Here is a 114452-nt window from a genome sequence, read left to right as displayed (position 1 = left end):
GCGACAGGCGGTACTGCACCCAAACGCAACCCAGAGCCGCCATATTGAGCACCAGCAGGCTCAGTGGCAACTGCGCAGACAGGCTAAATACCAGCAGGCTGCCGAGCGTCGAGCCGGCGCACAGCAACAGCGTGAACCTGCGTGCGTTTTCTCGGGAGGGTGGCCATTTGGCGATTGACTTGAGGCTGGCGTACATAGCGGATGGAGCCAATGGATGTTCGTTGCGGGCCGATCGGTCATGCGCGCTGACAGATCGATGATTTTATTGTCAGCCTTCGACTTCAACGGAATTTTGTATAAGAAAAACAGGGTTTTGTATAAGAAATTAGCCCTGGAACTTGTTGGCTGCCATCGTTGCCGTTAATTGACGTCAACTAATGGGCGGCATAATACCACTTCGGATACCGTTGGTCGCGCCCGTGATAAATGACCGAGAGGCAGGGAAATAAACACGCGGGAATGTGGATAGCGTCGCGCTGGTTTCGATTATTGCGGGTCGATACATACCCGAAAATCGAATCAGGCAGGCGAACTCTTGTACAAGCAATAGTTACTTGTTGCGAGATGTCGCTGGCAGATATGCGGTATTCAATTGCGACATGAATCTTGTGATGCAGTCATCTCGCAACTGGACGTAATTGGGGGGAAGTTAAGCCTGGTGTTCTGAATAAGAAAGGAGTGTGAACGGCCTGGAATTAACCGGGGGGCGAAACTGGCCCTGGCCGACCTGGAGCGCAAAGGCTTCGATCAGGGTGGTCTGTTCCGTTTCATCGAGGCTGAGCTGACCGGTGTTCTGGTCGATCAGTTCAAGTTGCCAGGCGATCAGCGTCAGGCAGTCCTGAAGTGCATCAAGGGCCTCGTCGTGCAGCTCCATGTGGCTCTGGGCGTGATTGAGCAAGACATGGATATGTAATGAAAATTCCGACACGGCGGCGAGAGCCAGGGCATCGGCCTTGGTGGCCAGTTTGAGCAGTGTGCTGAGCATGCAGTCAATGGCGTCCGGGTCATTGCTGATCAATTGCAGATGACTCAGGCATTCCTCGGTTCTGGCCAGGAGCGTTTCAGCCTCGACGATAAACTCCGGAATACGCTTTGCCCACTCTTTACGATTGTTCGGCATGCTTATCTCCACAACGTCATATCAAATGAGGAGGGCGTCGTGTGTGTCGACGAGGGCAATGTAAACCTGATATCTCGAGTTCCTGCTCTGGACGGCTCAAGGGCGCGATGAACGCTTGAGAGGGTGGCTGGCCATCGGTTTTCAATCGCGCACAAATGCCCTACTCCATTTCATGCAATGAGAATGGCGTCACATTAATGGCTATTGGATATTGCGAACATCAGGTTGCACCTGACTGTTGCTAGGGGAATCCCTTACATAGGGGAACCAATTGCACGAATCGGGGTCGTGGCGAAAAATGCGATAGATGAAATAACAGCGCCAGTAAAGCATGATGTTAATGTGACATCAATGTCCGAGCACGGCATTTGCCAAGGGGTCAAGGTCCGGCAACAACAGCCGATAACCCTCTATCCAGTGAATTCAACCGAACAAGCCCAGGAGTCATCGATGGCCGGCATTCTCGATACGGTAGATCAGCGTACGCAACTTGTGGGTGAGAATCGCCTGGAAATTCTCATGTTCCGGCTTGCCGGGCGGCAACTGTTCGCGATCAACGTGTTTAAAGTCCAGGAAGTCCTGCAACTGCCGAAGCTGACACTGATGCCCCAGCGTCACCCGTTCGTTTGCGGCGTGGTCAACCTGCGCGGCCAGACCCTGCCGGTCATCGACCTGTCCCAGGCCATTGGCATGCGCCCCTTGGTGCCAGGACCTGGCAGCACGATCATCGTCACCGAGTACAACCGCTCGGTGCAGGCCTTCCTGGTGGGTGGGGTCGACCGTATCGTCAACATGAACTGGGAAGCGATTTTGCCGCCGCCCAGCAGTGCCGGCCGGCAACATTACCTGACCGCCATCAGCAAGGTCGATGACCAGTTGGTGGAGATCATCGACGTCGAGAAAGTCCTCGCAGAAATCGTGCCTTACAGCGCCAAGGTTTCCCGGGAAAAGCTCGAAGATCCGCTGTTGGCACGCGCCCGTGGCCGCGAGGTGCTGCTGGTGGACGACTCGAATGTGGCCCTGGCGCAATTGCGCGATACCCTGGGGCAGTTGGGTGTGAAGATGCACATCGCCAGCGACGGCCTGAAGGCATTGAATATGCTCAAGGCCTGGGCGGACACCGGCGTCAACATGACCGACAAGCTGCTAATGGTGTTCACCGACGCGGAAATGCCGGAAATGGATGGCTATCGCCTGACCACCGAAATCCGCAACGATCCACGGTTGCGCGGCCTTTATGTGGTGCTGCACACGTCGCTGTCCGGCAGTTTCAACGAGTCGATGGTCAAGAAGGTCGGCTGCGACAACTTTCTCTCCAAATTTCAGCCGGACAAGCTTGTCGACGTGGTGCGTGAGCGTTTGATGCTGGATGTGGTGCCGGCCTGATTGGGATGTGGGTCGGAGTACATATCCATTGCTGCGGTAACGGCCACTTAGGGTTTCGCCCTTACGGCGACTCACTTTTTCAAACGCCAAAAAGTAAGCAAAAGGCTTTGCCCCACCACTCGGTGCCTCGCCTAGGCTCGGCATGCCCTCTCTCCGGCATTGCTCCGTGGGTCGCCGCGATGGGCCATCCTTGGCCCAGCGCGGCTAAACCGGCGTCCTGCCGGTTTCCCCACTGCGCAATGCCTACTTTCGGCCATCGTGGTTAACGGGGCACCCAAATCCAAAGCAAAGCGAGGCGGCCTTAAAGCCGACCTGATCTTTGCAGATACCCCCCAATCCTCTGTAGGAGCCAGGCTTGCCGGCGAACCAGACGCTGCGGTGTATCTTTTGTACCGCGTCATCGTTCTTCGCCGGCAAGCCTGGCTCCTACGGGGGGTCGGGTACACCCGCAAAATCAGGTCGGCTTTAAGGCCGCCTCGCCTTGGCTTTGGCTTTGGCTTTTGATCTTGCTCTGGCTTTTGATTTTCTTGCCCCATCGAGAGGCCGAGTGGAGGTTCTGCGCAGTGGGTAAACCGGCAAGGATGCCGGTTTAGCCGCGCTGGGCCAGGGATGGCCCATCGCGGCGGGCCCACGGAGCAGGACCGGAGCGAGGGTATGCCGAGCATTAGCGAGGCACCGAACGCCAGGGGCAAGGGCCCTTGGTTACTTGGGGCTTTTCCAAGTGACTCGCCGTAAGGGCGAAACCATAGGTGGCCGTTACCGCAGGAATGGATATGTACACAGTAAACAAAATCCAGGTCGGCTGTCAGGCCGCCTTCGCTCCTACAAAGTTGGGGACCTTTGATTCGATGATCAAGCTCGTATAGGGTGGCGTTTTGTCCATCAGGGAGCTGGCCATGTTGCGTCTGAGCGCGCTGTATCGTTATCCGTTGAAATCCGGCAAAGGGGAGATCCTGCAACAGGTCCGCCTCGACAAGCTGGGGCTGGACGGCGATCGACGCTGGATGTTGGTGGATGAAGCCAGCGGACGCTTTTTGACCCAGCGCGCGGTGGCGCAGATGAGCCAGTTGTCGGCGTTGTGGAATGCCGAGGGTGGATTGACCCTCAGCGCCCCCGGCCATGCGCCGATCGATGTCGCCTTGCCCGCCAGTGATGCCCAATTGCGTGGCGTGACCATCTGGCGTGACAGCTTGCGCGTGCCCGATGCCGGCGATGCGGCCGCCGCCTGGGTCAGCCGGTTCATCGGCAAGCCGACGCGCCTGGTGCAGGTGCCGCTGGACCGTGCACGCAGCACCGAATCGGGCTATGGCAAGGACGACGATCAGGTTGCCTTCGCCGATGGCTTCCCGTTGTTGCTGATCGGCCAGGCATCGCTTGAGGATTTATCGCAACGGGTCGGGCGCCCAATGGAGATGCTGCGTTTCCGGCCAAATCTGGTGATCGAGGGCAGCGAAGCGTTTGCCGAGGATGGCTGGAAGCGCCTGCGCATTGGCGACGTCGAGTTCCGCGTGGTCAAGTCCTGTTCACGCTGCATCCTGACCACCATCGACCCGCAAACCGGCGAGCGTAGCGCTGACCGCGAACCCTTCGCCACCTTGCAGCAGTACCGTGCCCAGGCCGAGGGTGCGATGTTTGGGCAGAATCTGGTCAACGACGGCAATGGCCGGCTCGAAGTCGGCATGCCTGTCACCGTGCTCGAATAAACGCCCTTCAACGAAAAATGCCCGTGTCGCTGGACACGGGCATTTTTTATCACGGTGAACCCGGCGGTTTTAGCCGCGGTATTCGCACAGGTAGGCCGTGTCGACGGCCACTTTGAGCTGGAACTTGCTGTTGGCTGGCACGTTGAACTGGCTGCCGGCGGCGAAGGTTTCCCAGTCGCTGCTGTCCGGGAGCTTGACGGTCAGGGCGCCGGACACCACGTGCATGATTTCACGCTGGCTGGTGCCAAACTCGTATTCGCCCGGAGCCATGACGCCGATGGTCGCTGGACCTTCAGCGGTGCCAAAGGCGATCGACTTGACGGTGCCGTCGAAGTACTCGTTGACTTTAAACATGGGCGATTCCTCGAAAAGGGCTAAAAAGGGCTGGCCAGTATGCACAAGGCCCAAGACCTAGTCACCTCTCTAAAGCGCAAGGACAAGGGGCAACAGGCGTGCGGTATTGCGTGCGTCTTCCAGCGCCCGGTGTTGCTGGCCGCTGAACTGCAGTCCCGCCAGTTGCAGGGCGCCGTTGAGCCCCAACGGTCGTTCCAGGCGCCGGGCCTTGGCAAAGCGCTGCTTGAGATTCATGTGCGGCACCTGGCTCAAGGCGCTATCGAGTGCCAGGCGTTGCCAATCCTGGAGCAACTGTTTGCGATCGTAGTCGCCCCAGCTGACCCAGCCTTCAAGCCGCGGGTGATGTTGGCCCAACCAGCGCTCGAACGCCGCCCAGACTTCGCCCAGGGGCTGTGCGGCATCGATGTTGGCCTGGGTGATGTGCGTCAATTCCCGGCAAAACGGCGTCAACAAGGGGCGCCGCAACGGGCGCACGAATCGCTGGAAGAAATCCAGCTCGCGGCCTTTGTGATCCACCAGGGTGGCACCGATTTCGATGATTTCCATTTCCGTAATGGGCCAACCACCCTCATCGGTGGTGGCTTCCAGATCAATGACCAACCAGTGAGGCATCGCAGGGTTCCCGGTATCCGCATGCTGATAGGGCTTGAGCGTAGCCAAAGCCGACGGATACGCCTAGCGGCTTATTCGACCTCCAGCAGAATCTGCCGGTTTTTCACCTGGTCGCCGACCTGCACCTGCAAGCGCTTGAGCACGCCGTCGATGCCTGACTTGAGCGGGTGCTCCATTTTCATGGCTTCCAGCACCACCAGCAGTTGGCCTTTGCTGACCTTGCTGCCTTCACTGACCAGCACGTCGATGACCGCACCGTCCATAGGCGCCTTGAGGGTGCCGCAGCTGACACTGGCCTGGCTGCGGACTGGCGCTTGAGTGCGATCCACCAGGCGCAGGCTGCCTGAATCTGCGTACAACCAGAGGTGCCCGGCCTCCAAGCGGTAGGCATGCCGTTGCCGGATGCCGTCGATTTGCAGGGTGGCCCAGCGGCCGTCGCTCTGGATGATCTTCAGTTCCAGGTGGCGACTGGCGACTTCTATCCGCAGCGGCTCGCCGGGAACCGCATGCAACGCCACCGGCCAGTCCTGATCGTCCAGTGCGAGGCGATAGTGCAGGGGCACGCTGGCGTTGTTACGCCAACCCGCCAACGCCACCGGATGTGCCTGTGCGGATGCCTGATAGAACAGCGCCGCGGCAATCGCCAGTTGTTCGGCACTCGGCACCTGGCGCTGCAAACAGGGATGCTCGGCGAAATGCTGCTCGATGAGGCCGGTGCTGAATTCGCCGCCGATGAATTGTGGATGTTGCAGCAGGCTGGCGAGCAAGCGCTGGTTGCTCTGTACCCCCAGCAGCACGCAGTCCTGTACGGCCCGCAGCAACTTGCGCCGGGCCTCTTCGCGGGTCTGGCCGTGGGCGATGATTTTGCCCAGCATCGGGTCGTAGAACGGGCTGATGTCCTGGCCTTCGACCAGCCCATGGTCGACCCGCACACCGTCCTGCAAGCGCGGTTCCCATGCCGCGATGCGTCCGGTTTGTGGCAGGAAACCTTGTGCCGGGTCCTCGGCGTACAAGCGCACCTCCATGGCATGTCCCTTGAGTTGCACGTCCTCCTGACGCAGCGGCAGCGCTTGCCCCTGGGCGATGTTCAACTGCCAGGCCACCAGGTCCAGTCCGGTGATGAGTTCGGTCACCGGATGTTCCACTTGCAGCCGGGTGTTCATTTCCAGGAAGTAAAACTGTCCGCGCGCATCCAGCAGGAATTCCACCGTGCCCGCGCCCACATAGTTGATCGCGCGCCCGGCCTTGAGCGCCGCTTCGCCCATGGCCTGGCGCAACTGACTCGTCATCACCGGGCAGGGGGCTTCTTCGATGACTTTCTGGTGGCGACGCTGGATAGAGCAATCGCGCTCGCCAAGGTAGATCAGGTTGCCGTGCGAGTCGCCGAACAGTTGCACCTCGACATGGCGCGGCTCGATCAAGGCCTGCTCGAGGATCAGTTCGTCACTACCAAAGCCGTGCATGGCTTCGGAGCGAGCGCTGCGCAACTGTTGCGCCAGATCGCTGGCCCCCTGCACCAGGCGCATGCCACGCCCACCGCCGCCGGCGCTGGCCTTGATCATCAGCGGGTAGCCGATGCGGTTGGCTTCGCGGATGAGGGTGGCATCGTCCTGTTCGGCACCCTGATAACCCTCGATGCAGGGCACGCCGGCAGCGAGCATGGCGATTTTCGAGCGGCGTTTGCTGCCCATCAGTTCGATTGCTTCGGGGCTGGGCCCGATGAAGGTGATGCCGGCGTCCTGGCAGGCGCGGGCGAAAGCGGTATTTTCCGAAAGGAAACCGTAGCCCGGATGAATGGCGTCAGCCCCGGTACGCCGGGCGGCGTCGATGATTGCCTGGCTGTTCAGATAGGACTGTTGCACCGGGGCCGGGCCGATGTTTACCGCTTCGTCGGCCATTTGCACGTGCAGGGCATCGGCGTCGGCATCGCTGAATATGGCGACGGTGCGGTAGCCCAGGGCCTGGGCGGTGCGCTGAATGCGGCAGGCGATTTCACCGCGGTTGGCGATCAGGATTTTGCTGAATCCGGGCATGGTTCATTCCCTTTGATAGGTGGTGAATGTGATGGCCTCTTCGCGGGCAAGCCTCGCTCCTACAGATCTCGTGATATCCCGTAGGAGCGAGGCTTGCCCGCGAAGCTCTTAAAGGGCCCACCCCGGTTTCCGCTTTTGCACGAAGGCCATGGTGCCTTCGATCCCTTCTGCCCCGGTCACCGCTTCGCTGAACCATTCGGCTGCCTGATCCAGCAGGGCGTCGGACGGTTGTCCGGCACTGGCCAGCAACAGTTTCTTGGTCGCCGCATTCGCCCCGGGCGCACAACACAGCACATGGGCCAGCACTTCATCGAGGCGCTCGGCCAACGCCTGGGCATCGTGCTCGACAAAATGCACCAGCCCCATCCGCCGTGCCTGGGTGCCGTCGAAACGTGCCGCGGTCAGGGCCAGGCGGCGGGCCTGGGTCAGGCCGATGCGCTGCACCACGAACGGCGCGATCTGCGCTGGCAACAGGCCGAGGCTGGTTTCCGGCAGGCCGAACTGCGCCTGGTGATCGGCCAGGGCGATATCGCTGACACAGGCCAGGCCGAAGCCACCACCGAGCACCGCGCCCTGCAGGACGGTGATCACCACCTGCGGCGCGTGCTGCACCTCTTGCAGCAACGCACCGAACAATCGATTCAAATCACGGTGCGCGCCCGGACCTTGAGCACGAGCGTTGGCCATGTCCTTGATGTCGCCGCCGGCACAGAAATGCCCACCGGCACCGCCGATCACCAAGGCCCTGATCCCGCGGTCATCGTGCACCGCCGCCAGCACCGCACGCAGTTCGCTGACCATCTGCAAACTCATGGCGTTACGGCTGTCCGGTCGGTTGAGGGTGATGTGCAGCACACCGTTGTGCAGTTCGAGCAGCAGCGTCTGGCAAACCGGCAGGGTACTCATTTGTGTTTCCCCGGCAGGATGCCCATGAGCTTGCAGATGATCCCCAGCATGATTTCGTCGGCACCGCCGCCGATCGACACCAGGCGCACATCGCGGTAGGCGCGGGCCACCGGGTTGTCCCACATGAAGCCCATGCCACCCCAGTATTGCAGGCAACTGTCGCTGACCTCGCGGCCCAGGCGACCGGCCTTGAGCTTGGCCATGGACGCCAGGCGCGTGACGTCCTGGCCCTTGATGTATTGCTCGGTGGCTTGATAGACCAGCGCCCGCAGGCATTCGATCTCGGTTTGCAGCTCGGCCAGGCGAAAGTGAATGACCTGGTTGTCGATCAGCGCGCTACCGAAGGTCTTGCGCTCCTTGCAATACTCGATGGTGCTGTCGACGCAATACTCCAGGCCCTTGATCATGTTGGCCGCACCGAACAGGCGTTCCTCCTGGAACTGCAGCATCTGCATCATGAACCCCGCGCCTTCATGGCCGATGCGATTGCGCTGTGGCACCCGCACGTTGTCGAAAAACACCTGGGCAGTTTCCGAGCTGCGCATGCCCAGTTTGTCCAGGTGCGAACTGAGGCTGATGCCCGGGGTGTTCATCGGCACCATGATCAGCGACTTGTTGATGTGCGGTTTGTCGTCCGAGGTGTTGGCCAGCAGGCAGATGAAGTCGGCGCTCGGCGAGTTGGTGATCCACATCTTGCTGCCGTTGATCACGTAATCGTCGCCGTCCTTGCGCGCGGTGGTTTTCAGGCCGGCCACGTCGGAGCCCGCGCCGACTTCGGAGACGCCGATGCAGCCGACCTGCTCGCCGCTGATGGCCGGACGCAGAAACTCTTCGCGCAATTCATCGGAACCGAAACGCGCCAGGGCGGGGGTGCACATGTCGGTCTGCACGCCGATCGACATGGGAATCCCGCCGCAATGGATGGTGCCGAACTCTTCGGCGGCGACGATCGAATAGCTGTAGTCCAGGCCCATGCCACCGAATTTTTCCGGTTTGCTGATGCCCAGCAGGCCGAGGTCGCCGGCCTTGCGAAAGATCTCGTGGATGGGAAAGCGCCCGGCCTTTTCCCATTCCTCAACGTAGGGGTTGATCTCGTGATCGACGAATTGGCGAACGGTGCGACGCAGTGCTTCGTGTTCCTGGGTGAAGATCATTCTTGTTGTTCTCCTGACTAGAACCGGGCGACCCCAAAACTGTTGGCTTGCAGCGGCCGCACTTCGGCCTCATGACAAATATCCAGCAAGTAACCGAGCAAGATCCGGGTATCACGTGGATCGATCAGGCCGTCGTCCCACAGATTGGCGCTGCCATACAGCGCCGTGGACTGGCTGTCGAGCTTCTGTGCGGTGACCTGTTCGAGCATGTCGAGCATTTTCGGGTCGGGCACCAGGCCGTCCTTGGCCTGCTTGGCCTCGGTGACGATGCGCAGCACCTTGCCGGCCTGGGCGCCGCCCATGACGGCGGTGCGGCTGTTGGGCCAGGCGAAGATGAAACGCGGGTCCAGGCCACGGCCGCACATTGCGTAGTTGCCGGCGCCATAGGAGCCGCCCACCACGATGGTCAGCTTCGGCACCCGGGCATTGGCCACCGCCTGGATCATCTTGGCGCCATGCTTGATCACCCCTTGCTGCTCCGATTCGGTGCCGACCATGAATCCGGTGGTGTTGTGGAAAAACAGCAGCGGTGTCTGGCTCTGGTCGCACAGTTGAATGAATTGCGCCGCCTTGCTCGCGCCCTTGGGTGTGATCGGCCCGTTGTTGCCGATGAATCCGCAGGCGCGGCCCTGGATTTTCAGTTGGCCGCAAACGGTCTGCTGATCGAACTCGGCCTTGAATTCGAGGAAGTTCGAGCCATCGGCGATACGGGCGATGATCTCGCGCACGTCGTAGGGTTTTTTCGGGTCATCCGGGATCAGGCCCAGCAATTGGTCGATGGGGTAGAGCGGCTCCTGCCATTGCCTGGCAGGCAATACCGGCAGGCGCGCATTCCAGGGCAGCAGGCTGACGATCTCGCGCACCTGGCGCACGCCGTCGGCGTCGTTCTCGGCCAGGTATTCGGCGGTGCCGGCGGTTTGCGCGTGCATTTCGGCGCCGCCCAGTTCCTCGTCGGTGGCGACTTCTCCGGTTGCCGCTTTCAAAAGCGGCGGGCCCGCCAGGAACAGCTTGGCCTTGCCACGTACCACCACCACATAGTCCGACAGCCCCGGCTGATAGGCGCCGCCTGCCGTCGCCGACCCATGGACCACGGTAATCTGCGGCAGGCCCATGGCCGACATCCGTGCCTGGTTGGCAAAGCTGCGCGCGCCTTCGACGAAAATCTCCGCCGCGTAATTGAGGTTGGCGCCGCCACTTTCGGCGAGGGTAATCACCGGAAGTTTGTTTTCCATGGCGATCTGTTGCAGGCGCAGGGACTTTTTCAGGCCCGAGGGGGAAATGGTGCCGCCCTTGATCGCACTGTTGTTGGCCACCACCAGCACCCGCACGCCCGACACGTAGCCGATCCCGGCGATCAAGCCGCCGCCGGCCGAGCTGCCGTCCTTGTCGTCGTGCAACTTGTAGCCGGCCAGGCTGGCCAGTTCGAGAAACGGCGCACCCGGGTCGAGCAACAGGTTGAGGCGTTCGCGGGGCAGCAACTGACCGCGTTTTTCGAACCTGGGCCTGGCCTCGGCAGCCTTGTCCAGCAGGTTCTGTTCAAGTCTGCTGACCTGTTCGACGGCGTCGAGCATGGCCGCGCGATGACGGGCGAACTGTTCACTGTGGGGGTCCAGTTGCGACTCAATCACCGGCATGGGTTATTCCTTGTCCTTGAGGACGTCAGGCAAGTACGCGCGGTGGAAACCGTTGTACGACTCGCTGTGGGTCGCCTTGTGAATCGGCCATGCCCGTCCGCCGAGGCTGGCCGCGCCGTCGATGCGCAAGGTGCTGCCGCTGATGAACGCCGCGGCCGGGCTGAGCAGGAAGACGATCGCCGCGCTGACTTCCGATTCGGTGCCGATGCGCTTGAGCGGCACGTGTTCACGCAGGGTCGGAATCACCGCCTTGAACGCCCCTTCGTAGGTGTCCATGCCGCTGGACGCGATCCAGCCCGGCGCCACGGCGTTGACCCGGACCCCGGCGTGCCCCCATTCGAAGGCGGCGGTCTTGGTCAGGTTGTCCATGCCTGAGCGCGCCGCGCCCGAGTGGCCCATGCCGGGCATGCCGCCCCACATGTCGGCGAGCATGTTGACGATGGCGCCGCCGTGCTTGCTCATGGACTGGTTGAACACTTCCCGGGCCATCAGGAATCCGCCCAGCAGGTTGGTGCGCATCACCGTTTCGAAACCCTTCAGATTGATCGAGGCCAGTGGCGATGGGTACTGGCCGCCGGCGTTGTTGACCAGGCCGTGAATCGGGCCGTGCTTGCGGATAAATTCGCTGACAAGGTGCGTGACCGCTTCTTCCTCACGGATATCGCAGGTGCTCCAGTCGGCCTTGCCGCCATCTTCGGCAATTTCGGCGGCGACGCTTTTCAACTTGTCGGCCTTGCGCCCCACCAGCAGCACATGCGCACCGAGGGCCGCCAGCTCGTGGGCGGTGCAGCGGCCAATGCCACTGCCGCCACCGGTGACGATGATGGTCTGGCCGGCAAACAGATCGGCTTTGAAAATCGAATCGTAGGCCATGGCGGCAATCCTCTAGTTGACCTGGTCGGCGATGCGCTGCGGCACCGGAATCTGGATCTCCAGCAGTTGCTGGGCGAAGGCCTTGCCCTGCGGATCGATCCGCAGGCTGGCCACGCCGCCGCCACCCAAAGCGTTTTCCAGGAGGAAATTCAGGCTGTGGGTGGCGGGCAGGTACCAACGCTCGACACGCCCGTGGATCGGGTCGAGGACATGGCTCATCCAGTCGACGATCACTGCCGGGGTCAAGGCTTCGGCGATCCACGGCAGGTACTGCGGCTCGCGAGCCATGACGCCGATGTTGCTGTGGTTGCCCTTGTCACCGGAGCGGGCGACCGCAAGCTTGACCAGGGCGACGCTGGCGTCAGCCGGTCCCGTGGGTCGGGGTGGCTCAAATGGCACGGGCAGGTCGGCGCTGTCGAGCACATCGAGGGCGGGCAGGGCGCACGGGTGGCGCTGGCCCATGAGATCAATTTCCAGCGTGCAGGCGGTTTTGTCGATCAGGAACGAAAACAAGCGGATCAGCGGATACACCGTCGGCCGGCCGCCGACGATGCCTGTGAGCCCCGGCGCCATCCCGGTGGCGGCCTGGGCGATTTCCCGGGAGAACAGGATCAACGCCTGCTTGTGCGGATGGCGCACCGCGAGCTTGATCACCACTTCGCGACTGTCCTGGCGCTGGCCGTGGGGGCCGTACGTGGCTTCGCTGCCGAGCAGTTCAATGTTCACCTCGCTGTAGGGCGCCCAGCCGCGTTGGCTGAACATCTGCGAAGTCTTGTCGATGATCGCTGCGCTGACCCTGCGGGCCTTGTCGACCGCATCGATCCCGGCGATCAGGCAACTGGCGGTGCAGCGGAAACCGTCCGGGTACGTGGCGCTAACCTTGTACTGGGCGGTGGGCGGCAAGCCTTTTGCGCCATGCACCCGGACCGCATTCCTGCCTTGCTGCACGAGTTTGACCTGGGTGAAATCGCAGACCACGTCGGGCAGCAGATAGGCCCGCGGGTCACCGATTTCGTAGAGCATCTGTTCGCCCACGGTCAAGGGTGTGACCAGGCCGCCCGTGCCTTCGGGTTTGCTGACGATGAACTGGCTGTCGGCGCTGACTTCGACGATGGGGAAACCGATGTGCTCGTAATCGGGTACATCGCGCCAGTCGGTGAAGTTGCCGCCGGTGCATTGGGCGCCACATTCGATGATGTGCCCGGCCAGCGCCGCCTGGGCCAGTTTGTCGTAGTCGTGCCACGACCAGCCGAACTCATGCACCAGCGCGCCGCTGACCACGGCGCTGTCGACCACGCGCCCGGTGATCACGATGTCCGCGCCCAGGCGCAGGGCTTCGACGATGCCCGGCGCGCCAAGATAAGCGTTGGTCGAGACACACATCGGCGGCAGGGGGGCGGCGCTGAACATTTCATGAATGCCAAGGCTGGCCAGCTGTTTGAACTGCGGTTGCAGGTCATCGCCCAACAGCACGGCGATCTTCAGTGCAACGCCAGCCTTGTCGCAGGCTGCCTGAAGGGCCGCGGCACAGGCCTGTGGGTTGACCCCGCCAGCATTGCTGATGACGCGGATCTTTTGTTCGGCCAGTTGAGAGAGCAGGGGAGCGAGGACTTCGATGAAGTCGCTGGCGTAGCCGGCCTGGGGATCTTTCATCCGTGCGCCAGCCATGATCGACAGGGTGATTTCGGCCAGATAATCGAAGACCAGGTAGTCCAGGCGCCCGCCTTCCACCAGTTGCGCGGCGGCGGTCGAGGTGTCGCCCCAGAAGGCACTGGCGCAACCGATGCGAATTGTTCTTGGCGCAGTCAATTCCATAACCACCTCCAGCAGCAATGCTTCGAGACTACCAAGCAAGCGCTTGGTTTGTAAACGACTGAACTATCTTCTTCCCGAGCGCTTGCTTGGTCCTCGCCAGTTGCTTAAATTGCCAGCGCAGCCCCAATGTTTTCGCGGGGAGCGTGGCATTGGACTGATCGACTGTAGGAGAGAACGGGTGGATGAGCAAAAAGCCTTGAGCGTCATGCGCGAGTTGGTCGACAGCGGGCAATTGACCGACCCGGACAGCGCCCGGGGCAAGTTGCTGCAAGTGGCGGCCCACCTGTTTCGCAACAAGGGTTATGAGCGTACAACCGTGCGCGACCTGGCCGGTGCCGTGGGCATCCAGTCGGGGAGTATTTTTCATCACTTCAAAAGCAAGGACGAGATCCTGCGGGCGGTGATGGAGGAGACCATTCTCTACAACACTGCGTTGATGCGGGCGGCCATCGCCGAGGCCGGCGACGTGCGCGAGCGGGTGCTGGCGCTGATCCGCTGCGAATTGCAGTCCATCATGGGCGGCAGTGGCGAGGCCATGGCGGTGCTGGTCTACGAATGGCGGTCACTGTCCGATGAGGGGCAGGCCAGGGTCTTGGCGTTGCGCGATATCTATGAAGACATCTGGCTGCAGGTGCTGGGTGAGGCCAAGAACGCCGGTTTTATCCGCGGCGATGTGTTTATCACCCGGCGCTTCCTGACCGGGGCGTTGTCCTGGACCACCACCTGGTTCCGTGCCGATGGCAGCATGAGCCTGGATCAACTGGCCGAGGAGGCCTTGATACTGGTGCTGGCGGGCAAATAAGGCGTGTGTGCGGGTCGTAAGGAAACTGGCTAACTGGGCGAAACCGCCTAGCTTCAATGCATTGATGCAGTATTTCGGGGGAGTGGGTTGTTTTGATGTCTTCGCCAATACGGACGGCTTCGCGATTTTTACTGGCAGTACTCGCGGCGTTATCAGTCATGCCGACCCAGGCCGCGCAACTGGTGCGCATCGGTGCCGCACACTTTCCGCCCTATACGGTGCGCCCGGAGTCCGGTGCCGACACCGGCCTGTTGCCACAATTGGTCGAGGCCCTCAACACCCTGCAAAGCGACTATCGGTTCGTGTTGGTACCCACCTCCATTCCCCGTCGCTTCGGCGACTTCAAGCAAGGCCGGGTGGACATGGCGATTTTCGAAAACCCCGACTGGGGCTGGAGGGACATACCTCACAGCAGCGTCGACATGGGCCTGGAAGATGCCGAAATCTTCGTCGCGCAACGCCTGCCCCAGCGCCAGCAAGGCTACTTCAGTGAGCTATCCGGCAAGCGCCTGGCATTGTTCAGCGGGTACCACTACGAATTCGCCCACTTCAATGCCGATCCCAAGTTCCTCGCCACTCACCATAACGCCACCTTGACCTATTCCCATGACAGCAACCTGCTGATGGTGCTGCGTGGTCGCGCTGATGTCGCCCTGGTCACCCGGTCCTACCTGAGCGATTACTTTCTGCGCAACGAGAAAGTCGCCAATGAGTTGCTGGTGTCCGAGCGGGTTGACCAGATCTATCATCACTACGCCATTCTGCGCCCGACCGCGCCGATCAGCGGCGAGGCCTTCGGCAAGTTGCTGCAAGGGTTGCGCGATAATGGCCAGATGCTGAAGATTTTCGACCCCTATAAAATCGCGGTATTGCCGGTGCCGGGTAACTGAGCGAACACCGCAGGTCGCGTATCGCTTAAATTTCCAGGCTCGGCTCACGTCAACCGTTGACCTGTCGACGAATATCGTGAGCCCGACCCATGTCCAATCCGAATGTGCTGACTGCGCTGCCTTTACCCACCGGCAGCAATCTTGTAGCCGATGAAACTGCAACCGGGCTGAGCCTCAGTCTTGAAGGCCTGCCGCTGATCCAGTTGCAGCTGACGCGCGAGCCCGAGTTGTTGCTGCAGCTGCACGAGGGCGCAGCAATCCTCGACAATCGAGGCGTCTGGGCCGCTTGCTATTGGTTATTCGCCCGTGACCCTGCTTGCCAGCGAGTGTTCTGGCAACTGCATGAAGTTCCGCCTGCAGCCTTGCTCAGCGCATTGCTGGTGCCTACCGAAACGGTTGGTCAATACCGTAGCGAACGCACGCTGTTCTGGCAGTTGCCGCAGCCGTGGGTGGGTCACTCGTTGACGGGTTGTTACCCACAGCAGATGGTCATCAGCGGCGGCAAGCGTCACCCGCTGCGTCCGCCAAAACCGCGTGGCGAGGTGTATCGGCGTTTCGATGCGAGGCTGGGGGCCTGGATTTCCCTGCGCACGGTGGATATCGACGAGGATCTTGCGCGTTTCAATCGCTGGCAGAACAGCCCTCGGGTGGCGAGTTTCTGGCAGGAGCAGGGCGGTCTGGAACAGCATCGCGAGTACCTGGGCAAACTCCAGGCCGATCCGCATACCCTGACGTTGATCGGTTGTTTCGACGATCAACCCTTTGCCTATTTCGAAGCCTACTGGGCCAAGGAAGATCGCATCGCACCCTTCTATGACGCGGATGATTACGACCGTGGCATCCATATGCTGGTGGGGGAAGAACATCACCGGGGTCCGCACAAGGTGGCGAGCTGGCTGTCGGCGCTGGTGCACTACCTGTTTCTCGATGATCCACGGACCCGGCGGGTGGTCGCCGAGCCCCGTGCCGACAACGCGAAGATGATCGGGCACATGCAAGGGCAGGGGTTTCATTGCGAGAAGGAATTTGACTTTCCACACAAGCGCGCAGCATTGATGGCGCTGGGGCGCGAGCGGTTTTTCGATCGCTGCTCGTTGGCCTGAACCCAAGAGCCCGCTGGATAATCGTCCGAATGCCGTGCAAGGCTTCGGACGATTTTTCAGCTAGCGGTCCTGCGCTTCCTTGGCGTCCATTTCCGCATTGCGTTCGGCGACGCGTTTGCGCTGTTCATCGGTCAGCTCAACCTTGTGGGCGGTGTCGCGCAGCAACATCAGACCGCCAACGATAGAGCCAATGGCAACCACCAGAATCAACCAGGCATACCAGGGCATGGGACCTCCTTGAAAGCCGGTCGGCGGGCGAGGGCTTCGCCTGTCGAACGTGCATACCACTTTGAGCGATTGGACTTCGCAGTGGTTCCATTCTATGCCTGTTCGGCGTCGTTCACCCTTGCTTTGTTTTCTGCCATGCCGCCCGGAGCAAGCCTGCTCCCACAGGGGTATGCGTTCGCCCAGACGCTGCAAAAAACTGTGGGAGCGGGCTTGCCCGCGATGGCAAGAAAATCAAAAGCCAAAGCAACAGCAAAAACGAGGCGGCCTTAAAGCCGACCTGATTGCAGATCTGTCCGCGATCCAACTGTGGGAGCCAGCCTGCTGGCGATGGACTCCCAGGCAATGAGCTCATCCAGATAGGGCGCGTTATCGTTGACGTCCATCGCCAGCAGGCTGGCTCCCACAGGGGATCAGGTACACCCGTAAAAGCCAGGTCGGCTTTAAGGCCGCCTCGCTTTGGCTTTTGATCTGGGTGCCCCGTTAACCACGATGGCCGAACGCAGGCATTGCGCAGTGGGGAAACCGGCAGGACGCCGGTTTAGCCGCGCTGGGCCAGGGATGGCCCATCGCGGCGACCCACGGAGCAATGCCGGAGCGAGGGCATGCCGAGCCTAAGCGAGGCACCGAGTGGTGGGGCAAAGCCTTTTGGTTCCTTTTTGGCGTTTGAAAAAGGGACTCGCCGTAAGGGCGAAACCATAAGACGCCGTTACCGCAGCAACGGATATGTACTCAGACAACAATCGCCCACAGGTGTTGACTTTGACGGACAGGCTCAGCGTGATGGGGCCAGTCCGGACATCGCTGTAACGCCGGTATAAACCCACTCTTTACGCTTTCTTTATGCCCCGCCACACCCCTCGGTCTCGTTCCTTTACAGCCTCCCTGCCGACAATACCTCCACACGCGGCAATACGCCGTAACACGGAGAACTTCCATGAGCGTTCTGAACGGAGTGTCGCTGCTGCTGGCAGTGGGACTGTTCATTTATCTGTTGGTTGCGCTGTTGCGCGCGGACCGGAACTAGGAGCGGCTATGCACAGTTATGACTATTGGCTGATCCTGGGGTTTTTCGCCCTGGTACTGCTCCCGGCGCCGTTTCTCGGGCGTTTCTACTACAAGGTCATGGAAGGCCAGCGCACCTGGCTGACGCCGATCCTCGGTCCCGTCGAACGCGGTTGTTATCGCCTGGCCGGCGTCGATCCGCAGGTCGAACAGAGCTGGCAGAAGTACACCCTGGCCTTGCTCGCCTTCAACCTGGCGGGTTTTGTGCTGTTGTTCGCGATCCTGTTGTTCCAGGACCACTTGCCGCTGAACCCGCAAAACCTGCCGGGCCAGGAGTGGACGCAAGCATTCAATACCGCCGTCAGCTTCATGACCAATACCAACTGGCAGTCCTACAGCGGCGAAGTGACCCTGAGCTACCTGAGCCAGATGGTCGGCCTTACCGTGCAGAACTTTGTCAGCGCCGCCACCGGTCTGGCGGTGTTGGTTGCGTTGTGTCGCGGCATCGGGCGCAAATCCACCGCATCGCTCGGCAACTTCTGGGTCGACATGACCCGTGCCACCCTCTACGGCTTGTTGCCGCTGTGCCTGTTGCTGGCGTTGTACCTGGTCTGGCAGGGCGTGCCGCAAACCTTCGCGCAATACGTGAATGCCGTGACCGTGCAGGGCGTCGATCAGGTGATCCCGCTGGGGCCGGCCGCCAGCCAGATTGCGATCAAGCAATTGGGCACCAACGGCGGTGGCTTCTTCGGCGTCAACTCGGCGCATCCATTCGAGAACCCGACGGCGTGGAGCAACCTGTTCGAAGTCGCCTCGATCATCCTGATCCCGGTGGCGCTGGTGTTCACTTTCGGCCATTACGTGAAGGACCTGCGCCAGAGCCGCGCGATCATCGCCTGTATGCTGGCGCTGTTCCTGATCGGCGGCGCGACGTCGCTGTGGGCTGAATACCAACCCAATCCGGCCCTGGCCAACGTCGCCGTCGAACAGGCCGCACCGCTGGAAGGCAAGGAGGCACGTTTCGGTACCACCGCCACGGTGCTGTGGTCGGTGACCACCACGGCGGCGTCGAACGGTTCGGTCAATGGCATGCATGACAGCCTCAACCCGCTCAGCGGCATGGTCGCGCTGGTGAACATGATGGTCGGCGAAGTGATCTTCGGCGGCGTCGGCGCCGGGCTCTATGGCATGTTGCTCAACGTGCTGATCGCCGTGTTTCTCGCCGGCCTGATGATCGGCCGGACACCGGAATACCTGGGCAAGAAACTGCAGGCCCGGGAGGTGCAGCTGTTGGTGGTGACCTTGCTGGTGATGCCGATCGGCGTGCTGGTCCTCGGTGCGATCGCCGCCAGCCTGCCAGGGCCTGTGGCCTCGGTGAGCAACCCCGGCGCCCATGGCTTCAGCCAATTGCTCTACGCCTACACCTCGGCCAGTGCCAACAACGGTTCCGCGTTCGGTGGCTTCGGCGCCAACACACCGTTCCACAACCTGATGCTGGGCCTGGGCATGTTGATCGGCCGCTTCGGCTACATCCTCCCGGTACTGGCCTTGGCCGGCAGTCTGGCGGCGAAGAAAACCGCGCCGATCGGGCAGAACAGCTTCCCGACCCATGGTCCGCTGTTCGTGACCCTGTTGACCGTGACCATTTTGCTGGTGGGTGGTTTGACCTTCCTGCCGGCGCTGGCGTTGGGCCCTGTCGCTGAACATTTGAGCATGGGCTTCTGAGGGACTATTTGATGAATATGCCTGCCGTTAAACCGGTTGCCGCGAAGGCACCGGAACAACCGAAAACCGCTATCTCGGCCCTGTGGCGCCCGGCGCTGGTGCAAGCCTTCGTCAAGCTCGACCCCCGGCAATTGCAGCGAGCGCCGGTGATGCTGGTGGTTGAGCTGACCGCGATCCTCACCACCGTGCTGTGCTTCGTGCCGGACACGGCGGTACCCACCTTCGTCGCCGCGCAAATCGCGGTATGGCTGTGGTTTACCGTGCTGTTCGCCAACTTCGCCGAAGCCCTGGCCGAAGGTCGCGGCAAGGCCCGCGCCGACAGCCTCAAGGCCGGCAGCGAGGGCTTGAGCGCCCGGCGCAAAACCAGCAGCGGCAGGTTTCAAGTGGTGCCGGCCGCCAACCTGCGCAAAGGCGATGTGGTGCGCGTCGAAGCGGGGGAGATGATCCCCGGGGACGGCGAAGTAATCGAAGGCATCGCGGCGGTCAACGAAGCGGCGATCACCGGTGAGTCGGCGCCGGTGATTCGTGAGTCCGGCGGCGACCGCTCGGCGGTCACCGGCAATACCCGGCTGGTGTCGGACTGGCTGTTGGTGAAGATCACCACCAACCCCGGCGAGTCGACCCTGGACCGCATGATCGCCCTGGTCGAAGGCGCCAAACGCCAGAAAACCCCGAACGAAGTGGCGCTCGACATCCTGTTGATCGGCCTTACCCTGATCTTCCTGCTGGTGGTGGTCACGCTGCAGCCGTTCGCCCACTTCGCCAATGGCAGCCTGCCGCTGGTGTTCCTGGTGGCGTTATTGGTCACGCTGATCCCGACCACCATTGGCGGCTTGCTGTCGGCCATCGGTATCGCTGGCATGGATCGCCTGGTGCGCCTGAACGTGATCGCCAAGTCCGGTCGCGCCGTGGAGGCGGCGGGGGACGTGCACGTCCTGCTGCTGGACAAGACCGGCACCATCACCTTCGGCAACCGTCGTTGCTCGGCGGTGCATGCAGCGCCTGGCATCACCGCCAGGGAGCTGGCCGAAGGCGCTTTGCTGGCTTCGCTGGCCGACGACACCGCCGAAGGCAAGTCGATCGTCGAATACCTGCGCGGCACTCACCCGCAACCGGAACCGGCTGCCGAAGCGCTGACAGCGGTTCCATTCAGTGCCGAAACCCGCTTGTCCGGTGTTGACTGTCAGGGGCGCGTGTACCGCAAGGGCGCGGTGGATTCGTTGCTGGCGTTCGTTGGCAAACAGCGTGCTGACCTGCCCTCGGCCCTGTCACGGGAAGTCGACCGGATTGCGCAAAGCGGCGGTACGCCGTTGCTGGTCTGCGTCGACGGTAAATTGCTGGGCGCGATCCACCTCAAGGACGTGGTCAAGCCCGGCATCCGCGAGCGTTTCGCCGAGCTGCGCAAGCTGGGGATCCGCACGGTCATGGTGACCGGCGACAACCCGCTGACCGCTGCGGCGATTGCCGCTGAAGCGGGCGTGGACGACGTGCTGGCCGAAGCCACGCCGGAGAAAAAACTGGCGCGCATTCGTCACGAGCAGAACGACGGTCGCCTGGTTGCCATGTGCGGCGACGGTGCCAACGACGCCCCGGCCCTGGCCCAGGCAGATGTGGGCATGGCGATGAACGACGGCACCCAGGCGGCGCGCGAGGCGGCGAACATGGTCGACCTCGACAGCGACCCGACCAAGCTGCTGGACGTGGTTCAGATCGGCAAGGAACTGTTGGTGACCCGTGGCGCGCTGACGACCTTTTCCATCGCCAACGACGTGGCCAAGTATTTCGCCATCCTGCCGGCCCTGTTTGCCGCGATCTACCCGCAACTGGGCGTATTGAACGTCATGCAGCTGCACAGCCCGCAAAGCGCGATTCTCTCGGCGATCGTGTTCAACGCCCTGATCATCGTGGTGCTGATTCCCCTGGCGCTGCGGGGTGTGCGCGTACAGGCGGCGAGCGCGGCGGCGTTGTTGCGGCGCAATTTGCTGATCTATGGCCTGGGCGGGATTGCGGTGCCGTTCGTGGGCATCAAGGCCATCGACATGTTGTTGACGGCGTTGCATCTGGTTTGACCCTGGGACGGTGTGCCGGGCACACCGCTTTACCGAATTCGAGGATTTGAAATGTCCACAATGATACGTCCGGCCCTGAGCCTGCTGGTCCTGATGACCCTGGTCACCGGTGTCGCCTATCCCCTGGTGGTCACCGGCGTGGCCCAAGTCGCCTTCCCGGACCAGGCCAATGGCAGCCTGGTGCGCGATGTCGACGGCAAGGTCCGCGGCTCATCGCTGATTGCCCAGGATTTCGTCGGCGACGCCTGGTTCCACCCGCGGCCATCGGCCGGTGCGTTTGCCACCGTTTCGAGCAGCGCCAGCAACCTGTCGCCGAGCAACCCGGCCCTGGCCACTCGGGTGATCGATGAGGCCAACAAACTGCAGGTGCCAGGGCAGGGACCGGTACCGCTGGCACTGCTCACCACCTCCGGCAGCGGCCTCGATCCGCACTTGCCACCGGCGGCGATTGCCTATCAACTGGCGCGTGTTGCGGCGGCGCGCAACGTGCCGGTTGCGGCGCTTCAGAACCTGTTGGATGCACACATCGAGCAGCCGTTGGTAGGTCCGCCGGTAGTGAATGTGCTTGAGTTGAATCTGGCGCTGGAAAAACTGTAGATCGGCGGTGATGCCAATCGCGAGCAGGCTCGCTCCCACAGGAGAATGCATTCCAAATGTGGGAGCGAGCCTGCTCGCGAAGACGGCCTCCCAGGCACCACATGAATACCTGAATAAAGAGAACTTAAAGCATGAGCGACTCCGGCCGCGCCGACGCGCTGTTAGCAGACCTGCCCCGCAATGGCCGTGGCCGGCTCAAGGTCTTCCTCGGCGCCGCGCCCGGCGTCGGCAAGACCTACGCCATGCTGCAGGCAGCTCACACCCAGCTGCGCCAAGGTGTGAAAGTCATCGCCGGCGTGGTCGAGACCCATGGCCGCTTCGAGACCGAAGCGTTGCTTGGCGGCTTGCCGCAACTGCCCTTGGTGCGCTCGATGTACCGTGGCGTGGAGCTGGAGGAAATGGACCTCGACGGTCTGCTCGCGGCCAAGCCCCGGCTGGTGCTGGTGGACGAACTGGCCCACACCAACGCCCCCGGCAGCCGTCACGAAAAACGCTGGCAGGACATCCAGGAGCTGCTCGCCGCGGGCATCGACGTATACACCACGGTCAACGTCCAGCACCTGGAAAGCCTGAATGATCAGGTGCGCGGCATCACCGGCGTGCAGGTGCGCGAAACCCTGCCGGACTGGGTGTTGCAGGAAGCGTATGAACTGCTGCTGATCGACCTGCCACCACGGGAGTTGCTCGAGCGTCTGCGCGACGGCAAGGTCTACGTGCCCGAGCAGGCACGGGCGGCGATCGATGCGTTTTTCTCCCAGACCAACCTTACCGCCCTGCGCGAACTGGCGATGCAAACCGCCGCCGCCCAGGTCGATAACGACCTGACCCAGGGCTATCGGCAGATGGGGCAAGCGGCGCCCACGGTGCGCGGTCGCTTGTTGGTCGGCGTCGATGGCGATGCCCAGGCCGAACGCCTGGTGCGGCATGCCAGCCGCGTTGCCCAGCGTCGGCATCTGCCGTGGAGCCTTGTACATGTGGATAACGGCAGCGCGCGTGACGAGCAGTCGCGGCTGCGTCTGCAGAGTGCCCAGCAACTGGCCGAACGCCTCGGCGGTGAAGTGGTGCTGCTGCGGGCCGGCGAGGTGGCCAAAACCCTGATCCAGCACGCCGCCGAACGCCGCGCCAGCCTGGTGCTGGTCGGCCAGTCGCGGCCGCGCCTGCGTCGTCGATTGTTCGGTGGCGGCCTGGCGGCGCGCCTGCTGCGCAATGCCCGCGGGTTGGAAATCAACGTGCTCGACACCGAGCATGAACAGCATCAGCCACGCCAGCGCTCGATGCAGTCGCAGGTAGGGTTCGACTACGCACTGGCCGTGGTGGCGACGTTGTTGGCCAGCGCCCTGGCCTGGGCGGTGGCGAGTGTGCTGCCGTTGCCGAACATCTCGCTGGTGTTCCTCGCCGCCGTGTTGCTGGTGGCGGTGCGCAGCAGCCTTGGCCCGGCACTGGCCTGTGCGGCGCTGTCGTTCCTGACCTACGATTTTCTGTTCATCCCGCCGAATTTTTCCTTCAGCATCCAGCGCGAAGAAGACGTGCTGACCTTGCTGTTCTTCCTGCTGATGGCGGCCCTCACCGGCAACCTCGCGGCACGCCAGCGCCGGCAATTACAGGCCCTGCGCGATACCCAGGAAGAGACCAGCGAACTGCTCGACCTGTCGCGCAAACTCACCGCCGCCACCGATCGTCAGGCTGTGGTCAGCGCGGCGGCCCAGCACCTCAACGGCTGGAGCGATGTGCAACTGTGCCTGCTCGACCGCGACGGCCAGAGCGGCTGGAAAGTCGAAACCGGTGGCCCGCTGGAGTTCACCGAAGCCGAACGCGCCGCCGCCGATTGGGCCTGGCAACACGATCAACCGGCGGGCGCGGGCACCGGGACGTTGCCGTTCGGTCGTTGGTGGTGGTGGCCATTGTCGGTGGAGGAGGGGCCGCTGGCGCTGCTCGGCGTGTGTGCGAAAGAAGGCCAGACCTTGAGCGGCCAGCGTCGGCGTTTGTTGACCGCGTTGAGCCAGCCGCTGGCCCAGGCACTGGCCCGCGCACAACTGGCCGATGACCTGGAAGCCGCGCGGTTGCACGGCGAAACCGAGCAACTGCGCAGTGCCTTGCTGGCGTCGGTGTCCCATGATCTGCGCACGCCACTGACGTCCATGCGCGGCAGTATCGACAGCCTGCTGGCCCTCGGCGAAGCCATTCCCCTGGAGGATCGCCGCGAGTTGCTCGAAGGCACCCGCGATGAGGCCGAACGCCTCGACCGCTACATTCAAAACCTGCTGGACATGACCCGCCTCGGTCACGGTGCGTTGAAGCTGGCGCGGGACTGGGTATCGCCGGCGGACATCGTCGGCAGTGCGCTCAATCGCCTGCGCGCGGTATTGGCCCCGTTGCAGGTCACTACCGAGGTGCCGGCGCAACTGCCGCTGCTGTTCGTCCACGCCGCACTGATCGAGCAGGCCTTGGTCAACGTGATGGAAAACGCTGCGCGCTTCTCGCCCTCCCACGGGCGCCTGCAAGTGCGCGCGGGGGCTGATGACACGGAGCTGTTTTTCTCAGTCAGCGACGAAGGACCGGGGATTCCGGAAGCGGAACGGGAGAAGATTTTCGACATGTTCTACACCGCTGCCCGCGGCGACCGTGGCGGGCAGGGCACCGGGCTGGGGTTGGCGATCTGTCAGGGCATGGTCGGTGCCCATGGCGGGCGGATCAGCGTTGCCGACGGTATCGAAGGGCACGGCACCTGCATCACCTTGCATTTGCCGTTGCAGGCGCAGCCAGGCTATGAAAGTGAAGCCTGATCGTGCTTGCGTTACTCTCTTGCCACTTCTTTGTGTTGATGTGAATCCATGAGCCAGACCGCGACCATCCTGGTCATCGACGACGAACCGCAAATCCGCAAATTCCTGCGCATCAGCCTCGCTTCCCAGGGCTATAAAGTGCTGGAGGCCGGCACCGGCACCGAAGGGCTGGCGCAAGCGGCGTTGAACAAACCGGACCTGCTGGTGCTCGACCTCGGCCTGCCGGACATGGACGGCCAGCAGGTGCTGCGCGAGTTTCGCGAGTGGTCGACAGTGCCGGTGCTGGTGCTCTCGGTGCGTGCCGGTGAAGGGCAGAAAGTCGAGGCGCTGGACGGCGGCGCCAATGACTACGTGACCAAACCCTTTGGCATCCAGGAATTCCTCGCGCGGATTCGCGCGCTATTGCGTCAGGCACCGGTGGGCGAGGCCCAGCAAGCGGCGCTGACCTTCGGCCCGCTGACGGTCGACCTGGCCTATCGCCGGGTATTGCTCGATGGCAGCGAGGTCGCGCTGACCCGCAAGGAGTACGCGGTGCTGGCGCAGCTTGCACGGCACCCCGGACGGGTCATCACCCAGCAGCAACTGCTCAAGGACATCTGGGGGCCGACTCATACCGAAGACACGCATTACTTGCGGATCGTGGTTGGGCACCTGCGCCAGAAACTGGCGGACGACCCGACGCAGCCGCGGTTTATCGTCACCGAGGCGGGGGTGGGTTATCGATTGTTGAGTGAGGGCAGCCTTTAAATCTGTGTTGTCTGTACCGGCCCCATCGCTGGCAAGCCAGCTCCCACAGTGTTTTGTGGTGTCCACGAGTCTGGATTTCACGCAAATCCTGTGGGAGCTGGCTTGCCAGCGAAGAGGCCCTGACATTCAATCGATAATTTCAGGAATCGCGCTCATTCTCGTAGCGATCCAGCGTATCGCGCGCAATCTCGCGCCCCAGCGCGATCAACTCCGGCGCCTTGTAGAACTCGAAAAACCGGCACACCCGCTTCGGCACGTTGATCAGGATGTCCGGCGGATACCCGGCAATCTTGTATTGCGCGAGCGATGTCTGCATCACCTCGAAACTCTGGTTGATCAAATCCAGCAGGGACGCCGGCCCCACGTTGTCGATGATGAACGACCCGGTGGCGGACTTCGGCGCACCGTCCCGTTCAGGCGCGGCCGCCGGTTGTTGGGCTTCGGGGTCGGCCGACTCGACCCAGGGGTTGATCTCCGCCGCTTCGGCCATCAAGGCTTCTTTCTCCAGCCGCAGTAACTGCTCGGCCTGTGTGCGCCGGAACGGCATCTTTGAGCCAAGCGAGCTGATCAGGCTGTCGAATCGGGTCTTGAATGCGGCGGGCCGCTGGATGACAGGCATCTTGTAGTGACGCTGGTTGGTGGAGTTGAGGTTGACCGCGATGATCAGGTCGCAATGGCTCGACACCACCGGCACGATCGGCAAGGGGTTGAGGATGCCGCCATCGACCAGCATGCGATTGCCCTGCATCACCGGTGTAAACAGGCTGGGAATCGCCGCCGAGGCACGCATGGCCTGGTGCAGGCAGCCCTCCTGGAACCAGATTTCCTGCTGGTTGGTCAGGTCGGTGGCCACCGCCGTGTAGGGGATGCGTAGATCTTCGATATTGATTTCGCCAACGATCTTGCGGATCTGCCCGAAGACCTTTTCACCGCGGATGGCCCCCAGGCGAAAACTGACGTCCACCAGGCGCAACACATCGAGGTAATCCAGGCTCTCGATCCAGTCGCGATAATCATCGAGTTTGCCGGCGGCGTAGATCCCGCCGACCACCGCCCCCATGGAACAACCGGCGATACAGGCGATATCGTAGCCACGCCGTTCGATTTCCTGGATGACGCCGATATGGGCATAGCCCCGGGCTCCACCCGAGCCCAACACCAGTGCGACACGCTTTTTCATTGATCGCCCTCGTCTGAATGGTTCAACAATGCACCCAACGAGGGGCGCGCTTCAATCGTCAGGTCGTTCGGCCGCGCGAATGGGTCGTTTTTTCGACACTCCCTGGCGGCAGATGGGTATTCTCGCCTCGCGGGATTTGCGTTGGCGATGAACGGCACTTTTTGCCCGCCAGACCGTCCTACCTGCATGACTGTTTACCTATCTTGAGGTGTAAGAAATGAAAGCCTGGATCTGCGTGCCACTGATTGCCCTGGCACTGGCCGGTTGTGCCGGCAAAACCGCTTACCGCGACAGCTGCGGCAGCCAGCTCGATGCCGCATGGCGTGAGCTGGACCTGGCCAAGGCCGAAGGCTTCGCCGGGACCGTCAGCTACTCCAAGGCGTTGTCGCTGCTGACTGCGGCCAAGACCCAGCAGCAATTCGAAGGTTTCGAGGGCTGCTCGAAGAAGGCCGAGAAGGCGCGCTTCTATATTCGTGAATCGCGCGCAGGGCGATAGAAGCAGCTACAAGTAATAAGCTGCAAGCTAAAAAACGGCAGCTGTTTACGGAGTGCACTCCATGATCGATAGGTTGGTGGCCCGGGTCCTGGGCCTGGAAGTTCGTCTGCTGGCCTGCCAGGCACGCTTGAGTGCCCACACCGACCCAGAGGCACTGCACGACTTGCGCACCACGGTGCGCCGGTTGCGCAGCCTGTTGCGGCCGTTGCGGGGCTTGCCCGGGGTCGAACAGCTGGAGGTGGCGGCGTCCGGGGTGGGCGACTTGACCACGCCATTGCGCGATCGCGAGGTGTTGGCCGCCTACTTGCTCGAGCACGATCAAGCGCAAGCCGCGCAGCGGCGCATGGTGCAAATGGCCAAGGCGTATCCCGCAGTGGCGACCAGTACCGAGCTTGCGCAGCTGCTGATGATCCTCGATGCCTTCCCGCGATTCCTGCGCGCTGCCCAGCGCCAAGGGTTGCTCAAGGGGATCGGTAAGCGCATCGAAAAGCGCCTGGGCAAACAGTGGAAGAAACTCGACACCGCCCTGCACGATCCGGCCCATGACCGTCATCGCTTGCGCCTGCTGATCAAGCGCGTGCGGTATGGCATCGACGCCTACCCCGAGCTGGATCGCCTGCCCAAGGCCGCCATGCCCAGGTTGAAAGCGGCCCAGGGAGCCCTGGGGGACTGGCACGACTGTGTGCAATGGCTGGCCATGGCCGAGCAGGAAGCCGATTTGCAGCCTTGTGTCGCCGTTTGGCAAGCCACCATGGCCGAGGCCGAACAGCGCGCCGACCGGGTGCTGGACAAGCTCAGCAAGGCCTGTTTCAAATCCTGAACCCATCACGGCTCCTACAGGGGGGACACAGGCGGCTCATCTGTCAGTCAATTTGACCGGAATAGGCACTGTACAGCCTTGGTGAGCTGGTTAAGATCCCATCATCCTTTTCCTGCCTTGAGGTCTTCATGCGCTTTTGCGATCTGCTCGACGCTGTCCGCCGTCAGCCACTGGAACTGTCGATCCCGGCCGGATGGGCGCAAGGCCGCGCCAGTTTCGGCGGCCTGGTGGTTGCCTTGCAATACGAAGCCATGCGCGCCAAGGTGCCGGCGGACCGGCCGGTGCGCTCGCTGGCGATCACCTTTGTCGGCCCGGTCGAACCCGACGTGCCGGTCAGTTTTGAAGTCGAGGTATTGCGCGAGGGCAAAGCGGTCAGCCAGGTGCTGGGCCGGGCGATGCAGGGCGGCCAGGTGGTCACTTTGGTCCAGGGCAGCTTCGGCGCCTCGCGTCCGTCGGAAGTAGCGGTGCAAGCTGTGCCGGCGCCAGCGATGAAGCATTGGGACGACTGCCAGGAACTGCCCTACATCGAGGGCGTGCTCCCGCAATTCATGCAGCATCTGGCAATGCGCTGGAGTGTTGGCGGGTTGCCGTTCACCGGCAACACCTCCCGTCAAATGGGCGGCTGGGTGCGCCTGCGGGGTGATGTGAAGGAGGAGCCGGTCACCGAGGCGCACATCCTGGCGCTGGTGGATGCCTGGCCGCCGGCCCTGATGCCGTTCCTGAAGAAGCCGGCGATGGGCAGCACGCTGACCTGGACCATCGAATTCGTCCAGCCGTTGCTGGAGCTGAGCACCCTGGACTGGTGCAAATACCTGGTCGAAACCGAGCATGCCGCCGACGGCTACGGCCATGCCGCCGCGAAGTTGTGGGACGTGGAAGGGCGGTTGATCGCCATGAGCCGGCAGACGGTGACGGTGTTCGGCTGATCAATGACGACGGTGGCGCTCCTTCCAGGCGCGCCACCAGCCGCCGCTGAGGAAATATCGCGGGAAGGTCAGGAATTGCTCGACCAGCAAGCGTGACACCGCGTCCTTGCGATCGCTAAATGGCTCGGCCGCTTGCGCCTCCAGGGTATGGCCATGGCGTTGCAAGCCCAGGGCGGCAATCACACCGATGATGCCGATGGCGAAATTGGCCAGGTTCAGGCTGAACACCCCGCAGGCGATCAGCAGGAAGGCGACGATGAACAACGGCACGGCAATCAGGTGCAACACCAGATTGGCCGGGTGCTGGTGATTGTTCGGGTACGCACGCCATTGCCAGGCGGGAAGGTTGGGGTGACGTTTACCCATGATGCCGATCCTCGATCCATGTTGAACTCATGAATCAAGGATAGGCCCGGTAAATGCAGGAGGCGAATCAAGCTTGGCTATCGAAGCGATAGGGATCATGGTCATTATCTCTTCACCCGTAGGAGCCAGGCTTGCCGGCGAACCGGACACCTCGGTGTAACTGTCTCACCGCGTCATCGTTCTTCGTCGGCAAGCCTGGCTCCTACAGGCGAAGCGCCACTACAGTTTGAGCTGCCCGATCGCCTTGCTCAATTGACCGGCCAACACCGCCAGCTCATCGCTGGTGGTTGCCGAGCTGACTGTCTGGCGCACCGTATTCTCGGTCACGTCGCGAATGCTCACCACCGCCCGGTTCATCTCTTCGGCCACTTGGCTTTGTTGCTCGGCCGCCACGGCGATCTGGGTGTTGCTTTCGCGCATCTGCGCCACCGCCCCGGTGATCTGCGCCAACGCGGCCCCGGCCTCCTGGGCTTGCTGTACGCATTCGTCGGCCTTGTATGAACTCTCCTGCATGAAGTCCACCGCATCGCGAGTGCCTGATTGCAAGGCGGAGACCATCACGGTGATTTCATCGGTGGAGGTTTGTACGCGCTTGGCCAGGTTGCGCACTTCATCGGCGACCACCGCAAAACCACGGCCCATTTCACCGGCCCGGGCTGCTTCGATCGCTGCGTTCAGCGCCAGCAGATTAGTCTGCTCGGCAATGCTGTGGATCACATTGACCACGCCGTTGATCTTCTGGCTGTCCTCGGCCAGGCGCTGGATCATCTCGGCGGTCTGCTGCACCCCGGTGGACAGTCCGGCAATCGATCGCTGTACGCGCATGACCACTTCCTGCCCGCTGCCGGCCAGGGTGTCTGCAGATTGCGACAGGTCGCGGGTGGCACCGGCGTGCTGGGCGATGTGATAGACGGTGGCGGTCATTTCATTGATGGCCGTTGCCGCCTGATCGGTTTCGCTCTGCTGGCCGAGCATGCCGTGACGCACTTCGTTCATGCTTGAGGCCAGGCGTGCGGCGCCTTCGTCCAGTTGCCGGACCGTGCTGGCAACGGTACTGACCACGCCCTGGTAACCGGCCTGCATGGCGTTGAAAGCGTTGGCCATCTGCCCGACTTCGTCGCTACAGGTCAGCGGGACACGGGCCGACAGGTCGCCGGTTTTTTCAACGTGGAGCATCACGTCTTTGAGGGTATTGAGCTGACTGAGCAAAAAGCGGATCAACAACTGTGAGGCGCCGAGCATCGCCAGCATCAGGATGAACACCGCCAGGGCATAGTTGGCAGCACGCTCGCCGAACACCTGGCCCAGGCTTGGGCCATGGGCAATCAGCGCGACCCGCTGGCCATCCGTGTGGGTGAAGACTTCGGCGCCGATCGGCAGGTCGTCACCGAAATACGGCAACGCATTGATCTCGACCCAGCCGTTGGCGTCGGCCAGTGCCTGCAACGGCTGTCCGTTCAACCGCGGTACCTGGCCGCGATCGAACGTCAGCAGGTTCTCGGCCCTGGGCAGCGGCTGCCCGGCAGGCCAGGCTGCGAGCAGTCGCGCCTGGGCCCGGGCCGATGCCTGGGCGGCATGGCTGCGGGCCTGTTGTTCGAGGTGCACGGCATAAAACACCAGCAGCAGCGTGGTGACGAAGGCGACGGCATTCACCGCCCAGAATTTGTACTTCAGTGAGATATTGCTAAGCCAGGCACCCATGGAGGTCTTCTCTGATAGCGGAAACAGTTTTGGCAAGGTGCCATTATTGTGCCGCTATTGTTGGGCTGAACGCTTGATGCAGGTCAAGATTGCGAGCCCTGCCTGCAAGCCGCCATCGCCGGGCGTAATGCGTTATCCTGCGCGCCCTGAAAATTTACTTGCTACAGGATCCGCCCCCATGAAAGCCGCCCTCATCGAACTCATCAGCAACATCAGCTCCGGGTGCATGGCCGATGACGAAATCGAGAAAGTCGCTGACGAAGCGGCCCAGGCTTACGCAGATCCTGTGGCTTTCCTCGGCGCCAACCCGGACATCAACTACGACGACAGCTTCCCGATCCCGCTGGGTGAGTGGGTAGTGGTGGGCAGCCTGCCCGAGACCGTGCTGTTCCAGGCCGACACCTATGTGGACCTGTTCGCCCAGATCGTCGCCTCGTTCGGCCCGGGAGTGGAGTTCAATCTCAAACCCAAGCAGCTGGCCAAGACCGAAGCCCTGACCGCGCTGAATCGCATCCAGGTGCAGATGAGCAGCCTGAACAAGGAAAACGGCGGTTACACGCTGATGAACTTCAGCCAGTTGCTGGACGATGAACTGCAAGTGGTACTGGTCTACGGCAATGCCGTGCCACGGGTACTCGAGCTGTGCGCCGAAGTCGGCATCGCCGCCGCGCCCTCGCTGGAAGCCTTGAAAGTGGCGATCCACGTCTGAACCGTTAAAGCTGTCAAAAAAACGGAACCCTGGTCAGGGCCGGCTATCCTAAGAGGGGCATATCACTCTTCGGGAGCGTTATCATGGGTTCCACGTTCAACAGCCTGGTTGGCTTGATCATTCTTGCCTTGGACATCTGGGCAATCATCAACGTGTTAAAAAGCGGTGCCGAAACCGGGATGAAAATCTTCTGGGTGCTGTTGATCCTGTTGCTGCCGGTTCTGGGCCTGATCATTTGGGCGATTGCCGGTCCCCGGGGGAACGTGCGCGTCTGACCGGGGAACACCGTCTGTACCGGGCGTCAGGCAGCCTTTGCTGACGCCTGCTATTGTTGATTCGCCGGAACATTTACCCCGCGTCCAGGGTCGAGATAGGTGTAAGCCCATCCATGGGTTTTATCGAGGAGGCACCGATGCAAAAGTGGAAAGTCACTTTCGTGGATGATCATGGTGAATTGATCGACGAAGTCTTCGAGTGCGAGGAGTGCCCGAGTCACGAAAAGGCCGCCAAACTCATCAAGGAACGGTTCCTTCCCGTGGCCGCCGAACTGGATCTGAACGATCTGGAGGGGCGCACCTCCGATGCAGGCGTCAAAAGCCTGAAAGCCCAGAACAGTATTGAAATTCGCAGCATCACCCCCGTCTGAACCTCTTCTCGTTATCGACTACAACAGAACCAGGCCTTGGCAGCGGCTCTATCTTGGGGCTACTCTGCAATCGAGATCAGCGAATGGATCGCTAAGGTCTGGTCTTGTCAGCTCCATGCTTGTTTCCCGTCGACATCGGGTTGTCGATTGGTGCGCACCTTTGGGTTCGCACATTGGGAGTACGGAAAGTCTATCCATCAGTTTGAGGAGGACGTTTCATGAGCACAGCCTATCAAGAAGACATCAGCAGCAGTGTGCTGCGCCGCATGAAAGAAGGCGGTTTCGACTTTTCCCGGTTCCATCCCATCGAGTTCTACGCCATTTTCCCGGACGAGGAGCGGGCACGCAGGGCGGCAGGTCATTTCCACCGTGGTGAATCCCTGGATGCGCAAGTCAGTGTGCGTGACGATGGCGCCTGGGCGCTGGAATTGTGCAAAGTCATGTATGCCACCTACGACGACATTGGCGATTTCGAGCAGGGTTTCGAGGCCGTGGTCGAGCCACTGGGCGGCATCATTGAAGGCTGGGGTGTGAAACAGGAGGTACGAGGGCGACTCGCATAAACCTATGAACAGTGACAACCAGCAATGACGGCTGACCTTCGGGTTGGCCGTTTTCGTTTTTGCCGAAGGCAATCGAACACGGCCGCTCCTTCACCGGCAAGCCGGCGCCCAGCGTCTATGCTGGTGATGGGCGACAACAACGCCTTGCAATGAAGCGGGGGCAGTCAGGTTGGGGCATTTGCCGCACAGGATTGGTGCGGCGCTCGCGGGGTGATTATCCAACCGATTGAAATCTAAGCGTTTCTGCCGATGGCACGGGCCTTGCGAAGGCCTGGATGTCCGGGTGACAAGGAGTACGGCATGATCCGCACCTATTTTGATGAGATGTACGATGCCGGCGGCCAGGTCCGCCCGCATTATCGGGAGTTTGCCCGTTGGCTGGCCGAGACGCCTGACGAGCTTCTGGCACAACGGCGACGCGAGGCCGATCTGTTATTTCATCGCGCCGGGATTACCTTCACGCTCTACGGTGATGAGCAGGGGACAGAGCGCCTGATTCCCTTCGACACCATCCCGCGCAGCATCCCCGCCAGTGAATGGCGCGTGGTCGAGCGCGGCTGTATCCAGCGGGTCAAGGCGTTGAACATGTTCCTCGCCGACCTGTACCACGAGCAGCGCATCATCAAGGCCGGGATCATTCCGGCCGAGCAGGTGCTGGCCAACGAGCAATACCAGTTGGCAATGCAGGGGCTGGACCTGCACCGCGATATCTATTCGCACATTTCCGGCGTCGACCTGGTGCGCGACGGCGACGGCACCTACTACGTGCTCGAGGACAATCTTCGTACACCGAGCGGCGTCAGCTACATGCTCGAAGACCGCAAGATGATGATGCGCCTGTTTCCCGAGCTGTTTGCGGCCCAGCGCATTGCCCCGATCGACCATTACCCGAACCTGCTGCTCGACACCCTGAAAAGCTCAAGCCCCATCGATAATCCGAGTGTCGTGGTGCTCACGCCGGGGCGCTTCAACAGTGCCTTCTTCGAGCATGCGTTCCTGGCGCGGGAAATGGGTGTGGAGTTGGTGGAGGGCGCGGACCTGTTCGTGCGGGACGACAAGGTGTTCATGCGCACGACCGACGGGCCGAAAGCAGTCGACGTGATCTACCGCCGTCTCGACGATGCCTTCCTCGACCCGCTGGCGTTCAATCCCGACTCGATGCTGGGCGTGCCGGGGCTGTTGTCGTCCTATCGTTCCGGCAATGTCGTGTTGGCGAACGCCATCGGTACCGGGGTGGCGGACGACAAATCGGTGTACCCGTTCGTCACCGACATGATCCGTTTCTATCTGGATGAAGAACCGATCCTGAAAAACGTGCCCACGTGGCAGTGTCGCAACCCTTCTGAACTGTCCCACGTCCTGGCCAATCTGCCAGAGCTGGTGGTCAAGGAAACCCAGGGCTCCGGCGGTTACGGAATGCTGGTGGGGCCAGCGGCGACGGCGGCGGAAATCGAAGCCTTCCGCGCGCGCATCATCGCCAAGCCCCATGCCTACATCGCACAGCCGACACTGTCGCTGTCGACCTGTCCGACCTTTGTCGAAAGCGGCATCGCGCCACGCCACATCGACCTGCGTCCGTTTGTATTGTCTGGCCGTGAAACCCGGGTCGTGCCCGGCGGTTTGACCCGTGTCGCCCTGCGCGAAGGCTCCCTGGTGGTGAACTCCTCCCAGGGCGGCGGAACCAAGGACACCTGGGTGGTCGAGGATTGAAGGAAGCCTGACATGTTAAGTAGAACTGCCTCGGATCTGTATTGGATGTCGCGTTACCTGGAGCGGGCGGAAAACCTCGCACGGATGCTCGACATCAGTTATTCGCTGTCGCTGATGCCCCAGGATGGCCGCGGTAACGGCCTGCACGAATTGGCCATGCCGTTGCTGATTACCGGCACCCTGGACGATTACCTCGAACGCCACGGCGAGCTGCATGCCGAACGGCTGTTGCATTTCTTTGCCCTGGACGCGGCCAACCCGGCCAGCATCTACAGCTGCCTCGGCGCCGCCCGGGCCAGTGCCCACGCGGTGCGTGGCCGTATCACCGCCGACATGTGGGAAAACATCAACGCCACTTGGCTTGAGATTCGCGGCATCGCCGAACAGGGCCTGAGCCGCTATGGCATGAGCCGTTTCTGCGAGTGGATCAAGGAGCGTTCCCACCTGTTCCGTGGCGCGTCCTACGGCACCATCATGCGCAATGACGCGTTCCGCTTCATACGCCTGGGGACGTTCATCGAAAGGGCCGACAACACGTTGCGCCTGCTCGATGCCCGCTACGAAATGGCCGGCGATCAGGCCGAAGCGGTCAGCGACGGCACGGCCCACGCCTACTACCAGTGGAGTGCGTTGCTGCGCGCCTTGTCGTCTTTCGAGGCGTACACCGAGATCTACCGTGACGCCCCCGGTGCCCGGCATGTGGCCGAGTTGCTGTTGCTGCGGGCCGATGTGCCGCGCTCCTTGCGGGCCTGCACCGAAGAAATCGACCAGATCCTCGCGCAACTACCAGGGGCCAATGGCCGCCCCGCACAGCGCCTGGCTGCAGAGATGGACGCGCGTTTGCGCTACACCGGCATCAACGAAATCCTCGACGAAGGCCTGCATGCCTGGCTGACCGAGTTCATCCCGCTGGTGCGCCAGTTGGGTAACGCCATTCACAGTTCCTACCTGGAGGCTGCATGAGACTTTCCATAAGCCACGAGACCACCTATCACTACGAGGATCAGGTGCGGGCGAGCATCCAGTACCTGCGGCTGACCCCCCACGACAGCGAGCGCCAGCACGTGCTCAGCTGGCAGCTTGATCTGCCGCGGCCGGTGCGCGCGCAACTGGATCCGTTCGGCAACATCCTGCATGTGCTGACCCTGGACGAGCCCCACGAGGCGATCATCATCGGTGCCCGCGGCCAGGTCGATATCGACGAGTTGCGCGAAGCCGAGCACGAGAGCCAGTCGGCATTGCCGTTCCTGCGTTTCACCCGGCTGACCGAGGCCGACCCGGCGCTACGCGCGTTCGCCGACAAGGCCTGCAAGCAGCGCCGCGATCGTACGGCGCTGATCGACCTGATGCATGGCCTGAACCAGCACATGACCTACACGCCGGGCGCCACCGAAGTGGACACCAGCGCCGCCCAGGCTTTCGCCGGGCGTTCGGGCGTGTGCCAGGACCACACCCATGCGTTCCTCGCCTGTGCCCGCAGCCTGGGCGTGCCGGCGCGTTATGTGTCGGGGTATCTGTACAGCGAAAACAGCGAACACCTTGCCAGCCATGCCTGGGCCGAAGCCTGGCTCGATGACGCCTGGTACAGCTTCGATGTGACCAATGAACTGGCGCGGCCGGAGCGGCACTTGAAACTGGCGGTGGGCCTGGATTACCTGGACGCCTGCCCGGTACGTGGCATGCGTCGTGGGGGTGGGTGTGAGCAGATGCATGCCAAGGTGTTCGTATCGCCGACGCCTGTTATCTCCGTGCAACAACAATAACCTGCAGCACTGCACATCCCCTTGTAGGAGCCAGGCTGCCGGCGAAGGCGCCCTTGAACATTGCGCCAGTCTTGCGGGCGCCTTCGCCGGCAAGTCGGATCGCCGCACCGCTGGCTCCTACAGGGGCGTTGGGCGTGGGTCGTGTGTTCAGGGTTTAACCTTGCGCCCCACCATATGCTGCAAATACCCCACCAGCATCCGCAGATCCTCATCCGGCAACACCTCGGCCGAGAACCCCGGCATCTTCGCCTGCGGCCACTGGCGCAAACTCTGCGGATCGCGGATATAGCGCTGGAGGAAATCCGCGCCGAAGTACTCGGTCGGGTTGTACGGAACATTCAGGTCCGGGCCGAACTGCGAATCCCCGGCACCGTTGAGTCGATGGCACGCCAGGCAGTTCTTCTGAAACAGCGCAAAGCCCTTGTTCACCGGGTCATCGGCCTTCAACGCAGGATCTGGCAGCAGGGCAGGGAAGCGCGCCGCCACCGGGGCCATGCGCTTGATGCTGGCGACCTCGAACGGCCATTGTTCCGGGCTGATGTTGCCTGCCCGCGGATCGGTCCAGACCAGGTAGAACGGCCCGGCGCTGTGTTTACCTTCTGCCAGCGGCGGCCACGGTTGAGCCGGATCCTCGATCGCCAGCCAGGCTCGCGCGCCCTGGGTGTTGAGCAGCGGCCCTGCCGACAATTCGGCGGCAAAGCCGTCCAGCGCCACGGCTTGCAGGTGGTCGTCGGGCTTGATGTCGGTCAATAGCGCGGCGAGCGGCACGGCGCGATAGGTCATGTCACGCTTGTAGGACACGTCATTGCTGATGTTGATGGTCTGGACCTGAGGGTGCTTGAGCAGCTCCTCGGTTTGCCACGTGCGACTGTTCGCGCCCAGCTCCAGGTTCAGCTGTGCGGCATGGAGAGGCGTGCTGAGCAGCAAGGCCCCGAACACAATGAGCGTTTTCAAATGATCGCCATCCATGTCGTGGAAATGCCGCAAAGGTTGGCACAGCCACGCTGGCCCGGGAAGCGAGCCAGCCACATTTTTACGTGGCGATTAAAAATCTGCCGTCGTCTTTTTAAGGATCGACTAACCGATCACCTTGGTCAGGTTCGGCAAAATCAACAACAGAGTGGTGGCGAAAAGAATGAGCCCGGCTTGACGAACTTTCGATTGTTTGAACATGGCTGACCGCCTTTTTTTTGTTATTTCCTGATGCCTGCCTGGACATCTCCGTGACGGCAAACGTTGCACTTCCTGTAGGACGAGCGCCTCGGCAAAACCCGACGACAACTTCGTACTCCTTCACCTTAGAGCCCGCGTCACGCTTGGTTTAGATCCATTTAGTATGGTGTTCTCACAAAGTCCTATTAAAAAGGAATGAGGCCTATTGCCAGCTTCTTGGGCGGCCTTTTGCTAGACACCTGCGTGTCCTGAACCGGTTCACCGCCTGCTGGATGACCGTCCGTCTGAGCGTGCGCGTCAATGCCCTTGAGCGCTGCGGTCATTGAATCCGTCGCGCCATGGGCCAAGAGTGAGGGCTGTGTTTTTACTCACCTGCATTGCGGTTCGAGGACGTCATGACCCAAGCTTTGATTTTCGACGCGTTACGTACGCCCCGGGGCAAAGGCAAGGCCAACGGTGCCTTGCACAGCGTCAAGCCGGTGAGCCTGGTGGCCGGCTTGCTCACGGCGCTGCAAGAGCGAACCGACCTTGACACCAGCCAGGTCGATGACGTGGTGCTCGGTTGCGTGACGCCCATCGGTGATCAAGGCTCCGACATTGCCAAGACCGCGGTCCAGGTGGCGGAGTGGGACGTCAGCGTGGGCGGTGTGCAGATCAATCGGTTCTGCGCCTCGGGGCTGGAGGCGGTGAACCTGGGGGCGATGAAAGTCCGTTCCGGTTTCGAGGACCTGGTGGTGGTCGGCGGCGTCGAGTCAATGTCGCGCGTGCCCATGGGCAGCGATGGTGGGGCGTGGGCGCTGGACCCGCAAACCAACCTGCACGGCCATTTCATCCCGCAGGGTGTGAGCGCCGACCTGATCGCCACGCTTGAAGGTTTCACCCGCCAGGACGTCGATGCCTACGCCTTGCACTCGCAACAAAAAGCCGCACGGGCGCGGGTCGACGGGTCGTTCAAACGCTCATTGGTGCCGGTGCAGGACCAGAACGGCATCATCCTGCTCGATCATGACGAGTTCATCCGCGCCGAATCGACCCTGGAGGGCCTTGGCAAGCTCAAGCCGAGTTTCGAAATGATCGGGCAAATGGGTTTTGACGCCACTGCGCTGCGGGTCTTCAGCCAGGTGGAGCGGATCAATCATGTGCACACCCCCGGCAACAGTTCCGGGATCGTCGACGGCGCGGCGTTGATGTTGATCGGCTCCGAAGCCAAGGGCCGGGCGCTGGGCTTGCAGCCACGGGCGCGGATCGTCGCCACGGCAGTCACCAGCACCGACCCGACCCTCATGCTCACCGGCCCCGCGCCGGCCACCCGCAAGGCGTTGGCCAAGGCCGGGCTGCGGGTCGAAGACATTGATCTGTTCGAGGTCAACGAGGCGTTTGCCTCGGTGGTGTTGAAATTCATCAGGGACATGGCCGTCGACCCTGGCAAGGTCAATGTCAACGGCGGCTCCATTGCCATGGGCCACCCGTTGGGCGCCACAGGCTGCGCCATTCTCGGCACGCTGCTCGATGAACTGGAGAGCCGGAGCCTGCGCTATGGCCTGGCGACCTTGTGTGTCGGCGGCGGCATGGGCATTGCCACCATCATCGAACGTCTCTGAGCCCCGACTGCAAGGAACCTGTTTATGAGCCAAGCCATTCGCTACGAAAAGGGCCAGGACCGGATCGTCGTCCTGACCATCGACCTGCCGGGCCAGAGCGCCAACACCATGAATGCGCTGTACCGCGAAGCCATGGCCGACTGTGTCGCCCGTCTGCTGGCCGACAAGGACAGCATCGCCGGCGTGATCATCACCTCGGCCAAGAAAACCTTCTTTGCCGGCGGCGACCTCAAGGAGCTGATCAAGGTCGACAAGCCCCAGGCCAAGGCTTTCTACGATATGGTGCTGAGCCTCAAGGGCCAACTGCGCACCCTGGAAACCCTCGGTAAACCCGTGGTCGCCGCGATCAATGGCGCGGCGTTGGGCGGTGGCTGGGAAATCTGCCTGGCCTGCCAGTACCGCATAGCGTTGGACGATCCCTCCGTGCAACTCGGCCTGCCGGAAGTGACCCTCGGCCTGCTGCCGGGTGGCGGCGGGGTGGTGCGCATGGTGCGCATGCTGGGAATTGAAAAAGCCCTGCCGTACCTGCTCGAAGGCAAGAAAATCCGCCCGCAGCAGGCCTTGCAGGCGGGGTTGATCGATGACCTGGCGACTGATCGCGAGGCGCTGCTGAGCAAGGCGCGCACCTGGATTTTGGCCAACCCGACGGCGGTTCAGCGTTGGGACGTGAAGGGTTATCAGATTCCCGGTGGCACGCCGTCGAACCCTAAAGTCGCGCAGATGCTGGCGATTGCGCCGTCGATCCTGCGCAGTAAAACCCAGGGCACGCTGCCTGCACCGGAGAAGATCCTGTGTGCCGCGGTGGAGGGTGCCCAGGTGGATTTCGACACCGCGCACCTGATCGAAACCCGTTACTTCACGGAGTTGGTCACCGGCCAGGTCTCGAAAAACCTGATCGGCACCTTCTGGTTCCAGCTCAACCAGATCAATGCCGGAGGTTCGCGTCCTCAAGGCTTCGCACCTTACGTGACGAAAAAAGTCGGCGTACTCGGCGCCGGGATGATGGGCGCGGGCATCGCTTTTGTCAGCGCGTCGGCCGGTATCGACGTGGTGCTAAAGGACGTCAATCTGGCGGCGGCCGAGAAGGGCAAGGCGCACTCGGCGGCATTGCTGGACAAGAAAGTGGCGCGCCGGCAGATCAGCGTCGAGCAACGTGAAGCCTTGCTGGCGCGCATCCATACCACGGACAACGATGCCGACCTGGCGGGTTGCGACCTGATCATCGAAGCAGTCTTCGAGGACCGTGAGTTGAAGGCCAGGGTCTCCTCGGCCGCACAAAAAGTGGTGGGCGCCGATGCAGTGATCGCCTCCAACACCTCGACCCTGCCGATCAGTGGCCTGGCCACGGCGGTGTCGGACCCGAGCAAGTTCATCGGCCTGCATTTCTTCAGCCCCGTGGAAAAAATGCCGTTGGTGGAAATCATCAAGGGCACCGGCACCAGCGACGAAACCCTGGCCCGCGGGTTCGATTTCGTCCTGCAAATCCGCAAAACCCCGATCGTGGTCAACGACAGCCGTGGTTTCTTCACGTCCCGGGTGTTCGGCACGTTCACCAATGAAGGCATTGCCATGCTGGGTGAAGGCGTCTGCGCGGCGATGATCGAGACCGAGGCGCGCAAGGCCGGCATGCCGGTCGGGCCTCTGGCGATTTCCGATGAAGTTTCCCTGAGCCTCATGAGCCATATCCGCCAGCAAACCGCCAAGGACCTGCAGGCAGAAGGCAAGGCGCTGGTCGAGCACCCGGCATACGCCGTGATTGACTTGCTGCTCAGCGAATACAAGCGTGCGGGCAAGGCTGCCGGGGGTGGTTTCTATGAATACCCGGCGGGTGGGCAAAAACACTTATGGCCGGAACTGAAAACCCGCTTCGAAAAGGCTGACGGGCAGATTTCGCCAAAGGATGTACGCGATCGCCTGCTGTTCGTGCAAGCCATCGAAACCGTGCGTTGTGTGGAGGAGGGCGTGCTGACGTCGACGGCGGATGCCAACGTCGGCTCGATCTTCGGCATCGGCTTCGCTGCCTGGACCGGCGGTGCACTGCAGTTCATCAATCAATACGGGGTCAAGGACTTCGTCGCCCGCGCCCAGTACCTGGCCGGGCAATACGGCGAGCGCTTTGCACCGCCGGCCCTGCTGCTGGAAAAAGCCGCCAAGGGCGAGGCGTTTTAGGGATCGGTAACACACTGCGGGGCTTGCCTTGTCACGGTGTTTCAAGGCAGGCTCTGGGGTGTGCATTATTCCCATCACGTGTCAGGTATTTTTTATGTCGTTACGCATCTGCATTCTGGAAACCGACATCCTGCGTCCGGAGTTGGTTGACCAATATCAGGGCTACGGGCAGATGTTTAAACACCTGTTTTCGCAGCAACCTATCGCCGCCGAATTCACCGTCTACAACGTGATGCAGGGCGAGTACCCCAGCGATGACCTGACGTTCGACGCCTACCTGGTGACCGGCAGCAAGGCCGATTCCTTCGGCACCGACCCGTGGATCGAAACGCTCAAGACCTACTTGCTCAAGCGCTACGAGCGCGGCGACAAGCTGCTGGGCGTGTGCTTCGGCCATCAGTTGCTGGCGCTGCTGCTGGGTGGCAAAAGCGAACGGGCGACGCAAGGCTGGGGCGTTGGCACCCATAAATACAAACTCGCCGCCAAGGCGCCATGGATGAGCCCGGTGAAGGAAGAGTTGACCCTGTTGATCAGCCACCAGGATCAGGTCACCTCGCTACCGGAAAACGCCACGGTGATCGCCTCCAGCGATTTCTGCCCGTTTGCCGCCTACCACATCAACGATCAGGTGCTGTGCTTCCAGGGACACCCGGAATTCATCCACGACTATTCCCGGGCGTTGCTGGAAATTCGCCAGCAGGCGCTGGGCGAGCAGGTGTATTCGAAAGGAATCGCAAGCCTGGAAAGTGAACACCACGGCACTACGGTTGCCGAGTGGATGATGCGCTTTGTGGCGCACAAACCCGAAGCCGTGTAGGAGCCAGGCTTGCCGGCGAACCGGGCAACGCGGTATGCCAGGCGGGACGCCTTCGCTGGCAAGCCAGCTCCTACAGCGAATCTCACAGACGACTCGGTTTATCCTACAACCACCCCGACTTCTTGAAGCTCGCCCACAACCCCACACACCCCACCGTGATAAACGCCAGAACCCCGAAATACCCGTAATGCCAGGTCAACTCCGGCATGTTCTGGAAGTTCATCCCGTAAATCCCCGCCACCGCTGTCGGGAACGCCAGGATCGCCGCCCAAGCGGCAAACTTGCGCTGCACCACGCTCTGGCGTGACGCCTCCAGCAACACCCCGACCTCGATGGTCTGGCTGGCGATATCGGCCAGGGTCGTCAGGTCTTCCATCTGCCGCGTTACGTGAATCTGCACATCGCGAAAGTACGGGCGCATGTTCTTGTCGATGAAGGGGAAGCTCAGCTTTTGCAGTTCCTCGCCAATCTCCACCATCGGCGCCGCGAACCGGCGCAAGCGCAGTACATCGCGGCGCAGGCTGTGAAGTTTTTGAATGTCGCGCTCGTTCAGCGAGCTGCACATGACATTGCGCTCCAACTCATCGATTTGCGCATGAATGGCTTCGCCCATCGGCTGGTAGTTTTCAATGACGAAATCGAGGATGGCATAGAGTACGAAATCTTCCCCATGCTCCAACAACAACGGACGCGCCTCACAACGCTGGCGGACATGAGCGTAGGACGCCGAATGGCCGTTGCGCGCGGTAATGATGTAGCCATTGCCGGCAAAAATATGGGTCTCGATGAACTTGAGTTTGCCCTCTTCCATGATGGGCGAATACGTGACGATGAACAGCGCATCGCCGAAGGTTTCCAGCTTGGGACGGCTGTGTTTTTCCAGGGCGTCTTCAATGGCCAGTTCATGCAGGTTGAACTGGCGTTGCAGGTTGTACAGTTCCTCGGCGCTCGGCTCTTCAAGGCCGATCCAGACAAAGTGACCAGGCTTTGCAGCCCAGGCCGCGCCTTCGTCGAGGGTGATATTGGTGACTCTCTTGCCAGCACTGTAAACCGCAGCAGCAACAACTCTACCCATGATGTTGATTCACTTCTTCTTGGCAGCTTTCTATGGCAAATGACCTTGGCAGGCAGCGTTCAGCTTAGCCTTGTCTGTTACTTGAGAGTCAGTGAAATCTGCTGAGTTCGCAGGCGAAAGTTCGCAGGCAAAAGAAAACCCGCACAAGGCGGGTTTCTTTCAAGCGGCTTGCAGTTGTCGATCCATCGAATCGATGCATTCGCGCATCTGATCGCGACACTGGGCCATTAGCATGGGCATGTCATCCAGGCTCAATCCCGCGGTAGGAATGGCCGGCAGGGAACGGATGAGAATTTTCCCACTGCGCCAGCGGTTCAAGCGCATGTGTTTGACGTAACTGCTGACACACACCGGTACGATGGGCACCCCGGCCGCGATGGCCATCTGGAAGGCGCCTTTCTTGAACGGCAACAGTTCTTCGCCCAGATTGCGCGTGCCCTCCGGGAACACCCAGATCGAAGTGTCTTCGTTTTGCAGGGTGTGGGTGGTGGTCAACATCGACTGGCGCGCCTTCTGCGCATTGCCGCGGTCGATCAACACATTGCCGGCCAGCCAGAACAACTGCCCGAACAATGGCACCCATTTCAGGCTCTTTTTACCGATGCACACCGTGCGGCGGGGCACCACGTTGCCGAATACAAACAGATCGTAGTTGGACTGGTGGTTGGCGATGATCACGCAACTCTCGGGTTTATCCATCAACGGCCCGACGTCGGCCTTCACCCGCAGTCGCAGAATGCACATCGCTGGCCACGCATAGAGGCGCGCGCACAGGCGACTGTTGTCCGGATTGAACGGGCGACACAGGCCAAGCACCACGCCCAGCACACCCGCCACAATAAAGTGCAGGCCCATCAATGACATACGTAAAGCGAACAGCATTTGCAGGCCCCACCGGGACAAAAGGTGGCGCAGTGTACGGATGTGCACTGTTTTCGGCAATTGCCGCTATAGAGGCGGGAGATAGACGATGTTTGAGTACATGTTTCCGACTGATGGGTCAGACGTGTTCTAGAGCGGTTGTAGGGGTTTTCAGCGCGGCGCTTACGAAAAGCCCGACACGACGGTCGGGCTTTTCGTTGCTGCAGGTTGGGGCTTAGCCCATATGCTCCTGATCCAGCATGATTGCGTTGTCCAGGGTGTCCAGCAGTGCCTTGCGTACTTTGAGCTTGGTGTTCTTGTGCGCGGTCATGTTGATCTTCTTCAACTGACGCGCCGCCGCCAGTGCTGCACCTTGCAGCTCCTCGGCCGACACCACCACGTCAAGGAAACCGGCATCCACGGCAGACTGCGGATTGAACATTTCACCGTTGATCACCGAGCGGTGGAACGCCGATTTGCGCAGGCGATCTCGGGCCAGCTCGATACCGGCGTGGTGCATGGTCATGCCGATCTGTACTTCGTTCAGGCCGATGCTGAACGGACCGTCGACACCGATGCGATAGTCGGCGGACAGCAGCAGAAACGCGCCCTTGGCCACGGCATGGCCAGGGCAGGCCACGATCACCGGGAACGGGTGCGACAACAGGCGACGGGCCAGCGTCGAGCCGGCTGTCACCAGCGCCACGGCTTCTTTAGGGCCGGACGTCATGACCTTCAGATCGTACCCGCCCGACAGAATCCCTGGCTGACCGGTAATGATCACCACCGCGCGATCAGTCACTGCCTGATCCAGCGCAGCGTTGAACGCCGCAATCACGTCCGGAGAGATGGCATTGACCTTGCCGTTGCTCAAGGTCAGGGTCGCGATACCGTCTTCGAGGTGGTAGGAAATCAACTCACTCATGACGCTAATCCTTTCAGTAAAGTAGGGCAGACGTTACTCACCGCCACCATCCAGGTAAAGCGCCGTGACTGACTCGCCAGTCACGCTCCAGGCCTTCGGCATGCGCCACCCGGCCCGCCAGCTGTGCATCGCCAGCTATATAGAAGGGGATGCCAGGCCGGAGATTGGCCGGTTTGCCATGACCCAGGACAACCAGAAACAGCTAAGCGAGTTAAGCGCATGAAAATTCTGAAAAAAATGTTTGCCATCAGAAAAGCTTTCGACTACATTAGCGCGCCTCGACAGACAGAACTTGTTTGAAGAGATACGGTGAAGTGTCCGAGTGGCTTAAGGAGCACGCCTGGAAAGTGTGTATACAGGAAACTGTATCGAGAGTTCGAATCTCTCCTTCACCGCCACATTTATACGAAAAAGCCCTGATTATTCAGGGCTTTTTCGTTTCTGCGTTTCGGGAAAAAATTCCAGCCAGCGAGAATGCTTACCCTGGCATCGCCCAGGATTGCAGCGTGTAGCCTCCCTGGCTCAACTCGGCGCGCACTTCTTGCAGCAGGCTTTCCAGCTGCGCCGGGTCCGAATAGGTACTGCTTGGAACTTGTTTGCGACAAATACGCGTGCTGGCCCGGTCCAGGACGGACAGGCTCAGTTCGCCATTGCCGTCTTGCGGAGCCCAGGCGACGCATTGAAATGGTTCGAATGCCTGGCCGGCAATCAAGAGTGCTTCGTTGATGCGAAACGGGGTGCTCATGGAGCCTCTCTCCTTGTACCCAAACAAATGACGTGCCGCCGGTTGGGCTTACCGGCGGCTATCTATTGCGTTTGCGTGACTTGATCTTCGTCTGTGCGATCAAGCTGCGGTGTTGCAGGCAATGTTCCGCTCTGCTCCACAGCAGTCTTTCATTGCTTCACAAAACTGCCTGGAGCCGGCTCCAGAGGCGGGTATTTGTCATTGCCGGTGTGCGCAACCGCAGGTTGGCGCTCGCCGGAGTGTCCCTCCAGCCAGTTGAACCAGTCATTCCACCAGCTACCAGGTTGCTGCTCGGCATTCTTGAACCAGGTCTCCGGGTTTTTGGTGACCCGATTGTTGGTCCAGTAATGACGCTTCTGCTTGGCCGGCGGATTGACGACGCCAGCGATATGCCCGGAAGCGCCCAGTACGAAACGCTTGGGCCCGGAGAGCAGGTGGGTGCTGGCGTAGGCGCTCTTCCACGGCACGATGTGATCGTCATGGGTCGCCAGGATGTAGGCGGGAGCGTCGATTGCACGCAAATCCAGCTTGGTCCCGCAGCACTCCAGCTCGCCTGATTTCAAATCATTCTGCAGGTAGGTGTGGCGCAGGTACCAGCAGTACATCGGCCCTGGAAGGTTGGTGCTGTCGTTGTTCCAGAACAGCAGATCCAGTGGAATCGGCTTCTGCCCCTTGAGGTATTTGTCGACGTTGTAGTTCCACCACAGCTCGTTGGGGCGCAGCAGGGAAAAGGTATTGCCCATGTCCTCGCCACGGAACAGACCGATGGGGCCGTTCACACCACCAATGGTGCGCTCGCGGTAGGCCACCAGTTCTTCATCGACGAAGATGTCGATCGGGCCGGTATCCAGATAATCCAGGAACGTGGCGAACAGGCTCAGGCTGGCGATCTCGCGGTCGCCACGTGCCGCCAGTACGGCCAACGCGGTGCTCAACAAGGTGCCGCCGATGCAGAAGCCCACGCAATTGATTCGCTGCTGGCCACTGATCTCGCGGGTGACTTGCAGGGCGTTGATTACCCCGTGCTCGATCAGGTCATCCCAGGTGGTGCCGGCGTGTTCCTGGTCAAAATTGCGCCAGGAGACCAGGAATACGGGGTGCCCCTTTTCCAGCAGGTGGCGGACCATCGAGTTGTCCGGGCGCAGATCGAGGATGTAGTACTTGTTGATCGACGGCGGTACGACGAGCACCGGCTGCTTGTACTGGGTTTCGCTTTGCGGGTAGTACTGGATGAGTTGGAAGATCTGATTCTCGAAGACGACTTCGCCCGGGGTATTGGCCAGGTCGACGCCAACCTTGAAGGCGCCGCTATCGCACTGGCGCATCTTGCCTTCATTCATGTCGCTGGCCAGATGCTGCATCCCTGTGATCAGGCTGGCGCCTTGGGTCTCGACCGCACGCTGCAATGCATCAGGGTTACTGGCCAGGAAATTGCTCGGTGCGCTGGCGGCAATGGCTTGCTCCACCAGATAGCGCAGGCGTTGGCGTGCTTTCTTTTCGTCGATCAGCAGCTTGTCGAGCAGTTTCAGCAGGAAGCTGGAGTTGAGCAGGTAAAACGCGGCGAGCGAGCCGAACAGTGGTGCGCTCCAGTTGCCGCTGGTGAAACGTCGATCATCGAAACTGAAGGGCTGGCCGGTCAGCAGTTTTTGGCCGAGTTGAGCCCATTCAACCTGGTAGTCCGCTTGAAGGCTGTCCAGGGTTTCGCGAGGCAGGTCGAACCAGGTGTCGTGGTCATGCCCGGAAAACCAGGGATTGCTGTTCACCCACAGGCGCAGTTGTTGCACTGCAAAAGAGGCGATGAACGGAACCTGTCCTGACCAGAAGGTTTTGAATGTATGCGCGTTGTTGTCCATAAATTTCATACCGATGTGCCGGGCAGAAAAAAGCCGCGCTATACCGGATTGCGGCGTAGCGACGGCAAGGGAGGCGGGCAACGTTGTCTGATGCCAGCCTGATGCGCGGAGCCAGGGGACCAGGTCCGCGCATTGGCTATTCGGATGCCGGTGGTTAGCGTTCGATAGCCAGGCCGACGCCTTGTCCGCCACCGATGCACAAGGTGGCCAGTCCTTTCTTGCCATCGCGACGGATCAGTTCGTGCACCAGCGACACCAGGATCCGTGCCCCCGACGCGCCGATCGGATGGCCAAGGGCGATCGCGCCGCCGTTGACGTTGACTTTGCTGGTGTCCCAGCCCATCTCTTTGCCAACCGCCAGCGCCTGGGCGGCGAAGGCTTCGTTGGCTTCGATCAGGTCCAGGTCCTCGACGTTCCAGCCGGCCTTTTGCAGGGTCAGGCGTGTCGCCGGGACCGGGCCGATGCCCATGATCGACGGGTCTACACCGGCGCTGGCATACGCTTTGATCTTGGCCAGTACCGGGAGGCCCAGCTCTTGGGCTTTGGCGGCGCTGGCCAGCAACAGCACGGCCGCACCATCGTTGAGGGTCGAGGCGTTGCCGGCGGTCACGCTGCCGTCTTTCTGGAAGGCCGGCTTGAGTTTTGCCAAGGCTTGCGCGGTGCTGTCGACACGCGGCTGTTCGTCGGTGTCGAAGGCCAGCGGTTCACCCTTGCGCTGAGGGATCAGGATCGGGGTGATTTCGCTCTGGAAACGCCCGCCCTCGATGGCGGCGGCGGCCTTCTGTTGCGAAGCGGCAGCGAAGGCATCCTGTGCTTCACGGGAGATTTCGTACTTCTGCGCCAGGTTCTCGGCGGTGATACCCATGTGGTAGTCGTTGAAGGCGTCCCACAGACCATCCTGGATCATGCTGTCCTGCAATTGCGCATGGCCCATGCGCAGGCCGGTGCGAGCCTTGGGCAGGACATAGGGGGCCAGGCTCATGTTTTCCTGGCCGCCAGCAATGATCAGTTCCGCGTCGCCGCAACGGATGGCCTGGACGGCGAGGTGGACCGCCTTGAGGCCGGAGCCGCAGACCTTGTTCAAGGTCAGGGCTGGGGTGGTGTGGGGCAAGCCTGCCTTGATTGCGGTCTGGCGCGCCGGGTTTTGCCCGGCACCGGCAGTGAGTACCTGGCCGAGGATCACTTCATCAATTTGCGCAGCTTCGACACCCGTCTGCTCCAGCAGGCGGCGAATCACTGCGGCACCCAGTTCGGTCGCGGGAATTGCAGACAAAGCACCCTGGAAACTGCCAATGGCGGTACGAGTAGCGGCAACGATTACGACTTCGTTCATGCATGACCTCATGGAAAAGACAAAATTCGACGAGCAAACCAGGGCATTCATGCCCTGGTCAGGGTTACTGCATGTTCATGCCGCCGTTTACCGAGAAGTCGGCACCGGTGCTGTAGGCAGACTCATCGGACGCCAGCCAGGCCACGATCGAGGCGATCTCTTCCGGCAGGCCAAGGCGACCCACCGGGATGCCCGAGATCATGCCTTCGAGAATGTCCGGCCGAATGGCCGCGGTCATGGAGGTCTGGATGTAGCCTGGGGATACGGTGTTGACGGTCACGCCCTTGCCGGAGACTTCCCGGGCCAGTGCCATGGTGAAACCATGGATGCCAGCCTTGGCGGCGGAGTAGTTGGTCTGGCCGAACTGGCCACGCTGACCGTTGATCGAGGAGATATTGATGACCCGTCCCCAACCCTTGGAGAGCATGCCTTCAATGACCTGCTTGGTGGTGTTGAACAGGCCTGTCAGGTTGGTCCCGATCACGCTGTTCCAGTCTTCTGGAGTGAGCTTGCGAAAGGACGCATCGCGGGTGATGCCGGCGTTGTTGACCAGCACATCGATCTGGCCGAATTGTTCACGAGCCATCTCGAAAGCCTTGCGGGTTGTCTCCCAGTCGGTGACGTCGCCATAGATGAACTCGAACTCATAACCCGCCTCGCGCTGGCTGGCAGCCCAGTCGTTCTTGCGGCTGGAATCAGAACTGCAGCCGACGATTACCTTGAATCCTTCCTTGTACAGACGCTGGCTGATTGCCGTACCAATACCGCCCATACCACCCGTTACCAAAGCAATACGACTACGCGATTCCATACATCTACTCCATTTCTTTTGCGCTGCAGGAGTGGGGATTGTTGGTTATCGACGGGTCGTGCGGGAAGTGTTTGAAGGTGACGTTCTCCTGTCCTTCGGTGCCACGCGGGAAGGGAGGGGGGTGGCAAAAAGCGAGGAGTACCTATACTGGATCAATACTTAGAACTGAATGGATAGTTAATATTTCTGCAACAGAGTTGAAATATGTTCTACACGTGTCAGCATCGGCTCCGGACAGGACGTTCGGTTCCACTGGTCATTGAGGACGCCATGTATAGGATTAGTTCAGGTTATGCCAGCATGCTGGCGAATACGTTTTTGGCCCAGGGCCTCGACCTCGCCGGTTTGTGCGAGGAGGCGGGACTGGATGTCGGGTTCGTGAATAAACCAGGAGCATTCTGCGAGCGAAGCGTTATCTATCGTCTTTGGGAGCTGGCGGCCGAGGCTTCGAATGATCCCAATATCGGTTTGAAAGCCTACGGGGAATTCCACCCCAGCAGTTTCCAGATCGTGGGTTACACGATGATGTCCAGTTCGAACCTGAAAAGGGCGCTTGAGCGCCTGGTTCGGTTCAGCCCGTTGATCGGTACCGGGTTCAGCCTTTTTCTGGTCCAGGAGGAGCAGCATTATCGATTGGCCAGTCTCGATCATCAGCAACATGGCTCGGTCAAACCCCGGCAATACACAGATGCAGCCCTGGCGTCGCTGCTGGGTTTCTGCCGTTGGCTGGCAGGTGGCAAGTCGCCGCAACCCTTGAGTGTGGAGTTCACTTATCCCGAGCCTGAAGACACGTCGCAGCATCAGCGGCTTTTTGGCTGTCCGCTGAGTTTCGGCGCGGCCTATGACAGCATCCTGTTCGATGGCCAGGAGCTCCTGACGCCATTGAGCATGGCCAACGAGGCGCTGGCCACGCTGCATGACAGTTTTGCCGTGGCTCAATTGGACCTGTTGTCCGGTTACTCGATCGTTGGCAGGATTCGCGGCCTGGTGACCGAACGCTTGAGTCAGGGGCAAGGCCAAGGGCAATGTGACATGGAGTCGATTGCGGCAGCTCTGAACATCAGCAAGCGCACGTTGCAACGAGGCCTTGAGAAGGACGGCACGCAATTCAAGGATGTGCTCAACGATGTGCGGCGGCAGATGGCCGAATTCTATTTGCGCCACTCTCATTACAACCTCAAGCATGTGACCCACCTGCTCGGATTTCATGATCACAGCAGCTTCCATAAGGCATGCACCCGCTGGTTTGGCATGACCCCCGGACAATATCGTGCCCATGAGACATTGCCTGTGCTCAAGGACCCCTTGCCGGTGCGACCCCTGAGCGCTATTGGTCGGTGCGGGGATCACAAGATCCCAGGCTTCGCCAGCGACTACGTCGAACGGATGCACCGCTAATTTCCTGTGAAGGTTCATTGAGAGATGGGGCTCCACGAGGGCCTCCTGCAGGATGACAACCGATTCACCGGGCGTTCGGCTCAGGTGCCTGGACATTTCGCGCAGGCTGGGTGCTGGTGAAGGCGCCCAGTGCGCCGTAAATACTGTAAAAACAGATCTCCTGAGTGGCGTCACGCACATCGCGGTACGCATTCAGGGTGTCTTGCATCTGGTCGGAGAACAGCTCCTGCCATGCCAGCAACGGGTTGTCCTGGTGTACGGGACGACGATGACGGTTGACCGTGGAAATTGTCCCGGGTAACCACCACAGCGCCGGATTCAGGCTGCTCCAAAACAATTGCTGCTGATGGAAGGGGTGTGTCCTGCGCATCCATTCGGCCATGGGCTCGTTGACGATCTGACGCAGCCACGGGCGTATCGATCCGTCGTAAAACGCGCTGTTGATTTCAGAGGCGCGCACTACGGTAGAGAATTCGCGATCGTCATCACGGGCCGGCTCGACGTCATCGTGGATATCGGCAATTCGCCTTGATTCGAAACGCACTTGGTAATGCACGTCATCGCTGCCTGAAGGGGCCGGCAGATCGTCGATCAGCATTTCATGCAGCCCCGGCGGCAGCGCATAGATGGCTTCGACCGCGCCGAGCAGCCCGCGGTGTTCGCGTCGCGCGACCTGGCCGGAAACAAAGATCCCCAAATGGCCGATGCTGGCATGCCGCAGGTAGACGATGGTGCGGCCTGCCTCCTGCAAGGCGAGATCGCTGGAATAGACATCGGCGATCCAGTTCAATGCCTGCTGGGGAGGGGTGATGTTGTCGCCATAGGAGCAGAACACCACCACCGGCACTTCGATCCGTTTCAGGTCGATACCGTTGCTCTTGCGGTCGGGACCGCCCGACAGTTGGTTGCCGATGAACAGATCATCGACAATCATCTCGATCTCTTCACCATTGAGCAGGGTCGGGCTGCCCCACCAGCGTTCGAAGTCGAGGAAGCGCCCGGCCTCATTGTCGACCTGGCTGAACAGCTGGTAGTACTTGCCCCAATAGGTGTTGGCCGGGTCGAGGTTTTCGAAGTTGCTGACCAGCCAGGTACCGTCAAATCGGCCATTGCCCAAGTCGCTGCCAAGGCGAGCCATCCAGCCGCCACCCAGCAGGCCGCCGGTATAGCGCATTGGATTGCGTCCATTGACGCCTGCCCAGTAGGACAAGGGGGCGCCGTTGATAATGATCAGTCCCGGCAGTTCCGGTCGTGTGGCCGCCAGTCCCATCAAGGCCCAGCCCGCCTGACAGTTACCGATGATGATCGGCTTGCTGTTGGCCGGGTGCAGGGCGCTCACGGCTTCGATGAACCGGGCCTGGGCCTGGACGATATCGTCCAGGGTTTGCCCAGGCTGTGGCGAGTGACTGAAAGAGATGAAGTAGGTGGGGTGCCCGGCCCTGAGGCTCTCACCTATGATCGAATCCTGCTTGAAGCCGCCGATTCCCGAACCATGTCCGCCGCGCGGGTCAATGATGATCACCGCCTGGCTGTTGCCGTCGATTTTTTGCTCGGGGCCGGGGAGGATCCGCAGCAGCGAAAAGTTGACCGGGCGTGGAAGATCAGGGCCTGCGATCAGGGTTTCATGATCGAACTTGAGCAGCAGCGGATACCCGGCGCTTTCATGGGCCAGCCTGTTGTCCCCGCGTTGGCGCAGGGTGTCCCAGAACAGCAGGCAGCGTTGGCCGAAGTCGATGACATATTCCTGCCATTGAGCAGGTGTAGGTTGTCTGAGTTGACCTCGTTTGAGGGGGGCGAGGGTTTTTTTCTGGCGCTGGCGCACAGCCTCAAGGACGTTCAGCGCATTGAGGCGCTGCAGGTGACTCAGGTGTTCCCACAGGCCGCGTTGTGAGGAGGGCTGTTCATGTTGCGATGCACTAATGTCTTTCTGGTCCATGGGGATCTCCTGACGATCTGCATGTCAGGAGTCTATAGCGAATATCCACAGGAAGGAAAAGTCTTTTGTGCGGCGCACAAAAAATCGTTGCCAAAAGAAATTGTGCACTGCAATATAAAGCCTAACGCGATGACCGGCAGGATCGCTATCGCGTCCTCAGGCCCGAGTCGGCCTTCTAACCAGGAGATTCAAGCATGTCTTTTTTCAACGCGGAAAAATTTCAAGACGCTCAGAAAGCCAACCTCGACCTCCTGCAGCAAATCAGCGGCAAAATCTTCTCCAGTGTTGAGCAGCTGAGCCAGTTGCAGTTCAAGACCCTGCAGGCCACCACCGAAGAGCAGTTCGACGGCTTTCGCAAGCTGCTTTCGGTACGTGATCCACAAGGTTTCGCTGAGCTCCAGGCTTCTTTGACCCAGCCTAATGTGCAAGCCGAACGCCTGGCTGATTACAATCGCCAAGTGCAAGCGTTGATTGTCGACACTCACTCGGAAATCGCCAAGCTGGCCTCGCGTCAGGTCGAGGCGGGCACCCAGCAGGTGCGTGAGTTCGTTGAAGTGATCAGCAAGAATGCACCGGCTGGCTCCGAGCCAGTCGTGGCCGGGTTCAAATCGTCGCTGGCCAATGCCGGTGCCGTTTTTGAAAGTGCACAGAAAGCTGTAAAACAGGCTACTGACGCTGCCCAGAGCAATTTTGACGCAGCGACCGCTGCAGCTGGCAAAACCGCTGCTGGTGGCAAGGCTGATAGCAAGTAAGTCTGAGCAGGCTGGTTACAGGATGGCGATGGGTTTACTCCCCATCGCCATTTTTTTTCGGCCCGCCATCGGCGCCTGGCTTGCCGGGTGGCACCGCGCCGAACATTCCGAAGAGGTTCTGGGTATTCATGTAGAGCGCTTTTGACTGGTCGACATACTGGCGCATCAGGTCCTGCATGACCGGTGCCTGCTGGTGCATGAACGCGCTCCAGGTTTCGGAGGACTGGGCGCCGGTCTGGGACTGGATGTCGATGACCGTCTGGATGCTTTTATCCAGATAGCTGCCGAGGACGCTCTGGTAGGGGCCGTAGAACTGGATGATCCCCATCAGCATCTCGCTGGAGAATATCGGCTGACCGCCGCTTTCGGCTTCCAGAATGACCTGCAGCAAGATACTCCGGGTCAGGTTCTCGCCAGTCTTGGCGTCGACCACCTCGAACGGAATTCTATCGACGACCAATTGGCGAATATCCGCAAGGGTCAAATGACTGCTGGTGTGCGTGTCATACAGACGGCGATTCGGGTATTTCTTGATCAGACGGGGGGTGTTCCGACTGTTTTCTGTCATGCGGGGCTACTCACAGCGAGCCTGGTTAGTTGGCATCTTATCCTACTCTGGGCACGGCCACTCCAATGACACTGCGGTGTTGGTGAAACTGCTCTGACAGACTTCGCCCATTCGTCGGGCATTCGGTTGTCTGAACCACAGGTCCGTTAATGACCGGCTAGTCTCAAAATCCTTGGTGATCGATATTTTTCGGGCAAAGGGCTTGCCGGTGTCGATCCCGTATTTTTGAGAGGGGTGAAGCGATGACTGAACCGTATATCGAAGACGACGGCGCAGAATATCCGATCAACAACTACGTTCAATGCGGCCAGACGGAGTATGTGGCCAGCTTTGGCGAAGATCAGGCCAAGGTCCTCAAGATCAAGACCAAGGCTTGTCGAACGCTGAAGGGAAAATTCCTGCCCAAGCTTACAGAACCGGCCAGCAAGTAAATGACCCGCGAGCAAACCCCGTCATCGAACGGGGTTTTTTGTGCGTGCAGGGACAAGTGTGAACGAATGTTTAATCTGGAAAGTTTTCACAAACTTTTCACAAGGCCGTACGTAGGCTCAACTCATCCGTTAGAAGCAACACCCTGCCCGTTCCCCAGCGGGCTTTTTTTTGCCTGCGATAAAACCTTTTCCAAAAATGCTGTCCAATCGTCGCCAACAACGAGGTTGAGCGCGCGCATGTCTGGACTTTGTTCCCTCTAAAGCATTCAATCTCGACCCTTTTGAAGTTCACCCCCTATTTTTGAGGTTTCTGTCATGCGTTTCACACTGCCTGCTCTGGTTCTGGGTCTTCTGGTTGCTCAAGGTGCAATCGCCGGCGACGGTACTGCCGCCCTTGGTGGCGGCCTGGGTGGTGCGCTGGGTAACGTCGTTGGCCGGAGCATGGGTGGCAGCACCGGTGCCGCAATTGGTGCGGGTGTCGCGGGCGCGGCGGGCAGCGCGGTTGCCGCCAAGAAAGGCCACCGTACCAGCGCGGCCATCGGTGGCGGCGTGGGTGCTGCCGGTGGTTCGGTGATCGGCAACAGCCTGGGCGGCAAGACCGGTTCGACCATCGGCGCAGGCCTGGGCGGCGCCTTGGGCGGCGGCGTAGGCAGCAACCTGGCCAACGGTCACAAGCGTCACTGATCCCCAGGGGTCGACAACAAAAGCCCGGCTATATGCCGGGCTTTTGCGTTATTGAACGTTTTTGCCATTGGCGCCTCAAATGCTCCATACCCCCCGATAGAAGACGAGGCGTGCCATGACCCCGAAAACCAAAGGCAAGGAAGTGCGATACCCAGGTGCTCGACGCTTGACGTTGCCGGCGTTTGTTTTTGGATTGTTGTTTACACCGTTCGTGCTGGCTGCAGGAGACGGTACCGCGGCCGTTGGCGGTGGTATTGGTGGTGCGTTGGGCAACGTGGTAGGCGGACAAATGGGCGGCAGCACGGGCGCCGCGATCGGTGCCGGTGTCGGTGGCGCCGCCGGTAGCGCGATCGGCGCACCCAAGGGCAGCCGCACCGAAGCAGCGGTGGGCGGCGGATTGGGTTCAGCAGGTGGTTCGGTGATCGGTAACAGCCTGGGTGGCAGAACCGGTTCGACCATTGGCGCAGGCCTGGGTGGCGCAGCCGGTGGTGCGGTCGGCAACAATCTGGGCAGCGACGATGGGGGATCCCATTCCGGTGGCGGTCACAAGCATAAGCACAAACACAAGAACAAACATCACTGACGGATTCGCTCGGCAACATGGCCGATGGTCTCCCTGATCGAACCTGACGATCGACTCTCCCTCCAACGGTCAGGACCTGCCTTTACAGGTCCGTTGAGAGGTGCCCCATGAACACTGATCCGAAAGTCGCCGATGATATCGACGACACCCCTGAATACCCCCTGCCTTCGCCGACCGACTCCCTGAGTCGCGATCAGCGGCCGCCCGATGACGAGCCCGATGACGAGCCCGGTGTCGAGCAGGTGCCCAACGATGACCTCAAGCGCACGGATGTCGAAGCAGATCCGGACGATACGGACATTGCCGGGGAAGATGGGTCAGGCGAACCAAGCTGATACCCGTAGGGTGCTTTTTGCGTCACGCTCCCGTTGCTCTCGGCCACGGCGGCTCGTTATGCTGCTGAAACCTTTAATCTGTCACGGACCGGCCATCGCTGAGCCGCCTGGGATGCCATGAAAACGGATCAGATGCGATGAATTCACCGCTCAAGGAGTTCGGCCCCATCAAGGCCGTGATTTTCGATATGGACGGCTTGCTGCTGGACACCGAGGGGATTTACACCGAAGTCACGGCGACGATTGCCGCGCGCTATGGCCGTACGTTCGACTGGAGCGTCAAACAGAACATCATCGGCCGTGGTGCAGGTGACCTGGCGCGTTATGTGGTGCAGGCGCTGGACTTGCCGATCAGCGCCGAAGAGTTCCTGGTGATTCGCGAGCCGCTGATGCGCGAGCGTTTTCCTGAGGCGCAGGCAATGCCGGGTGCGGAACAGCTGGTCCGGCACTTGAAGGCACACAACATTCCCATTGCGGTGGGGACCAGTTCCTCGAGCCAGTCATTCGGCCAGAAAACCACCTTGCATCGCGACTGGTTCGCCTTGTTCGATTTCATCGTCACGGCCGATGACCCGGAGGTCGGCGCGGCCAAGCCGGCGCCGGATATCTTCCTGACGGCGGCGCGACGCCTGGGTGTCGAGCCGCAGGATTGCCTGGTGTTCGAGGATTCGCCGTTCGGTGTCACGGCGGCCAAGGCGGCGGGGATGACGGCGATTGCGATTCCGGATGCGGCGATGGCGGACGAAAAGTACGCACACGCCGATGGCATTCTTCGTACGCTGAAGGCGTTCGTACCGAGTGCCTGTGGCTTGCCGGCGCTCGATTGGGCCTGACGATCAAAACTGCGGGAGCGAGCTTGCTCGCCCCCACGGTGAGTCACCTGCATCAGGCGCCGAAACCACCGTCGATGGTCAGGCTCGCGCCGGTGATGTAGCCGGCTTCGGGGCCGACCAGGTACGCGACGAAACTGGCGATCTCTTCGGCTTTGCCGTAACGCCCCACTGCCATCAACGGAATCAGGCTGTCGGCGAAGTCGCCGTGGGCCGGGTTCATGTCGGTATCGACCGGGCCCGGCTGCACATTGTTGATGGTGATGCCTTTGGGGCCGAGGTCGCGGGCCAGACCCTTGGTCAGGCCAACCAGCGCCGCTTTGCTCATGGCGTACGGGCCACCACCGGCAAAGGGCATGCGGTCGGCATTGGTGCTGCCGATATTGATGATTCGACCCCCTTCGGTCATGTGCCTGGCGGCAGCCTGGGTGGCGATGAACACGCTGCGTACGTTGATCGCCAGGGTCTGGTCGAAGTCTTCGAGTTTGAAATCTTCCAACGGTGCAACGGCCAGCACGCCTGCGTTATTGACCAGGATATCCAGCTGGCCTAACGCTTCTACGGTGGTCGTTACGGCGGCGCGAATGGCCTCGGCGTCAGCGCTGTCAGCCTTGATGGCCAGGGCTTTGCCGCCGCCCTGGGTGATGCTGTTTTGCAATTCTTCGGCCTTGGCCGTGGAGCTGACGTAGGTAAAGGCGACTGTCGCGCCTTCAGCGGCCAGGCGTTTGACGATGGCAGCGCCGATGCCGCGGGAACCGCCCTGGATCAAAGCCACTTTGCCGCTGAGGTTCTGAGTAGTCATATCGATCTCCAAAGTCCCGAGGCGAGATGTCCCGGTTGATGGAGCCTAGTATCGATTCAGGATTACACGCTGTGTAGACGGCAATTGCGATAGTCTGTGTAAACCAACGGTTTATAATGGCGCCTATGGAAACCTTCAGTAGTATCGAATGCTTTGTACGCAGTGCCGAGGTCGGCAGCTTTGCCGAGGCCGCGCGACGCTTGAGCCTGACGCCGGCGGCCGTGGGCAAGAGCGTAGCCAAGCTGGAAGCTCGGCTGGGGGTACGGTTGTTTCAGCGCAGCACCCGCAGCCTGACGCTGACCGAAGCCGGGCAGCTGTTTTTAAGCGAAGTCAGTGCCAGCCTGCACACGATCCAGAATGCCGTGGCCAATCTCGCCAGCGCCGAGGGGCGTCCAGCGGGCACATTGAAGGTGAGCATGGGTACCGTGTTCGGGCGTTTGTACATCGTGCCGCTGCTGGGGGAGTTTTTGCGGCGCTTTCCGGCGATCAACCCGGACTGGCATTTCGATAACCGCCAGGTCGACCTGATCGCCCAGGGTTTCGACGCCGCGATTGGTGGCGGCTTCGAGCTGCCCCAAGGGGTGGTGGCGCGCAAGCTGACCCCGGCCCATCGCGTGTTGGTGGCCTCGGCCGGTTACCTGGCGGCGCACGAAGCGATCCTTGAACCCGATGATCTCAAGCGTCACGACGGCATCCTCATTCGCTCGCCCCAGACCGGCCGCGTGCGTTCCTGGCAATTGACCAGCCGCACCCGGCAACACAGCCCGCTGACGCTCAAGGCGCGGATGACCATGAGCGATTCGGAGGCGGCCTGTGCCACGGCAGTACAGGGTTTAGGCATTGCGCTGGTGAGCATGCCGTTTGCCGTGGGTTATCTGGAGGCAGGGACGTTGGAGCGGGTGCTGCCGGACTGGTATGTCGACGATGGCAATATTTCCATCTATTACGCCGAGCACAAGCTGCTGCCGGGCAAGACCCGGGCGTTTGTGGATTTCATTATCGAGCAGTTTGCCGGGCAGGGGTTGGGGCAGAGGTTCAGTGCCGTTTGAGTCAGGCTTGAAACCGAGGTGTTGCCATCGCGAGCAGGCTCACTCCTACAAGGGATTTGTGAACGACACAGATCCCCTGTAGGAGTGAGCCTGCTCGCGATGAACGATAACTCGGTCTACCTGCCAAACCGCCCCGGCCAGCCAATAATGTGCTTCGGCCGCGGTGTCGCATAAGTCCGCACCTTGGACGTCGACAACCCCAACCGCACCAACGATTCGGCGATAGTCACCGCCGCCGTCACACCATCGATTACAGGTACGCCGGTGCGCAGGCGAATCTGCTCATCCAGCCCCGCCATGCCGCCGCAACCCAGGCAAATCACCTCGGCCTTGTCCTGGGTCACCGCCAGTTCAGCCTGATGCACGATGGCCTCGAGCGCGCGTTGCGGCTCGTGTTCCAGTTCCAGCACCGCCAAGCCGCTGGCTCGTACCGAGGCACAACGGTCCCAGAGCCCGGACAGTTTCAGGCGATCTTCGATCAGCGGAACGGTACGGTCCAGGGTGGTGACGACCGAGTAGGCATGGCCGAGAAACATCGCGGTGCTCGCTGCCGCGTCGGTGATGTCGACCACCGGTACGTTGAGCAATTCCTGCAGGCCTTCACGGCCGTGTTCGCCGTAGCCGGCCTGGATCACCGCATCGAAGGGCTGGTCGTAGGCCATGACCCGATCCATCACCGCAATGGCGGCCAGGTAGCTTTCGAAGTTGCCTTCGACCGAGTCGGCGCCGAAGTAGGGCGTCAGGCCAACGATTTCCGTGCCGGGCGCGGCCACGGCCTGGGCCGAGCGGGCGATGGCCTGGGTGATGGATTCGGTGGTGTTGACGTTGACCACGAGAATACGCATGGGAATTCCTTATAGCGGGTGGTTCAGCGGCCCGACACTGCCGGGCCGCGATGGAGTCAATGGCTGACGTTGTCCACGGCGATGGCTTCACCGCTGACGTCGGCGTAGTGAGGTTGGCGCTTGGCGATGATCAGGTAGAGCATTCCGGCAATCCCGGCACCGATCAGCCAGGAGAACGGCGACACCAGGTGGAAACCCGGTACCAGCGCCAGGACGATGGCGATCAGTGCCGCAGGAATGAAGACCGCCACGGCGCGCAGGTTGACCCCGCGGCTGTAGTAGTAGGCGCCGTTCGGGTCTTCGCTGTACAACTGCGGCACGTTGACCTGGCCTTTTCGTACGAGCCAGTAGTCGACCATGATCACGCCATACAGCGGGCCGAGCAGGGCGCCAAGGCCGGAGAGGAAGTAGACGATCACCAGCGGGCTGTTGTATAGGTTCCACGGCAGGATCAGCACGGCGATGGTCGCGCTGATCAGCCCGGCACGACGGAACGTCAGGTATTTGGGCGCCAGGTTGCTGAGGACAAAGGCCGGGGCGACGAAGTTGGCCATGATGTTGACCGCCACGGTGACGATCAGGAACGCCAGGCAACCCAGGACCAGAAAGAAGGTATTGGGGATCGAGGCGATGATCTCGGTAGGGCTTTCAATGATGTGGCCATTGATCTGGAATTGCGCGCCACACAGCAGAACGGTAATGGCAGCGAATACCAGGATGTTCACCGGCAGGCCCCAGAAGTTTCCGACCTTGATGGTCTTGCGGCACGGCGACGAGCGGGCGAAGTCGCAGAAATTGAGGATCAGCGTGCCGTAGATCGCCAGCCACAACGCACCGCCGGCAAAAATGTTGCGCCACATCTCGCCACCGCTCAGCGGCTCGCGGATCGACCAGGCGATGGTTGCATTGGCCTGGAAGTACATCCACGCGGCGAGGGCAGCGACGGTCAGCAGGATCACCGGTCCGGCAAAGGCTTCGTAGCGCCGTACCATTTCCATGCCGTAGGCAAGGATCGCCAGCTGCACCAGCCAAATCGCCACGAAACACACCCAGCCCAGGCTCGACAGGCCGAGGATCGAATCCTGGTCGTACTCGGCGAATCCGGGGTGGATGGCGGTCAGCAAGACGCGGAACACGACCGAGGCCAGGTACGTCTGGATGCCGAACCAGGCGATGGCGATCACGGCGCGGATCAAGGCAGGAATCTGCGCGCCGTGGATGCCGAAACTGATCCGGCTGATGACCGGAAACGGCACACCGGTCTTCTGGCCCATGTAGCCCGACAGGTTCATGAAGCAGTACACCAGCGCCGCGCCGATGCCCAGGGACAGGAGAATCTGCCAGCCGCCCAGGCCCAGGGCGTAAAGGCCGATGGCAAACGAGTAGTTGGCGATGTTGTGCACATCGTTGGTCCACAACGCGAAGATGCTGTAGCGACCCCAGCGCCTGCCTTCGGCCTTGGTCGGCGCCAGGTCTTTGTTGTGGAGGCGGGGACTGAGCACGACAGGGGGTTGCAGCGTTTGATCAAACGCAGTCTGGGGGGAGGAGGGTAGATCCAGCGCGATATTGTTATTGGAAAGACTTGTACGCATTCCGGCAGGCTCCTGATGCTCGACGCCGCGATGACTGTGCATGAGCGCAATAGCTCGACAAATCTTCGTCGCGGGGTAGCGAATATCATTGGTTACGGGGCATCTGCAGCCTGTACGGGATAGGGCGCTTCAGGCTTGCGGATCTGAGTGTGTATGTTTTGGATTGATTGTATACAAAACATGTATGCACTTAAGCGAGATGCGTGCCAGTCCTGAATATATGGAATGTGCGGCTGATTTCGTTTTGTTATCAATGGGCGGCAAACCGCTGAAAAACGGGCGATATAAGCTGACCGATCGAGCAGTTATTTATTTTTACGGGTGGTTTTTCAAAGGGGTGTGGCGGGGCGTTTCAAGCGGGGGAATGTAACTTTTTGGGGCGGAGAAACAAAAAGTGCACACACAAATGGCACCGATGGTGACAGTTGTGTGTACATATTTTCTGTAGGGGCGCTGTTATGACTTGCTGATGATATTGCCGGCGTGCAGCCCGCATTCCTTCTGCGTGGCTTCTTCCCACCACCAGCGGCCTTCGCGCTCGTGCTGGTTCGGCAATACCGGGCGGGTGCACGGCTCACAGCCGATACTGATGAAGCCGCGTTCGTGCAGGCTGTTGTACGGCAGCTCCAGCATGCGGATGTAACCCCAGATCTCTTCGCTGGTCATCTGTGCCAGCGGGTTGAACTTGTACAGGGTGCGTTCCGGGGTGGAGAACGCGGTGTCGATTTCCATCACCGCCACGGCGCTGCGCGTGCCCGGGCTCTGGTCACGGCGCTGGCCGGTGGCCCAGGCCTTCACGCCAGACAGCTTGCGACGCAGCGGTTCGATCTTGCGGATGCCGCAGCATTCGCCATGACCGTCCTTGTAGAAACTGAACAGGCCTTTTTCTTTCACGAACGGTTCGAGTTTGGTGTGGTCCGGCGACACCAGTTCGATATCGATCTTGTAGTGCTCGCGCACCTGATCGATGAAGCGGTAGGTCTCGGGGTGCAAGCGGCCGGTGTCGAGGCTGAACACCTTGACGTTCTTGTTCAGCTTCCAGGCCATGTCCACCAGCACCACGTCTTCGGCACCGCTGAAAGATATCCACAGATCATCGCCGAACTCGGCAAAAGCGAGTTTCAGGATGTCCTGGGCGGATTTGTTGGCATAGGTCGTGGCGAGTTCCACGACGTCGAACGTTGGGCTCATCAGGGCGGCTTCCTACAGGTCGGTGGCGCTGGGCGCTCTATATGGGGCCGATGTTAACAAAAAGCAGCACTGGCCGGGGCGTCCTGTGCGTTGCGTGGTGGGGGAGTTGTCGCTAGAGTTCGGGCTCGCTCGACTCAATAAACAATACCAATGGGAGTGTCTTGTGGAAATTGCCTGTCTGGATCTTGAAGGTGTGCTGGTCCCGGAAATCTGGATCGCGTTCGCCGAAAAAACCGGGATCGAATCCCTCAGGGCCACCACCCGGGACATTCCCGACTATGACGTGCTGATGAAGCAGCGCTTGCGGATTCTCGACGAGCACGGCCTGAAGCTCGCCGACATCCAGGAAGTGATCGCCACGCTCAAGCCGCTGGACGGTGCCGTCGAGTTCGTCGATTGGCTGCGCGAGCGCTTCCAGGTGGTGATTCTGTCGGACACCTTCTACGAGTTTTCCCAGCCGCTGATGCGTCAATTGGGCTTCCCGACCTTGCTCTGCCATCGTCTGGTTACTGACGATACCGGTCGGGTGACCGGCTATCAGTTGCGTCAGAAAGATCCGAAGCGTCAGTCGGTGCTGGCCTTCAAGAGTCTGTACTACCGGGTGATCGCCGCAGGGGATTCCTACAACGACACCACCATGCTGGGCGAGGCGGATGCGGGGATTCTGTTCCATGCGCCGGACAACGTGATCGCCGAGTTCCCGCAGTTCCCGGCGGTGCATACGTTTGAAGAGTTGAAGCAGGAATTCATCAAGGCTTCGAATCGGGCGTTGAGTTTGTAGTCGTTTTCGAGGACGCCTTCGCGGGCAAGCCTCGCTCCTACAGGAACGGTGATCACCTGTAGGAGCGAGGCTTGCCCGCGAAGCTTTTAGAGGTTTTGCAGGGTATCGAGCAGCACCTTCACCTTGGTGATCGACTCCTGATACTCGGCCTGCCACTCCGAATCGGCGACGATCCCGCCACCGCCCCAGCAACACACCTGCCCATCCTTGACCAGCAGGCTGCGGATGGCGATGGAGCTGTCCATCTCGCCGCGCACGTCCAGGTACAACAGTGAACCGCAATACAGGCCGCGTCGCGTGGGCTCCAGCTCGTCGATGATCTGCATCGAGCGAATTTTCGGCGCGCCGGTAATCGAGCCACCCGGGAAGCTGCCGGCGATCAGGTCCAGCGCATCCCGATCATCCGCCAGTTCGCCGGTCACGCTGCTCACCAGGTGATGCACATTCGGGTAGCTTTCCAGGCTGAACAACTCAGGCACACGAACCGAACCGGTGCGGCAGGTGCGACCGAGGTCGTTGCGCAGCAGGTCGACGATCATCAGGTTTTCTGCGCGGTCCTTGGGGCTGGCCAGCAGTTCGGCGGCGTTTGCCGCGTCCTCGGCAGCGGTAAGGCCGCGTGGGCGCGTGCCTTTGATCGGGCGGGTTTCCACATGACGCTCGCTGACTTTGACGAAGCGTTCCGGTGACAGGCTCAGCACCGCGCCACCGTCGGGCAGGCTCTGGAAACCGGAAAACGGTGTTGGGCACGCCAATCGCAACGCGCAGTACGCCGTCCATGGATCACCCTGGCAGGGCGCGCGGAAGCGTTGGGCGAAGTTGACCTGGTAGCAGTCACCAGCCTGGATGTATTGCTGAATGCGCTCGATCGCCTCGCGATACTGGTCAGCGTTCAGGTCGGCATTCATCGGCGCTTGCAGCTTGAACGGCTCGAGCGCTTCAGCGGCGGGCTGGCTGAACAGCTGGATCAGGCGCTGGCGCTCGCTGTCGGCCAGCGTCGGGTGAAACACCAATTGGCTGGTGGCCTGGTGGTGATCGCTGATCAGCGCCCAGTCGTACAGGCCGAAACGCGCGTCCGGCAACTGCAGGTCATCCCGGGCCTGGCTCGGCAGGTTTTCCAGGTGGCGTCCGAAGTCGTAGCTCAGGTAACCAATCAAGCCGCCGGCGAACGGCAACTCATAAGGTGCGGGCAGCGATGCTTCGCCCAGTCGCGTCAGATTATCCCGAAGGCGTTGCAGGAAATCGCTGCCACGTTCGTCAGGCGCTACCGCCAGTTGTTCCAGCGGCCAGGCGCTGAGCAGGTCAAAGCGCCCGCGTTCGGCACTGGGGCGGCCGCTGTCGAGCAGCACGGCACCAGGGGCATGACGAATGGCCGCGAAGTAGTCGGCAGGGTTGGCGCGATAGGGCAGCGGATGTACGGAACAGGTCAGCATGGGCGGGTTGGATCAGCCATCGAGGCGGGGTGGCGATTGTAGTCCCCTCGGGGAATTGCTCCTAGAGGGGATATTGAGGAATGGTAGATTGGGGCAGGGCTGAGTGCGGTAGTGATTGTTAGTCAGTCTTCGCGGGCAAGCCTCGCTCCTACGGAGTTCGGTGATGACCTGTAGGAGCGAGGCTTGCCCGCGAAAGGCGCGACGCGGTCTTGGATCAGCCTTCAACCGGCGGAATATGCCCGAACATCTCCTGCACAAACGCCATGCGTTCTTCGACGGTTTCAGTCACGCCACGTGCCTTCAAGTCTTCCAGCCGCGCCTCGACCGCATGGGTGCGCAACGTCAGGCCGCAATCATTGGCGATCTGGATATTCAGGCCAGGTCGGGCGTTGAGCTCGAGGATCAAGGGGCCTTTCTCCTGGTCCAGCACCATGTCGACACCGATGTAGCCCAGGCCGCACAGCTCGTAGCAACCCGCCGCGAGCTTCATGAAGCCGTCCCAGTAGGGCAGCTGCACGCCATCCACCGCGTTGGTGGTGTCCGGGTGCTTGGCGATGATGTTGTTCAGCCAGGTGCCGCGCAGGGTCAGGCCGGTGGCCAGGTCGACGCCGACGCCGATGGCGCCCTGGTGCAGGTTGGCCTTGCCGCCGGACTGGCGGGTGGGCAAGCGCAGCATGGCCATGACCGGATAGCCCATCAACACGATGATGCGGATGTCCGGCACACCTTCGTAGCTGATGCTCTTGAAGATCTGGTCCGGGATCACCCGGTATTCGATCAGCGCACGGTCGCGATGCCCGCCCAGGGAATACAGGCCGGTCAGGATGCTGGAGATATGGTGTTCGAGCTCTTCGTGGTCGACGATCTTGCCGGACACCGTGCGATAACGTCCCTCGAAGCGGTCGGCGATGACGATGATGCCGTCGCCGCCAGCGCCCTGGGCAGGCTTGATCACGAAGTCGATGCGCCCGTCGATGATCTCGCCGAGCTTGTCGATTTCCTTTTCGGTGGAGATCACCCCATATAGCTGCGGCACATGGATGCCGGCGCTGATCGCGCGTTCCTTGGTGATGATCTTGTCGTCGACGATCGGGTACAGGCTGCGCTTGTTGTACTTGAGCACGTAGTCCGCGTTACGCCGGTTGATGCCCATGATGCCCCGGGCCTCCAGGGCTTTCCAGGTCTTCCAGAAGCCGAACATCAGGCGTCAGCCTTCTTCAGGAAGGCCTTGAAGCGCACCAGCTCGGTCAGGCGGTAGCCGCGATAGCGACCCATGGCCAGCATGAAGCCCACCATGATCAGCAGGATCGCCGGGAAGGTGAACACGAAGTACACCAGCTCCGGAATGGTCATGATCAGGTGCGCCAGCGTCGCGGCGAACAGGGTGCCGATCGCCACTTTCATGGCATGGCCGCCGCCACGTTCTTCCCAGGTGATCGACAGGCGTTCGATGGTCATGGTCAGGATCACCATCGGGAACAACGCCACCGACAGTCCGCGCTCCAGGCCGAGTTTATGGCTGAACAGGCTGATGGCCGCGATCAACACCACCACGAACGTCAGCACCACCGACAGCCTCGGCAGCATCTGCAGTTTCAGGTGCTCAAGGTAGGAGCGCAGCGACAGCCCCAGCGCCGTGATGATGGTAAACAGCACGATACCGAAGCCCAGCTGGGTCTCGCGAAAGGCCAGGGCGATCAGTACCGGCGTAAAGGTGCCGAGGGTCTGCAGGCCGATCAGGTTGCGCAGGACCAGGATCACCAGCACGCCGATCGGGATCATCACCATGATCATGAAGGTCTGCTGGGTTTGCAGCGGCAGGCCGTACAGCGAGTATTCGAGGAAGTTGGCGTCGGTGTTTTCGTCGGTCAGCTTGGCCAGGCGAATGGCGTTCATTTCGCTGTTGTTCATGCTGAAGGTCACAGTGGCCTTCTTGCCGCCATCGACGGTGATCAGGTTTTCATCGCCGGTCCACCACAGCAAGCGGTCGGTCGGCAGGCCCTGTTCGCCGGTTTCCGGGTTGAAGTACAGCCAGTCGGTGCCGTTGAAGCTGCGCAGCCAGAGTTCCGGGGTTTGCGGCTGGTCGGCCACCAGGCGAATGGTATGGACCTTTTCCACCGGCACGTGGGCGATGGACAGCAGCAGTTCGACGATCTTGGCCTTGTGCGCCGGTGTCGGGTCGCCGGCCAGGAGCATCTTGGCGTTGTCGTCGTTGCTGTTGTTGACCCGCTTGATCGCTTCGCTGATGAAAGTCTCGACGTCGGCCGAGTGCTGGCGAATCGGCGCCAGCAACGCTTCGGCGGCGAGTTTCTCAGGGCCTTCCACGGCAATGCTGTCGCGGAAGGTCGGGCCCTTGATCTTGGCTTTTTCGGCGGTGTAGCGCTTGGTCAGCACCAGGCGGTAATAAAGTGTCTGGTTGCCCTTGGCCCGGCGCGCCGACCAGGTGACCTTGCGGTTGCCATCGACACGGTTCACGGCCACGCCGTAGTTATTGGAGATGAAGCTTTCGTTGAGGCTCACGTAGTCGCGGCTCAAGGGCGGCACGAACATCTGGATCTTTACCGGGTCCTTGGCACTGGCGACGAACTCGACCTTGGCGTCGATGTTCCACAAGTCGTCGGTGGCGTCTTCCGTCACGGGAATGCCGAGTACGAAGATCTGGTAGGCCGTGACTGAAATGCCCAACACCACCAGGATGGCGATCAGCATTTTCAGATGAAGGGTAAGAGAGCGCATTTAAATTACTCGGCGGTATGAGCGTCGGCGGCGCAGGCGGGTTTGCCAGCAGCGTATTTAAGACTGGGGTCGACCTGCGCATCGAAGCGTTTGAGCGCTTCGGAGCCGATCAGGAGCGGGTATTGGAACGCACTACGGTCGGTCAGGTTCACTTCGATGCTGCGTAAAGCTGAGCCCATGCAGATATCCAGCTCGATCACCGGACGGGCGGTGTACTTCTTGCCCTCTTCCGGATCGTAGTCGCCAGCCCGGCGCTTGATCTTGCTGACGCGGGCCAGCGGTCGTTCGATCGGGTGCGAATGGGCGGCGTCGATAGCCAGGTAGAAGCGCACCCAGGACTCGCCATTGCGTTTGAAACGCTTGATGTCGCGGGCACTCAGGGATGCGGTTTTCGCCCCGGTATCGAGTTTGGCGGCCACTTCAAGGTCGATGCCGCCCAGCGATGCGTATTCATTGAGACCGTACACGGTCTTTTCCCCTGCGGCGGCGAAACCGGACAGGCAAAGAAGAAAAAGAAAGATCGGGAAGGGCTTGAGTCTCATAAATCCTGGTGCGCAGCGGTCTGTTCTTTGATTCAAGACCCTGGCATCGCTGCGCAAGCTCCTCGTATGCCTATCAGCTATTTATGACAGACAGTGCAGATGTGACAAACAAATGCGGGCGGCATTCTAGCACGGCAGGTTGATGGTGCCAGCGCTGCCGGGCGGCGATGGGCAGAGGGCTCTGCTTGGTTATGGTGCGGGTGGTTATTAGACGATTGTCGACAATATCTAATTATCCTTTGACTGCGGCGGCAGTTTTGGTTAGTTTTTGCCGCACTAGCTTTCAAGGTGTCGACAATATGCTGGATCAACTGGCTCCCCCGCTTACTGCCCAAGACGACTCGGAAACCCTTTCCGAAAACGTCTTCCGGCGCATTCAGGCGGCCATCGTCAAGGGTGAGATCGCCCCGGGCAGCAAAATTTCCGAGCCGGAGCTGGCCCGTACCTACGGCATCAGCCGTGGCCCGTTGCGCGAAGCCATCCACCGCCTGGAAGGCCAGCGCCTGCTGGTGCGCGTGCCGCACGTCGGTGCGCGGGTGGTGTCGCTCAACCATGCCGAGCTGCTGGAGCTCTACGAAATTCGCGAATCCCTCGAAGGCATGGCCTGTCGCCTGGCCGCCGAGCGCATGAGCGTCGAGGAAATCGACGAACTGCGCCGGGTCCTTGAAACCCACGAGCGCGACGAAGCCTTCCAGGCTGGCCGCGGCTACTACCAACAGGAAGGCGATTTCGACTTCCACTACCGGATTATCCAGGGCAGCGGTAACCGCACCCTGACGCAAATGCTTTGCGGCGAGCTCTATCAATTGGTGCGCATGTACCGCATCCAGTTTTCCACCACGCCCAATCGCCCGCACCAGGCCTTTGCCGAACACCACCGAATTCTCGATGCCATCGCCGACCGTGACGGTGAACTGGCCGAGTTGTTGATGCGCCGTCACATCGGCGCCTCCAAACGCAATATCGCCCGTCATTACCAGGACGGCGCTAACCCGACAGCCAAACGAGGTGAGTCATGAGTTTGAACAAGAGCACACCAGGCCAGCGTTTCCGCGATGCGGTCGCCAGCGAGCATCCATTGCAAGTGGTCGGCGCGATCAACGCCAACCACGCACTGCTGGCCAAGCGCGCCGGTTTCAAGGCGATCTACCTGTCCGGTGGCGGGGTGGCTGCAGGCTCCCTCGGCGTACCGGACCTGGGCATCACCGGCCTGGATGACGTGCTGACCGACGTGCGCCGCATCACCGACGTCTGCGACCTGCCACTGCTGGTGGACGTGGACACCGGTTTCGGCTCCTCGGCGTTCAACGTCGCCCGTACCGTCAAGTCGATGATCAAGTTCGGCGCGGCGGCGATTCACATCGAAGACCAGGTGGGCGCCAAGCGTTGCGGTCACCGTCCTAACAAGGAAATCGTGACCCAGCAGGAAATGGTCGATCGCATCAAGGCCGCGGTCGATGCCCGTACCGATGACAGCTTCGTGATCATGGCCCGTACCGACGCCCTGGCGGTGGAAGGCCTGGAATCGGCACTGGATCGCGCCGCGGCGTGCATCGAGGCCGGCGCCGACATGGTGTTCCCGGAAGCCATCACCGAACTTGAGATGTACAAACTGTTCGCCAGCCGAGTGAAAGCGCCGATCCTGGCCAACATCACCGAATTCGGCGCGACGCCGCTGTACACCACCGAGCAACTCGCCGCTGCCGACGTGTCCCTGGTGCTGTACCCGCTGTCGGCCTTCCGCGCCATGAACAAGGCCGCGGAAAATGTCTACACCGCGATCCGCCGCGACGGCACGCAACAGAACGTCATCGACACCATGCAGACCCGCATGGAACTTTACGAACGCATCGACTACCACACCTTCGAGCAGAAGCTCGATGCGTTGTTTGCGGCGAAGAAGTAAGTCGGATAACTCCCTAACAAAATTAAAAATTGGAGGCAGAAATGGCCGAAGCAAAAGTACTCAGTGGCGCCGGGCTCCGTGGCCAGGTTGCCGGGCAAACCGCACTGTCCACCGTGGGCCAGTCGGGCGCAGGCCTGACCTATCGCGGCTACGACGTCCGCGAACTGGCGGCTGACGCACAATTCGAAGAAGTCGCTTACCTGCTGCTGTACGGCGAACTGCCGACCAAGGCACAACTGGCCGCTTACATCAGCAAACTGAGCAAGCTGCGTGACCTGCCGCAAGCGCTCAAGGAAGTGCTGGAACGCATCCCCGCCGACGCCCACCCGATGGACGTGATGCGCACCGGCTGCTCGTTCCTGGGCAACCTGGAGCCGGAGAACGACTTCTCCGAGCAGCACGACAAGACCGATCGCCTGCTGGCTGCTTTCCCGGCGATCATGACCTACTGGTACCGCTTCAGCCACGAAGGCAAGCGCATCGAATGCGTGAGCGACGAGCAGTCCATCGGTGGTCACTTCCTGCACCTGCTGCATGGCAAGAAGCCGAGCGAGCTGCACGTCAAGGTGATGAACGTTTCGCTGATCCTCTACGCGGAGCACGAATTCAACGCCTCGACCTTCACCGCGCGTGTGTGTGCCTCGACCCTGTCCGACCTGTTCTCCTGCATCACCGCGGCCATCGGCTCGCTGCGCGGTCCGCTGCACGGCGGCGCCAACGAAGCGGCGATGGAAATGATCGAACGCTTCAGCTCGCCGGAAGACGCGATCAAGGGCACCCTCGGCATGCTCGAGCGCAAGGACAAGATCATGGGCTTCGGCCACGCGATCTATAAGGACAGCGATCCGCGCAACGAGGTGATCAAGGGCTGGTCGAAAAAGCTCGCCGACGAAGTGGGCGACAAAGTGCTGTTCCCGGTCTCCGAAGCCATCGACAAGACCATGTGGGAACAGAAGAAACTGTTCCCGAACGCCGACTTCTACCATGCCTCGGCGTACCACTTCATGGGCATCCCGACCAAGTTGTTCACACCGATCTTCGTCTGCTCGCGCCTGACCGGCTGGGCGGCCCACGTGTACGAACAGCGTGCCAACAACCGCATCATCCGCCCGAGCGCCGAGTACACCGGCGTCGAACAGCGCAAGTTCGTGCCAATCGAACAACGCTGAATGGTGGAGGCCTGATCACCGCAAACCTGTAGGAGCGAAGCTTGCTCGCGAAGAGGCAATGACATTCAACATTGATGTCGGCTGACAGATCGCTTTCGCGAGCAAGCTTCGCTCCTACAGGGGATCGAGATCATTTCAGAAGCTGTGCCAGGCCCCACCCTTTGAAACTACCGTGACCGAGTCCTGACCGATGAACACAGAATTCCGTAAACCGCTGCCCGGCAGCCACCTGGATTACTTCGACGTCCGCGCGGCGGTCGAGGCCATCCAGCCCGGCGCCTATGACACCCTGCCGTACACCTCCCGCGTGCTGGCGGAAAACCTGGTGCGTCGCTGTGACCCGGCCACGCTGACCGAATCCCTGAAGCAATTCATCGAACGCAAGCGCGACCTCGACTTCCCGTGGTTCCCGGCCCGTGTGGTGTGCCACGACATTCTCGGCCAGACCGCGCTGGTGGACCTCGCCGGCCTGCGTGACGCCATCGCCCTGCAAGGCGGCGACCCTGCGCAAGTCAACCCGGTGGTGCCGACGCAACTGATCGTCGACCACTCCCTGGCCGTCGAGCGCGGTGGCTTCGATCCGGAGGCGTTCGAGAAGAACCGCGCCATCGAAGACCGTCGCAACGAAGACCGTTTCCACTTCATCAACTGGACCAAGAAGGCGTTCAAGAACGTCGACGTGATCCCGCCGGGCAACGGCATCATGCACCAGATCAACCTGGAGAAAATGTCTCCGGTGATCCAGGTGCGCGACGGCGTGGCGTTCCCTGATACCTGCGTCGGCACCGACAGCCACACCCCGCACGTCGATGCGCTGGGCGTGATCGCCATCGGTGTCGGTGGCCTGGAAGCCGAAAGCGTGATGCTTGGCCGCGCATCCTGGATGCGTCTGCCGGAAAGCGTCGGTGTCGAGCTCACCGGCAAGCTGCAACCGGGCATCACCGCCACCGACATGGTGCTGGCGCTGACCGAGTTCCTGCGCAAGCAAAAAGTCGTCGGTGCCTGGCTGGAGTTCTTCGGCGAAGGCGCCGCGGCCCTGACCCTGGGCGACCGCGCGACCATCTCCAACATGGCCCCGGAATACGGCGCCACCGCGGCGATGTTCTACATCGACCAGCAAACCATCGACTACCTCAAACTCACCGGCCGTGAAGACGAGCAGGTGCAGCTGGTCGAGAACTACGCCAAGACCACGGGCCTGTGGGCCGACAGCCTGAAGGGCGCGCAATACGAGCGCGGCCTGACTTTCGATCTGTCCTCGGTGGTACGCAACATGGCCGGCCCGAGCAACCCGCACGCCCGTGTGGCGGTGTCGGATCTGGCCGCCAAAGGCATCTCCGGCCAGTGGGAAGATGTGCCCGGCCAAATGCCGGACGGCGCGGTGATCATCGCCGCCATCACCAGCTGCACCAACACCAGCAACCCGCGCAACGTGATTGCCGCCGGCCTGCTGGCGCGCAACGCCAACAAGCTGGGCCTGACCCGCAAGCCATGGGTCAAGTCGTCCCTGGCACCAGGCTCGAAAACCGTGGCCCTGTACCTCGACGAAGCCGGCCTGACCGATGAGTTGGAGCAACTCGGTTTCGGCGTCGTGGCCTTTGCCTGCACCACCTGCAACGGCATGTCCGGTGCACTGGACCCGGTGATCCAGCAAGAGATCATCGACCGTGACCTGTACGCCACCGCTGTGTTGTCCGGCAACCGCAACTTCGACGGGCGGATTCACCCGTACGCCAAGCAAGCGTTCCTGGCCTCGCCGCCACTGGTGGTCGCTTACGCCATTGCCGGCACCATTCGTTTCGACATCGAAAAAGACGTGCTGGGTGTGGTCGACGGCAAGGAAATCCGCCTGAAGGACATCTGGCCGAGCGACGAAGAAATCGACGCCGTGGTGAAAGCCTCGGTGAAGCCGGAGCAGTTCCGCCAGGTCTACATCCCGATGTTCGCCATCCACGAAGACACCGGCCCGAAAGTGGCGCCGCTGTATGACTGGCGCGAAATGAGCACCTACATCCGCCGTCCGCCGTACTGGGAAGGCGCACTGGCCGGCGCGCGTCCGCTCAAGGGCATGCGCCCGCTGGCGGTGCTGCCGGACAACATCACCACCGATCACCTGTCGCCATCCAACGCGATCATGCTTGATAGTGCGGCGGGTGAGTACTTGGCGAAGATGGGCCTGCCGGAAGAGGACTTCAACTCTTACGCAACGCATCGAGGTGACCACCTGACCGCGCAGCGTGCAACCTTCGCCAACCCGAAACTGTTCAACGAAATGGTTGTGGAAAACGGCAAGGTCAAGCAGGGCTCCCTGGCCCGTGTCGAGCCGGAAGGCAAAGTGATGCGCATGTGGGAAGCCATCGAGACCTACATGGATCGCAAGCAGCCGCTGATCATCATCGCCGGTGCCGACTACGGTCAGGGTTCGTCCCGCGACTGGGCAGCCAAAGGCGTGCGCCTGGCGGGTGTGGAAGCGATTGCCGCCGAAGGTTTCGAGCGCATTCACCGCACCAACCTGGTGGGCATGGGCGTGTTGCCGCTGGAGTTCAAGCCGGGCACCAACCGTCACACCCTGGCCATCGACGGCAGCGAAACCTACGACGTGATCGGCGATCGCACGCCGCGTGCCGAGCTGACGCTGGTGATCCATCGCAAGAACGGCGAGCGCGTCGATGTGCCGGTAACCTGCCGCCTCGACACCGCTGAAGAAGTGTCGATCTACGAAGCCGGTGGCGTGCTGCAACGTTTCGCCCAGGACTTCCTCGAAGAATCGGCGGTTGCCGTTTAACACACGCAGCACGGACACGGGACTTTGAGTCCCGTGTCCGTTTTGAAGGAGCATTCATGTCTCACGCACCGCAAATCAAGATTCCCGCTACCTACATGCGCGGCGGCACCAGCAAAGGCGTGTTCTTCAGCCTGAAAGACCTGCCAGAAGTAGCGCAGGTACCAGGCCCGGCCCGCGACGCCCTGTTGCTGCGCGTGATCGGCAGCCCCGACCCCTACGACAAGCAAATCGACGGCATGGGCGGCGCGACGTCCAGCACCAGCAAAACCGTGATCCTGTCGAAAAGCATCAAGGCCGATCACGACGTCGATTACCTGTTCGGCCAGGTGTCGATCGACAAGCCATTCGTCGACTGGAGCGGCAACTGCGGCAACCTGACCGCGGCAGTCGGCTCGTTCGCCATCAGCAACGGCCTGGTGGACGCCAGCCGCATCCCGCACAACGGCATCGCCGTGGTGCGCGTATGGCAGGCCAACATCGGCAAGACCATCATCGCCCACGTGCCGATCACCAACGGCGAAGTGCAGGAAACCGGTGATTTCGAACTCGACGGCGTGACCTTCCCGGCGGCGGAAGTGCAGGTCGAATTCCTCGATCCGGCAGCGGAAGAGGAGGGCGGTGGCGGTTCGATGTTCCCTACCGGCAACCTCGTGGATGACCTGGAAGTGCCCGGCGTCGGGACCTTCAAGGCAACCATGATCAACGCCGGCATCCCGACCATCTTCGTCAATGCCGAAGACATCGGCTACAAGGGCACCGAGCTGCAAGGCGCGATCAACGGCGATCCGAAAGCACTGCAGATGTTCGAAACCATCCGTGCCTACGGCGCTCTGCACATGGGCCTGATTTCCAACATCGACGAAGCGGCCAAGCGACAGCACACGCCGAAGGTGGCGTTCGTCGCCAAGCCTTCGGACTACGTGTCGTCCAGCGGCAAAGCGGTGGCGGCGGGCGATGTCGACCTGCTGGTGCGCGCGCTGTCCATGGGCAAGCTGCACCACGCGATGATGGGCACGGCGGCAGTCGCCATCGGCACTGCTGCGGCGATTTCCGGGACTCTGGTGAACCTCGCGGCGGGCGGTGTTGAACGCAACGCGGTGCGCTTCGGTCACCCGTCCGGCACCTTGCGCGTTGGCGCTGAAGCCAGCCAGGTGAACGGTGAATGGACCGTGAACAAGGCCATCATGAGCCGCAGTGCACGGGTGTTGATGGAAGGTTTCGTCCGCGTGCCGGGCGATTCGTTCTAAGCGACACCGCCCCTGTAGGAGCCAGCGGTGCGGCGATCCGACTTGCCGGCGATGGCGTCATTGAAATCGCTATCGCCGGCAAGCCTGGCTCCTACAGGGGATCGCATTACAAAATAAGAACGTAGTCACCCGCCGAGATTGCCCTGTACCGAGGTCCCATCAACGAACCACCGCAGAGTGAATCGAACATGAGCGCCAACGTCGACCTCAACAACCGCCCCGACTACGACCAGGTCCTGCAGGACATTGCCGACTACGTCCTCAATTACAGGATCGAATCCGAAGAGGCGCTAAATACCGCGCGCAACTGCCTGATCGATACCTTGGGCTGCGGCCTGCTGGCCCTGCGTTTTCCCGAATGCACCAAGCACCTCGGGCCTGTGGTTGAAGGCACCGTCGTGCCATTCGGCGCCCGGGTCCCCGGCACCAGTTATCGACTCGATCCGGTCAAGGCCGCGTGGGACATCGGTTGCATCGTGCGCTGGCTCGACTACAACGACACCTGGCTCGCCGCCGAGTGGGGCCATCCGTCGGATAACCTTGGCGGCATTCTGGCGGTGGCTGACCACCTGTCGCAAAAGCGCCTGGCCAATGGCGAGGCGCCGCTGACGGTTCGTACGGTGCTCGAAGCGATGATCATGGCCCACGAAATCCAGGGCGTGATCGCGCTGGAAAACTCGTTCAACCGCGTCGGCCTCGATCACGTCATCCTGGTGAAAGTCGCCTCGACCGCGGTCACCGCCAAGCTCATGGGCGCCAATCGTGAGCAGATGCTCTCGGCGTTGTCCCACGCTTTTGCCGATGGCCAGGCATTGCGCACCTACCGCCATGCGCCGAATGCCGGGTCGCGAAAGTCCTGGGCGGCGGGCGACGCCTCCAGTCGTGGTGTGCGCCTGGCGGACATCGCCATGCGCGGCGAGATGGGCATTCCCGGGGTGTTGAGTGCCAAGCAATGGGGCTTTTACGACGTGCTGTTCAGCCACACCAACAACGACCTGGCGCTCAAGCCGCAAGACAGGCGCCAGTTCAGCTTCTCGCGGCCATACGGCAGTTATGTGATGGAAAACGTGCTGTTCAAGATCAGTTTTCCCGCCGAATTCCACGCGCAAACCGCCTGTGAAGCGGCGGTGGCCCTGCACCCGCAAGTGCGCAACCGCCTGCACGAGATCGATCGGATCGTCATCACCACTCATCAATCGGCGATCCGCATCATTTCCAAGGTCGGCCCGCTGGCCAATGCCGCCGACCGCGATCACTGCATCCAGTACATGACGGCGGTGCCACTGGCCTTCGGTAATCTGGTGGCCGAGTACTACGAAGATGATTTTCACAAGGCGCATCCGATCATCGATGTGCTGCGCGACAAGATGGTCATCGTCGAAAACCCGGATTACACCCGTGAATACCTGGAAGCCGACAAGCGCTCGATCGCCAATGCCATCCAGGTGTTTTTCAAGGACGGCACCAGCACCGGGAACGCGATTGTGGAGTACCCGATTGGTCACCGTCGGCGCCGTGCCGAGGGTATCCCATTGTTGGAGGACAAGTTCAGGGCGAACCTGCTGACACGATTTACCGGGCAGCGTAGCGAGGAGATTTTTGCGTTGTGCAAGGACCAGGCAGCGCTTGAAGCGACGCCTGTTAATCGGTTTGTGGATTTGTTTGTTATCTAGGAGACCGCGTTATCGTTCAATCGCCAGCAGGCTGGCTCCCACAGGGGATATGCGGTGAACACAAATCAACTGTGGGAGCCAGCCTGCTGGCGATGAGGCCGGAACAGGCGATAGAGATTTATTTGAAGCGCCGCTCCACACCTTTCTCCACCAGGATTTTCGCGGAAATCTCTTCCACCGAAAAATGCGTGGAGTTGATATTCGGAATGTTCTCGCGGCGAAACAGGTTTTCCACCTCGCGCACTTCGAATTCGCACTGGGCGTAGCTCGAATAGCGGCTGTTGGGCTTACGCTCGTTGCGAATCGCGGTGAGGCGGTCCGGGTCGATGGTCAGGCCGAACAGCTTGTGCTGGTGGGCGCGCAGGGCGCTGGGCAGTTGCAGGCGCTCCATGTCGTCTTCGGTCAGCGGGTAGTTGGCCGCGCGGATGCCGAATTGCATGGCCATGTACAGGCAGGTCGGGGTCTTGCCGCAGCGCGATACGCCCACCAGGATCAGGTCGGCCTTGTCGTAATAATGCGTGCGGGCACCGTCGTCGTTGTCGAGGGCGAAGTTCACCGCCTCGATACGCTCCATGTAATTGGTGTTGGCACCGATGGAGTGGGATTTGCCCACGGTATAGGAGGAATGCTCGGTCAGTTCCTGTTCAAGTGGCGCCAGGAAGGTCGAGAAAATGTCGATCATGAAACCATTGGAAGTCGCGAGGATCTCACGAATGTCCTGATTGACGATGGTATCGAAGATAATCGGACGGAAGCCGTCGGTTTCGGCGGCTTTGTTGATTTGTTGTACCATGGCCCGCGCTTTATCCACGCTGTCGATGTACGGCCGCGTGAATTTGCTGAAGGTAATGTTTTCGAACTGCGCCAAAAGGCTTTGGCCGAGGGTTTCGGCGGTAATGCCGGTGCCATCGGAGATAAAGAAAGCAGATCGTTTCATTTGCACCTTGGGCCTTAAGCTAGTGACGATTCTTGGATATGATAGGCGCGATTTGCCGGCCGCCAATGGCCCGCATTCTCACTTATTTTCCAGGTCCAGGCCATACAGCTGGCAAACGCTCCCCCGAGCAGCCGGCTTCTGAGCTTTTCCAACACAGTTAGTGGAGAGATCACCTTGGTAGAGTACGTAGTTTCCCTCGATAAGCTCGGCAAACACGATGTTGAGCATGTGGGGGGCAAGAACGCATCCCTGGGCGAGATGATCAGCAATCTTGCGGGTGCCGGTGTATCGGTACCCGGTGGCTTCGCCACGACCGCTCAGGCATATCGTGATTTCCTGGAACTGAGCGGCCTGAACCAGCAGATTCATGACGCCCTGGATGCCCTGGACGTCGACGACGTGAATGCCCTGGCCAAGACCGGCGCCCAGATCCGCCAATGGATCATGGAAGCCGAGTTCCCGGAAAAACTGAACACCGAGATCCGCACCGCGTTCGCCGCGCTGTCCGCCGGTAACCCCGACGTGGCCGTGGCCGTGCGTTCTTCCGCTACCGCCGAAGACTTGCCCGATGCGTCCTTCGCCGGTCAGCAGGAAACCTTCCTGAACATCCGTGGTGTCGAAAACGTCATTCGCGCCGCCAAGGAAGTGTTTGCCTCCCTTTTCAACGATCGCGCGATTTCCTATCGCGTGCACCAGGGCTTCGACCACAAGTTGGTAGCCCTGTCGGCCGGCGTACAGCGCATGGTCCGCTCCGAAACCGGCACCGCTGGCGTTATGTTCACCCTCGATACCGAATCGGGCTTCCGTGACGTGGTGTTCATCACCGGCGCCTACGGCCTGGGTGAAACCGTCGTACAAGGCGCGGTGAACCCGGATGAATTCTACGTCCACAAAGGCACGCTGGCCGCCGGTCGCCCGGCGATCCTGCGCCGCAACCTGGGCAGCAAGGCCATCAAGATGATCTACGGCGACGAGGCCAAGGCCGGTCGTTCGGTCAAGACCGTCGACGTCGACAAGGCCGAACGTGCGCGTTTCTGCCTGACCGACGCCGAAGTCAGCGAGCTGGCCAAGCAGGCGATGATCATCGAGAAGCACTACCAGTGCCCGATGGACATCGAGTGGGCCAAGGACGGTGACGACGGCAAGCTGTACATCGTGCAGGCCCGTCCGGAAACCGTGAAGAGCCGCACCCAGGCCAACGTCATGGAACGGTACCTGTTGAAGGAAACCGGCACCGTGCTGGTCGAAGGTCGTGCCATCGGCCAGCGCATCGGCGCCGGCAAGGTGCGCATCATCAAGGACGTGTCCGAGATGGACAAGGTCCAGCCAGGCGACGTACTGGTCTCCGACATGACCGACCCGGACTGGGAACCGGTCATGAAGCGCGCCAGCGCCATCGTCACCAACCGTGGCGGCCGTACCTGCCACGCGGCGATCATCGCCCGTGAGCTGGGCATCCCGGCCGTGGTCGGTTGCGGCAATGCCACCCAGCTGTTGAAAGACGGCCAGGGCGTGACCGTTTCCTGCGCTGAAGGCGACACCGGTTTCATCTTCGAAGGCGAACTGGGCTTCGACATCAAGAAGAACTCCGTAGACGCCATGCCGGAGCTGCCGTTCAAGATCATGATGAACGTCGGCAACCCGGACCGCGCCTTCGACTTCGCACAGCTGCCGAACGCCGGTGTGGGCCTGGCCCGCCTGGAGTTCATCATCAACCGCATGATCGGCGTGCACCCTAAAGCGCTGCTGAATTACGACGGCCTGCCGCAGGACATCAAGGAAAGCGTCGACAAGCGCATTGCCGGCTACAACGACCCGGTCGGCTTCTACGTCGAGAAACTGGTCGAAGGCATCAGCACCCTGGCGGCTGCGTTCTATCCGAAAAAGGTCATCGTGCGTCTGTCGGACTTCAAGTCCAACGAATACGCCAACCTGATCGGCGGCAAGCTCTACGAGCCGGAAGAAGAGAACCCGATGCTGGGCTTCCGTGGCGCCTCGCGTTACATCAGCGAGTCGTTCCGCGACTGCTTCGAGCTCGAGTGCCGTGCTCTCAAGCGCGTGCGCAACGAGATGGGCCTGACCAACGTTGAAATCATGGTGCCGTTCGTCCGTACCCTGGGCGAAGCGAGCCAGGTGGTGGACCTGCTGGCCGAAAACGGCTTGGCCCGTGGCGACAACGGCCTGCGCGTCATCATGATGTGCGAACTGCCGTCCAACGCGATCCTGGCGGAAGAATTCCTCGAATTCTTCGACGGTTTCTCCATCGGTTCCAACGACCTGACCCAGCTCACCCTGGGCCTGGACCGTGACTCCGGGATCATCGCGCACCTGTTCGACGAGCGAAATCCTGCGGTCAAGAAGCTGCTGGCCAACGCCATTGCCGCCTGTAACAAGGCTGGCAAGTACATCGGCATTTGCGGTCAGGGCCCTTCGGACCACCCGGACCTGGCCAAGTGGCTGATGGAGCAGGGCATCGAAAGCGTTTCGTTGAACCCCGATTCCGTACTGGAAACCTGGTTCTTCCTGGCGGAAGGTCAAGCTTCGGCTTGATGGTGTGAACGGGCCGCTCCTCCCTGTAGGAGCGAGCCTGCTCGCGATGGACGTCAACGATAACGCGTTTGTCCTGGATGAACGTGGTGTCTAGAAGTTTTTCGCGAGCATGCTCGCTCCTACAGGGATGGAGCGGCTGTTCTTGGAGATTCAAGCAGGGCGGGCTCCTTCGGATGCCGCCCTTTTTTGTGCAAGAGATTATGCAAAGCAGCAGCAACCTGTTTCCTGTCGCCCTGATCAGCGCCGAGCGGCGCGGTGATCTGAGCGAAGATGTCTACCGGTTGAAGCCCGGTAACAGCCCCGACGGCACCGTAGAATTGGCGGTGACGCGCCTTGGCATGGCCGATGAGTCGGCCTCCCGTGGCGTGCCGGTGATCCTGTTGCACGGCAGTTTTTCCAATCGGCGTTTCTGGTTCTCCCCCAAGGGGCTGGGCCTGGGGGCCTATCTGACGCGCCTGGGGTTCGATGTCTGGATCGCGGAAATGCGCGGTCACGGCTTGTCCCGGCGCAACCAGAACTATCGCAAGAATCGTGTTGCCGACTACGCGCGTTACGATCTGCCAGCCATTGGCGCGTTCGTGCGCGAGCAAAGCGGCCAAGTCCCGCACTGGATCGGCCATTCGCTGGGCGGCATCACCCTGGCGGCGGCGTTGGGCGGCCAATACATTGGCGAGCCCGTGGTCGCGTCCGCGGCGTTTTTTGGCACGCAAGTCAGCCGCACCTACTGGCCGCTGAAGATTCCACCGGTGGAGTGGAGCGGTCGTTTCATCCTCAAGCGCTTTGCCCAGCTGTCCGGTTCACGGCTCAAGCGTGGCCCGGAGGACGAGCCGATTGGCTTGGCCCTGGAAAGCATGCGCTGGTACGGTCTGTTCGGACGCTTTGGCGATGCCGACAAGGACTGGTGGGCGGGCCTTGCCGAGGTCGGGATGCCGGCGCTGGCGGTGAGCGCCGCGGGCGATCATCAGGACCCGGCCTGGGCTTGTCGCAAGTTGTTCGACCAGCTGGGTTCCGAGCACAAGCAATTCATCAACCTGGGGCGCGAGCAGGGTTTTACCGATAATTTCGGTCATGTGGAAATGTTGGTCAGCAAAGCCGCCCAGGCTGAAGTCTGGCCGTTGGTCGCTCGCTGGCTGGTGGATCAGCAAACGCCGTTGCTCGGTGATCAAGCGGATTTGGCCGCGGCGATCTAAGCTGGACGCTCTATCAAGGGCATTTCGCTCTGGTCGGGTTGCGGCTAAGATATGACGCATTGAGCTGTTCTGGTCATTTTCCGTGACTGAATCAGTAGTGATGTTCGTGCTTTCTTCCTCTTTACAGGAGTTTCTCGATGAACCATTACCTCACCCCTGACCTGTGCGACGCCTACCCGGAACTGGTGCAGGTGCTGGAACCGATGTTCAGCAATTTCGGTGGCCGGGACTCCTTCGGCGGCGAGATCGTGACCATCAAGTGCTTCGAAGACAACTCGCTGGTCAAGGAGCAAGCCGAGCTCAAGGGTAATGGCAAGGTATTGGTAGTCGATGGTGGTGGCTCCCTGCGCCGGGCGTTGCTGGGCGATATGATCGCCGAGAAAGCCGCAAAAAACGGCTGGGAAGGGCTGGTGATCTACGGTTGCATCCGTGACGTCGACGTCATCGCGCAAACCGACCTGGGGGTTCAGGCATTGGCCAGCCACCCGATGAAAACCGACAAGCGCGGAATCGGCGACCTGAATGTTGCGGTGACCTTCGCCGGCGTGACCTTTCATCCCGGCCATTACATTTATGCGGACAACAACGGCGTGATCGTCTCGCCGAGCCCACTGAAGATGCCTGAGTAAGATTCAGCCGATTTTTTTGAAGAATGGAATGCGGATGTTCGAGGAAGAAAACGCGCAATGGGGGCTGGTACATGCCCTGGTGCTGGACGGTAAAGGCGGTGCGCGTTCGATAGCCCGGACAGAACTCGACGAATTGCAGCTGCAGGCCCACGAAAGCCTGTGGCTGCACTGGGATCGCAGTCACCCGCAAACCCAGACCTGGCTGCGCAAGTCCAGCGGACTGAGTGAGTTCAGCTGCGACCTCTTGCTGGAAGAAAACACCCGTCCGCGTCTTCTACAGCTTTCCGACAGCGAGCTGCTGCTATTTTTGCGCGGGGTAAACCTCAATCCGGGTGCCGAGCCTGAGGATATGGTGTCGGTGCGCATCTTCGGCTCTGCCCAGCGGGTGATTTCCCTGCGTTTGCGTCCGTTGCGCGCCACCGAGGAACTGCTGGTGCAGCTGGAGGCCGGGAAGGGGCCGAAAACCGCCTCCGAACTCATTCTCTACATGGCCCAGTACCTCACCAACAAGGTACAGGACCTGGTCAGTTGCCTCTCGGAAGTGGTCGATGAGGAAGAAGAAAGACTGGATTCAGACGAACGGTATACTCCTGAGCACGGTGCTGTTTTGCAGATCCGTCGCCGGGCTGCTGCGTTGAAGCGCTTTCTCGCTCCGCAGCGGGACATTTTTGGTCAACTGACACGAATCAAATTGCCCTGGTTCGTCGAGGACGACGGGGATTACTGGAACGAATTGAACAACAGCCTGACCCGCTATCTCGAAGAGCTGGAATTAACCCGAGAGCGCGTGGGGCTGGTCCTGGAGACCGAAGACCGACGATTGAGCGTGCGCATGAACCGCACCATGTATCGCTTCGGCATCATCACCGGGATTTTTTTGCCGATGAGTTTTTTGACCGGTCTTTTGGGGATCAACGTCGGGGGCATTCCATTTTCAGAAAGCCCCTATGGCTTCCTCGTCGCCTGCCTGCTGATGATCTCGGTGGCGCTCGGGCAGTGGTGGTTATTCCGACGTTTGCGCTGGGTTTGAATGTGCGCCATGTGACCCGGGTAAATTTGACCGCGTCTTTCACAGACATCACGAGAGGTGCGTATGCACGATCCGTTTGAACAGTCTTTGCGCGACATGCTCAAGGCATCACCGTCCACCCGGGACGACGATGCGTGCCTGGGACGTGTCCTGAAAACCGCCAATCGCCAGGTTGGCGCCGGTGATTTGTTCAGCCTGCTGGGCCGCTGGTTGCCCGCCCTGATGATCGCCCTCAATAACGGCTCGGCCCATGTCGCGCCGGTCTCCCGTCTGCGTAAACCTACCGCTCGCACCGCTGATAAGGCTGATTGAATATGGAACTTGATCTCTGGACACAGAGCCTCGTCACTGCAATGACTGCGTTATGGACCAAGGTTGCGAACTTCATTCCGAACCTGTTTGGCGCACTGGTCGTGCTCCTGCTCGGCTTTGTCGTGGCCAAGTTGCTGGACACCCTGCTGTCGAAATTGCTCGCCAAACTGGGTCTGGATCGCCTGATGGGCGGTACCGGCTTGACCAAGTTGTTGTCCCGCGCCGGACTGCAGGTCCCTATCTCGACGCTGATCGGTAAAATCGTCTACTGGTTCGTTCTGCTGATTTTTCTGGTTTCTGCCGCAGAATCCCTTGGACTTGAGCGAGTTTCAGCTACGCTGGATATGCTTGCGTTGTATTTGCCGAAAGTATTCGGCGCGGCGCTGGTGCTGCTGGTGGGTGTCTTGCTGGCACAATTGGCCAATGGGCTGGTGCGCGGTGCGGCAGAAGGCGTAGGCCTGGACTACGCTTCGGGGCTTGGGAGAATTGCCCAGGGCCTGGTGATCATCATCAGTATCTCGGTCGCGATCAGTCAGTTGGAGGTCAAGACTGACCTGCTCAATCACGTGATCGTGATCGTATTGATTACCGTTGGTCTGGCGGTTGCGCTGGCCATGGGGTTGGGAAGCCGGGAAATTGCCGGTCAGATTCTTGCGGGAATCTATGTGCGTGAGTTGTACCAGGTTGGGCAACAAGTGCGAGTTGGAGAGGTCGAAGGGCAGATCGAAGAGATCGGCACGGTTAAAACTACATTGCTGACCGATGAGGGTGAGCTAGTCTCTCTTTCCAATCGGATCCTCCTCGAGCAGCATGTGAGTAGCCGCTAACCCGGCAAACCCTGCTAATGTATGCCGCCGTAAAATGCCGCCTGATGCTGGCTGCGGCGGACATTGACCTGACTGTCGGCACGACTTGTTTTGAATAAAGCCCAATCGCTATCCATGCGCTACGACCCCCGCGAGCTCTCTGATGAGGAGTTGGTCGCGCGCTCGCATACCGAGCTGTTTCACGTAACGCGCGCCTATGAAGAACTGATGCGGCGTTACCAGCGAACATTATTTAACGTGTGTGCACGGTATCTCGGGAACGATCGCGACGCTGATGATGTCTGTCAGGAGGTCATGTTGAAGGTGCTGTACGGCCTGAAGAACTTCGAGGGCAAATCGAAGTTCAAGACATGGCTATATAGCATCACGTACAACGAGTGCATTACGCAGTATCGGAAGGAACGGCGAAAGCGTCGCTTGATGGACGCCTTGAGTCTTGACCCCCTCGAGGAAGCGTCTGAAGAAAAGGCGCCGAAACCCGAGGAGAAGGGTGGACTTGATCGCTGGTTAGTGTATGTGAACCCGATTGACCGCGAAATTCTGGTGCTACGATTTGTCGCAGAGCTGGAGTTTCAGGAGATCGCAGACATCATGCACATGGGCTTGAGCGCCACAAAAATGCGGTACAAACGCGCTCTAGATAAATTGCGTGAGAAATTTGCAGGCATTGCTGAAACTTAGTTCGGCGCAAATATCTCTTACGTGTAGGCAAGTTCTGATAGACTTGCCGCCGAGTTGTCCCCCGGTTTGCGGGACTGCTTCACAATCACCAGATGGGGATTTAACGGATGAAACTGAAAAACACCTTGGGCTTGGCCATTGGTTCTCTTATTGCCGCCACTTCAATCGGCGCTCTGGCACAGGGCCAAGGCGCAGTTGAAATCGAAGGCTTCGCAAAGAAAGAGTACTATGACAGCGACCGTAACTTCAAAAACGACGGCAATCTGTTCGGTGGTTCTGTTGGTTACTTCCTGACCGACGACGTTGAACTGCGTCTGGCTTACGACGAAGTGCACAACGTACGTTCCGACTCTGGCCAGAACATCAAAGGCGCGGACACCGCTCTGGATGCTCTGTACCACTTCAACAACCCGGGCGACATGCTGCGTCCGTACGTCTCGGCCGGTTTCTCCGACCAGAGCATCGACCAGAACGGTTCGAACGGTCGTAACCGTTCCACCTTCGCCAACGTTGGTGGCGGCGCCAAGCTGTACTTCACCGACAACTTCTACGCCCGTGCTGGCGTTGAAGCTCAGTACAACATCGACCAGGGCAACACCGAGTGGGCTCCTAGCGTCGGTATCGGTGTGAACTTCGGTGGCGGCTCCAAGCCAGCTCCTGCTCCAGTTGCAGCACCAGAAGTCTGCTCCGACAGCGACAACGATGGCGTGTGCGACAACGTTGACAAGTGCCCGGACACCCCAGCCAACGTAACCGTTGATGCTGATGGCTGCCCAGCAGTTGCTGAAGTTGTTCGTGTTGAGCTGGACGTGAAGTTCGACTTCGACAAGTCGGTAGTCAAGCCTAACAGCTACGGCGACATCAAGAACCTGGCTGACTTCATGAAGCAGTACCCATCCACCAGCACCACTGTTGAAGGTCACACTGACTCCGTCGGTCCTGACGCTTACAACCAGAAACTGTCCGAGCGTCGTGCAAACGCCGTTAAGCAAGTTCTGACCAACCAGTACGGTGTTGAATCGTCCCGCGTTCAGTCTGTTGGCTACGGCGAATCCCGCCCAGTTGCTGACAACGCCACTGAAGCTGGCCGTGCTGTAAACCGTCGCGTAGAAGCGCAGGTTGAAGCTCAAGCTAAGTAATTAGCCCGCAGCTCTGAGAAAAGCCCGGCTCATGCCGGGCTTTTCTTTGCCTGCGATTTGGGTTCTGTATCTGCTGCACCGCGTCATCGTTCTTCGCCTGTAGGAGCCAGCGATGCGGCGACCCGACTTGCCAGCGAACCAGGCGCCGCGGTGTAACTGTCATACCGCGTCATCGTTCTTCGCGGGCAGCCTCGCTCCTACAGGCGAACCAGGCGCCGCGGTATATCTGCTGCACCGCGTCATCGTTCTTCGCCGGCAAGCGTGGCTCCTACAGGCGAAGCAGACGCCGCGGTGCATCTGTAATACCGCGTCATCGTTCTTCGCCGGCAAGCCTGGCTCCTACAGGTGACCCTGGCGCCACGGTGTGCCTAGGCCGCAGTTTCAGCAGAATTCTGCAAAAGCTCCGATCGTTTGATCTGTTCACCAGCCGCAACCGCACCGATCACCAATATGGCCGGGCTTTTCAGCTCAAAGGCGTAGGCATCTTCCTCCATGGCTGTCAGATCGCTCCTGCATTCGCGCTGATGGGGCAGTGAAGCGTTTTCGATCATCGCCACCGGCGTATCTTCTGCCATCCCTCCGGCCAACAGCTGCTCGCGGATTTCGCTGAGCTTGGCCACACCCATGTAGATCACCAGGGTCGTACCACCCTGGGCCAGTGCCTGCCAGTTCAGGCTGCTGCCGTCCTGGGTATGGGCGGTAACCAGTGTCACGCCGCGCGCCACACCGCGCAGGGTCAACGGAATATCGCATTGGGTGGCGCCGGCGAGCCCGGCCGTGATGCCATTGACCAGCTCGGCTTCGACCCCACGCTCGCGCAACCACTGGGCCTCTTCGCCACCGCGCCCGAAAATGCACGGGTCGCCCCCTTTGAGCCGCACCACGCATTTGCCCTGCCGGGCGTAACGCAACATCAGGCGATGGATGAACGCTTGCGGCGTGGAGCGGCAACCACCGCGTTTGCCCACCGCAATGACCCGTGCCTCGGGGCAGTGTTCGAGAATCGCGCCATTGACCAGGTCATCGATCAGCACCACGTCCGCTTCCTTCAATGCGCGCACGGCCTTGAGGGTCAGCAATTCAGGGTCACCGGGACCCGCACCTACCAGCCAGACTTTTGCGTTCATAGTGTTGTTCCTCACGAAATGACGATGATCGGTTTTAAAGGCAATGCAGGCTCAGCCATGGAACACCAGGAACAGCAACACCAGGTTCGCCAGCAGCGACAGCAGGGCCAATGTCCGCCATACCTTCAGCGGTTCGCGCTCCAGCAAAGGCCTGGGGCGTACGCTTAAGCTGCTTCGCTCCCCCTGTTCCAACAGCCGCAACCATTCCTCGGCAGTTTCAAAGCGTTGCGCCGGGTCTGCGGCCACCGCGCGTTCCAGGCTTTGTGCAATCCATTCCGGCAGGTCGGGGCGGTAGCGACTGGCGCTGACCGGAACGCCGAATCGAGGGCGTTGGAAGGCTTCGATTTCACCATAGGGAAATTGCCCGGTGAGCAGAAAATACAAAGTCACTCCCACCGCATACAGGTCCTGTTGTGGCGTCGGTGCATCGCCGCGGAAGGCTTCCGGGGCGATATAGCTGGGGGTTCCGGGCAGGGTGCTGGGTTGGTCTTCAGACAGGCCCGGGCAGTAGGCGAGGCCGAAATCCAGCAGGCGCAACTCGCCGTCGTCCCCTGCCAGCAGGTTCTGCGGTTTGATATCGCGATGCAGGATCTGCCGTCGATGGAGCATGCCGACCGCTCGCAGCAGGCGTTCAGCCACGTCCTGCCATTGCGCCAGGGGCATGGGGCCGGTTTGTTCATGCAGTTGCGCCAGTGTCGAGCCCGAATACTCACGCATCACGTAGTACAAATGCTGACGCTGGCTGGCCGCATGCACCTCAGGAAAGTGCCGCCCGGCCACGCGTTTGAGGAACCATTCTTCGGACAGCAACGCTTGCCCGGCCTGATGATCGTCATGCAGGCGAGGGGGCAGGGTTTTCAGCAACCAGGGTTGCTGCTGGCTGTCGCGTACCCGATAGAGCAACGACTGCTGGCTCTGGCCGAGAATCCCTTCAATCTGCCAGCCCTCGAACACCTGGCCCGGTTTCAGTGCCGGTGGCAGCGGCCATTGCTGTAGATGGATCAATGCATCGCCGATGTTCGCTTCACCCAGGGCATCGACCCGCACCAGCAGGGCGCTGGCGTTATCCTGGCTGCCCGCCAGGTGGGCGGCGTTGACCAGGGTTTGCGCGGCGCTGTCCAGGTCCGGTTGGTCACGCAGGATCGCCGCAATGGCGGTGTCGCCCAGGACCGCCCAGACACCGTCGCTGAGCAGCACAAAGCTTTCGTCGGTGCGCAATTCGCCATCGAGAAAGTCCAGCACCAGGTGCTGGTCCAGACCCAGTGCGCGCTTGAGTACATGCTGCATGCCCGGTTGGTCCCAGACGTGATCTTCGCTGACTCGCTGCAACTGCTCGGCGTGCCAGCGATACACCCGGCAATCGCCGACATGGGCCAGGGTAAAGCGCCGGCCGCGCAGGACCAGGGCGCTGACGGTGGTCAGCAGTGGTTGGCCTGCGCCGTTGGCCTGCAGCCAGCGATTTTGCGCCAGCAGCAGGCGATCCAGCGCCTGGGCAACGCCCCAGGTTTCCGGCGTGGCGTAGTAATCCAGTGCCAGGGCCTGCAAGGTCGAGCGAGCTGCCAGGCCGCCGTCGGCACACTGGCTGACGCCATCGGCGATGGCGAACAGGTAGCCTTTGCTGGCTGCCAGCGCCGGGGCCGGCGTGACGAGGCGCAAGGCATCCTGATTCTCATCGCGCGGACCGATGGCGCTGGCTTGCGCGAAACTCAATTGCAGGCTCATGGCGGCGTCAGACCCGTGCAGCCGTCACGGCGGCCGAACCCCAGGTGGTTCTCCAGCGGCGTTTTACGCCATGCAGGCCGAACCAGGCGAGCACGCCCAGGCTGGCGAACAACCACAATGCCATCTGGTAGCTGCCGGTGCTCTGCTTGATCGCACCCATGCCTGCCGCCAGGGCAAAGCCACCGATGCCGCCGGCCATGCCGATCAGGCCGGTCATGACGCCGATTTCGCGACGGAACCGCTGCGGCACCAACTGGAACACCGCACCGTTGCCTGCACCCAAACCGAGCATGGTGCACACGAACAGGGCCAGCGCGGCATAGGAGCTGGGCAGGTTGAAACCGACGGCAGCGATACAGATGGCCGCCACGGTGTACATCGCGAGCAGGGTGCGAATGCCGCCGAAACGATCGGCCAGGGCGCCGCCCAGCGGACGCATCAGGCTACCGCCGAACACGCAGGCTGCCGTGTAGTAGCCGGCGGTCACCGGGCTCAGGCCGTACTGGTCATTGAAGTAACCGGGCAGGGCGCTGGCCAGGCCGATGAAGCCACCGAAGGTCACGCTGTAGAAAAACATGAACCACCAGCTGTCGCGGTCGCCCAGGGCCTTGAAGTAGTCGGCCATGGACTTGGCTTTCGGCCGCTCAGGTGCGTTCTTGGCCAACCAGGCGAAAACGATCAGCGTCAGGATCAGCGGGATCAGCGCGAAGCCGAACACATTGCTCCAGCCAAAGGCAGCCGCCAGAACCGGCGCAATCAGCGCCGCCAGTACGGTGCCGGAGTTTCCGGCCCCGGCGATGCCCATGGCCTTGCCCTGGTGCTGCGGCGGATACCACTGCGATGCCAGGGGCAGGGCGACGGCGAAGGAGGCGCCGGCCATGCCCAGGAACAGCCCCAGCAGCAATGCTTGCTCGTAGGTGTGGATGCCGAGTTTCCAGGCACCGAACAGCGCACAGATGACGATCACCTGGCCGATCAGGCCGGCGGTCTTGGGTGACAGGCGATCAGCCAGCATGCCCATTGCGAAACGAAGTACCGCCCCGGCCAGAATCGGCGTGGCCACCACCAGCCCGCGTTGTTGCGTGGTCAGGTGCAGGTCGCCAGCGATCTGTACGGCCAGCGGGCCGAGCAGGTACCACACCATGAAACTCAGGTCGAAATAGAGGAAGGCTGCGAACAGTGTCGGGGTATGGCCGGATTTCCAGAAGCTTGAATTCATCGCGCACCTCAGCTGATAGGAGTCTCGAACGGGAGCCAAAACAAAAAAAACGCCGCCACCTGATTCGCCATGGGGCAAATGAGGTGAGCGACGTCTTTGTCGTAGGTGGGGCAACCGCCGTTGGTTACCTGTGGTGATTACCTAGCGAGATTTGTGCCAACAGTCTGAGTCCGTGTTACGGCCATTCGCGGGCAAGCCTCGCTCCCACAGGCACTGACCCTGTAGGAGCGAGGCTTGCCCGCGAAGGCGTCCTTCAGCCCAACAACTCACTCATGGCAATAATCTGCTCCGCCACCTGGATCAGCTTCTGCTGGCGGCTCATCGCCTGGCGACGCATCAGGGTGTAGGCCTCTTCTTCGTTGCAGTCCTTCATCTTCATCAGCAGCCCCTTGGCCAGCTCGATGCGCTTGCGCTCGGCCAGTTGCTGGTCACGGGCGTGCAGTTGGGCGCGCAGGGCCTGGTCGCTTTCGAAGCGCGCCATGGCCACGTCGAGAATCGGTTGCAGGCGCTGTGCGTGGATGCCTTCGACGATGTAGGCACTGACCCCGGACTTGATCGCCTGGCGCATCACATCGGGGTCGTGTTCGTCGGTAAACATCACAATCGGCCGTGGCTGGTCGCGGCTGACCAGCACCACTTGCTCCATGACATCGCGGCTCGGTGACTCGGTATCGATCAGGATCACGTCCGGGCGCACCGTTTCGACGCGTTCGGGCAAGTCGATGGTCAGCCCGGATTCGTCGATGACCTCGAAGCCGGCCTCGGTCAGGGCGGCCTTCAGGCGCCCGACTTTTTTCGCTGTGTCGTTGATCAGCAGGATACGCAGCATGTTTGCAGTCTCCTGTCAGCGGCTGGCGAGAAGTGGCGAGCTGTCGCTCATGGCGTGCAGCCTGAAGCTGCGGGCATAACCGGCCGGGTCCGCACCGTCCCAGACCTTGCCGTCGATCAACTGGCTGCTGCGCATTTCATTGCCCGGGGCGGCGACACCGACAGCGTTGGCGGCCTCACGGTATAAGTCTAGTTGTTGCACCTGACGGGCTACGGCGAGGTAATCGGGGTCGTCGCGCAACAGGCCCCAGCGGCGAAACTGAGTCATGAACCACATGCCATCGGACAGGTAGGGCAGGTTGACCTCCCCCTGCCCATGGAAACGCAGCGCGTGCGGGTCTTGCCATTCGTTGCCCAGGCCGTCGGCATAGTCGCCCAGCAGTCGTGGTTCGATGCACGGCAGCGGCGCATCGAGGTATTGCGGTGCACTGAGCAATTGCGCGGTACTGCGGCGATTCTCGACGCTGTCGTCGATGAAACGGCTGGCTTCGAGGATCGCCATCACCAGGGCGCGGGCGGTGTTGGGGTATTGCTCGACGAAGGCGCGCGTACAACCGAGGACTTTTTCCGGGTGGTCGGGCCAGATGGCCTGGGAGGTGGCCAGGGTAAAACCGAGATTCTGCTTCACCGCGCTGTCGGCCCAGGGCTCGCCGACGCAGAAACCGTCGATACGCCCGGCTTGCAGGTGCGCCACCATTTGCGGCGGCGGCACCACGACGCTGTCGACATCGTGCAGCGGATGAATGCCCTGGCTCGCCAGCCAGTAATACAACCACATGGCATGGGTGCCGGTGGGAAAGGTCTGGGCGAAGGTCAGTTTTGGGCGAGTTTGGTGCACGTGACGGTCCAGTGCTTCAGGACTGGTCACGCCGGCGGCCTGCAAGCCGTGGGAGAGGTTGATGCTCTGGCCGTTCTGGTTCAGGCCCATGAGCACCGCCATGTCGGTGGGGGCCACGCCGCCGATGCCCAGGTGCACGGCGTAGATCAGGCCGTAGAGACTGTGGGCGGCGTCGAGTTCGCCGCTCACCAGTTTGTCCCGCAGGTTGGCCCAGGACGACTGGCGCTTGAGATTCAGGGTCAGTCCGTAGGGCTGGGCGAAGCCCTGGGTGGCGGCGACCACCACCGAAGCGCAGTCGCTCAGGGCCATGAAGCCGAGGTTGATTTCGGTCTTTTCCGGGGCATCGCTGCCATTGACCCAGGCCAGGGGGGTGGTTGAGGGTTCGTTCATCGATTTCGCACCTTCCAAAAAAAACGTCGTCCCGGGCCCCGTATGAGCAGGGCCGGCTGACGACGCCATTGTCCTGGCACGCATTCCGCCGTTGGCCTGCGTGCTGATGCCTGTGCCGGTGCAAGGCATATGCCATCGCCCGCTGTTTTTGTCGCGCGCCTCGCTTGCGACCCCGATGCGCGGGTATAATCGCCGCCTCATTTCGCCGCCAATCGAGTCAAGCCCGCCCATGTACACCCTGGCCCGTCAGCTGTTGTTCAAACTTTCTCCGGAAACCTCCCACGATCTGTCCCTGGACCTGATCGGCGCGGGTGGGCGTCTGGGGCTCAACGGCTTGCTGTGCAAGGCCCCGGCAAAACTGCCGGTGAATGTCATGGGCCTGGACTTCCCGAACCCGGTGGGCCTGGCCGCCGGCCTGGACAAGAATGGCGCGGCCATCGACGGCTTTGCGCAGCTGGGTTTTGGTTTTGTCGAAATCGGCACCATTACCCCGCGTGCGCAACCGGGCAATCCGAAACCCCGGTTGTTCCGCTTGCCGGAGGCCGAGGCGATCATCAATCGCATGGGCTTCAACAACCTCGGTGTCGATCACTTGCTGGCCCGCGTGGCGGCCGCCAAGTACAAGGGCGTGCTGGGCATCAACATCGGCAAGAACTTCGACACCCCGGTCGAACGTGCGGTCGACGACTACCTGATCTGCCTGGACAAGGTCTACGCCCACGCCAGCTATGTGACGGTCAACGTCAGCTCGCCCAATACCCCGGGCCTGCGCAGCCTGCAATTCGGTGATTCGCTCAAGCAATTGCTGGCAGACCTCGCCACGCGTCGCGCGGAACTGGCGCTGCGTCACGGCAGGCACGTGCCGCTGGCGATCAAGATCGCGCCGGACATGACCGACGAAGAAACTGCGCAGGTAGCACAGGCGTTGATCGAAACCGGTATGGACGCGGTCATCGCCACCAACACCACCCTGAGCCGCGTGGGCGTCGAAGGCATGGAGCATGGTGACGAGGCGGGCGGCCTGTCCGGCGCTCCGGTGCGTGACAAGAGCACGCACACCGTGAAGGTGCTGGCTGCGGAACTGGGCGGTCGCTTGCCGATCATCGCGGCGGGTGGCATTACCGAAGGCCGACACGCGGCGGAGAAAATCAGCGCGGGCGCGAGCCTGGTGCAGATCTACTCGGGCTTCATCTACAAGGGCCCGGCGCTGATTCGTGAGTCGGTAGACGCCATCGCCGCCCTCAGATAACCCGTCCCCCTGTAGGAGCGAGCATGCTCGCGATGAGCCTGAAAGCGCCGCGGGGTGTCAGGTTTCCAGCGTTATCGTTAACGACCATCGCGACGGTGCGACGATTCGACATGCTCGCTCCTACAGCGATTGTGCTGACCGAGGCATAAAAAAGGGCCCCTTCAAAGGAGCCCTTGGGCCGCAGCCCGCCGTCCGGATGGGACGTGCGTGGTTAATTCGCTACATGATCAGATTGTGTGTCGGAGTGTGTGCCCTGTGTTAGCCGACGGCGTGAAGTTCGTTGAGTCTGTGGATTCCCGCAGTGCCGGTCATACCGTCCCAGTTGTCGCCGCGTCCTTCTCGCCAGCCGTTAATCCAGGCTTGGCGTACCGACGGTAGAGTAAATGGGCAAAGCTCACGGGATTTGCCACCAACGCCATATTGATATCCGCGCAAAAATGCTCTTTCCAACGGATCACGCTTAAGTCTTCTCATAGGGTGTTGCCCTCACTTGTTGACTGTAGGTATCGCGTCGACCTCAATCGAGGTCTGGCAGAAAAACTCTGCCGTTGGGGGCTCGTTGCCGGCGTGACGAGCCAAGGTGTTGGCGTCATTGCGGCGCCAACCTGTATTGAGTTCTAACCAATGCGTCACATCGAGGGAATGATCGTTTTGTCATAAGGACGTAACTATTAATGTGCTATGGCACTAAGTAACATGATGTTTGTGGCGTATTTATTGATCAAACCCCGGTATGATCGGCCCTGCGTTGGATGATCAGGTTAATCCCTTGCTGAGAATGCCTCCCGTTGCCGGGACGGACTATTCGACGAAGGGTCGACTTATGTCATTTTGTTGCATTAACTTTTTTATCTGTCCTTGCATCTAAGCTCATTTAACCCGGGCAGCAAGGGTGGAACGGCACACCTTCGTGCCACGCGGGCGCTCTTCGAGAAAAGCGCCTGATTGAAAACCGGGCCGGCAATGCGTTGCCGGTTCACTCAGCAAAGGCTGCGAATCCTCATGTCCGATCGTTTCGAACTCTTCCTCACTTGCCCAAAAGGCCTTGAAGGCCTGCTCATCGAGGAAGCCGTCGGGCTTGGCCTTGAGGAAGCGCGTGAGCACACTTCTGCCGTGCGTGGCATGGCCACCATGGAAACCGCTTATCGCCTGTGCCTGTGGTCGCGCCTGGCCAACCGGGTGCTGCTGGTGCTCAAGCGTTTCCCGATGAAAGACGCCGAAGACCTCTACCACGGTGTGCTGGACATCGAGTGGCAAGACCACATGCTCAATGACGGCACCCTGGCCGTCGAATTCAGCGGCCACGGCTCGGGCATCGACAACACTCACTTCGGCGCCTTGAAGGTCAAGGACGCCATCGTCGACAAACTGCGCACCCCGCAGGGCGACCGTCCGTCCATCGACAAGCTCAACCCGGACCTGCGCATCCACCTGCGCCTGGATCGCGGCGAAGCGATCCTCTCCCTCGACCTGTCCGGCCATAGCCTGCACCAGCGCGGTTATCGCCTGCAGCAAGGTGCGGCGCCGCTGAAGGAAAACCTGGCGGCTGCGATCCTGATCCGCTCCGGTTGGCCGCGTATCGCGGCTGAAGGCGGCGCGCTGGCGGACCCGATGTGCGGCGTCGGCACCTTCCTGGTCGAAGCGGCGATGATCGCTGCCGACATCGCGCCGAACCTGCGTCGCGAGCAATGGGGTTTCACCGCCTGGCTCGGTCACGTACCGGCGCTGTGGAAAAAACTGCATGAAGAAGCTTCCGAGCGTGCGGCTGCCGGCCTGGCCAAGCCACCGCTGTGGATTCGCGGTTACGAAGCCGATCCGCGCCTGATTCAACCAGGCCGCAACAACGTCGAGCGTGCCGGCCTGAGCGAGTGGATCAAGATCTACCAGGGCGAAGTCGCGACCTTCGAGCCGCGTCCGGACCAGAACCAGAAAGGCCTGGTGATCTGCAACCCACCGTACGGCGAGCGTCTGGGCGACGAGGCGAGCCTGCTCTACCTCTACCAGAACCTTGGCGAACGCCTGCGTCAGGCTTGCCTCAACTGGGAAGCCGCGGTGTTCACCGGCGCCCCGGACCTGGGCAAGCGCATGGGCATCCGCAGCCACAAGCAGTATTCGTTCTGGAACGGCGCCTTGCCGTGCAAGCTGTTGCTGATCAAGGTGTTGCCGGATCAATTCGTCACCGGCGAGCGTCGTACCCCGGAGCAGCGTCAGGCCGAGCGTGAAGAGGCGGCCTACGAACAGGCGCCGAACGAGCCGCAAGAGCGCCAGTACAACAAGAACGGCAACCCGATCAAGCCGACGCCAGCACCGGCGCCGGTGATCGAGCAACCGCGCCTGAGCGAAGGCGGGCAGATGTTTGCCAACCGCCTGCAGAAAAACCTCAAGGCGCTGGGCAAGTGGGTCAAGCGTGAAGGCATCGATTGCTATCGTGTCTACGATGCCGACATGCCGGAATACTCCATGGCCATCGATCTGTACCAGGATTGGGTACACGTCCAGGAATACGCCGCACCGAAATCCATCGATCCGCAGAAAGCCTCGGCGCGCATGTTCGATGCCCTGGCGGCGATCCCGCAGGCGCTGAACATCGACAAGAACCGGGTGGTGGTCAAGCGTCGCGAGCGTCAGAGCGGTACCAAGCAATACGAGCGCCAAGCGGCCCAGGGCAAGTTCGTCGAGGTCAACGAAGGCGGCGTGAAACTGCTGGTCAACCTCACCGATTACCTCGATACCGGGTTGTTCCTCGACCACCGGCCAATGCGCATGCGCATCCAGAAAGAGGCCGCCGGCAAGCGCTTCCTCAATCTGTATTGCTACACCGCCACCGCCAGTGTCCACGCGGCCAAGGGCGGCGCGCGCAGCACCACCAGCGTCGACCTGTCGAAAACCTACCTGGACTGGGCGCGTCGCAACCTGTCGCTGAACGGTTTCTCCGACAAGAACCGCCTGGAGCAGAGTGATGTGATGGTCTGGCTGGACGCCTGCCGTGAAGAGTACGACCTGATCTTCATCGACCCGCCGACGTTCTCCAACTCCAAGCGCATGGAAGGCGTCTTCGACGTGCAACGTGACCAGGTGCAACTGATCGACCTGGCCATGGCGCGCCTAGCACCGGGCGGGGTGTTGTACTTCTCCAACAACTTCCGCAAGTTCGAGCTCGAGCCCAACCTCAGCGAGCGCTACGCGATCGAAGAGATCACCGCCCAGACCATCGATGCGGATTTTTCCCGTAACGCCAAGATCCATCGCGCGTGGAAAATCACTGCTCGCTGATAAATCGTTGTAGGAGCCAGGCTTGCCGGCGAACCAGACGCTGCGGTGCATCTGTCGCACCGTGTTATCGTTCTTCGCGGGCAAGCCTCGCTCCTACAGGCGAACCAGACGCTGCGGTGTACCTGCCGTACCGTGTCACCGTTCTTCGCGGGCAAGTCGGATCGCCGCACCGCTCGCTCCTACAGGCGAAACATGCGCCGCGACAATGCTGGTCAAATTAGTGGCTAATAGCTATAACTCAACCCACGGCCAATGAGCTTTCCCGCACATGGCGTTTTGAGTTGCGTCTATGTCGTTGCACGCCGTGCGCCCCAAGATCCTGGGTTTTATCAGCGAAGATGTCCCGGCCGGGCTGGTCGCGCTCATGGTCTTGCTCGTCGGCGGGATTCTCACGGCATTGCTCGCCTGGTCGACGCTGAACCTGTTTCAACATCAATTGCGGCAACGCTTCCAGTTGCTGGCCAGCGAACGCTACAGCCGTATCGAAGAACGCTTCCAGGATCAGGAGCAGCGCCTCGATGGCCTGCGCCGGTTCTTTGCCAACTCCGATACGGTCTCGCGCGCAGAATTCAACGGCTACACCCAACCCCTGTTGCACCGCACCCAGGCCTATTCGTTCGCCGAACGGGTCAGCCGGGAGCAGCGGCAAGCCTTCGAGCGTCGGGCGCGCGAGGAGGGCCTGGGCGAATTCACCCTGCGCGAGCTCAATGCCGCCGGACAACTGCAATCGGCCGGCGAGCGGGATGAGTACGTGGCGGTGCTGTATAGCCAGACGCAAAGCAAGCTCGGTGCGCCCCTGGGCTATGACTTGCTGGCCCAGCCCTTGCGTCGCGCCACGCTGGAACGGGCCGACCGGCACCAGGGCATGGCCGTGTCGCAGCCGATGCATCTGGTCAATATCGAGCCGGCTTATGCCCGCGGCGTGCTGTTGGTGGCGCCGGTCATGCTGCGCGGCAGCGTCGGTGGCGCAACCGGCAAACCGTTCGGGTATGTCATGGCGGTGATCAGCATGCGCCAGTTGCTGGCGGACGGGTTGCCGGAGGCGGGCCGTGATTATCTTTCGGTGCGCATCCTCGACCTGTCCACCGATGAGCAGCACGAGGTGCTGTTCGAATCGCCCAATGCGCCAGCGTCCAGTGACTTGTCCGCGACGCGGTTGTTGCGTCTTGCCGATCACGATTACCAGGTCGATATCCGCCCCAGCGCGGCTTTCCTCAAGGCCAACCATTCTTCAGTGACCACGCTGGTGGTGCTCGGTGGCCTGCTCAGTGTGTTGCTCAGCGCCTTGCTCTATGTGCTGGCCAGTCAGCGGCAGCGGGCGCTGAAAATGGTCGAGCAAAGGACCGGGGAACTGCGCGCCCGCGAACAGGAGCTGCGTGGCACCCATGGCCAGTTGCGCGGGGTGCTGGATGCCGCGACCCAGGTGGCGATCATTGCCACGGACCTGCGCGGAGTGATCAGCACCTTCAATGCTGGCGCCGAGCAGATGCTCGGTTACACCGTCGCCGAAGTGGTCGGGCACATGACCCTGGAAAACCTGCACTTGCCCCGGGAACTCGCGGCACGCTCGGCAGAATTGACGGCGCGTTACGGCAAGCCGGTCCCGGCCTGTCATGCGATGCTGGTCGAGGGTGGCGATGAGGCGCGGGAGTGGACGCTGGTGCGCAGCGATGGCAGCCACCTGATCGTCAACATGCTGGCGACTCCGGTTCTCGACGAACAGGGGCTGTGGGTCGGGCACCTGGCGATCTGCATCGACATCACCGAACGCAAGCGCGTGCATGAGGCCCTGGCCGCACGGGACCTGTTGCTGAAGAAACTCAGTGCCCATGTGCCCGGCGGCATCTACCAGTTCAAGATGGAGTTCGACGGGCGTTTCAGCGTGATCTACGCCAGCGACGGCATTCGCGAGATCTATGAGTTGGAGCCGGACGTGCTGCTGCTCAACGCCGAAGCGATTTTCACGCGGATTCATCCTCAGGACACCACCCGCGTGCGCGCCTCGATCCGTGCCTCGGCCAACGCCCTCAGCCACTGGCGCGAGGAATACCGCGTGCAATTGCCCCAACGCGGCCTGCGCTGGGTCCGCGGCGAGGCGACCCCGGAAGAACTGCCGGGCGGCGGAGTGCTCTGGCATGGCTACATCTCCGACATCACCGACACCAAGCGGGTGGAAGAAGAACTGCGGGCGCAGTCGGTCACCGACGCCCTGACCGGCATCCACAACCGCCGCTATTTCCAGGAACGCCTGACCACCGAAATGGCCCGGGTGGAGCGCGGCGGTGGCGAACTGTCGGTGATCATGCTCGACATCGACCACTTCAAGCGCATCAATGACCAGTATGGCCATGCCGTGGGTGATCGGGTGTTGCAGGCCGTGTGCGAGCGCATCGGCCATCGGCTGCGGCGCACGGATGTGTTCTGCCGCCTGGGCGGCGAGGAGTTCATGGTCCTTTGCCCGGACATCGGCGGCGAGCAGGCCCATCTGCTGGCACTGGAGTTGTGGCAAAGCCTGCGCAGCGCGCCGATCGATGAAGTAGGCGTCGTCACGGCGAGTTTCGGTATTGCCAGCTGGCGGGTTGGCGAGGGCGCAGATGCGCTGTTGCTACGGGCGGACTCGGGGGTTTATGTGGCGAAGCAGGAGGGCAGGGATCGGGTGCAGGGGGAGATGAACTAGCTTGGCTGGACGCAAAACCTGTAGGAGTGAGCCTGCTCGCGATAGCGGTCTTTCAGTCACATCATTGTTGGATGTGCCGCCATCATCGCGAGCAGGCTCGCTCCCACATGGGGTCGGAGTTGCTTACAACACCGAAGCCGTCTGCGCCAGTTTCGGCTGGCGATACAGGTCCAGCAGCACCTGGTCGAGCACCGACGACGCGCCAAACGGTGCCTTGTCGTTGAGGATCGCCACCACTGCCCAGGTGTTGCCGTTGACGTCGCGGCTGAAGCCGGCGATCGCCCGCACGGTGTTCAGGGTGCCGGTCTTGACGTGGGCTTCACCGCGCATCGCGGTGGTCTTCAGGCGTTTGCGCATGGTGCCGTCGGTGCCGGCAATCGGCATCGAGCTGATGTACTCGGCGGCGTAAGGGCTGCGCCAGGCGGCCTGCAGCATCGACGCCATTTCCCGGGCACTGACGCGTTCGGAGCGGGACAGGCCGGAGCCATTCTCCATTACCAGGTGCGGCGCGGTGATGCCTTTCTTCGCCAGCCACTGACGGACCACGCGCTGGGCGGCCTTGGCGTCGTCGGCGTCGGCATCGGTGCGGAACTTCTGCCCCAGGCTCAGGAACAGCTGCTGGGCCATGGTGTTGTTACTGTATTTGTTGATGTCGCGGATGATTTCCGCCAGGTCCGGCGAGAACGCCCGCGCCAGTACCTTGGCGTCTTTGGGCGTTGGCGCCAGCACATCCCGGCCCTGGATGCTGCCACCCAGTTCTTTCCAGATCGCGCGTACGGCACCGGCGGTGTAGGTGGCGTGGTCGAGCAACGACAGGTAAGTCTGAGAGCTGCAGCCTTCACCCAACTGCCCGCCGACCGTCACGGTCACGCTGCCATCGGCCTGGGGTACCGGGTTGTAACGCACACCACCGGTGCATTGCTTGGAGTTGATCGCCTTGACCTGGTTTTCGATGCGGATACTGGCAATAGGCGGTTCCACGGAGACCAGCACACGCCCGCCGTCGTTGCGCGCCACGAAGCGCAGGGCCTTGAGGTTGACCAACAATGCATCGGGCTTGACCAGGAAGGGCTTGTTTTCGTCGTTGCCGTCGTCGTTGAACTCGGGCAGTTGCGGTTGCACGAAGAAATTTTTGTCCAGGACCAGGTCGCCGGTCACCTGGGTCACGCCGTTGGCGCGCAGGTCGCGCATCAGCAGCCAGAGTTTTTCCATGTTCAGCTTCGGATCGCCGCCACCCTTGAGGTAGAGGTTGCCGTTGAGGATGCCACCGCTGAGGGTGCCATCGGTATAGAACTCGGTTTTCCACTGGTGATTGGGGCCGAGCATTTCCAGGGCCGCGTAGGTGGTGACCAGCTTCATGGTCGAGGCCGGGTTGACCGATACGTCGGCGTTGAAAATGGTCGGGGTGCCGGGGCCGTTCAGCGGAATCATCACCAGCGACAGGGCGTTGTCCTGCAACTTGCTGGCCTTGAGGGCTTTTTCGACATTGGGCGACAGGCTGGTATTGATCGGGTCAGCGGAAACCGGAAGGGCCAGGGGCAAAAGCAGGCCGGCCAGGAGCAATGGACGCAACGATTTGATCATGTAGATAAAACCCTACAGCCGAGGGGGAAAAAGACGAGGGCATGGAGATAATTTCCCTCAGTGGTCATGAAAGTGTCGGCATTATGCCCCAAGGTGCTACAGCGTGTGCCGTACAGGGCCTTCCAATCGGCTATTTTTTACCGACGGTAGGCGTGGCGGCCCAGAGAGTCGGGCAATTGGCGGCTTAAACTGCTAAAGTGCGGCCCGTTATTACTTAAGAGGATTGTTCCAATGGCGACTAACCGTTCCCAGCGTCTGCGCAAAAAACTGTGCGTCGATGAATTTCAAGAGCTGGGTTTCGAACTGAACCTGGATTTCAAGGAAGATCTGTCCGAAGAAGCCATTGATGCCTTCCTCGAGGCGTTCCTCAAAGAAGCCATGGAAGCCAACGGTCTGGGCTATGTCGGCGGTGATGACTACGGTCTGGTTTGCCTGATCAAGCGTGGCTCGGTCAGCGCTGAACAACGCGCTGCCGTTGAAGCCTGGCTCAAAGGCCGCACCGAGCTGACCAGCGTTGAAGTCAGCCCGCTGCTGGACGTCTGGTACCCGGAAAAGCCGATCAATCCGGTAGCTTGATGTTCTAAAAAACGGCGACCCGAGGGTCGCCGTTTTTTTGATATTAACGTTTACCCCAATTCAGAATCACCAGCGTCACAACCCCCGCCACAATCCCCCAGAACGCCGAACCGATGGAAAACAGCGTCAACCCCGATGCCGTGACCATGAAGGTGATCAGCGCCGCTTCACGCTCCTTCGCTTCGCTCATGGCGATGCTCAAGCCGTTGATGATCGAACCGAACAACGCCAGTGCAGCAATCGACAGCACCAGCTCCTTGGGCAGTGCGGCAAACAACGCTGCCAGCGTCGCGCCGAACACTCCGGCGATGCCATAGAAAATCCCGCACCAGACCGCCGCCGTGTAGCGTTTGTTGCGATCTTCATGGGCATGTGGCCCGGTGCAGATCGCCGCGCTGATGGCTGCCAGGTTGATCCCGTGGGAACCAAATGGCGCCAGCAACAACGAGGCGATGCCGGTGGTGGTGATCAGCGGCGAGGCCGGCACGTTGTAGCCGTCGGCGCGTAGCACGGCGATGCCCGGCATGTTTTGCGAAGTCATCGCCACCACGAACAACGGGATGCCGATGCTGATGGTCGCGGCGAGGGAGAAATGCGGAGTGGTCCACACAGGCGTGGCCACTTCCAGGTGGAACGCGCTGAAGTCCAGCAGCCCCATGACGCCGGACAAGGCCGTGCCGATCAGCAAGGCGCCCAGCACGGCGTAGCGCGGCGACAGGCGCTTGACCACCAGGTAGGTCAGGAACATGCCCAGCACCAGCGCGGTGCGGTGCTGGGCCGCGACGAAAATCTCGCTGCCGATCTTGAACAGGATCCCCGCCAGCAACGCTGCCGCCAGGGACGCGGGAATCTTTTTCACCAGGCGTTCGAAACTGCCAGTCAGCCCGCAAATGGTCACCAGCACCGCGCAGGTGATATAGGCACCGATGGCTTCGCCGTAGGTCACGCCACCCAGGCTTGTGATCAGCAAGGCCGCGCCCGGGGTGGACCAGGCGATGGTGATGGGGGTGCGATAGCGCAACGACAGGCCGATCGAGCACACCGCCATGCCGATGGAAATCGCCCAGATCCACGACGAAATCTGCCCGCTGGTCAGCCCGGCCGCTTGCCCGGCCTGGAACATCAGCACCAGGGAACTGGTGTAGCCGGTCATCATGGCGATGAACCCGGCGACGATGGCCGACGGCGAAGTGTCGGCCAAGGGGCGCAGTTGCGTGTGCGTGGCGTCTGTCATGACAGCGGTGTTCCTTGTTCAGGCGGCGGATTCTGCTTTAAAGCCTAAACTCAAACGTAATGGATCGTTGCGATACAGCGGAAGTGACAAACAGCCGTACAGTCGTGTTGGCACTAACCATTGTGTACAATCGCAGTGTTTTTTACGCGATACTTGCCAGCGACCCACTGTGCCGTATTACAGTCACCGTCAATTCGCCGCAGTTCTCCCGACTCGAGTGCCCATGAACGAACAGTTGCAACCCCTAAAGAAACAGCCGCGAGCAGGCAAAGCCGGCCGCAGCGGAACCCAGGACGATATTGTCTACGCGCATATCTTCGAGGCCATCCTCGAACAGCGCCTGGCGCCCGGCACCAAGTTGAGCGAAGAAGCGCTGGGGGAAATTTTCGGGGTCAGCCGCACCATCATTCGCCGCGCGCTGTCGCGCCTGGCCCATGAAGGCGTGGTATTGCTGCGTCCGAATCGCGGCGCCGTGGTTGCCAGCCCGAGCGTCGAAGAGGCGCGCCAGGTGTTCATGGCCCGGCGTCTGGTGGAGCGTGCGATCACTGAATTGGCGGTGCAACATGCCACCGCCGAGCAAATTGCCGAATTGCGGCAGATGGTCAACGACGAGCGTGACAGCTTCTCCCGTGGCGACCGCGGTGCCGGCATTCGCCTGTCGGGCGAATTCCACCTGAAACTGGCCGAGGCGGCGAAAAACGCCCCGCTGATCAGCTTCCAGCGCAGCCTGGTGTCCCAGACTTCGCTGATCATCGCCCAGTACGAAAGCGGTAACCGCTCGCACTGCTCCTACGACGAGCACACCCAGTTGATCGACGCCATTGAAAAGCGCGATGCTGAGCTGGCGGTGAACCTGATGATGCACCACATGGATCACATCGACAGCAAACTCAATCTCGATGAAGAAAGTGCGTCGGATGATTTGCACGCGGTGTTCTCGCATTTGCTGCAGACCAAGAAGCCTGGGCGTTCGCCAGCGAAAATCTGATAGACCGCGTCGCGCCTATCGCCAGCAGGCTGGCTCCCACAGGTTTTGTGTTGAACGCAAATTCTGTGATCACTGAAGATCAACTGTGGGAGCGAGCCTGCTCGCGATAGCGATCGCATAGGCAATAAAAATCCCCCGGGCTGCACAGCGACGGGGGATTTTTTATGCCTGAAAAAATTACCGCTGATGCACCAGATTCCCCGCCGCATAAGTCTGCAGCACAGTCCGGTCATCCCCCAGCGTCATCAACACAAACAACGTCTCGGCAATGTTATTGGCCTGCTGCAGGCGGTAGCCCAGCAACGGGGTGGCGTTGTAGTCGAGTACCAGGAAGTCGGCGTCGGTGCCCGGCTGCAGGTTGCCGATCTTGTCTTCCAGGCGCAGCGCACGGGCGCCGCCGAGGGTGGCCAGGTACAGCGACTTGAACGGGCTCAGGCGTGCGCCTTGCAGCTGCATGACCTTGTACGCTTCGTTCAGCGTTTGCAGCAGCGAGAAACTGGTGCCGCCGCCCACATCGGTGCCGATGCCGACATTGAGTTTGTGTTTCTCGGCCATCGGCAGGTTGAACAGGCCGCTGCCGAGGAAGAAGTTCGACGTCGGGCAGAACGAGATGGCCGAACCGGTTTCTGCCAGTCGCGCGCATTCGTCATCGCACAGGTGCACACCGTGGGCGAAGACCGACCGCTCGCCGAGCAACTGGTAGTGGTCGTATACATCCAGGTAGCCTTTGCGCTCCGGGAACAGTTCCTTGACCCACTCGATTTCCTTGAGGTTTTCACTGATGTGGGTCTGCATGTACAGATCCGGGTATTCGGTCAGCAACTGGCCGGCCAGGGTCAACTGTTCCGGGGTGCTGGTCGGGGCAAAACGCGGGGTGACGGCATAGTGCAGGCGACCCTTGCCGTGCCAGCGCTCGATCAGCGCCTTGCTTTCCAGGTAGCTGGATTCGGCGGTGTCGGTCAGGTAGTCCGGAGCGTTGCGGTCCATCATCACCTTGCCGGCGATCATGCGCAGGTCCAGCTGCTCGGCGGCCTCGAAGAACGAGTTCACCGATTGCGGGTGCACGCTGCCGAACACCAGCGCGGTGGTGGTGCCGTTGCGCAGCAGTTCCTTGATGAAAATGTCCGCCACCTGGTCAGCGTGGCCCTTGTCGGCGAACTGGCTTTCACAGGGGAAGGTGTAGGTGTTGAGCCAGTCCAGCAGTTGCTCGCCATAGGCGCCGACCATGCCGGTTTGCGGCAGGTGGATGTGGGTATCGATGAAGCCGGGAGTGATCAGCGCATCCTGGTAATGGGTGATATCGATATCGGCGGGCAGGGTTGGCAGCAATTCACTGGCGTGGCCGAGGGCGCTGATTTTTCCGTTGTCGACCACCAGCAGGCCGTCTTCGAAGTACTCGTAGGAGGCTTCGATACCCACTTCGGCAGGGTCGGCAATGCTGTGCAGGATGGCGGCGCGGTAAGCTTTGCGAGTCAGAGGCATGTCAGTTCTCAATTTGAGGCTTTCAGGTTTGCGGCCTGACTGCGGCGTGAAGCGGGCAGCAGTTTGGCAATCGGTTCGGCGCGGGACGACGTTTGCTGGCCGAAATTGGCGTTATAGGTGGCGATGATCTCGCCGGCGATGGAGATGGCGATTTCCACAGGCAACTTGCCTTTGACTTCGCCGATGCCCATCGGGCAGCGCATGCGTTGCACGACGCTGCTGTCGAAGCCGCGGTCGCGTAGGCGGTGTTCGAACTTCACGCGCTTGGTCTTCGAACCGATCAGGCCGAAATAGGCGAAGTCGTTGCGCTTGAGAATCGCGGCGGTGAGTTCGAGGTCGAGCTGATGGTTGTGGGTCATGACGATGCAGTAGCTGCCGGCGGGCAGGTCGTCGATTTCATCCACCGGTTCTTCGCTGACGATCTTGCGCACGCCATGGGGAATCTGTTCCGGGAATTCGTCTTCCCGCGAGTCGATCCAGCGCACCCGGCAGGGCAGGCTGGCCAGCAGCGGAACCAGCGCGCGGCCGACGTGGCCGGCGCCAAACACGGCGATCTGCGCCTGGACCTGGCCCATCGGTTCGAACAGCAGCACGGTCGCACCACCGCAGCACTGGCCCAGGCTGGCGCCGAGGCTGAAGCGTTCAAGATGGGTGTCCTGCTTGCCGCTGGCGAGCATCTCGCGGGCGATCTGCATGGCTTTGTATTCCAGGTGTCCGCCACCGATGGTGTCGAAGGTCTGGTTGGCGCTGATGACCATCTTCGAGCCGGCATTGCGCGGCGTCGAGCCGAGCTCTTCGATGATGGTCACCAGCACGCAGGGTTCACCCTGGTTCTGCAGGTCGGCGAGGGCGTCGATCCAGTTGTACATGTTCACCTCGACATCTTTATTGTCTTGTCTGGCCTCATCGCGAGCAGGGCTCACTCCTACTTTTGGAATGCATTCCCATGTAGGAGTGAGCCTGCTCGCGATAGGCGCACCTCGATCTTAGAGCGAAGCCAACTCGGTTTCGGCTTCAACGGCCTTCGCCACCTTCAACTGGCGCATCTGCTCACAGCCCCACAACACCCGCTCCGGGGTCGCCGGTGCGTCGATTTTCGGTTGATGCTTGTAGTCGCCCAGGCTGGCCACTGCGTCCTTGATCGCGCACCAGGCGGCGATACCGAGCATGAACGGCGGCTCGCCCACGGCCTTGGAATGGAACACCGTGTCTTCCGGGTTCTTGCGGTTTTCCACCAACTTCACCCGCAGGTCCAGCGGCATGTCCGCCACGGCCGGGATCTTGTAGCTGGCCGGGCCGTTGGTCATCAGCTTGCCCTTGTTGTTCCACACCAACTCTTCCATGGTCAGCCAACCCATGCCCTGGATGAAACCACCCTCGACCTGGCCGATGTCGATGGCCGGGTTCAGCGAGGCGCCGACGTCGTGGAGGATGTCGGTGCGCAGCATTTTGTACTCGCCGGTCAGGGTGTCGATGATCACCTCGCAGCAGGCAGCACCGAAGGCGAAGTAGTAGAACGGACGTCCGCGGGCCTGGCTGCGGTCGTAGTAGATTTTCGGGGTCTTGTAGAACCCGGTGCTCGACAGTGATACCTGGGCGAAGTAGGCCTGCTGGATCAGTGCTTCGAAGGTCAGGATGTGATCGCGAACCCGCACGTGGCCGTTGTGGAACTCCACGTCTTCTTCGCTGACCTTGTATTGCCGTGCGGCGAATTCGACCAGGCGTTTCTTGATGGTTTCCGCGGCGTTCTGCGCGGCTTTACCGTTCAGATCGGCACCGCTGGAAGCGGCTGTCGGCGAGGTGTTCGGCACCTTGTCGGTGTTGGTCGCGGTGATCTGCACGCGGTCCATTTCCACCTGGAACACCTCGGCCACGACCTGCGCGACCTTGGTGTTCAGGCCCTGGCCCATCTCGGTGCCGCCGTGGTTGAGGTGGATGCTGCCGTCGGTGTAGACGTGTACCAGGGCACCGGCCTGGTTGAGGAAGCTGGCGGTGAAGGAAATGCCGAATTTCACCGGGGTCAGCGCCAGGCCCTTTTTCAGGATCGGGCTGTTGGCGTTGTAGCGACGGATCGCTTCGCGGCGCTCGGCGTACTGGCAGCTTTCTTCCAGTTCGGCGGTCATCTCCTCGAGCATGTTGTGCTCGACGGTCTGATAGTAATGGGTAACGTTGCGCTCGGTCTTGCCGTAGTAGTTGGCCTTGCGCACCGCCAGTGGATCGAGGGCCAGATGCCGGGCGATGGCGTCCATCACTTCTTCGATGGCGACCATGCCTTGCGGGCCACCGAAACCACGGTAGGCGGTATTCGACGCGGTGTTGGTCTTGCAGCGATGACCGTTGACGGTCGCGTCGCCCAGGTAATACGAGTTGTCCGAGTGGAACATCGCGCGGTCGACGATCGACGCCGACAGGTCAGGCGAACAGCCGCAGTTGCCGGCCAGTTCCAGGTTGATGCCGTGCAGGCGGCCGGTGCTGTCGAAGCCCACGTCGTATTCGACATAGAACGGGTGACGCTTGCCGGTCATCAGCATGTCTTCGACGCGCGGCAGGCGCATCTTGGTTGGCTGGCCGGTGAGGTGCGCGATGACTGCACAGAGGCACGCCGGGCTCGCTGCCTGGGTTTCCTTGCCGCCAAAACCGCCACCCATGCGGCGCATGTCAACGACGATCTTGTTCATCGACACGTCCAGCACTTCGGCCACCAGCTTCTGCACTTCGGTGGGGTTCTGGGTGGAGCAGTAGACGATCATGCCGCCATCTTCGGTAGGCATCACCGAGGAAATCTGGGTTTCCAGGTAGAAGTGTTCCTGGCCGCCGATGTGCAGGGTGCCTTGAATGCGGTGCTCGGCAGTGGCCAGCGCCGTGACCGAATCGCCACGCTGGTGCGTGTGGCTGTCGAGCACAAAATGGCGCTTGCGCAGGGCTTCGACCACGTCCAGCACCGGCTCCAGGTCTTCGTATTCGATGATCGCGGCCATTGCCGCCTTGCGTGCGGTTTCCAGATCCTTGGCGGCGACGGCCACCACCGGTTGACCGACGAACTGCACGGTATCGATCGCCAGCAGCGGATCGCCCGGCAGCAACGGACCAATGTCCTTCAGGCCCGGCACGTCTTCGTGGGTAATGGCGATGCGCACACCTTCGAAGGCATAGCAGGGCGAGGTGTCGATGCTGATGATCCGGGCGTGGGCGCGGTCCGACATGCGGGCGTACACGTGCAGCTGGTTCGGAAACTCCAGGCGATCGTCGATGTACTGCGCTTCACCGGACACATGCTTGGCGGCGCTGTCGTGCTTGACGCTGCGGCCGACACCGGTGGTCAGGTCCTTGGCGAACAGTTCAGCCAGTTCGGCCTGGGTCTTCTCTACGGCGTGATGGTTAGACATAAGCGGTCACCCGAGTCTCGATGTGCGGCGTTTGCAGTTCGATGAAGTATTTGCGCAGCAGGTTCTGCGCGCTGAGCAGGCGATATTCCTTGCTGGCGCGGAAGTCCGACAGCGGTGTGAAATCTTCGGCCAGGGCAGCGCAGGCGCGTTCAACGGTGGCGCTGTTGAAGGGCGAACCGATCAACGCGGTTTCGCAACTGTTGGCGCGTTTTGGAATGGCCGCCATGCCACCGAAGGCCACGCGGGCGTCGGCGATCACACCGTTTTCCAGGCGCAGGTTGAATGCCGCGCACACGGCAGAAATGTCATCGTCCAGGCGCTTGGAGACCTTGTAGGCGCGGAACAGCTGTTCGACGCTGGCACGCGGCACGATGATCTTCTCGATGAACTCGCTTTCCTGGCGCGCGGTGACGCGGTAGTCGATGAAGTAATCTTCCAGGGCCAGGGTGCGGCGGGTCTCGCCCTTGCACAGGACAATCTGCGCGCCCAGGGCAATCAGCAGGGGAGGCGAGTCACCGATGGGCGAGGCGTTGCCGATGTTGCCACCCAGGGTGCCCTGGTTGCGAATCTGCAATGAGGCGAAGCGCTGCAGCAGTTCGCCGAAGTCCGGGTACTCGGCCTTCAGGGCCTCGTAGCAGTCGGAGAGGGCGGTGGCGGCGCCGATTTCCAGGCGGTCGTCGAAACGGTCGATACGCTTCATTTCGGCGACGTTGCCGACGTAGATCATCACCGGCAGCGTGCGGTGGAACTGCGTTACTTCCAGCGCCAGGTCAGTGCCGCCGGCCAGCAGGCGGGCCTGTGGGTAAGCATCGTAGAGGTCGGCCAAGTCGGCCACGGTCAGGGGCACCAGGCAGCGCTTGTCGCCGCTGTTGAGTTCGCCGATAGCGGTCGGCGCAATGGCCTTGAGCCGGGCAATGGTCTGGGTTTCGTTGGCATCGAACTGGTCCGGCTTTTTAGCGCAGCAGGACTGCTCGGCGGCTTCCAGGATTGGGCGATAACCGGTGCAGCGGCAGAGGTTGCCGGCCAGGGCTTCGTGGGCCTTGTGCTGATCCGGTGCATCGCTGTTCTTTTGCAGGGCAAACAACGACATCACGAAACCAGGGGTGCAGAACCCGCATTGCGAGCCGTGGCACTCGACCATGGCCTTCTGCACGCTGTGCAGCTCACCCTTGTGCTTGAGGTCTTCAACGCTGATCAGTTGCTTGCCATGCAAGGACGACACGAAGGTCAGGCACGAGTTGAGGCTGCGGTAGCGAATGTGTTCGCGGCCTGCGTCATCGGTCTGCAATTCGCCGACGACCACGGTGCACGCGCCACAGTCGCCGCTGGCGCAGCCTTCTTTGGTACCGGGTTTGCCCACATGGTCGCGCAGATAATTGAGCACGGTCAGGTTCGGGTCCAGGGCGTGCTCGCTACGGAGTTCCTGGTTTAGTAAAAACTGGATCACGGAAGGCCTCGCAGACTCATTATTGTTGTTAACCGATATGAACCGAATTTAGCAGGTCTGACTTTTCGGTCAATGATTTTCTGACTTAAAGGTCAGGAAAATGCATTTTGTCGACTAACGCTCCATTTCTTCATTATTGACCCTCGATCAACAGCCTGCTTTTTGCTTGAATCGTGCCAAAAACCACCCGGTGGGCCCTGCGCCATGACGTATCAATTGCGCTACACTGCGCCGCTTGTGCAAATCGAAGAGTTTGAAGGACAACCATGACGTTCAAGGCGCCGGACAGCCTCGCCGAGCAAATCGCGCATCACCTCGCCGAACGCATCATTCGCGGCGAAATGAAGCCCGGGGAGCGCATCCAGGAACAGAAGGTCACGCAGGCACTTGACGTCAGCCGCGGCTCGGTTCGCGAGGCTTTGCTGATTCTCGAGCGCCGGCACCTGATCGCCATCCTGCCGCGCCGTGGCGCCCACGTCACCGAACTCACCGCGCACAAGGTCAAGAGCCTGTGCACGCTGATGAGCGAGATGTACATCCTGCTCGCCAATGCCGTGGCCACTGGCTGGAAAGTCCAGGCCGACCTGGCGCCGTTCGTGCAGATCCAGCAGCGCCTGACCGCCAGCTACGAGCGCCAGGACATCCATGCCTTCGTCGACGACAGTTTCAACGTGATGCGCGCCACGTACCCGTTCGCCAACAATCCGTACCTGCAGGAAACCGTCGAGAACCTGCAACCGGCCATGAGCCGTGCGTACTTTCTCGCCCTGGAGCAACGCAAGGCCTCGATGAGCGAGTACCTGGAGCTGTTCGAACGCCTGCTTGCTGCCGTGATCGCCCGTGATTTCCCACTGATCCGCGAAGTGCTGACCGCTTATGGCCAGCGCAGTTGCGATCTGGTGATCTCTGCCCTGACGGACGCATAAGCGTGCGGCTAAAGTGCATCAAGCTGGCGGGGTTCAAGTCCTTCGTCGACCCGACCACGGTGAACTTCCCCAGCAACATGGCGGCGGTGGTCGGGCCCAATGGTTGCGGCAAGTCGAACATCATCGACGCCGTACGCTGGGTGATGGGCGAGAGTTCGGCGAAGAACCTGCGCGGCGAGTCGATGACCGACGTCATCTTCAATGGCTCCACCAGCCGCAAGCCGGTGAGCCAGGCGAGCATCGAGTTGGTGTTCGATAACTCCGATGGCACCTTGCTCGGTGAATACGCCGCCTATGCGGAAATTTCCATTCGCCGCAAAGTGACCCGCGACAGCCAGACCACTTATTACCTCAACGGCACCAAGTGCCGTCGCCGTGACATCACCGATATCTTCCTCGGCACCGGCCTGGGCCCGCGCAGCTACTCGATCATCGAACAGGGGATGATCTCCAAGCTGATCGAGTCCAAGCCCGAAGATTTGCGCAACTTCATCGAAGAAGCCGCGGGGATCTCCAAGTACAAGGAGCGTCGGCGCGAAACCGAAAACCGCATCCGCCGTACCCACGAAAACCTGGAGCGCCTGACTGACCTGCGCGAAGAGCTCGAACGTCAGCTCGAACGCTTGCACCGCCAGGCCGAAGCGGCCAAGAAGTACCAGGAATTCAAAGCCGAGGAGCGCCAGCTCAAGGCGCAATTGTCGGCCCTGCGCTGGCAAGACCTGAACGATCAGGTCGGCCAGCGCGAAGCGATCATCGGCACCCAGGAAGTCAGTTTCGAAGCCCTGGTGGCCGAACAACGCAACGCCGACGCCAGCATCGAACGCTTGCGCGATGGCCATCACGACCTCTCCGAGCGCTTCAATCTGGTGCAGGGGCGCTTCTATTCGGTCGGCGGCGACATCGCCCGGGTCGAACAGAGCATCCAGCACGGCCAGCAGCGCTTGCGCCAATTGCAGGACGATTTGAAGGAAGCCGAGCGCGCGCGCCTGGAGACCGAGTCGCACCTGGGCCACGACCGCACGTTGCTGCTGACCCTCGGCGAAGAGCTGGACATGCTCACGCCGGAGCAGGAAGTCACCAGCGCCGCCGCCGAAGAAGCCGCCGCCGCGCTGGAAGAATCCGAAACCACCATGCACGGCTGGCAGGAGCAGTGGGACACGTTCAACCTCAGCGCCGCCGAGCCACGGCGCCAGTCGGAAGTCCAGCAATCGCGGATCCAGCAGCTGGAAACCAGCCTGGAGCGCCTGGCCGATCGGCACCGGCGCCTGGGTGAAGAACGCGCCTTGTTGTCGGCGGACCCGGAAGACGCGGCGATCATGGCGCTCAACGAACAGCTCGCTGAATCCGAGGCGACCCTCGAGGATTTGCAGACCAGTGAAGAAGCTCAGGTTGAAAAGCTCGAGCAACTGCGCCAGCAATTGCAGCACGCACTGTCGGCGCAACAACAGGCCCAGGGCGATCTGCAGCGCCTCAATGGTCGCCTGGCTTCGCTCGAAGCCTTGCAGCAAGCGGCGCTCGACCCGGGTACCGGCACCGCGCAATGGCTGCGCGAGCAGCAGCTGGCGGACCGCCCGCGCCTGGCCGAAGGCCTGAAAGTCGAGGCCGGTTGGGAGCTGGCGGTGGAAACCGTACTGGGCGCCGACCTGCAAGCGGTGCTGGTGGATGACTTCGGCGATTTCGATTTGTCCGGGTTTACTCAAGGCGATTTGCGCTTGCTCAGCCCCGCCACCGACGGCGCGCGCGTGCCCGGCAGCCTGCTCGATAAAGTCGAAGCGCAGATCGATCTGTCGCCATGGCTGGGGCAGGTCAAACCGGTCGAAAGCCTCGAACAGGCGCTGGCCTTGCGTGGGCAATTGGCCGCGGGCCAGAGCCTGATCAGTCGCGACGGATACTGGGTCGGCCGGCACTTTTTGCGCGTGCGCCGTGCCAGCGAAGCGGAAAGCGGGATGCTCGCCCGTGGTCAGGAAATCCAGCAACTGGGTCTTGAACGCGAAGAGCGTGAAGCGGCCGTCGAAGCCCTCGAAACCGAATTGCAAAACCTGCGGGCGCAACAGCGCCAGCAGGAAAACGGCCGTGAACATTTGCGCCGCCTGCTGCAGGACGAAGCCCGTCAGCAAGGTGAGCTCAAGGCCCAGCTGTCGGCCGGCAAAGCCAAGGCCGAGCAGTTGAACCTGCGGCGCACGCGCCTCGATGAAGAACTCCAGGAGTTGGCCGAACAGCGGGCCCTGGAACATGAACACATCGGCGAAGCCCGCCTGCAATTGCAGGAAGCGCTCGACAGCATGGCGCTGGACACCGAGCAGCGCGAGCTGCTGCTGGCCCAGCGTGACAGCTTGCGCGAACGGCTTGACCGGGTGCGCCAGGAAGCCCGCCAGCACAAGGATCACGCCCATCAACTGGCGGTGCGCCTGGGCTCGCTGCGGGCCCAGCATGACTCGACGCGCCAGGCCCTGGAACGCCTGGAAATGCAGGCCGAACGCCTGACGGAAAAACGCGAGCAACTGAGCCTCAACCTGGAGGAGGGCGAGGCGCCCCTGGAAGAGTTGCGCCTCAAGCTCGAAGAACTGCTCGACAAGCGCATGACCGTCGACGAAGAACTCAAGACCGCGCAGATCGCCCTGGAAGACGCCGACCGCGAACTGCGTGATGCTGAAAAGCGCCGCAACCAGGCCGAACAGCAGTCCCAGCTGATTCGCGGCCAGCTCGAAAACCAGCGCATGGAATGGCAAGCCCTGACCGTGCGGCGCAAGGCGTTGCAGGACCAGTTGCTCGAAGACGGCTACGACCTGCACGGCGTGCTGGCCACACTGACCGCCGAGGCCAGCGAGAAAGCCGCCGAGGAAGAACTCGAGCGCATTGGCGCACGGATCCAGCGCCTGGGCGCGATCAACCTCGCGGCCATCGATGAATACCAGCAACAATCGGAGCGTAAACGTTATCTGGACGCGCAGAACGACGATCTGGTCGAAGCGCTCGACACGCTCGAGAACGTGATCCGCAAGATCGACAAGGAAACCCGGAACCGCTTCAAGGATACCTTTGATCAGATCAATGGCGGTTTACAGGCCCTTTTCCCAAAAGTTTTCGGTGGAGGGCGCGCGTATTTGGAACTGACGGGCGAAGATCTACTCGATACAGGGGTGACGATCATGGCGCAGCCGCCCGGA

General features: G+C 61.1%; 100 protein-coding genes and 1 tRNA gene (2 of these 101 cut by a window edge). 56 read left to right on the top strand and 45 right to left on the bottom strand.

The genetic code is table 11. The annotated features are described in order from the left end of the window. Together OH720_RS24165 and OH720_RS24160 are read right to left on the bottom strand one after the other, a co-directional pair. On the bottom strand, positions 1–196 hold the 5' portion of the coding sequence (locus tag OH720_RS24165) for a sensor histidine kinase (protein WP_272606510.1). The gene continues 698 nt to the left of window position 1, outside the view; the window shows 196 of its 894 coding nt (coding positions 1–196); the start codon lies at positions 194–196; its stop codon lies off the left edge, out of view. A gap of 453 nt (positions 197–649) precedes the next feature. Next, on the bottom strand, positions 650–1120 hold the full coding sequence (locus OH720_RS24160) for a hypothetical protein (protein ID WP_272603188.1): 471 nt from the start codon (positions 1118–1120) through the stop codon (positions 650–652). Between the two features lie 450 nt (positions 1121–1570). Here OH720_RS24160 and OH720_RS24155 point away from each other — a divergent pair, with 450 nt between their 5' ends. After that, a complete protein-coding gene (locus OH720_RS24155; protein WP_272603187.1) occupies positions 1571–2506 on the top strand; it encodes a chemotaxis protein CheV in 936 nt (311 codons plus the stop codon). Positions 2507–3402: 896 nt separating this feature from the next. Continuing rightward, complete coding sequence (locus OH720_RS24150; protein WP_272603186.1) at positions 3403–4209, top strand: MOSC domain-containing protein; 807 nt, start codon at positions 3403–3405, stop codon at positions 4207–4209. A 69-nt stretch (positions 4210–4278) separates the two neighbouring features. Here OH720_RS24150 and ppnP read toward each other — a convergent pair whose 3' ends face one another. The 8 genes from ppnP to OH720_RS24110 all read right to left on the bottom strand — a co-directional run bounded on the left by ppnP (position 4279) and on the right by OH720_RS24110 (position 13590). After that, positions 4279–4563: a pyrimidine/purine nucleoside phosphorylase gene (gene ppnP / locus OH720_RS24145; RefSeq protein WP_007940055.1), complete on the bottom strand. Its 285-nt coding sequence runs from the start codon at positions 4561–4563 to the stop codon at positions 4279–4281. A gap of 69 nt (positions 4564–4632) precedes the next feature. Next, the gene (locus OH720_RS24140; protein WP_272603185.1) at positions 4633–5175 is read right to left on the bottom strand and encodes an exonuclease domain-containing protein; all 543 of its coding nucleotides are present in this window, start codon (positions 5173–5175) and stop codon (positions 4633–4635) included. Between the two features lie 71 nt (positions 5176–5246). Further along, entirely contained in the window at positions 5247–7208 is a 1962-nt protein-coding gene (locus OH720_RS24135; RefSeq protein ID WP_272603184.1) for an acetyl/propionyl/methylcrotonyl-CoA carboxylase subunit alpha, read from the bottom strand. Between the two features lie 108 nt (positions 7209–7316). Continuing rightward, complete coding sequence (locus OH720_RS24130) at positions 7317–8114, bottom strand: enoyl-CoA hydratase/isomerase family protein (RefSeq protein WP_272603183.1); 798 nt, start codon at positions 8112–8114, stop codon at positions 7317–7319. Then, positions 8111–9268: a citronellyl-CoA dehydrogenase gene (gene atuD, locus OH720_RS24125; protein ID WP_272603182.1), complete on the bottom strand. Its 1158-nt coding sequence runs from the start codon at positions 9266–9268 to the stop codon at positions 8111–8113. Before atuD ends, OH720_RS24130 begins: the two co-directional genes overlap by 4 nt. A gap of 17 nt (positions 9269–9285) precedes the next feature. After that, positions 9286–10902, bottom strand: coding sequence for a geranyl-CoA carboxylase subunit beta (gene atuC / locus OH720_RS24120; RefSeq protein ID WP_272603181.1), 1617 nt, complete (start codon positions 10900–10902; stop codon positions 9286–9288). Positions 10903–10905: 3 nt separating this feature from the next. Further along, the gene (locus OH720_RS24115; protein WP_272603180.1) at positions 10906–11775 is read right to left on the bottom strand and encodes an SDR family oxidoreductase; all 870 of its coding nucleotides are present in this window, start codon (positions 11773–11775) and stop codon (positions 10906–10908) included. A 12-nt stretch (positions 11776–11787) separates the two neighbouring features. Next, positions 11788–13590: an acyclic terpene utilization AtuA family protein gene (locus OH720_RS24110; protein WP_180202593.1), complete on the bottom strand. Its 1803-nt coding sequence runs from the start codon at positions 13588–13590 to the stop codon at positions 11788–11790. 178 nt (positions 13591–13768) lie between these two features. Between OH720_RS24110 and OH720_RS24105 the strand changes: the two genes are divergently transcribed. The 3 genes from OH720_RS24105 (at position 13769) to OH720_RS24095 (ending at position 16385) form a co-directional block, all read left to right on the top strand. Continuing rightward, the gene (locus OH720_RS24105) at positions 13769–14392 is read left to right on the top strand and encodes a TetR/AcrR family transcriptional regulator (protein WP_272603179.1); all 624 of its coding nucleotides are present in this window, start codon (positions 13769–13771) and stop codon (positions 14390–14392) included. Positions 14393–14487: 95 nt separating this feature from the next. Further along, positions 14488–15282 carry a substrate-binding periplasmic protein gene (locus OH720_RS24100; protein ID WP_272603178.1) on the top strand — a complete coding sequence of 265 codons (795 nt, stop codon included), beginning with the start codon at positions 14488–14490 and terminating at the stop codon, positions 15280–15282. An 89-nt stretch (positions 15283–15371) separates the two neighbouring features. Further along, a complete protein-coding gene (locus OH720_RS24095) occupies positions 15372–16385 on the top strand; it encodes a GNAT family N-acetyltransferase (RefSeq protein WP_272603177.1) in 1014 nt (337 codons plus the stop codon). Between the two features lie 60 nt (positions 16386–16445). Here OH720_RS24095 and OH720_RS24090 read toward each other — a convergent pair whose 3' ends face one another. Further along, a complete protein-coding gene (locus OH720_RS24090; protein ID WP_272603176.1) occupies positions 16446–16613 on the bottom strand; it encodes a DUF2897 family protein in 168 nt (55 codons plus the stop codon). 934 nt (positions 16614–17547) lie between these two features. On the opposite strand from OH720_RS24090, the gene kdpF reads away from it, so the two are divergent. From kdpF to OH720_RS24060, 6 genes are all read left to right on the top strand, one after another. Then, the gene (gene kdpF, locus OH720_RS24085; protein WP_073472395.1) at positions 17548–17637 is read left to right on the top strand and encodes a K(+)-transporting ATPase subunit F; all 90 of its coding nucleotides are present in this window, start codon (positions 17548–17550) and stop codon (positions 17635–17637) included. 8 nt (positions 17638–17645) lie between these two features. Continuing rightward, positions 17646–19340 (top strand): potassium-transporting ATPase subunit KdpA, encoded by a 1695-nt coding sequence (kdpA, locus tag OH720_RS24080; protein ID WP_272603175.1) that lies wholly within the window; start codon positions 17646–17648, stop codon positions 19338–19340. Between the two features lie 11 nt (positions 19341–19351). Further along, positions 19352–21409 (top strand): potassium-transporting ATPase subunit KdpB, encoded by a 2058-nt coding sequence (gene kdpB, locus OH720_RS24075; RefSeq protein ID WP_272603174.1) that lies wholly within the window; start codon positions 19352–19354, stop codon positions 21407–21409. A 51-nt stretch (positions 21410–21460) separates the two neighbouring features. Then, positions 21461–22006, top strand: a complete 546-nt coding sequence (gene kdpC / locus OH720_RS24070; protein ID WP_272603173.1) for a potassium-transporting ATPase subunit KdpC — start codon at positions 21461–21463, stop codon at positions 22004–22006. A gap of 131 nt (positions 22007–22137) precedes the next feature. Continuing rightward, positions 22138–24789: a sensor histidine kinase gene (locus OH720_RS24065; protein WP_272603172.1), complete on the top strand. Its 2652-nt coding sequence runs from the start codon at positions 22138–22140 to the stop codon at positions 24787–24789. A gap of 48 nt (positions 24790–24837) precedes the next feature. Next, positions 24838–25536, top strand: a complete 699-nt coding sequence (locus OH720_RS24060) for a response regulator (RefSeq protein WP_272603171.1) — start codon at positions 24838–24840, stop codon at positions 25534–25536. 139 nt (positions 25537–25675) lie between these two features. Here the strand turns inward: OH720_RS24060 and OH720_RS24055 are convergent, their stop codons facing one another. Further along, positions 25676–26716 (bottom strand): patatin-like phospholipase family protein, encoded by a 1041-nt coding sequence (locus OH720_RS24055; protein ID WP_180202583.1) that lies wholly within the window; start codon positions 26714–26716, stop codon positions 25676–25678. Between the two features lie 217 nt (positions 26717–26933). Between OH720_RS24055 and OH720_RS24050 the strand changes: the two genes are divergently transcribed. From OH720_RS24050 to OH720_RS24040, 3 genes are all read left to right on the top strand, one after another. Next, positions 26934–27212 (top strand): hypothetical protein, encoded by a 279-nt coding sequence (locus tag OH720_RS24050; RefSeq protein ID WP_008061821.1) that lies wholly within the window; start codon positions 26934–26936, stop codon positions 27210–27212. A 61-nt stretch (positions 27213–27273) separates the two neighbouring features. Then, positions 27274–28032 (top strand): CHAD domain-containing protein, encoded by a 759-nt coding sequence (locus OH720_RS24045; protein ID WP_272603170.1) that lies wholly within the window; start codon positions 27274–27276, stop codon positions 28030–28032. 128 nt (positions 28033–28160) lie between these two features. Beyond that, positions 28161–28958 carry an acyl-CoA thioesterase gene (locus OH720_RS24040; RefSeq protein ID WP_272603169.1) on the top strand — a complete coding sequence of 266 codons (798 nt, stop codon included), beginning with the start codon at positions 28161–28163 and terminating at the stop codon, positions 28956–28958. On the opposite strand, the gene OH720_RS24035 is transcribed toward OH720_RS24040, so the two are convergent. Beyond that, a complete protein-coding gene (locus OH720_RS24035) occupies positions 28959–29324 on the bottom strand; it encodes an Mpo1-like protein (protein WP_272603168.1) in 366 nt (121 codons plus the stop codon). It lies immediately after the preceding gene. 219 nt (positions 29325–29543) lie between these two features. Further along, positions 29544–31025, bottom strand: a complete 1482-nt coding sequence (locus OH720_RS24030; protein WP_272603167.1) for a methyl-accepting chemotaxis protein — start codon at positions 31023–31025, stop codon at positions 29544–29546. Positions 31026–31203: 178 nt separating this feature from the next. Between OH720_RS24030 and OH720_RS24025 the strand changes: the two genes are divergently transcribed. From OH720_RS24025 to OH720_RS23995, 7 genes are all read left to right on the top strand, one after another. Then, positions 31204–31734 carry a hypothetical protein gene (locus OH720_RS24025; RefSeq protein WP_272603166.1) on the top strand — a complete coding sequence of 177 codons (531 nt, stop codon included), beginning with the start codon at positions 31204–31206 and terminating at the stop codon, positions 31732–31734. 83 nt (positions 31735–31817) lie between these two features. After that, positions 31818–32009: a PLDc N-terminal domain-containing protein gene (locus tag OH720_RS24020; RefSeq protein WP_008061810.1), complete on the top strand. Its 192-nt coding sequence runs from the start codon at positions 31818–31820 to the stop codon at positions 32007–32009. A 137-nt stretch (positions 32010–32146) separates the two neighbouring features. Then, entirely contained in the window at positions 32147–32380 is a 234-nt protein-coding gene (locus OH720_RS24015; protein WP_008061809.1) for a hypothetical protein, read from the top strand. Between the two features lie 218 nt (positions 32381–32598). Next, positions 32599–32943 (top strand): ribonuclease E inhibitor RraB, encoded by a 345-nt coding sequence (locus OH720_RS24010; RefSeq protein ID WP_007971898.1) that lies wholly within the window; start codon positions 32599–32601, stop codon positions 32941–32943. Between the two features lie 300 nt (positions 32944–33243). Continuing rightward, entirely contained in the window at positions 33244–34653 is a 1410-nt protein-coding gene (locus tag OH720_RS24005) for a circularly permuted type 2 ATP-grasp protein (RefSeq protein ID WP_046816144.1), read from the top strand. Between the two features lie 12 nt (positions 34654–34665). Then, positions 34666–35616: an alpha-E domain-containing protein gene (locus OH720_RS24000; RefSeq protein WP_175390617.1), complete on the top strand. Its 951-nt coding sequence runs from the start codon at positions 34666–34668 to the stop codon at positions 35614–35616. Next, the gene (locus tag OH720_RS23995) at positions 35613–36416 is read left to right on the top strand and encodes a transglutaminase family protein (protein ID WP_272603165.1); all 804 of its coding nucleotides are present in this window, start codon (positions 35613–35615) and stop codon (positions 36414–36416) included. The genes OH720_RS24000 and OH720_RS23995 overlap by 4 nt, the downstream gene beginning before the upstream one ends. Positions 36417–36563: 147 nt before the next feature. Here the strand turns inward: OH720_RS23995 and OH720_RS23990 are convergent, their stop codons facing one another. Continuing rightward, a complete protein-coding gene (locus OH720_RS23990) occupies positions 36564–37385 on the bottom strand; it encodes a c-type cytochrome (RefSeq protein ID WP_272603164.1) in 822 nt (273 codons plus the stop codon). 599 nt (positions 37386–37984) lie between these two features. Here OH720_RS23990 and OH720_RS23985 point away from each other — a divergent pair. From OH720_RS23985 to OH720_RS23975, 3 genes are all read left to right on the top strand, one after another. Then, positions 37985–39190, top strand: coding sequence for an acetyl-CoA C-acetyltransferase (locus OH720_RS23985; protein WP_272603163.1), 1206 nt, complete (start codon positions 37985–37987; stop codon positions 39188–39190). A 24-nt stretch (positions 39191–39214) separates the two neighbouring features. Next, entirely contained in the window at positions 39215–41359 is a 2145-nt protein-coding gene (locus OH720_RS23980) for a 3-hydroxyacyl-CoA dehydrogenase NAD-binding domain-containing protein (protein WP_272603162.1), read from the top strand. Between the two features lie 94 nt (positions 41360–41453). Further along, positions 41454–42176: an amidotransferase gene (locus tag OH720_RS23975; protein WP_272603161.1), complete on the top strand. Its 723-nt coding sequence runs from the start codon at positions 41454–41456 to the stop codon at positions 42174–42176. A gap of 103 nt (positions 42177–42279) precedes the next feature. On the opposite strand, the gene OH720_RS23970 is transcribed toward OH720_RS23975, so the two are convergent. The 3 genes from OH720_RS23970 to OH720_RS23960 all read right to left on the bottom strand — a co-directional run bounded on the left by OH720_RS23970 (position 42280) and on the right by OH720_RS23960 (position 45037). After that, on the bottom strand, positions 42280–43251 hold the full coding sequence (locus tag OH720_RS23970) for a magnesium and cobalt transport protein CorA (protein ID WP_008061792.1): 972 nt from the start codon (positions 43249–43251) through the stop codon (positions 42280–42282). A 159-nt stretch (positions 43252–43410) separates the two neighbouring features. After that, positions 43411–44133 carry a lysophospholipid acyltransferase family protein gene (locus tag OH720_RS23965; RefSeq protein ID WP_272603160.1) on the bottom strand — a complete coding sequence of 241 codons (723 nt, stop codon included), beginning with the start codon at positions 44131–44133 and terminating at the stop codon, positions 43411–43413. Between the two features lie 214 nt (positions 44134–44347). Continuing rightward, entirely contained in the window at positions 44348–45037 is a 690-nt protein-coding gene (locus OH720_RS23960) for a crotonase/enoyl-CoA hydratase family protein (RefSeq protein WP_272603159.1), read from the bottom strand. 64 nt (positions 45038–45101) lie between these two features. Between OH720_RS23960 and OH720_RS23955 the strand changes: the two genes are divergently transcribed. Together OH720_RS23955 and OH720_RS23950 are read left to right on the top strand one after the other, a co-directional pair. Further along, positions 45102–45260: a hypothetical protein gene (locus OH720_RS23955; RefSeq protein ID WP_272603158.1), complete on the top strand. Its 159-nt coding sequence runs from the start codon at positions 45102–45104 to the stop codon at positions 45258–45260. Positions 45261–45345: 85 nt separating this feature from the next. Continuing rightward, a tRNA-Ser gene (locus OH720_RS23950) sits at positions 45346–45435 on the top strand. 80 nt (positions 45436–45515) lie between these two features. Here OH720_RS23950 and OH720_RS23945 read toward each other — a convergent pair. The 4 genes from OH720_RS23945 to phbB all read right to left on the bottom strand — a co-directional run bounded on the left by OH720_RS23945 (position 45516) and on the right by phbB (position 49779). Continuing rightward, the gene (locus OH720_RS23945) at positions 45516–45782 is read right to left on the bottom strand and encodes a hypothetical protein (RefSeq protein ID WP_272603157.1); all 267 of its coding nucleotides are present in this window, start codon (positions 45780–45782) and stop codon (positions 45516–45518) included. Positions 45783–45931: 149 nt separating this feature from the next. Next, positions 45932–47635, bottom strand: coding sequence for a class I poly(R)-hydroxyalkanoic acid synthase (gene phaC, locus OH720_RS23940; RefSeq protein ID WP_272606509.1), 1704 nt, complete (start codon positions 47633–47635; stop codon positions 45932–45934). A gap of 154 nt (positions 47636–47789) precedes the next feature. After that, a complete protein-coding gene (locus OH720_RS23935; protein WP_272603156.1) occupies positions 47790–48968 on the bottom strand; it encodes an acetyl-CoA C-acetyltransferase in 1179 nt (392 codons plus the stop codon). Between the two features lie 64 nt (positions 48969–49032). Continuing rightward, entirely contained in the window at positions 49033–49779 is a 747-nt protein-coding gene (phbB, locus tag OH720_RS23930; protein ID WP_272603155.1) for an acetoacetyl-CoA reductase, read from the bottom strand. A 270-nt stretch (positions 49780–50049) separates the two neighbouring features. Between phbB and OH720_RS23925 the strand changes: the two genes are divergently transcribed. After that, positions 50050–51177, top strand: a complete 1128-nt coding sequence (locus tag OH720_RS23925) for an AraC family transcriptional regulator (RefSeq protein ID WP_336299056.1) — start codon at positions 50050–50052, stop codon at positions 51175–51177. Between the two features lie 64 nt (positions 51178–51241). On the opposite strand, the gene OH720_RS23920 is transcribed toward OH720_RS23925, so the two are convergent. Beyond that, complete coding sequence (locus tag OH720_RS23920) at positions 51242–53113, bottom strand: DUF3141 domain-containing protein (RefSeq protein WP_272603153.1); 1872 nt, start codon at positions 53111–53113, stop codon at positions 51242–51244. A gap of 194 nt (positions 53114–53307) precedes the next feature. On the opposite strand from OH720_RS23920, the gene phaP reads away from it, so the two are divergent. Beyond that, positions 53308–53865, top strand: coding sequence for a TIGR01841 family phasin (gene phaP, locus OH720_RS23915; RefSeq protein WP_180202566.1), 558 nt, complete (start codon positions 53308–53310; stop codon positions 53863–53865). Positions 53866–53899: 34 nt separating this feature from the next. On the opposite strand, the gene phaR is transcribed toward phaP, so the two are convergent. Beyond that, the gene (gene phaR / locus OH720_RS23910) at positions 53900–54433 is read right to left on the bottom strand and encodes a polyhydroxyalkanoate synthesis repressor PhaR (protein WP_272603152.1); all 534 of its coding nucleotides are present in this window, start codon (positions 54431–54433) and stop codon (positions 53900–53902) included. Between the two features lie 242 nt (positions 54434–54675). On the opposite strand from phaR, the gene OH720_RS23905 reads away from it, so the two are divergent. From OH720_RS23905 to OH720_RS23885, 5 genes are all read left to right on the top strand, one after another. Further along, entirely contained in the window at positions 54676–54864 is a 189-nt protein-coding gene (locus tag OH720_RS23905) for a hypothetical protein (protein ID WP_272603151.1), read from the top strand. Positions 54865–55179: 315 nt separating this feature from the next. Next, the gene (locus tag OH720_RS23900) at positions 55180–55548 is read left to right on the top strand and encodes a bacteriocin (RefSeq protein ID WP_180202563.1); all 369 of its coding nucleotides are present in this window, start codon (positions 55180–55182) and stop codon (positions 55546–55548) included. A 115-nt stretch (positions 55549–55663) separates the two neighbouring features. After that, positions 55664–56131: a glycine zipper domain-containing protein gene (locus OH720_RS23895; protein WP_008061777.1), complete on the top strand. Its 468-nt coding sequence runs from the start codon at positions 55664–55666 to the stop codon at positions 56129–56131. 107 nt (positions 56132–56238) lie between these two features. Then, a complete protein-coding gene (locus tag OH720_RS23890) occupies positions 56239–56466 on the top strand; it encodes a hypothetical protein (protein ID WP_272603150.1) in 228 nt (75 codons plus the stop codon). Between the two features lie 137 nt (positions 56467–56603). After that, complete coding sequence (locus OH720_RS23885) at positions 56604–57299, top strand: HAD-IA family hydrolase (protein ID WP_272603149.1); 696 nt, start codon at positions 56604–56606, stop codon at positions 57297–57299. 52 nt (positions 57300–57351) lie between these two features. On the opposite strand, the gene OH720_RS23880 is transcribed toward OH720_RS23885, so the two are convergent. Next, on the bottom strand, positions 57352–58098 hold the full coding sequence (locus OH720_RS23880; RefSeq protein ID WP_272603148.1) for a 3-oxoacyl-ACP reductase family protein: 747 nt from the start codon (positions 58096–58098) through the stop codon (positions 57352–57354). A gap of 125 nt (positions 58099–58223) precedes the next feature. Here OH720_RS23880 and OH720_RS23875 point away from each other — a divergent pair, with 125 nt between their 5' ends. Next, complete coding sequence (locus OH720_RS23875) at positions 58224–59147, top strand: LysR family transcriptional regulator (RefSeq protein WP_272603147.1); 924 nt, start codon at positions 58224–58226, stop codon at positions 59145–59147. Positions 59148–59263: 116 nt separating this feature from the next. On the opposite strand, the gene OH720_RS23870 is transcribed toward OH720_RS23875, so the two are convergent. The 3 genes from OH720_RS23870 to OH720_RS23860 all read right to left on the bottom strand — a co-directional run bounded on the left by OH720_RS23870 (position 59264) and on the right by OH720_RS23860 (position 62775). Beyond that, on the bottom strand, positions 59264–59992 hold the full coding sequence (locus tag OH720_RS23870) for an aspartate/glutamate racemase family protein (protein ID WP_272603146.1): 729 nt from the start codon (positions 59990–59992) through the stop codon (positions 59264–59266). A 56-nt stretch (positions 59993–60048) separates the two neighbouring features. After that, a complete protein-coding gene (locus OH720_RS23865) occupies positions 60049–61584 on the bottom strand; it encodes an NCS1 family nucleobase:cation symporter-1 (protein WP_272603145.1) in 1536 nt (511 codons plus the stop codon). A gap of 456 nt (positions 61585–62040) precedes the next feature. Beyond that, positions 62041–62775: a phosphoadenylyl-sulfate reductase gene (locus OH720_RS23860; RefSeq protein WP_033044110.1), complete on the bottom strand. Its 735-nt coding sequence runs from the start codon at positions 62773–62775 to the stop codon at positions 62041–62043. A gap of 163 nt (positions 62776–62938) precedes the next feature. On the opposite strand from OH720_RS23860, the gene thrH reads away from it, so the two are divergent. Continuing rightward, positions 62939–63556, top strand: a complete 618-nt coding sequence (gene thrH / locus OH720_RS23855; protein WP_272603144.1) for a bifunctional phosphoserine phosphatase/homoserine phosphotransferase ThrH — start codon at positions 62939–62941, stop codon at positions 63554–63556. An 86-nt stretch (positions 63557–63642) separates the two neighbouring features. On the opposite strand, the gene pabB is transcribed toward thrH, so the two are convergent. The 4 genes from pabB to rloA form a co-directional block, all read right to left on the bottom strand. Then, positions 63643–64986 (bottom strand): aminodeoxychorismate synthase component I, encoded by a 1344-nt coding sequence (pabB, locus tag OH720_RS23850; RefSeq protein WP_272603143.1) that lies wholly within the window; start codon positions 64984–64986, stop codon positions 63643–63645. 214 nt (positions 64987–65200) lie between these two features. Next, a complete protein-coding gene (locus tag OH720_RS23845; protein WP_272603142.1) occupies positions 65201–66187 on the bottom strand; it encodes an alpha-L-glutamate ligase-like protein in 987 nt (328 codons plus the stop codon). After that, the gene (rloB, locus tag OH720_RS23840) at positions 66187–67722 is read right to left on the bottom strand and encodes an osmotic stress tolerance membrane protein RloB (RefSeq protein WP_272603141.1); all 1536 of its coding nucleotides are present in this window, start codon (positions 67720–67722) and stop codon (positions 66187–66189) included. The genes OH720_RS23845 and rloB overlap by 1 nt, the downstream gene beginning before the upstream one ends. Positions 67723–67727: 5 nt before the next feature. Further along, the gene (gene rloA / locus OH720_RS23835) at positions 67728–68264 is read right to left on the bottom strand and encodes a retropepsin-like aspartic peptidase RloA (RefSeq protein WP_272603140.1); all 537 of its coding nucleotides are present in this window, start codon (positions 68262–68264) and stop codon (positions 67728–67730) included. Positions 68265–68566: 302 nt separating this feature from the next. Here rloA and OH720_RS23830 point away from each other — a divergent pair, with 302 nt between their 5' ends. The 6 genes from OH720_RS23830 to prpD all read left to right on the top strand — a co-directional run bounded on the left by OH720_RS23830 (position 68567) and on the right by prpD (position 77044). Next, entirely contained in the window at positions 68567–69283 is a 717-nt protein-coding gene (locus OH720_RS23830) for a GntR family transcriptional regulator (RefSeq protein WP_177325082.1), read from the top strand. Next, positions 69280–70170, top strand: a complete 891-nt coding sequence (gene prpB / locus OH720_RS23825) for a methylisocitrate lyase (protein WP_272603139.1) — start codon at positions 69280–69282, stop codon at positions 70168–70170. Before OH720_RS23830 ends, prpB begins: the two co-directional genes overlap by 4 nt. Positions 70171–70211: 41 nt before the next feature. Then, entirely contained in the window at positions 70212–71339 is a 1128-nt protein-coding gene (gene prpC / locus OH720_RS23820) for a bifunctional 2-methylcitrate synthase/citrate synthase (protein WP_272603138.1), read from the top strand. A gap of 190 nt (positions 71340–71529) precedes the next feature. Beyond that, entirely contained in the window at positions 71530–74124 is a 2595-nt protein-coding gene (acnD, locus tag OH720_RS23815) for a Fe/S-dependent 2-methylisocitrate dehydratase AcnD (RefSeq protein WP_272603137.1), read from the top strand. 56 nt (positions 74125–74180) lie between these two features. After that, positions 74181–75371 carry a 2-methylaconitate cis-trans isomerase PrpF gene (gene prpF / locus OH720_RS23810; RefSeq protein ID WP_272603136.1) on the top strand — a complete coding sequence of 397 codons (1191 nt, stop codon included), beginning with the start codon at positions 74181–74183 and terminating at the stop codon, positions 75369–75371. A gap of 188 nt (positions 75372–75559) precedes the next feature. Continuing rightward, positions 75560–77044, top strand: a complete 1485-nt coding sequence (gene prpD, locus OH720_RS23805; protein ID WP_272603135.1) for a 2-methylcitrate dehydratase — start codon at positions 75560–75562, stop codon at positions 77042–77044. 118 nt (positions 77045–77162) lie between these two features. Here prpD and ppsR read toward each other — a convergent pair whose 3' ends face one another. Further along, a complete protein-coding gene (ppsR, locus tag OH720_RS23800; protein ID WP_008061720.1) occupies positions 77163–77981 on the bottom strand; it encodes a posphoenolpyruvate synthetase regulatory kinase/phosphorylase PpsR in 819 nt (272 codons plus the stop codon). A 174-nt stretch (positions 77982–78155) separates the two neighbouring features. Here ppsR and ppsA point away from each other — a divergent pair, with 174 nt between their 5' ends. The 8 genes from ppsA (at position 78156) to OH720_RS23760 (ending at position 86339) form a co-directional block, all read left to right on the top strand. Continuing rightward, positions 78156–80531, top strand: coding sequence for a phosphoenolpyruvate synthase (gene ppsA, locus OH720_RS23795; protein ID WP_272603134.1), 2376 nt, complete (start codon positions 78156–78158; stop codon positions 80529–80531). 200 nt (positions 80532–80731) lie between these two features. Continuing rightward, positions 80732–81721 (top strand): alpha/beta fold hydrolase, encoded by a 990-nt coding sequence (locus tag OH720_RS23790; RefSeq protein WP_272603133.1) that lies wholly within the window; start codon positions 80732–80734, stop codon positions 81719–81721. A gap of 137 nt (positions 81722–81858) precedes the next feature. Next, positions 81859–82350: a ribonuclease E activity regulator RraA gene (gene rraA, locus OH720_RS23785; protein WP_008061717.1), complete on the top strand. Its 492-nt coding sequence runs from the start codon at positions 81859–81861 to the stop codon at positions 82348–82350. Positions 82351–82384: 34 nt separating this feature from the next. Next, complete coding sequence (locus OH720_RS23780; RefSeq protein ID WP_008061710.1) at positions 82385–83380, top strand: zinc transporter ZntB; 996 nt, start codon at positions 82385–82387, stop codon at positions 83378–83380. Between the two features lie 63 nt (positions 83381–83443). Then, a complete protein-coding gene (locus OH720_RS23775; protein ID WP_020801096.1) occupies positions 83444–83692 on the top strand; it encodes a hypothetical protein in 249 nt (82 codons plus the stop codon). 2 nt (positions 83693–83694) lie between these two features. Continuing rightward, positions 83695–84519, top strand: coding sequence for a mechanosensitive ion channel family protein (locus OH720_RS23770; protein ID WP_008048604.1), 825 nt, complete (start codon positions 83695–83697; stop codon positions 84517–84519). 90 nt (positions 84520–84609) lie between these two features. Next, a complete protein-coding gene (sigX, locus tag OH720_RS23765) occupies positions 84610–85200 on the top strand; it encodes an RNA polymerase sigma factor SigX (RefSeq protein WP_075949123.1) in 591 nt (196 codons plus the stop codon). A gap of 107 nt (positions 85201–85307) precedes the next feature. Then, entirely contained in the window at positions 85308–86339 is a 1032-nt protein-coding gene (locus OH720_RS23760) for an OmpA family protein (protein ID WP_180202545.1), read from the top strand. A gap of 368 nt (positions 86340–86707) precedes the next feature. On the opposite strand, the gene cobA is transcribed toward OH720_RS23760, so the two are convergent. The 5 genes from cobA to OH720_RS23735 all read right to left on the bottom strand — a co-directional run bounded on the left by cobA (position 86708) and on the right by OH720_RS23735 (position 92463). Continuing rightward, on the bottom strand, positions 86708–87466 hold the full coding sequence (gene cobA / locus OH720_RS23755) for a uroporphyrinogen-III C-methyltransferase (protein ID WP_272603132.1): 759 nt from the start codon (positions 87464–87466) through the stop codon (positions 86708–86710). Positions 87467–87517: 51 nt separating this feature from the next. Continuing rightward, the gene (locus OH720_RS23750; RefSeq protein ID WP_272603131.1) at positions 87518–89188 is read right to left on the bottom strand and encodes a bifunctional protein-serine/threonine kinase/phosphatase; all 1671 of its coding nucleotides are present in this window, start codon (positions 89186–89188) and stop codon (positions 87518–87520) included. Between the two features lie 7 nt (positions 89189–89195). Beyond that, a complete protein-coding gene (locus OH720_RS23745) occupies positions 89196–90407 on the bottom strand; it encodes a nitrate/nitrite transporter (RefSeq protein WP_180202543.1) in 1212 nt (403 codons plus the stop codon). Positions 90408–90660: 253 nt separating this feature from the next. Further along, positions 90661–91236 carry an ANTAR domain-containing response regulator gene (locus tag OH720_RS23740; protein ID WP_008056396.1) on the bottom strand — a complete coding sequence of 192 codons (576 nt, stop codon included), beginning with the start codon at positions 91234–91236 and terminating at the stop codon, positions 90661–90663. A gap of 15 nt (positions 91237–91251) precedes the next feature. After that, positions 91252–92463 (bottom strand): CmpA/NrtA family ABC transporter substrate-binding protein, encoded by a 1212-nt coding sequence (locus tag OH720_RS23735; RefSeq protein ID WP_272603130.1) that lies wholly within the window; start codon positions 92461–92463, stop codon positions 91252–91254. 229 nt (positions 92464–92692) lie between these two features. Here OH720_RS23735 and OH720_RS23730 point away from each other — a divergent pair, with 229 nt between their 5' ends. After that, a complete protein-coding gene (locus OH720_RS23730; protein ID WP_008056399.1) occupies positions 92693–93712 on the top strand; it encodes a quinone-dependent dihydroorotate dehydrogenase in 1020 nt (339 codons plus the stop codon). Positions 93713–93970: 258 nt separating this feature from the next. Here the strand turns inward: OH720_RS23730 and rmf are convergent, their stop codons facing one another. Further along, the gene (rmf, locus tag OH720_RS23725) at positions 93971–94186 is read right to left on the bottom strand and encodes a ribosome modulation factor (RefSeq protein WP_003223300.1); all 216 of its coding nucleotides are present in this window, start codon (positions 94184–94186) and stop codon (positions 93971–93973) included. A 528-nt stretch (positions 94187–94714) separates the two neighbouring features. Between rmf and rlmKL the strand changes: the two genes are divergently transcribed. Then, the gene (gene rlmKL / locus OH720_RS23720) at positions 94715–96985 is read left to right on the top strand and encodes a bifunctional 23S rRNA (guanine(2069)-N(7))-methyltransferase RlmK/23S rRNA (guanine(2445)-N(2))-methyltransferase RlmL (protein WP_180202540.1); all 2271 of its coding nucleotides are present in this window, start codon (positions 94715–94717) and stop codon (positions 96983–96985) included. 289 nt (positions 96986–97274) lie between these two features. Further along, on the top strand, positions 97275–99662 hold the full coding sequence (locus OH720_RS23715) for a sensor domain-containing diguanylate cyclase (protein WP_272603129.1): 2388 nt from the start codon (positions 97275–97277) through the stop codon (positions 99660–99662). A gap of 123 nt (positions 99663–99785) precedes the next feature. Here the strand turns inward: OH720_RS23715 and dacB are convergent, their stop codons facing one another. Beyond that, positions 99786–101246, bottom strand: coding sequence for a D-alanyl-D-alanine carboxypeptidase/D-alanyl-D-alanine endopeptidase (gene dacB / locus OH720_RS23710; protein ID WP_008056405.1), 1461 nt, complete (start codon positions 101244–101246; stop codon positions 99786–99788). 231 nt (positions 101247–101477) lie between these two features. Between dacB and OH720_RS23705 the strand changes: the two genes are divergently transcribed. Next, positions 101478–101822 (top strand): YggL family protein, encoded by a 345-nt coding sequence (locus OH720_RS23705; RefSeq protein WP_008056407.1) that lies wholly within the window; start codon positions 101478–101480, stop codon positions 101820–101822. Between the two features lie 43 nt (positions 101823–101865). On the opposite strand, the gene OH720_RS23700 is transcribed toward OH720_RS23705, so the two are convergent. Continuing rightward, entirely contained in the window at positions 101866–103056 is a 1191-nt protein-coding gene (locus tag OH720_RS23700) for a benzoate/H(+) symporter BenE family transporter (protein WP_272603128.1), read from the bottom strand. Positions 103057–103279: 223 nt separating this feature from the next. Here OH720_RS23700 and OH720_RS23695 point away from each other — a divergent pair, with 223 nt between their 5' ends. After that, positions 103280–104044 (top strand): GntR family transcriptional regulator, encoded by a 765-nt coding sequence (locus tag OH720_RS23695; RefSeq protein ID WP_007971481.1) that lies wholly within the window; start codon positions 103280–103282, stop codon positions 104042–104044. Positions 104045–104221: 177 nt separating this feature from the next. Here OH720_RS23695 and guaD read toward each other — a convergent pair whose 3' ends face one another. The 4 genes from guaD to xdhA all read right to left on the bottom strand — a co-directional run bounded on the left by guaD (position 104222) and on the right by xdhA (position 110359). Beyond that, a complete protein-coding gene (guaD, locus tag OH720_RS23690; RefSeq protein WP_272603127.1) occupies positions 104222–105526 on the bottom strand; it encodes a guanine deaminase in 1305 nt (434 codons plus the stop codon). 8 nt (positions 105527–105534) lie between these two features. After that, positions 105535–106395, bottom strand: coding sequence for a xanthine dehydrogenase accessory protein XdhC (xdhC, locus tag OH720_RS23685; RefSeq protein WP_272603126.1), 861 nt, complete (start codon positions 106393–106395; stop codon positions 105535–105537). A gap of 117 nt (positions 106396–106512) precedes the next feature. Continuing rightward, positions 106513–108912 (bottom strand): xanthine dehydrogenase molybdopterin binding subunit, encoded by a 2400-nt coding sequence (xdhB, locus tag OH720_RS23680; RefSeq protein ID WP_008056417.1) that lies wholly within the window; start codon positions 108910–108912, stop codon positions 106513–106515. Beyond that, positions 108905–110359, bottom strand: a complete 1455-nt coding sequence (gene xdhA, locus OH720_RS23675; RefSeq protein WP_272603125.1) for a xanthine dehydrogenase small subunit — start codon at positions 110357–110359, stop codon at positions 108905–108907. Before xdhA ends, xdhB begins: the two co-directional genes overlap by 8 nt. 266 nt (positions 110360–110625) lie before the next feature. On the opposite strand from xdhA, the gene OH720_RS23670 reads away from it, so the two are divergent. After that, positions 110626–111285 carry a GntR family transcriptional regulator gene (locus OH720_RS23670; RefSeq protein WP_008056419.1) on the top strand — a complete coding sequence of 220 codons (660 nt, stop codon included), beginning with the start codon at positions 110626–110628 and terminating at the stop codon, positions 111283–111285. A 2-nt stretch (positions 111286–111287) separates the two neighbouring features. Next, positions 111288–114452 carry the 5' portion of a chromosome segregation protein SMC gene (smc, locus tag OH720_RS23665; RefSeq protein ID WP_272603124.1) on the top strand. The gene runs 324 nt beyond the window's last position, so the window shows 3165 of its 3489 coding nt (coding positions 1–3165); its start codon is at positions 111288–111290; its stop codon lies off the right edge, out of view.

It is taken from the genome of Pseudomonas sp. WJP1 (assembly GCF_028471945.1).
Lineage (GTDB): Bacteria > Pseudomonadota > Gammaproteobacteria > Pseudomonadales > Pseudomonadaceae > Aquipseudomonas.
The sequence above is the reverse complement of the archived record's forward strand: the minus strand, read 5'-3'. Positions and strand labels throughout refer to the sequence as shown.

Excerpts from the sequence above, each read along its gene's own strand:
- OH720_RS24160 (WP_272603188.1), bottom strand. The coding sequence starts at position 1,120 with ATGCCGAACAATCGTAAAGAGTGGGCAAAGCGTATTCCGGAGTTTATC.
- OH720_RS24155 (WP_272603187.1), top strand. The coding sequence starts at position 1,571 with ATGGCCGGCATTCTCGATACGGTAGATCAGCGTACGCAACTTGTGGGT.
- OH720_RS24150 (WP_272603186.1), top strand. The coding sequence starts at position 3,403 with ATGTTGCGTCTGAGCGCGCTGTATCGTTATCCGTTGAAATCCGGCAAA.
- ppnP (WP_007940055.1), bottom strand. The coding sequence starts at position 4,563 with ATGTTTAAAGTCAACGAGTACTTCGACGGCACCGTCAAGTCGATCGCC.
- OH720_RS24140 (WP_272603185.1), bottom strand. The coding sequence starts at position 5,175 with ATGCCTCACTGGTTGGTCATTGATCTGGAAGCCACCACCGATGAGGGT.
- OH720_RS24135 (WP_272603184.1), bottom strand. The coding sequence starts at position 7,208 with ATGCCCGGATTCAGCAAAATCCTGATCGCCAACCGCGGTGAAATCGCC.
- OH720_RS24130 (WP_272603183.1), bottom strand. The coding sequence starts at position 8,114 with ATGAGTACCCTGCCGGTTTGCCAGACGCTGCTGCTCGAACTGCACAAC.
- atuD (WP_272603182.1), bottom strand. The coding sequence starts at position 9,268 with ATGATCTTCACCCAGGAACACGAAGCACTGCGTCGCACCGTTCGCCAA.
- atuC (WP_272603181.1), bottom strand. The coding sequence starts at position 10,902 with ATGCCGGTGATTGAGTCGCAACTGGACCCCCACAGTGAACAGTTCGCC.
- OH720_RS24115 (WP_272603180.1), bottom strand. The coding sequence starts at position 11,775 with ATGGCCTACGATTCGATTTTCAAAGCCGATCTGTTTGCCGGCCAGACC.
- OH720_RS24110 (WP_180202593.1), bottom strand. The coding sequence starts at position 13,590 with ATGGAATTGACTGCGCCAAGAACAATTCGCATCGGTTGCGCCAGTGCC.
- OH720_RS24100 (WP_272603178.1), top strand. The coding sequence starts at position 14,488 with ATGTCTTCGCCAATACGGACGGCTTCGCGATTTTTACTGGCAGTACTC.
- OH720_RS24095 (WP_272603177.1), top strand. The coding sequence starts at position 15,372 with ATGTCCAATCCGAATGTGCTGACTGCGCTGCCTTTACCCACCGGCAGC.
- OH720_RS24090 (WP_272603176.1), bottom strand. The coding sequence starts at position 16,613 with ATGCCCTGGTATGCCTGGTTGATTCTGGTGGTTGCCATTGGCTCTATC.
- kdpF (WP_073472395.1), top strand. The coding sequence starts at position 17,548 with ATGAGCGTTCTGAACGGAGTGTCGCTGCTGCTGGCAGTGGGACTGTTC.
- kdpA (WP_272603175.1), top strand. The coding sequence starts at position 17,646 with ATGCACAGTTATGACTATTGGCTGATCCTGGGGTTTTTCGCCCTGGTA.
- kdpB (WP_272603174.1), top strand. The coding sequence starts at position 19,352 with ATGAATATGCCTGCCGTTAAACCGGTTGCCGCGAAGGCACCGGAACAA.
- kdpC (WP_272603173.1), top strand. The coding sequence starts at position 21,461 with ATGTCCACAATGATACGTCCGGCCCTGAGCCTGCTGGTCCTGATGACC.
- OH720_RS24065 (WP_272603172.1), top strand. The coding sequence starts at position 22,138 with ATGAGCGACTCCGGCCGCGCCGACGCGCTGTTAGCAGACCTGCCCCGC.
- OH720_RS24060 (WP_272603171.1), top strand. The coding sequence starts at position 24,838 with ATGAGCCAGACCGCGACCATCCTGGTCATCGACGACGAACCGCAAATC.
- OH720_RS24055 (WP_180202583.1), bottom strand. The coding sequence starts at position 26,716 with ATGAAAAAGCGTGTCGCACTGGTGTTGGGCTCGGGTGGAGCCCGGGGC.
- OH720_RS24050 (WP_008061821.1), top strand. The coding sequence starts at position 26,934 with ATGAAAGCCTGGATCTGCGTGCCACTGATTGCCCTGGCACTGGCCGGT.
- OH720_RS24045 (WP_272603170.1), top strand. The coding sequence starts at position 27,274 with ATGATCGATAGGTTGGTGGCCCGGGTCCTGGGCCTGGAAGTTCGTCTG.
- OH720_RS24040 (WP_272603169.1), top strand. The coding sequence starts at position 28,161 with ATGCGCTTTTGCGATCTGCTCGACGCTGTCCGCCGTCAGCCACTGGAA.
- OH720_RS24035 (WP_272603168.1), bottom strand. The coding sequence starts at position 29,324 with ATGGGTAAACGTCACCCCAACCTTCCCGCCTGGCAATGGCGTGCGTAC.
- OH720_RS24030 (WP_272603167.1), bottom strand. The coding sequence starts at position 31,025 with ATGGGTGCCTGGCTTAGCAATATCTCACTGAAGTACAAATTCTGGGCG.
- OH720_RS24025 (WP_272603166.1), top strand. The coding sequence starts at position 31,204 with ATGAAAGCCGCCCTCATCGAACTCATCAGCAACATCAGCTCCGGGTGC.
- OH720_RS24020 (WP_008061810.1), top strand. The coding sequence starts at position 31,818 with ATGGGTTCCACGTTCAACAGCCTGGTTGGCTTGATCATTCTTGCCTTG.
- OH720_RS24015 (WP_008061809.1), top strand. The coding sequence starts at position 32,147 with ATGCAAAAGTGGAAAGTCACTTTCGTGGATGATCATGGTGAATTGATC.
- OH720_RS24010 (WP_007971898.1), top strand. The coding sequence starts at position 32,599 with ATGAGCACAGCCTATCAAGAAGACATCAGCAGCAGTGTGCTGCGCCGC.
- OH720_RS24005 (WP_046816144.1), top strand. The coding sequence starts at position 33,244 with ATGATCCGCACCTATTTTGATGAGATGTACGATGCCGGCGGCCAGGTC.
- OH720_RS24000 (WP_175390617.1), top strand. The coding sequence starts at position 34,666 with ATGTTAAGTAGAACTGCCTCGGATCTGTATTGGATGTCGCGTTACCTG.
- OH720_RS23995 (WP_272603165.1), top strand. The coding sequence starts at position 35,613 with ATGAGACTTTCCATAAGCCACGAGACCACCTATCACTACGAGGATCAG.
- OH720_RS23990 (WP_272603164.1), bottom strand. The coding sequence starts at position 37,385 with ATGGATGGCGATCATTTGAAAACGCTCATTGTGTTCGGGGCCTTGCTG.
- OH720_RS23985 (WP_272603163.1), top strand. The coding sequence starts at position 37,985 with ATGACCCAAGCTTTGATTTTCGACGCGTTACGTACGCCCCGGGGCAAA.
- OH720_RS23980 (WP_272603162.1), top strand. The coding sequence starts at position 39,215 with ATGAGCCAAGCCATTCGCTACGAAAAGGGCCAGGACCGGATCGTCGTC.
- OH720_RS23975 (WP_272603161.1), top strand. The coding sequence starts at position 41,454 with ATGTCGTTACGCATCTGCATTCTGGAAACCGACATCCTGCGTCCGGAG.
- OH720_RS23970 (WP_008061792.1), bottom strand. The coding sequence starts at position 43,251 with ATGGGTAGAGTTGTTGCTGCTGCGGTTTACAGTGCTGGCAAGAGAGTC.
- OH720_RS23965 (WP_272603160.1), bottom strand. The coding sequence starts at position 44,133 with ATGCTGTTCGCTTTACGTATGTCATTGATGGGCCTGCACTTTATTGTG.
- OH720_RS23960 (WP_272603159.1), bottom strand. The coding sequence starts at position 45,037 with ATGAGTGAGTTGATTTCCTACCACCTCGAAGACGGTATCGCGACCCTG.
- OH720_RS23945 (WP_272603157.1), bottom strand. The coding sequence starts at position 45,782 with ATGAGCACCCCGTTTCGCATCAACGAAGCACTCTTGATTGCCGGCCAG.
- phaC (WP_272606509.1), bottom strand. The coding sequence starts at position 47,635 with ATGGACAACAACGCGCATACATTCAAAACCTTCTGGTCAGGACAGGTT.
- OH720_RS23935 (WP_272603156.1), bottom strand. The coding sequence starts at position 48,968 with ATGAACGAAGTCGTAATCGTTGCCGCTACTCGTACCGCCATTGGCAGT.
- phbB (WP_272603155.1), bottom strand. The coding sequence starts at position 49,779 with ATGGAATCGCGTAGTCGTATTGCTTTGGTAACGGGTGGTATGGGCGGT.
- OH720_RS23925 (WP_336299056.1), top strand. The coding sequence starts at position 50,050 with ATGTATAGGATTAGTTCAGGTTATGCCAGCATGCTGGCGAATACGTTT.
- OH720_RS23920 (WP_272603153.1), bottom strand. The coding sequence starts at position 53,113 with ATGGACCAGAAAGACATTAGTGCATCGCAACATGAACAGCCCTCCTCA.
- phaP (WP_180202566.1), top strand. The coding sequence starts at position 53,308 with ATGTCTTTTTTCAACGCGGAAAAATTTCAAGACGCTCAGAAAGCCAAC.
- phaR (WP_272603152.1), bottom strand. The coding sequence starts at position 54,433 with ATGACAGAAAACAGTCGGAACACCCCCCGTCTGATCAAGAAATACCCG.
- OH720_RS23905 (WP_272603151.1), top strand. The coding sequence starts at position 54,676 with ATGACTGAACCGTATATCGAAGACGACGGCGCAGAATATCCGATCAAC.
- OH720_RS23900 (WP_180202563.1), top strand. The coding sequence starts at position 55,180 with ATGCGTTTCACACTGCCTGCTCTGGTTCTGGGTCTTCTGGTTGCTCAA.
- OH720_RS23895 (WP_008061777.1), top strand. The coding sequence starts at position 55,664 with ATGACCCCGAAAACCAAAGGCAAGGAAGTGCGATACCCAGGTGCTCGA.
- OH720_RS23890 (WP_272603150.1), top strand. The coding sequence starts at position 56,239 with ATGAACACTGATCCGAAAGTCGCCGATGATATCGACGACACCCCTGAA.
- OH720_RS23885 (WP_272603149.1), top strand. The coding sequence starts at position 56,604 with ATGAATTCACCGCTCAAGGAGTTCGGCCCCATCAAGGCCGTGATTTTC.
- OH720_RS23880 (WP_272603148.1), bottom strand. The coding sequence starts at position 58,098 with ATGACTACTCAGAACCTCAGCGGCAAAGTGGCTTTGATCCAGGGCGGT.
- OH720_RS23875 (WP_272603147.1), top strand. The coding sequence starts at position 58,224 with ATGGAAACCTTCAGTAGTATCGAATGCTTTGTACGCAGTGCCGAGGTC.
- OH720_RS23870 (WP_272603146.1), bottom strand. The coding sequence starts at position 59,992 with ATGCGTATTCTCGTGGTCAACGTCAACACCACCGAATCCATCACCCAG.
- OH720_RS23865 (WP_272603145.1), bottom strand. The coding sequence starts at position 61,584 with ATGCGTACAAGTCTTTCCAATAACAATATCGCGCTGGATCTACCCTCC.
- OH720_RS23860 (WP_033044110.1), bottom strand. The coding sequence starts at position 62,775 with ATGAGCCCAACGTTCGACGTCGTGGAACTCGCCACGACCTATGCCAAC.
- pabB (WP_272603143.1), bottom strand. The coding sequence starts at position 64,986 with ATGCTGACCTGTTCCGTACATCCGCTGCCCTATCGCGCCAACCCTGCC.
- OH720_RS23845 (WP_272603142.1), bottom strand. The coding sequence starts at position 66,187 with ATGTTCGGCTTCTGGAAGACCTGGAAAGCCCTGGAGGCCCGGGGCATC.
- rloB (WP_272603141.1), bottom strand. The coding sequence starts at position 67,722 with ATGCGCTCTCTTACCCTTCATCTGAAAATGCTGATCGCCATCCTGGTG.
- rloA (WP_272603140.1), bottom strand. The coding sequence starts at position 68,264 with ATGAGACTCAAGCCCTTCCCGATCTTTCTTTTTCTTCTTTGCCTGTCC.
- prpB (WP_272603139.1), top strand. The coding sequence starts at position 69,280 with ATGAGTTTGAACAAGAGCACACCAGGCCAGCGTTTCCGCGATGCGGTC.
- prpC (WP_272603138.1), top strand. The coding sequence starts at position 70,212 with ATGGCCGAAGCAAAAGTACTCAGTGGCGCCGGGCTCCGTGGCCAGGTT.
- acnD (WP_272603137.1), top strand. The coding sequence starts at position 71,530 with ATGAACACAGAATTCCGTAAACCGCTGCCCGGCAGCCACCTGGATTAC.
- prpF (WP_272603136.1), top strand. The coding sequence starts at position 74,181 with ATGTCTCACGCACCGCAAATCAAGATTCCCGCTACCTACATGCGCGGC.
- prpD (WP_272603135.1), top strand. The coding sequence starts at position 75,560 with ATGAGCGCCAACGTCGACCTCAACAACCGCCCCGACTACGACCAGGTC.
- ppsR (WP_008061720.1), bottom strand. The coding sequence starts at position 77,981 with ATGAAACGATCTGCTTTCTTTATCTCCGATGGCACCGGCATTACCGCC.
- OH720_RS23790 (WP_272603133.1), top strand. The coding sequence starts at position 80,732 with ATGCAAAGCAGCAGCAACCTGTTTCCTGTCGCCCTGATCAGCGCCGAG.
- rraA (WP_008061717.1), top strand. The coding sequence starts at position 81,859 with ATGAACCATTACCTCACCCCTGACCTGTGCGACGCCTACCCGGAACTG.
- OH720_RS23780 (WP_008061710.1), top strand. The coding sequence starts at position 82,385 with ATGTTCGAGGAAGAAAACGCGCAATGGGGGCTGGTACATGCCCTGGTG.
- OH720_RS23775 (WP_020801096.1), top strand. The coding sequence starts at position 83,444 with ATGCACGATCCGTTTGAACAGTCTTTGCGCGACATGCTCAAGGCATCA.
- OH720_RS23770 (WP_008048604.1), top strand. The coding sequence starts at position 83,695 with ATGGAACTTGATCTCTGGACACAGAGCCTCGTCACTGCAATGACTGCG.
- OH720_RS23760 (WP_180202545.1), top strand. The coding sequence starts at position 85,308 with ATGAAACTGAAAAACACCTTGGGCTTGGCCATTGGTTCTCTTATTGCC.
- cobA (WP_272603132.1), bottom strand. The coding sequence starts at position 87,466 with ATGAACGCAAAAGTCTGGCTGGTAGGTGCGGGTCCCGGTGACCCTGAA.
- OH720_RS23750 (WP_272603131.1), bottom strand. The coding sequence starts at position 89,188 with ATGAGCCTGCAATTGAGTTTCGCGCAAGCCAGCGCCATCGGTCCGCGC.
- OH720_RS23745 (WP_180202543.1), bottom strand. The coding sequence starts at position 90,407 with ATGAATTCAAGCTTCTGGAAATCCGGCCATACCCCGACACTGTTCGCA.
- OH720_RS23740 (WP_008056396.1), bottom strand. The coding sequence starts at position 91,236 with ATGCTGCGTATCCTGCTGATCAACGACACAGCGAAAAAAGTCGGGCGC.
- OH720_RS23735 (WP_272603130.1), bottom strand. The coding sequence starts at position 92,463 with ATGAACGAACCCTCAACCACCCCCCTGGCCTGGGTCAATGGCAGCGAT.
- OH720_RS23730 (WP_008056399.1), top strand. The coding sequence starts at position 92,693 with ATGTACACCCTGGCCCGTCAGCTGTTGTTCAAACTTTCTCCGGAAACC.
- rmf (WP_003223300.1), bottom strand. The coding sequence starts at position 94,186 with ATGAGAAGACTTAAGCGTGATCCGTTGGAAAGAGCATTTTTGCGCGGA.
- rlmKL (WP_180202540.1), top strand. The coding sequence starts at position 94,715 with ATGTCCGATCGTTTCGAACTCTTCCTCACTTGCCCAAAAGGCCTTGAA.
- OH720_RS23715 (WP_272603129.1), top strand. The coding sequence starts at position 97,275 with ATGTCGTTGCACGCCGTGCGCCCCAAGATCCTGGGTTTTATCAGCGAA.
- dacB (WP_008056405.1), bottom strand. The coding sequence starts at position 101,246 with ATGATCAAATCGTTGCGTCCATTGCTCCTGGCCGGCCTGCTTTTGCCC.
- OH720_RS23705 (WP_008056407.1), top strand. The coding sequence starts at position 101,478 with ATGGCGACTAACCGTTCCCAGCGTCTGCGCAAAAAACTGTGCGTCGAT.
- OH720_RS23700 (WP_272603128.1), bottom strand. The coding sequence starts at position 103,056 with ATGACAGACGCCACGCACACGCAACTGCGCCCCTTGGCCGACACTTCG.
- OH720_RS23695 (WP_007971481.1), top strand. The coding sequence starts at position 103,280 with ATGAACGAACAGTTGCAACCCCTAAAGAAACAGCCGCGAGCAGGCAAA.
- guaD (WP_272603127.1), bottom strand. The coding sequence starts at position 105,526 with ATGCCTCTGACTCGCAAAGCTTACCGCGCCGCCATCCTGCACAGCATT.
- xdhC (WP_272603126.1), bottom strand. The coding sequence starts at position 106,395 with ATGTACAACTGGATCGACGCCCTCGCCGACCTGCAGAACCAGGGTGAA.
- xdhB (WP_008056417.1), bottom strand. The coding sequence starts at position 108,912 with ATGTCTAACCATCACGCCGTAGAGAAGACCCAGGCCGAACTGGCTGAA.
- OH720_RS23670 (WP_008056419.1), top strand. The coding sequence starts at position 110,626 with ATGACGTTCAAGGCGCCGGACAGCCTCGCCGAGCAAATCGCGCATCAC.